General features: G+C 65.7%; 100 protein-coding genes (1 of these 100 cut by a window edge). 69 read left to right on the top strand and 31 right to left on the bottom strand.

Annotation, left to right across the window (positions count from 1 at the left end):
- Positions 1-213: 213 nt before the first annotated feature.
- From AC0MAZ_RS24590 to gap, 4 genes are all read right to left on the bottom strand, one after another.
- On the bottom strand, positions 214-2820 hold the full coding sequence (locus AC0MAZ_RS24590; protein ID WP_475859515.1) for a TonB-dependent receptor: 2607 nt from the start codon (positions 2818-2820) through the stop codon (positions 214-216).
- A 125-nt stretch (positions 2821-2945) separates the two neighbouring features.
- The gene (locus AC0MAZ_RS24585; protein WP_475859514.1) at positions 2946-3908 is read right to left on the bottom strand and encodes a FecR family protein; all 963 of its coding nucleotides are present in this window, start codon (positions 3906-3908) and stop codon (positions 2946-2948) included.
- 93 nt (positions 3909-4001) lie between these two features.
- Positions 4002-4514 carry an RNA polymerase sigma factor gene (locus AC0MAZ_RS24580; protein WP_254464732.1) on the bottom strand — a complete coding sequence of 171 codons (513 nt, stop codon included), beginning with the start codon at positions 4512-4514 and terminating at the stop codon, positions 4002-4004.
- Between the two features lie 241 nt (positions 4515-4755).
- The gene (gap, locus tag AC0MAZ_RS24575; protein WP_475859512.1) at positions 4756-5757 is read right to left on the bottom strand and encodes a type I glyceraldehyde-3-phosphate dehydrogenase; all 1002 of its coding nucleotides are present in this window, start codon (positions 5755-5757) and stop codon (positions 4756-4758) included.
- Between the two features lie 264 nt (positions 5758-6021).
- Between gap and edd the strand changes: the two genes are divergently transcribed.
- From edd to AC0MAZ_RS24520, 11 genes are all read left to right on the top strand, one after another.
- A complete protein-coding gene (edd, locus tag AC0MAZ_RS24570; protein WP_475859511.1) occupies positions 6022-7848 on the top strand; it encodes a phosphogluconate dehydratase in 1827 nt (608 codons plus the stop codon).
- A complete protein-coding gene (locus AC0MAZ_RS24565) occupies positions 7845-8801 on the top strand; it encodes a glucokinase (protein ID WP_234561707.1) in 957 nt (318 codons plus the stop codon). Before edd ends, AC0MAZ_RS24565 begins: the two co-directional genes overlap by 4 nt.
- A gap of 180 nt (positions 8802-8981) precedes the next feature.
- Positions 8982-9677 (top strand): response regulator, encoded by a 696-nt coding sequence (locus AC0MAZ_RS24560; RefSeq protein ID WP_475861495.1) that lies wholly within the window; start codon positions 8982-8984, stop codon positions 9675-9677.
- Complete coding sequence (locus AC0MAZ_RS24555; protein WP_232855961.1) at positions 9661-11115, top strand: ATP-binding protein; 1455 nt, start codon at positions 9661-9663, stop codon at positions 11113-11115. The genes AC0MAZ_RS24560 and AC0MAZ_RS24555 overlap by 17 nt, the downstream gene beginning before the upstream one ends.
- A 230-nt stretch (positions 11116-11345) precedes the next feature.
- A complete protein-coding gene (locus tag AC0MAZ_RS24550; protein ID WP_475859509.1) occupies positions 11346-12563 on the top strand; it encodes a D-mannose isomerase in 1218 nt (405 codons plus the stop codon).
- Positions 12564-12678: 115 nt separating this feature from the next.
- Positions 12679-13965, top strand: a complete 1287-nt coding sequence (locus AC0MAZ_RS24545) for an ABC transporter substrate-binding protein (RefSeq protein ID WP_475859507.1) — start codon at positions 12679-12681, stop codon at positions 13963-13965.
- A 144-nt stretch (positions 13966-14109) separates the two neighbouring features.
- Positions 14110-15018 carry a carbohydrate ABC transporter permease gene (locus AC0MAZ_RS24540; protein ID WP_050704143.1) on the top strand — a complete coding sequence of 303 codons (909 nt, stop codon included), beginning with the start codon at positions 14110-14112 and terminating at the stop codon, positions 15016-15018.
- A complete protein-coding gene (locus tag AC0MAZ_RS24535; protein ID WP_203650935.1) occupies positions 15011-15856 on the top strand; it encodes a carbohydrate ABC transporter permease in 846 nt (281 codons plus the stop codon). Before AC0MAZ_RS24540 ends, AC0MAZ_RS24535 begins: the two co-directional genes overlap by 8 nt.
- A gap of 3 nt (positions 15857-15859) precedes the next feature.
- Positions 15860-17008, top strand: a complete 1149-nt coding sequence (locus AC0MAZ_RS24530; RefSeq protein ID WP_232855958.1) for an ABC transporter ATP-binding protein — start codon at positions 15860-15862, stop codon at positions 17006-17008.
- Between the two features lie 184 nt (positions 17009-17192).
- Positions 17193-18536, top strand: coding sequence for a carbohydrate porin (locus AC0MAZ_RS24525; RefSeq protein WP_203650940.1), 1344 nt, complete (start codon positions 17193-17195; stop codon positions 18534-18536).
- Positions 18537-18654: 118 nt separating this feature from the next.
- Entirely contained in the window at positions 18655-19509 is an 855-nt protein-coding gene (locus AC0MAZ_RS24520) for a D-hexose-6-phosphate mutarotase (RefSeq protein WP_203650942.1), read from the top strand.
- On the opposite strand, the gene hexR is transcribed toward AC0MAZ_RS24520, so the two are convergent.
- Positions 19502-20365 carry a DNA-binding transcriptional regulator HexR gene (gene hexR / locus AC0MAZ_RS24515; RefSeq protein ID WP_172402443.1) on the bottom strand — a complete coding sequence of 288 codons (864 nt, stop codon included), beginning with the start codon at positions 20363-20365 and terminating at the stop codon, positions 19502-19504. The genes AC0MAZ_RS24520 and hexR overlap by 8 nt on opposite strands.
- Before the next feature lie 191 nt (positions 20366-20556).
- Between hexR and zwf the strand changes: the two genes are divergently transcribed.
- Genes zwf through AC0MAZ_RS24500 form a run of 3 tightly spaced genes read left to right on the top strand, consistent with a single transcriptional unit; the run spans position 20557 to position 23418 of the window.
- Positions 20557-22026: a glucose-6-phosphate dehydrogenase gene (gene zwf / locus AC0MAZ_RS24510; RefSeq protein WP_186734093.1), complete on the top strand. Its 1470-nt coding sequence runs from the start codon at positions 20557-20559 to the stop codon at positions 22024-22026.
- Positions 22013-22726 (top strand): 6-phosphogluconolactonase, encoded by a 714-nt coding sequence (gene pgl / locus AC0MAZ_RS24505; RefSeq protein WP_232855957.1) that lies wholly within the window; start codon positions 22013-22015, stop codon positions 22724-22726. The genes zwf and pgl overlap by 14 nt, the downstream gene beginning before the upstream one ends.
- Positions 22727-22743: 17 nt before the next feature.
- On the top strand, positions 22744-23418 hold the full coding sequence (locus tag AC0MAZ_RS24500; RefSeq protein ID WP_050704151.1) for a bifunctional 4-hydroxy-2-oxoglutarate aldolase/2-dehydro-3-deoxy-phosphogluconate aldolase: 675 nt from the start codon (positions 22744-22746) through the stop codon (positions 23416-23418).
- Between the two features lie 283 nt (positions 23419-23701).
- Here the strand turns inward: AC0MAZ_RS24500 and leuA are convergent, their stop codons facing one another.
- From leuA to AC0MAZ_RS24480, 4 genes are all read right to left on the bottom strand, one after another.
- Positions 23702-25375 (bottom strand): 2-isopropylmalate synthase, encoded by a 1674-nt coding sequence (leuA, locus tag AC0MAZ_RS24495; protein ID WP_186713889.1) that lies wholly within the window; start codon positions 25373-25375, stop codon positions 23702-23704.
- 419 nt (positions 25376-25794) lie between these two features.
- The gene (locus AC0MAZ_RS24490; RefSeq protein WP_232855956.1) at positions 25795-26622 is read right to left on the bottom strand and encodes a M23 family metallopeptidase; all 828 of its coding nucleotides are present in this window, start codon (positions 26620-26622) and stop codon (positions 25795-25797) included.
- 3 nt (positions 26623-26625) lie between these two features.
- Positions 26626-28005 carry an exodeoxyribonuclease VII large subunit gene (gene xseA / locus AC0MAZ_RS24485; protein WP_475859502.1) on the bottom strand — a complete coding sequence of 460 codons (1380 nt, stop codon included), beginning with the start codon at positions 28003-28005 and terminating at the stop codon, positions 26626-26628.
- 208 nt (positions 28006-28213) lie between these two features.
- Complete coding sequence (locus AC0MAZ_RS24480; protein WP_475859501.1) at positions 28214-29092, bottom strand: LysR family transcriptional regulator; 879 nt, start codon at positions 29090-29092, stop codon at positions 28214-28216.
- A gap of 97 nt (positions 29093-29189) precedes the next feature.
- On the opposite strand from AC0MAZ_RS24480, the gene AC0MAZ_RS24475 reads away from it, so the two are divergent.
- From AC0MAZ_RS24475 to tadA, 6 genes are all read left to right on the top strand, one after another.
- Positions 29190-29945 carry a sulfite exporter TauE/SafE family protein gene (locus AC0MAZ_RS24475; RefSeq protein WP_203650958.1) on the top strand — a complete coding sequence of 252 codons (756 nt, stop codon included), beginning with the start codon at positions 29190-29192 and terminating at the stop codon, positions 29943-29945.
- A 50-nt stretch (positions 29946-29995) separates the two neighbouring features.
- Positions 29996-30553, top strand: a complete 558-nt coding sequence (locus AC0MAZ_RS24470) for a sugar ABC transporter ATPase (protein WP_110738328.1) — start codon at positions 29996-29998, stop codon at positions 30551-30553.
- Between the two features lie 87 nt (positions 30554-30640).
- A complete protein-coding gene (gene guaB / locus AC0MAZ_RS24465) occupies positions 30641-32110 on the top strand; it encodes an IMP dehydrogenase (protein ID WP_050704157.1) in 1470 nt (489 codons plus the stop codon).
- Positions 32111-32185: 75 nt separating this feature from the next.
- Positions 32186-33763: a glutamine-hydrolyzing GMP synthase gene (gene guaA, locus AC0MAZ_RS24460; protein WP_050704158.1), complete on the top strand. Its 1578-nt coding sequence runs from the start codon at positions 32186-32188 to the stop codon at positions 33761-33763.
- Positions 33764-33941: 178 nt separating this feature from the next.
- Positions 33942-35324 (top strand): multicopper oxidase family protein, encoded by a 1383-nt coding sequence (locus AC0MAZ_RS24455; RefSeq protein ID WP_475859499.1) that lies wholly within the window; start codon positions 33942-33944, stop codon positions 35322-35324.
- Positions 35324-35803 (top strand): tRNA adenosine(34) deaminase TadA, encoded by a 480-nt coding sequence (gene tadA, locus AC0MAZ_RS24450; RefSeq protein WP_475859497.1) that lies wholly within the window; start codon positions 35324-35326, stop codon positions 35801-35803. The genes AC0MAZ_RS24455 and tadA overlap by 1 nt, the downstream gene beginning before the upstream one ends.
- 295 nt (positions 35804-36098) lie before the next feature.
- Here tadA and mltF read toward each other — a convergent pair whose 3' ends face one another.
- Positions 36099-37556, bottom strand: coding sequence for a membrane-bound lytic murein transglycosylase MltF (gene mltF, locus AC0MAZ_RS24445; RefSeq protein WP_475859496.1), 1458 nt, complete (start codon positions 37554-37556; stop codon positions 36099-36101).
- Positions 37557-37915: 359 nt separating this feature from the next.
- Between mltF and purL the strand changes: the two genes are divergently transcribed.
- Positions 37916-41815: a phosphoribosylformylglycinamidine synthase gene (gene purL, locus AC0MAZ_RS24440; protein WP_475859494.1), complete on the top strand. Its 3900-nt coding sequence runs from the start codon at positions 37916-37918 to the stop codon at positions 41813-41815.
- Positions 41816-41817: 2 nt separating this feature from the next.
- Entirely contained in the window at positions 41818-42129 is a 312-nt protein-coding gene (locus AC0MAZ_RS24435) for a YqfO family protein (protein ID WP_203650971.1), read from the top strand.
- A 120-nt stretch (positions 42130-42249) separates the two neighbouring features.
- On the opposite strand, the gene nagE is transcribed toward AC0MAZ_RS24435, so the two are convergent.
- From nagE to AC0MAZ_RS24410, 5 genes are read right to left on the bottom strand one after another with little or no spacing between them, the layout of a single operon-like run.
- Positions 42250-43908 (bottom strand): N-acetylglucosamine-specific PTS transporter subunit IIBC, encoded by a 1659-nt coding sequence (gene nagE, locus AC0MAZ_RS24430; protein ID WP_475859492.1) that lies wholly within the window; start codon positions 43906-43908, stop codon positions 42250-42252.
- A gap of 12 nt (positions 43909-43920) precedes the next feature.
- Positions 43921-46464 (bottom strand): phosphoenolpyruvate--protein phosphotransferase, encoded by a 2544-nt coding sequence (gene ptsP / locus AC0MAZ_RS24425; protein ID WP_475859491.1) that lies wholly within the window; start codon positions 46462-46464, stop codon positions 43921-43923.
- A gap of 18 nt (positions 46465-46482) precedes the next feature.
- The gene (locus AC0MAZ_RS24420; RefSeq protein ID WP_475859489.1) at positions 46483-47505 is read right to left on the bottom strand and encodes an SIS domain-containing protein; all 1023 of its coding nucleotides are present in this window, start codon (positions 47503-47505) and stop codon (positions 46483-46485) included.
- The gene (nagA, locus tag AC0MAZ_RS24415; protein ID WP_232855942.1) at positions 47502-48590 is read right to left on the bottom strand and encodes an N-acetylglucosamine-6-phosphate deacetylase; all 1089 of its coding nucleotides are present in this window, start codon (positions 48588-48590) and stop codon (positions 47502-47504) included. The genes AC0MAZ_RS24420 and nagA overlap by 4 nt, the downstream gene beginning before the upstream one ends.
- Before the next feature lie 11 nt (positions 48591-48601).
- A complete protein-coding gene (locus AC0MAZ_RS24410) occupies positions 48602-49333 on the bottom strand; it encodes a GntR family transcriptional regulator (RefSeq protein ID WP_234561685.1) in 732 nt (243 codons plus the stop codon).
- Between the two features lie 536 nt (positions 49334-49869).
- On the opposite strand from AC0MAZ_RS24410, the gene AC0MAZ_RS24405 reads away from it, so the two are divergent.
- Both AC0MAZ_RS24405 and AC0MAZ_RS24400 read left to right on the top strand, forming a co-directional pair.
- A complete protein-coding gene (locus AC0MAZ_RS24405) occupies positions 49870-50109 on the top strand; it encodes a hypothetical protein (RefSeq protein ID WP_203650978.1) in 240 nt (79 codons plus the stop codon).
- Positions 50106-50345 carry a DUF3077 domain-containing protein gene (locus tag AC0MAZ_RS24400; RefSeq protein WP_050704173.1) on the top strand — a complete coding sequence of 80 codons (240 nt, stop codon included), beginning with the start codon at positions 50106-50108 and terminating at the stop codon, positions 50343-50345. Before AC0MAZ_RS24405 ends, AC0MAZ_RS24400 begins: the two co-directional genes overlap by 4 nt.
- A 102-nt stretch (positions 50346-50447) precedes the next feature.
- On the opposite strand, the gene tatC is transcribed toward AC0MAZ_RS24400, so the two are convergent.
- The 3 genes from tatC to tatA are packed head-to-tail and all read right to left on the bottom strand — an operon-like array spanning position 50448 to position 51687.
- Positions 50448-51182 (bottom strand): twin-arginine translocase subunit TatC, encoded by a 735-nt coding sequence (tatC, locus tag AC0MAZ_RS24395; protein ID WP_232855939.1) that lies wholly within the window; start codon positions 51180-51182, stop codon positions 50448-50450.
- Positions 51182-51469 (bottom strand): Sec-independent protein translocase protein TatB, encoded by a 288-nt coding sequence (tatB, locus tag AC0MAZ_RS24390; RefSeq protein WP_232855938.1) that lies wholly within the window; start codon positions 51467-51469, stop codon positions 51182-51184. The genes tatC and tatB overlap by 1 nt, the downstream gene beginning before the upstream one ends.
- Positions 51469-51687, bottom strand: a complete 219-nt coding sequence (tatA, locus tag AC0MAZ_RS24385; protein ID WP_062574996.1) for a twin-arginine translocase TatA/TatE family subunit — start codon at positions 51685-51687, stop codon at positions 51469-51471. Before tatA ends, tatB begins: the two co-directional genes overlap by 1 nt.
- A 136-nt stretch (positions 51688-51823) precedes the next feature.
- Between tatA and gspK the strand changes: the two genes are divergently transcribed.
- The 3 genes from gspK to AC0MAZ_RS24370 all read left to right on the top strand — a co-directional run bounded on the left by gspK (position 51824) and on the right by AC0MAZ_RS24370 (position 54383).
- Positions 51824-52789 carry a type II secretion system minor pseudopilin GspK gene (gene gspK, locus AC0MAZ_RS24380; RefSeq protein WP_203650982.1) on the top strand — a complete coding sequence of 322 codons (966 nt, stop codon included), beginning with the start codon at positions 51824-51826 and terminating at the stop codon, positions 52787-52789.
- Between the two features lie 135 nt (positions 52790-52924).
- Positions 52925-54223, top strand: coding sequence for a hypothetical protein (locus AC0MAZ_RS24375; RefSeq protein WP_475859484.1), 1299 nt, complete (start codon positions 52925-52927; stop codon positions 54221-54223).
- Positions 54213-54383 (top strand): hypothetical protein, encoded by a 171-nt coding sequence (locus AC0MAZ_RS24370; protein ID WP_203650986.1) that lies wholly within the window; start codon positions 54213-54215, stop codon positions 54381-54383. The genes AC0MAZ_RS24375 and AC0MAZ_RS24370 overlap by 11 nt, the downstream gene beginning before the upstream one ends.
- Positions 54384-54458: 75 nt before the next feature.
- On the opposite strand, the gene AC0MAZ_RS24365 is transcribed toward AC0MAZ_RS24370, so the two are convergent.
- A complete protein-coding gene (locus AC0MAZ_RS24365; protein WP_475859482.1) occupies positions 54459-56504 on the bottom strand; it encodes a PhoX family protein in 2046 nt (681 codons plus the stop codon).
- Positions 56505-56723: 219 nt separating this feature from the next.
- Here AC0MAZ_RS24365 and AC0MAZ_RS24360 point away from each other — a divergent pair, with 219 nt between their 5' ends.
- The 12 genes from AC0MAZ_RS24360 to AC0MAZ_RS24305 are packed head-to-tail and all read left to right on the top strand — an operon-like array spanning position 56724 to position 67428.
- Complete coding sequence (locus AC0MAZ_RS24360) at positions 56724-58367, top strand: bifunctional UDP-sugar hydrolase/5'-nucleotidase (RefSeq protein ID WP_475859480.1); 1644 nt, start codon at positions 56724-56726, stop codon at positions 58365-58367.
- A complete protein-coding gene (locus AC0MAZ_RS24355) occupies positions 58364-58783 on the top strand; it encodes a pilus assembly protein PilZ (protein WP_203650992.1) in 420 nt (139 codons plus the stop codon). Before AC0MAZ_RS24360 ends, AC0MAZ_RS24355 begins: the two co-directional genes overlap by 4 nt.
- 3 nt (positions 58784-58786) lie before the next feature.
- Complete coding sequence (gene gspD / locus AC0MAZ_RS24350) at positions 58787-60739, top strand: type II secretion system secretin GspD (RefSeq protein WP_203650996.1); 1953 nt, start codon at positions 58787-58789, stop codon at positions 60737-60739.
- The gene (locus tag AC0MAZ_RS24345; protein WP_475861493.1) at positions 60739-62187 is read left to right on the top strand and encodes a GspE/PulE family protein; all 1449 of its coding nucleotides are present in this window, start codon (positions 60739-60741) and stop codon (positions 62185-62187) included. Before gspD ends, AC0MAZ_RS24345 begins: the two co-directional genes overlap by 1 nt.
- Before the next feature lie 2 nt (positions 62188-62189).
- Positions 62190-63386 (top strand): type II secretion system inner membrane protein GspF, encoded by a 1197-nt coding sequence (gene gspF / locus AC0MAZ_RS24340; RefSeq protein WP_475859477.1) that lies wholly within the window; start codon positions 62190-62192, stop codon positions 63384-63386.
- A 14-nt stretch (positions 63387-63400) separates the two neighbouring features.
- Complete coding sequence (gene gspG, locus AC0MAZ_RS24335; protein WP_028691608.1) at positions 63401-63835, top strand: type II secretion system major pseudopilin GspG; 435 nt, start codon at positions 63401-63403, stop codon at positions 63833-63835.
- Position 63836: 1 nt separating this feature from the next.
- Positions 63837-64379 (top strand): type II secretion system minor pseudopilin GspH, encoded by a 543-nt coding sequence (gspH, locus tag AC0MAZ_RS24330; protein ID WP_232855934.1) that lies wholly within the window; start codon positions 63837-63839, stop codon positions 64377-64379.
- Positions 64376-64744 (top strand): type II secretion system protein, encoded by a 369-nt coding sequence (locus AC0MAZ_RS24325; RefSeq protein ID WP_475859474.1) that lies wholly within the window; start codon positions 64376-64378, stop codon positions 64742-64744. The genes gspH and AC0MAZ_RS24325 overlap by 4 nt, the downstream gene beginning before the upstream one ends.
- Complete coding sequence (locus AC0MAZ_RS24320; RefSeq protein ID WP_475859472.1) at positions 64741-65331, top strand: prepilin-type N-terminal cleavage/methylation domain-containing protein; 591 nt, start codon at positions 64741-64743, stop codon at positions 65329-65331. The genes AC0MAZ_RS24325 and AC0MAZ_RS24320 overlap by 4 nt, the downstream gene beginning before the upstream one ends.
- A complete protein-coding gene (locus tag AC0MAZ_RS24315) occupies positions 65328-66389 on the top strand; it encodes a GspL/Epsl periplasmic domain-containing protein (protein ID WP_475859471.1) in 1062 nt (353 codons plus the stop codon). Before AC0MAZ_RS24320 ends, AC0MAZ_RS24315 begins: the two co-directional genes overlap by 4 nt.
- Positions 66386-66772 (top strand): type II secretion system protein GspM, encoded by a 387-nt coding sequence (gspM, locus tag AC0MAZ_RS24310; protein ID WP_232855931.1) that lies wholly within the window; start codon positions 66386-66388, stop codon positions 66770-66772. Before AC0MAZ_RS24315 ends, gspM begins: the two co-directional genes overlap by 4 nt.
- Positions 66769-67428 carry a hypothetical protein gene (locus AC0MAZ_RS24305; protein WP_475859469.1) on the top strand — a complete coding sequence of 220 codons (660 nt, stop codon included), beginning with the start codon at positions 66769-66771 and terminating at the stop codon, positions 67426-67428. The genes gspM and AC0MAZ_RS24305 overlap by 4 nt, the downstream gene beginning before the upstream one ends.
- A 1-nt stretch (position 67429) precedes the next feature.
- Here AC0MAZ_RS24305 and AC0MAZ_RS24300 read toward each other — a convergent pair whose 3' ends face one another.
- The 4 genes from AC0MAZ_RS24300 to AC0MAZ_RS24285 all read right to left on the bottom strand — a co-directional run bounded on the left by AC0MAZ_RS24300 (position 67430) and on the right by AC0MAZ_RS24285 (position 74787).
- Positions 67430-69118, bottom strand: coding sequence for a ShlB/FhaC/HecB family hemolysin secretion/activation protein (locus tag AC0MAZ_RS24300; protein WP_442800009.1), 1689 nt, complete (start codon positions 69116-69118; stop codon positions 67430-67432).
- Positions 69119-69364: 246 nt separating this feature from the next.
- Positions 69365-73414 carry a hemagglutinin repeat-containing protein gene (locus AC0MAZ_RS24295; protein ID WP_475859467.1) on the bottom strand — a complete coding sequence of 1350 codons (4050 nt, stop codon included), beginning with the start codon at positions 73412-73414 and terminating at the stop codon, positions 69365-69367.
- A gap of 234 nt (positions 73415-73648) precedes the next feature.
- Positions 73649-74212 carry a L,D-transpeptidase family protein gene (locus AC0MAZ_RS24290; RefSeq protein ID WP_186713920.1) on the bottom strand — a complete coding sequence of 188 codons (564 nt, stop codon included), beginning with the start codon at positions 74210-74212 and terminating at the stop codon, positions 73649-73651.
- Between the two features lie 20 nt (positions 74213-74232).
- A complete protein-coding gene (locus AC0MAZ_RS24285) occupies positions 74233-74787 on the bottom strand; it encodes an NUDIX hydrolase (protein ID WP_475859464.1) in 555 nt (184 codons plus the stop codon).
- 137 nt (positions 74788-74924) lie between these two features.
- On the opposite strand from AC0MAZ_RS24285, the gene AC0MAZ_RS24280 reads away from it, so the two are divergent.
- The 5 genes from AC0MAZ_RS24280 to purT all read left to right on the top strand — a co-directional run bounded on the left by AC0MAZ_RS24280 (position 74925) and on the right by purT (position 78189).
- Positions 74925-75524, top strand: a complete 600-nt coding sequence (locus AC0MAZ_RS24280; RefSeq protein ID WP_203651018.1) for a CoA pyrophosphatase — start codon at positions 74925-74927, stop codon at positions 75522-75524.
- Positions 75525-75566: 42 nt separating this feature from the next.
- Positions 75567-76091 (top strand): gamma carbonic anhydrase family protein, encoded by a 525-nt coding sequence (locus AC0MAZ_RS24275; protein ID WP_203651020.1) that lies wholly within the window; start codon positions 75567-75569, stop codon positions 76089-76091.
- Positions 76081-76278 carry a DUF1289 domain-containing protein gene (locus tag AC0MAZ_RS24270; RefSeq protein ID WP_110738362.1) on the top strand — a complete coding sequence of 66 codons (198 nt, stop codon included), beginning with the start codon at positions 76081-76083 and terminating at the stop codon, positions 76276-76278. Before AC0MAZ_RS24275 ends, AC0MAZ_RS24270 begins: the two co-directional genes overlap by 11 nt.
- 142 nt (positions 76279-76420) lie before the next feature.
- Positions 76421-76888 carry a VUT family protein gene (locus tag AC0MAZ_RS24265; RefSeq protein WP_050704194.1) on the top strand — a complete coding sequence of 156 codons (468 nt, stop codon included), beginning with the start codon at positions 76421-76423 and terminating at the stop codon, positions 76886-76888.
- 119 nt (positions 76889-77007) lie between these two features.
- Positions 77008-78189, top strand: coding sequence for a formate-dependent phosphoribosylglycinamide formyltransferase (gene purT, locus AC0MAZ_RS24260; protein WP_050704195.1), 1182 nt, complete (start codon positions 77008-77010; stop codon positions 78187-78189).
- Positions 78190-78267: 78 nt separating this feature from the next.
- Here the strand turns inward: purT and AC0MAZ_RS24255 are convergent, their stop codons facing one another.
- The 3 genes from AC0MAZ_RS24255 to AC0MAZ_RS24245 form a co-directional block, all read right to left on the bottom strand.
- On the bottom strand, positions 78268-79572 hold the full coding sequence (locus tag AC0MAZ_RS24255) for an MFS transporter (protein ID WP_062574980.1): 1305 nt from the start codon (positions 79570-79572) through the stop codon (positions 78268-78270).
- 242 nt (positions 79573-79814) lie between these two features.
- On the bottom strand, positions 79815-81002 hold the full coding sequence (locus AC0MAZ_RS24250; RefSeq protein WP_203651022.1) for a transporter associated domain-containing protein: 1188 nt from the start codon (positions 81000-81002) through the stop codon (positions 79815-79817).
- Positions 81003-81011: 9 nt separating this feature from the next.
- A complete protein-coding gene (locus AC0MAZ_RS24245; protein WP_050704198.1) occupies positions 81012-81821 on the bottom strand; it encodes a cytochrome C assembly family protein in 810 nt (269 codons plus the stop codon).
- A 341-nt stretch (positions 81822-82162) separates the two neighbouring features.
- Between AC0MAZ_RS24245 and ffh the strand changes: the two genes are divergently transcribed.
- The 6 genes from ffh (at position 82163) to AC0MAZ_RS24215 (ending at position 86315) form a co-directional block, all read left to right on the top strand.
- Complete coding sequence (ffh, locus tag AC0MAZ_RS24240) at positions 82163-83539, top strand: signal recognition particle protein (protein WP_050704199.1); 1377 nt, start codon at positions 82163-82165, stop codon at positions 83537-83539.
- Between the two features lie 232 nt (positions 83540-83771).
- Entirely contained in the window at positions 83772-84023 is a 252-nt protein-coding gene (gene rpsP / locus AC0MAZ_RS24235) for a 30S ribosomal protein S16 (RefSeq protein WP_011535318.1), read from the top strand.
- 5 nt (positions 84024-84028) lie between these two features.
- Positions 84029-84565 carry a ribosome maturation factor RimM gene (gene rimM / locus AC0MAZ_RS24230; protein ID WP_203651024.1) on the top strand — a complete coding sequence of 179 codons (537 nt, stop codon included), beginning with the start codon at positions 84029-84031 and terminating at the stop codon, positions 84563-84565.
- A gap of 3 nt (positions 84566-84568) precedes the next feature.
- Entirely contained in the window at positions 84569-85321 is a 753-nt protein-coding gene (gene trmD, locus AC0MAZ_RS24225) for a tRNA (guanosine(37)-N1)-methyltransferase TrmD (protein WP_028691588.1), read from the top strand.
- Positions 85322-85363: 42 nt separating this feature from the next.
- On the top strand, positions 85364-85714 hold the full coding sequence (gene rplS / locus AC0MAZ_RS24220) for a 50S ribosomal protein L19 (RefSeq protein WP_011535315.1): 351 nt from the start codon (positions 85364-85366) through the stop codon (positions 85712-85714).
- Between the two features lie 190 nt (positions 85715-85904).
- Positions 85905-86315 carry an acyl-CoA thioesterase gene (locus AC0MAZ_RS24215; protein ID WP_110738367.1) on the top strand — a complete coding sequence of 137 codons (411 nt, stop codon included), beginning with the start codon at positions 85905-85907 and terminating at the stop codon, positions 86313-86315.
- 105 nt (positions 86316-86420) lie between these two features.
- Here AC0MAZ_RS24215 and AC0MAZ_RS24210 read toward each other — a convergent pair whose 3' ends face one another.
- Positions 86421-88241, bottom strand: coding sequence for a cation:proton antiporter (locus AC0MAZ_RS24210; RefSeq protein ID WP_475859459.1), 1821 nt, complete (start codon positions 88239-88241; stop codon positions 86421-86423).
- 68 nt (positions 88242-88309) lie between these two features.
- Here AC0MAZ_RS24210 and xerD point away from each other — a divergent pair, with 68 nt between their 5' ends.
- The 6 genes from xerD (at position 88310) to AC0MAZ_RS24180 (ending at position 93891) form a co-directional block, all read left to right on the top strand.
- Positions 88310-89206 (top strand): site-specific tyrosine recombinase XerD, encoded by an 897-nt coding sequence (gene xerD, locus AC0MAZ_RS24205; protein WP_234562173.1) that lies wholly within the window; start codon positions 88310-88312, stop codon positions 89204-89206.
- Between the two features lie 154 nt (positions 89207-89360).
- Positions 89361-90110, top strand: a complete 750-nt coding sequence (locus AC0MAZ_RS24200; RefSeq protein WP_203651030.1) for a thioredoxin fold domain-containing protein — start codon at positions 89361-89363, stop codon at positions 90108-90110.
- Between the two features lie 82 nt (positions 90111-90192).
- Entirely contained in the window at positions 90193-91497 is a 1305-nt protein-coding gene (locus AC0MAZ_RS24195) for a homoserine dehydrogenase (RefSeq protein WP_023630110.1), read from the top strand.
- Between the two features lie 54 nt (positions 91498-91551).
- The gene (gene thrC / locus AC0MAZ_RS24190; RefSeq protein WP_475859457.1) at positions 91552-92961 is read left to right on the top strand and encodes a threonine synthase; all 1410 of its coding nucleotides are present in this window, start codon (positions 91552-91554) and stop codon (positions 92959-92961) included.
- A 155-nt stretch (positions 92962-93116) separates the two neighbouring features.
- Positions 93117-93482, top strand: coding sequence for a response regulator (locus tag AC0MAZ_RS24185; protein WP_050704208.1), 366 nt, complete (start codon positions 93117-93119; stop codon positions 93480-93482).
- A gap of 127 nt (positions 93483-93609) precedes the next feature.
- Positions 93610-93891, top strand: coding sequence for a DUF3509 domain-containing protein (locus AC0MAZ_RS24180; RefSeq protein WP_254465190.1), 282 nt, complete (start codon positions 93610-93612; stop codon positions 93889-93891).
- A 173-nt stretch (positions 93892-94064) separates the two neighbouring features.
- Here the strand turns inward: AC0MAZ_RS24180 and AC0MAZ_RS24175 are convergent, their stop codons facing one another.
- Together AC0MAZ_RS24175 and AC0MAZ_RS24170 are read right to left on the bottom strand one after the other, a co-directional pair.
- On the bottom strand, positions 94065-94943 hold the full coding sequence (locus AC0MAZ_RS24175; protein ID WP_475859455.1) for a TIGR02285 family protein: 879 nt from the start codon (positions 94941-94943) through the stop codon (positions 94065-94067).
- A 10-nt stretch (positions 94944-94953) separates the two neighbouring features.
- On the bottom strand, positions 94954-96153 hold the full coding sequence (locus AC0MAZ_RS24170; RefSeq protein WP_203651034.1) for a CaiB/BaiF CoA transferase family protein: 1200 nt from the start codon (positions 96151-96153) through the stop codon (positions 94954-94956).
- Positions 96154-96295: 142 nt separating this feature from the next.
- Between AC0MAZ_RS24170 and AC0MAZ_RS24165 the strand changes: the two genes are divergently transcribed.
- The 3 genes from AC0MAZ_RS24165 (at position 96296) to AC0MAZ_RS24155 (ending at position 100687) form a co-directional block, all read left to right on the top strand.
- Positions 96296-96838 (top strand): YaeQ family protein, encoded by a 543-nt coding sequence (locus AC0MAZ_RS24165; RefSeq protein ID WP_203651035.1) that lies wholly within the window; start codon positions 96296-96298, stop codon positions 96836-96838.
- A 30-nt stretch (positions 96839-96868) separates the two neighbouring features.
- A complete protein-coding gene (gene recJ / locus AC0MAZ_RS24160; protein ID WP_475859453.1) occupies positions 96869-98578 on the top strand; it encodes a single-stranded-DNA-specific exonuclease RecJ in 1710 nt (569 codons plus the stop codon).
- 1002 nt (positions 98579-99580) lie between these two features.
- Complete coding sequence (locus AC0MAZ_RS24155; RefSeq protein ID WP_475859452.1) at positions 99581-100687, top strand: NADH:flavin oxidoreductase/NADH oxidase; 1107 nt, start codon at positions 99581-99583, stop codon at positions 100685-100687.
- Position 100688: 1 nt separating this feature from the next.
- Here AC0MAZ_RS24155 and AC0MAZ_RS24150 read toward each other — a convergent pair whose 3' ends face one another.
- Together AC0MAZ_RS24150 and AC0MAZ_RS24145 are read right to left on the bottom strand one after the other, a co-directional pair.
- A complete protein-coding gene (locus tag AC0MAZ_RS24150; RefSeq protein WP_050704363.1) occupies positions 100689-101021 on the bottom strand; it encodes a type II toxin-antitoxin system HicB family antitoxin in 333 nt (110 codons plus the stop codon).
- Positions 101018-101272: a type II toxin-antitoxin system HicA family toxin gene (locus AC0MAZ_RS24145; protein ID WP_050704364.1), complete on the bottom strand. Its 255-nt coding sequence runs from the start codon at positions 101270-101272 to the stop codon at positions 101018-101020. The genes AC0MAZ_RS24150 and AC0MAZ_RS24145 overlap by 4 nt, the downstream gene beginning before the upstream one ends.
- Before the next feature lie 255 nt (positions 101273-101527).
- On the opposite strand from AC0MAZ_RS24145, the gene AC0MAZ_RS24140 reads away from it, so the two are divergent.
- The 10 genes from AC0MAZ_RS24140 to lysS form a co-directional block, all read left to right on the top strand.
- Positions 101528-102211, top strand: a complete 684-nt coding sequence (locus tag AC0MAZ_RS24140; protein WP_475859450.1) for a tellurite resistance TerB family protein — start codon at positions 101528-101530, stop codon at positions 102209-102211.
- Between the two features lie 128 nt (positions 102212-102339).
- Positions 102340-103962 (top strand): methyl-accepting chemotaxis protein, encoded by a 1623-nt coding sequence (locus AC0MAZ_RS24135; RefSeq protein ID WP_232857707.1) that lies wholly within the window; start codon positions 102340-102342, stop codon positions 103960-103962.
- Positions 103963-103967: 5 nt separating this feature from the next.
- The gene (locus AC0MAZ_RS24130; protein WP_475859447.1) at positions 103968-104489 is read left to right on the top strand and encodes a chemotaxis protein CheW; all 522 of its coding nucleotides are present in this window, start codon (positions 103968-103970) and stop codon (positions 104487-104489) included.
- Positions 104486-105739 (top strand): CheR family methyltransferase, encoded by a 1254-nt coding sequence (locus AC0MAZ_RS24125; protein ID WP_475859445.1) that lies wholly within the window; start codon positions 104486-104488, stop codon positions 105737-105739. The genes AC0MAZ_RS24130 and AC0MAZ_RS24125 overlap by 4 nt, the downstream gene beginning before the upstream one ends.
- Complete coding sequence (locus AC0MAZ_RS24120; protein WP_244670964.1) at positions 105736-106401, top strand: chemotaxis protein CheW; 666 nt, start codon at positions 105736-105738, stop codon at positions 106399-106401. The genes AC0MAZ_RS24125 and AC0MAZ_RS24120 overlap by 4 nt, the downstream gene beginning before the upstream one ends.
- On the top strand, positions 106398-108692 hold the full coding sequence (locus tag AC0MAZ_RS24115) for a response regulator (protein ID WP_475859443.1): 2295 nt from the start codon (positions 106398-106400) through the stop codon (positions 108690-108692). Before AC0MAZ_RS24120 ends, AC0MAZ_RS24115 begins: the two co-directional genes overlap by 4 nt.
- The gene (gene cheB / locus AC0MAZ_RS24110) at positions 108689-109702 is read left to right on the top strand and encodes a chemotaxis-specific protein-glutamate methyltransferase CheB (protein ID WP_475859441.1); all 1014 of its coding nucleotides are present in this window, start codon (positions 108689-108691) and stop codon (positions 109700-109702) included. Before AC0MAZ_RS24115 ends, cheB begins: the two co-directional genes overlap by 4 nt.
- Before the next feature lie 51 nt (positions 109703-109753).
- Entirely contained in the window at positions 109754-110758 is a 1005-nt protein-coding gene (locus AC0MAZ_RS24105) for a response regulator (protein WP_050704372.1), read from the top strand.
- 1086 nt (positions 110759-111844) lie between these two features.
- Positions 111845-112940 (top strand): peptide chain release factor 2 gene (gene prfB, locus AC0MAZ_RS24100; RefSeq protein WP_203651053.1). Its coding sequence is split into 2 segments (ribosomal slippage): positions 111845-111916 and positions 111918-112940, totalling 1095 coding nucleotides; the frame shifts between segments, so codons are not numbered across the junction.
- 95 nt (positions 112941-113035) lie between these two features.
- Positions 113036-113860 carry the 5' portion of a lysine--tRNA ligase gene (gene lysS, locus AC0MAZ_RS24095; RefSeq protein WP_232857712.1) on the top strand. The gene runs 678 nt beyond the window's last position, so only the first 825 of its 1503 coding nucleotides appear in the window; its start codon is at positions 113036-113038; its stop codon lies off the right edge, out of view.

Below are 113860 nucleotides of genomic sequence, written 5' to 3'. Positions count from 1 at the left end.
GGGGCATCCTTGGAAAATGGGGCTGTCTAGTGACAAGACGAAAAGGAAGACGCGGGACAGTAAAAAAACCTCACCTGCGAAGTGAAATCATTCGCAAAACGTGTTTGCTGCTATTCGCGGGTAAACCCGCTCCCACAGGTCTTGCGAGCGACGCGGAACCTGTGGGAGCGGGTTTACCCGCGAAGAAAACAGCGACGGTGTTGGGTCCAGGCCTCAGATATCCCACACCAGGTTGATGGCGAAGTTGCGCCCCGGCGCGGTCAGGCGGTCCAGGTTGGCCGGCTGGGTGACGGCAGCTTCGCCCACACCGTTCTGGTCACCGACCATGGCGTACTTGCGCACGTCATCCCACTGCCAGTATTTCTTGTCGGCCAGGTTGTACACGCCGCCGTTGACGGTCAGGTCGTCGGTGATCCGGTAGAAGCCGGTCAGGTCCAGCACGCCGTAGCCGGGCGTGCGGAAGTTCGAGCTGGAACCGTCGGGGGCGAAGAACTTGGTGTCGTCCACGCGGTTCTTGCGCTTGACCACGGTCCAGCTGAGCTGGGTGCCATAGTCGACCTGCTCGTAGCCCAGGCCGAACACGCCGGTCAGCGGGTTGACGCTGTTCAGCGGTTGGCCGGTGTCGTCGTTGCGCCCGTAGGCATAGGCGATGGAGCCGACGGTGTACAGGCCTTCAGGCGCGCCGAAGCGGTCCAGGTTGAGGCGGCCCTTGACTTCGGCGCCCTTGATGGTGGCGTGCTTGATGTTGTTGGCCTGGAAGGAGGTCCCCAGGTTGGTCGACTGCACGGCCTCTTCGTTGATGAAATCGCGGTACTTGTTGTAGAACACCGCGACATCGAAGTTGCCGGCGTCGAAGTTGCCGCGCAGGCCGGTTTCGTAGCTCTTGCTCTTCTCCGGCTCCAGCCCTGGGTTGGGCTCGACCACATAGCCGCCGGCGAGGTTTTCGAAGCGGCCCCAGATCGCCTTGGCGCTCGGTGTGCGGAAACCTTCGGCGTACTGCCCGTACCAGGTGTAGTTGTCGTTGAAGGCATAGGTCACGCCCAGCTTGGGCGATACGCGGTGCCATTTCTTGTCGTCGTCGTTCAGACGGCTTTGCCCGGTGGGGCTGGTGCTCTGCACGCCGCGCAGGTATTCGGCGGTCATCTTCGGATCGATGCGGGTGTAGTCGTAGCGAGCGCCCGGCAGGAAGGTCCAGTTGTTCCAGCGGATCTCGTCCTGGGCGAACAGGCTGTAGGTGTTGACGGTCGGATCCGGGAAGTCGCTGACCGGTGCCGGGGTGTCGGCCGGGCTGATCTGGCCGATGAATCGGCAGGCGCCGCCCACCACCAGGCAGGTGCCCTTGCCGGTGCGCAGGCCGGTGATCTTTTCGTGCTTGAGCGTGGTGCCGTAAGTGAGCAGGTGGTCGGTTTCACCGATGCGGAACGCCTTGTCCAGCTGGGCATCAAGCACCCATTGGCGGTCCTTGTAGGTGGTGTCGCGTTCGCGCAGCACCGTGCGGCTGAACGGGAAGTAGATTTCCGAGGTTGCCTGGTCGGTCTTGGCGATCTGGTAGTTCAGGCTCCACTTGACGTGGTCGGCGACCAGCGAATCCAGGCCGAATTCATGATTGATGCCGAAACGCTCGCGGGTGACGGTATCGTTGCCGGTGCGGCTGCGGTACATGCCCAGGGGCGAGCCGCCGTTGAACGGTCCGCCCACTGCGCTGAGGATGTTCTGGTCGCGATCATCCTTGTAGTGCTCGTAGGTCAGCCCGAACCGCGCGTCGTCGGCGTAGTTCCAGCCCAGCTTGGCCAGCACGTTGGTGGTGCGAACGTCTTCGGGGTTGGCTTTGGTCCGGTTGATGCCGGCACCGCCATGCCCGCCATAGGACTCGGTCTCGTGGCCATTGCGCTGGCTCAGGTGCAGCAGGCCGTCGAAGTCACCCTGGCGGCCCGCTACGGTGGCCGAGGTCAGCCAGCTTTCGTCGGCGGAGCTGTAGCCGGTCTTCAGGCGTGCGCCGACATCCTTGCCTGGCTTGATGATGTCTTCCGGGTCGAGGGTGTAGTAGCTCACCGCGCCGCCAATGGCGTTGCTGCCGTACAGCACGGAGGCCGGGCCGCGCAGGATCTCCACGCGCTTGACGATCTCGGGGTCGACATAGTTGCGCTGGGTCTGGGCGTAGGGGCCGTTGAAGAAGCTGTCGGGAATCGACACGCCGTCCACCTGGGTCAGCACCCGGTCGCCATCGATACCGCGGATGTTGTAGCCGTTCAGGCCGCTGCGCTGGCCGGTGCCGGACACCGATACACCGGGTTCGTAGCGCACCAGTTGCTTGATGTCGTTGACGTTCTGCCGGTCCAGTTGCTCACGGGTCTGCACGCTGACGGTGCTCGGTACCTGGCTGACATCCTGGGCGCTGCGGGTGGCGCTGACGGTCACCTGTTGCAGGGCGATGGTGTTGCCGGCGGACTGGCGCTCGAGCACCACGTTGCCGTTGCCGATCTTGCGGTAGCCCAGGCCGGTGCCGCGCAGCAGGCGCTGCAGCGCGGCCTCTGGTGCCAGCGAGCCCTGCACGCCCGGCGAGGCCACGCCCTCGGCCAGCTCGGCGCTGAAGCCGACCTGCCAGCCGGTCACCTTGCTGAACGCGTTGATGGCCTCGACCAGTGGCTGCTGGGTGATGGCGAAGCGGTAGTCGCCCATGCGCGGGCTGCTCGCCTGGGCCGGTTCCACGGCCAGTGCCGGCAGGCTGCAGGCGCCGCTGGCGAGCAGGGCCAGGGTCAACAGGGACAATTGCCCGCGACGGCGGGAAGAAGAGGACGGGCGGGTCTGACCTGTGGGCATCGAAAGCGCTCCCTGTCGCGCGTGAGTTATAAGCGGTGCTTGTTCTCGTTTTCGAACGAGAATCAATCGTATTGGCTATAACGAGACGGGCGAGACAGGGCGATCGCGTAAAAAAACTTACAGGGTCAGTTCAAAATGACTACGGCAGGGTATTCGTGCAGTTGCGCTGAGGTGATGTGGGCGAGGGCGCGCAACGTTTCCAGCGGCTGGTCAAGGCGGTAGTTGCCGGTGACCGCGACCTGCTCCAGGTGGGTGTTGCGGTTGATGATCCACCCCGGGTAGTAGCGGCGGACTTCCGCGAGCACCTGGCTCAGCGGGCAGTTCTCGAACACCAGGCGGCCTTCGATCCAGGCCAGGTCCTTGCTCATGTCGGGGCGCTGGCGCTGGCCGAAGCCCTTGGGACCGACGCTGATACTGTCGCCGGCGCTCAGGCGGATGCGTTGGTCGCTCGCGGCCTGCAGGTCGACATCGCCGCGCTGCACCCGCACCTGGGCCTCGCCATCGAGGTAACGCACGGCGAAGTCGGTGTCGCGCACGCTGGCGCGCAAGGGGCCGGCCTGGACCTCCAGGGGCGGCTGGCTGGTGTTGGACACCTGGAAGTACGCCTCGCCCTGCAGCAGGCGGGCGACTTTGCGGCCTTCGCGCTCGTCGCTGGCGAAGGCCGAATTGGTGTTGAGCAGCACCTTGGCACCCGGGTCCAACTCCAGGCGCTGTCGCTCGCCGACCACGGTCAGGTGGTCGGCCTGCAGGCGCACCGGCAGGTTGCCGAAGGTGAACAGCCCGACCAGCAGCACGGCTGCGGTGGCCAGCGGCTTCCAGTGGCTGCGCAGGCGCCCGGCGAGCGAGCGCTTGCGGCTGTGCTGCAGCTGGCCGGCGGCCTGGCGCAGCGAGGCGCCGTTCCACAGCGCTTCGGCCTCGACATAGGCCTCGGCGTTCTCCGGCTCGACCCCCAGCCAGTGCTCGAAGGCGCGGGTATCGTCTTCGCTGGCGCACTGCAGGCGGATCAACCAGTCCAGCGCCTCCTCGCGGGCACGGGCGCGGGCATCAGGCTCGGCGGGTGACGGGCGAGGTGTGGGGCGGTCGGTCACGGGGGATCCTTGCGAGGGGCTTTTTTTGCGCATGATCAGTGCAGACCCGGTCCATGGCAAGGGCTTTGCGCGGGTCAGCGGCGAGAGGTCGCATCACTGGTGACGATCGGCCACGCCCATGCAGATGGCCATGATCAGTTTCAGCTCCTTCTGCACCGTGCTGGCCGAGACTTTCAGCTGCTCGGCGATTTCCAGGTAGCTGGCGCCGTGCAGGCGGCTGAGGATGAAGATGCGCTGCTGGCGCTCGCTGAGCTGGCCGAGGCTGACGCTCAGGTGCTTGAGCAACTGTTCGGCGTGGGCGGCGTCCTCGCTGCTGGCCGAAGGGGCGGCGACATTGTGCAGGACCTGTTCGGGCACGTCGTCCACCAGCGTGCGCGCCTGCACCCGGCGTGCGCGCAGGTGGTCCAGGGCCAGGTTGCGGGCAGTCTGGAAAACGAAGGGCTCGAGGTGCTCGATCGGCCGCTCGCCCAGGGCGCGGGTGACCCGCAGGTAGGTTTCCTGCAGCAGGTCCTCGGCGGTGCTGGGGTTGCCCACCATGCGCTGCAAGGTGCGCAGCAGGGTGAGGCGCTGGTTGAGGAACACTGAGTTGAACCGGGACTGACTCACGGGGAAACCTGGTCGCTTTTCGGGTTAATGATAATGCTTATCATCCATGCTCGAGGTCAAGCGCGAAAATGTCACGAACAGGTAAATATTGCGGCTAGCGCGGCTCGTGTAGGAGCGGCCTTGTGCCGCGAAAGGGCCGCGAAGCGGCCCCAGGATTTCAGAGTCGATGCAACAAGAGCTGGGGCCGCTTTGCGGCCCTTTCGCGGCACAAGGCCGCTCCTACAGGAGATCGTGCAAAACTTCACCTGGCGTTGAACAACGCCAGGCAGTTGTCCAGCATGCGGTTGGAGAAGCCCCATTCGTTGTCGTACCAGGCCAGCACCTTGAGCATGCGCCCGTTGGCGCGGGTGTGGTTGGCGTCGAAGATCGACGACAGCGGGTTGTGGTTGAAGTCGCACGACACCAGCGGCAGGGCGTTGTAGCCCAGCACGCGCGAGTGGCGGCTGGCCTCGAGGAACAGCTGGTTGACTTCCTCGGCGCTGGCCTCGCGCTTGAGGTTGACCGTGAGGTCGACCAGCGACACGTTGATTACCGGTACCCGCACGGCCATGCCGGTGAGCTTGCCGGCCAGTTCCGGCAGCACCAGGCCCACGGCTTCGGCGGCGCCGGTCTTGCTCGGGATCATCGACTGGGTGGCCGAGCGGGCGCGGTACGGGTCACTGTGGTAGACGTCGGTGAGCACCTGGTCGTTGGTGTAGGCGTGGATGGTGGTCATCAGACCTTGCTCGATGCCGAACTCGCGGTGCAGCACCTGGGCGATCGGCGCCAGGCAGTTGGTGGTACACGAGGCGTTGGAGATGATCTGGTGCGAGGCGCGCAGCACGTCGTGGTTGACCCCGTATACCACAGTGGCGTCGGCGCCCTTGGCCGGCGCGCTGACGATCACCTTGCCGGCACCGGCCGTCAGGTGCGCGGCAGCCTTGGCGCGTTCGGTGAACAGCCCGGTGCATTCGAACACCACGTCGATGGCCAGGGTCTTCCAGGGCAGTTCGGCGGGATTGCGGATGGCGCTGACGGCGATGCGGTCGCCATTGACGGTGAGGCTTTCATGGTCGGCCTCGACAGTGGCGTCGAAGGTGCCGTGGACGCTGTCGTACTTGAGCAGATGGGCGTTCATCGCGCTGTCGCCCAGGTCGTTGATGGCGACGACCTGCAGGTCCTGGCGGTAGCCCTGCGTGTACAGTGCGCGCAGGACGTTGCGTCCGATGCGGCCGAATCCGTTGATGGCGATGCGTAGGGTCATGGCGTTACCTCTGGCAGTCGGGTGAAGCCTGTGGCACAAAGAGCAGCTTCACTGAAACGGTTTTGTTGTTGGAATTACAAGATTATTCACCGAGAGATAGAAAACAAGCCTTTTTGCTGGCAGTATTTTGTTTAAATATACAACGAGTGGTTGGCAGTGCCGTCGCAAACGGACCAGAAGCCTCTATCCAGAGCCTAGGTCGCAATCGTTTGGAGGGACAGTCCCTGGTAAAACCGCCCTTACCGTTAGCCTGGAGTCCAGTACATGCATCCGCGCATCCTTGAGGTCACCGAACGGCTGATCGCCCGCAGCCGCCGTACCCGTGAACGCTACCTTGAGCTGATCCGTGGGGCAGCCAGTGACGGACCCATGCGCGCCAGCCTGCAGTGCGCCAACTTCGCCCATGGCGTGGCCGGATGTGGCGGCGAGGACAAGCAGACCCTGCGCCTGATGAACGCCGCCAACGTGGCCATCGTCTCCGCCTACAACGACATGCTCTCGGCGCACCAGCCGTACCAGCACTTTCCCGAGCAGATCAAGCAGGCCCTGCGCGAAGTCGGCTCGGTCGGCCAGTTCGCCGGCGGCGTGCCGGCCATGTGCGATGGCGTCACCCAGGGCGAGCCGGGCATGGAGTTGGCCATCGCCAGCCGCGAAGTGATCGCCATGTCCACCGCCATCGCCCTGTCGCACAACATGTTCGACGCCGCCCTGATGCTGGGCATCTGCGACAAGATCGTTCCCGGCCTGATGATGGGCGCGTTGCGTTTCGGCCACCTGCCGACCGTCTTCGTGCCGGGCGGGCCGATGGTCTCGGGCATCTCCAACAAGGAGAAGGCCGATGTGCGCCAGCGCTACGCCGAGGGCAAGGCCACCCGCGAGCAACTGCTCGAATCGGAAATGAAGAGCTACCACGGCCCGGGCACCTGCACCTTCTACGGCACCGCCAACACCAACCAGCTGGTGATGGAGGTGATGGGCCTGCACCTGCCGGGCGCCTCGTTCGTCAATCCCTACACGCCGCTGCGCGACGCCCTCACCGCCGAGGCCGCGCGCCAGGTCACGCGGATGACCAAGGCCAGCGGCAACTTCATGCCGATTGGCGAGATCGTTGACGAGAAGGCGCTGGTCAACTCGATCGTCGCCCTGCACGCCACCGGCGGCTCGACCAACCACACCCTGCACATCCCGGCCATCGCCCAGGCCGCCGGCATCCAGCTGACCTGGCAGGACATGGCCGATCTGTCCGAGGTGGTGCCGACGCTGTCCCACGTCTATCCGAACGGCAAAGCCGACATCAACCACTTCCAGGCCTCCGGCGGCATGGCGTTCCTCATTCGCGAGCTGCTCGACGCCGGCCTGCTGCACGAGGACGTCAACACCGTGGCCGGGCATGGCCTGCGCCGCTACACCCAGGAGCCGTTCCTCGAGGATGGCCAACTGGTGTGGCGCGAGGGGCCGAAGGACAGCCTCGACGAAAGCATCCTGCGCCCGGTGGCGCGGCCGTTCTCCGCCGAGGGTGGCCTGCGGGTCATGGAGGGCAACCTGGGGCGCGGCGTGATGAAGGTCTCTGCGGTCGCGCCCGAGCATCGTGTGGTCGAGGCGCCCGCCCGGGTATTCCACGACCAGCAGGCGCTGGCCGATGCGTTCAAGGCCGGCGAACTGGAGCGCGACTTCGTCGCCGTGGTGCGCTTCCAGGGGCCGCGTTGCAACGGCATGCCCGAGTTGCACAAGCTGACACCCTTCCTCGGCGTGCTGCAGGACCGCGGCTTCAAGGTGGCGCTGGTCACCGACGGGCGCATGTCCGGGGCCTCGGGCAAGATCCCGGCGGCCATTCATGTGTGCCCGGAGGCTTTCGACGGCGGCCCGCTGGCGCGAGTGCGCGATGGTGATATCGTGCGCGTCGATGGTGCCGAAGGCACGCTGCAGATCATGGTCTCGGCCGAGGAACTGGCCAGCCGTGAGCTGCCCGAGCCGCCCACGGGCAACGACCTGGGCTGCGGGCGCGAGCTGTTCGGCTTCATGCGCGTGGCGTTCAGTTCCGCCGAACAGGGCGCGAGCGCCTTCACCTCGGCCCTGGAGAACCTCAAATGAAGGCCTTGCTGGTCGGCGACATCGGTGGCACCAACGCACGTTTTGCCTTGTGGCGCGACAACGAGCTGCAGGCGGTCCAGGTGCTGGCCACCGCCGACTACACCAGCCCCGAGCAGGCCATCGAGGCCTACCTCGCCGACCAGGGCATCGCCCGTGGCGGCCTGGCGGCGGTGTGCCTGGCGGTGGCCGGTCCCGTGGACGGCGACGAATTCCGCTTCACCAACAACCACTGGCGCCTGAGCCGCAGCGCGTTCTGCCAGACGCTGCAGGTCGAGCGCCTGTTGCTGATCAACGATTTTTCCGCCATGGCCCTGGGCATGACCCGGCTGCGCGACGGTGAGTTCCGCGAGGTCTGCGCAGGCCTCGCCGACCCGTCGCGTCCGGCGCTGGTGATCGGCCCCGGCACCGGCCTGGGCGTGGGCAGCCTGCTGCGCCTGGGCGAGCACTGGCTGGCGCTGCCGGGGGAGGGCGGGCATGTCGACCTGCCGGTGGGCAATGCCCGCGAGGCGGCGATCCATCAGGAGATTCACCGGCAGATCGGCCATGTCAGCGCCGAGACGGTGCTCAGCGGCGGTGGGCTGGTGCGCTTGTACCAGGCGATCTGCGCGCTCGATGGTGCCACGCCGACGCACAAGACCCCGGCGCAGATCACCGACGCGGCCCTGGCCGGCGAGCCCCGGGCGCTGGCGGTGATCGAGCAGTTCTGCCGCTTCCTCGGGCGGGTGGCGGGCAACAACGTGCTCACCCTGGGCGCACGGGGTGGGGTCTACATTGTCGGCGGGGTGATTCCGCGTTTCGCCGAGTTGTTCCTGGGCAGCGGATTCGCTGCGAGTTTCGCCGACAAGGGCTGTATGAGCGGCTACTTCGCCGGGGTGCCGGTCTGGTTGGTGACGGCGGAGTTTTCCGGGTTGCTGGGGGCCGGGGTGGCCTTGCAACAGGCGTTGGATCATTGATCGCTGGGGCCGCTTCGCGGCCCTTTCGCGGCGCAAGGCCGCTCCTACAGTTGATTGCGTAGCCTTTGTAGGAGCGGCCTTGCGCCGCGAAAGGGCTGCGAAGCAGCCCCACAGCAGACATCAAGATCTGCGTTTACAAGAGGACTGACCATTGTGACCACTGCCGGCAAATCGATCCTGATGGTCGACGACGACCAGGATATCCGCGAACTGTTGCAGACCTACCTGGCCCGTTGCGGCCTGCAGGTCCATGCCGAACCCGACGGCCAGGGCTTTCGCCGCGCCCTGGACGCCAACCCCTACGACCTGGTGATCCTCGACGTGATGCTGCCCGACGAGGACGGCTTCAGCCTGTGCCGTTGGGTCCGCCAGCACCCGCGCCAGGCGCAGGTGCCGATCATCATGCTGACCGCCAGTTCCGACGAGGCCGACCGGGTCATCGGCCTGGAGCTGGGCGCCGACGATTACCTCGGCAAACCCTTCAGTCCGCGTGAACTGCAGGCCCGCATCAAGGCCCTGTTGCGCCGCGCCGACTTCGGCCAGGTGGCGCCGGCCAGCGCGGTGCTGGCCTTCGACGACTGGCGCCTGGACACGGTCAGCCATCGGCTGTTCCACCGCGATGGCGAGGAGGTGATCCTCTCCGGCGCCGACTTCGCCCTGCTCAAGCTGTTCCTCGACCACCCGCAGCAGATCCTCGACCGCGATACCATCGGCAACGCCACCCGTGGTCGCGAGCCGATGCCGCTGGACCGTATCGTCGACATGGCGGTCAGCCGCCTGCGCCAGCGCCTGCGCGACACGGAAAAACCCCCTCGGCTGATCCGCACCGTGCGCGGCAGCGGCTACCTGCTGGCGGCCAATGTCTGCCCGGCCTAGCGAGCGCCGCTGGCGCCTGCTGCCGCGCTCGCTGCTGGGGCGCATGCTGCTGCTGACCTTGTTGGTGGTGTTGCTGGCCCAGGGGCTGTCGAGCCTGATCTGGGTGGCGCAACTGCGCGCCAGCCAGCTGCAGGGCCTGCGTGCCAGTGCCGGCAGCCTGGCCCATTCGATGAGTGCCAGCGTCAGCTACTTCCGTTCGCTGCCGGTGGCCTACCGGCCGATGGTCCTTGACCAGTTGCGTAGCATGGGCGGAACGCGCTTCTTCGTCTCGCTCAACGTCAAGCCGCTGGAGATGCCGGTGCTGCCGATCACCCCGCGCAAGCAGGCGGTAATCGACGTGTTCCAGCAGGTGTTGCACGAGCGCCTGGGCCAGCAGCTGGAGATCTCAGTCGAATTCGTCAGCCCCGATGACCTGCGGATCTTCAACAGCGGCCTGAAACTCGATGAGCTGCCCCGCTCCTGGGCGCACTACTCGTTGACCCTGGAGCCACTCAACCCACCGGTGTTGGTGACCCAGATCCGCCTGGGCGAGGGTGAGTGGCTGTATATCGCCTCGCTGCTGCCCGAGCCCTACACCAGCCTCGAGGCCGAGCGTCTGCCTCGCCAGCAGATCGGCTTTATCGCCATGACCACCGCCCTGCTGTTGCTGTTCATCGGCCTGTTGGTGCACTGGCAGAGCCGGCCGCTCAAGCGCCTGGCGCGGGCGGCGCGGGAAATGTCGCTGGGCGCCGACGTGGCCCCGGTGGCCGAGGGCGGCGGCAGTGAAGTGGTCGAGGTGGGGCGGGCGTTCAACAGCATGCGCGAGCGGATCAGCCGTTACCTCACCGAGCGCTCCCAGTTGTTCAGCGCCATTTCCCATGACCTGCGTACGCCGATCACGCGCCTGCGCCTGCGGGTCGAGCTGCTCGAGGACGAGAAGCTGCAAGCGAAGTTCAGCCGCGACCTCGACGAGCTGGAGCTGCTGGTCAAGGGCGCGCTGCAGTGCGTGAAGGACACCGACATTCACGAGAACATCGAGCCGATCGACCTCAACCAGGTGCTGGAGATGCTCGCCGAACCTTATATCGGCGACGGCCGCATCACCCTCGAAGGACAGGCGCTGGCGCCGTACCCTGGCAAGTCACTGGCCCTGCGCCGCTGCATCGGCAACCTGATCGACAATGCCATCAAGTACGGCGAGCGGGCGCACCTGCGGATCCTCGACAGTGCCGAGAGCTTCGTCCTGCAGGTGGACGACCAGGGCCCGGGGGTGCCGGAGCAGCGCCTGGAGCAGGTGTTCGAGCCGCACTTCCGCCTGGCCGGGCAGCAGCAGGGGTATGGGCTGGGGCTGGGAATCGCGCGCAACATCGCCCACAGCCATGGCGGCGAGGTGAGTCTGTTCAACCTGCGTGAGGGTGGGTTGCGGGTGACTTTGTACCTACCCCGTACAGCCGAATGACACGATCCCCTGTAGGAGCGGCCTTGTGCCGCGAAAGGGCCGCAAAGCGGCCCCAGGATCTCGGCGCAAATACTGAAATTGCTGGGGCTGCTTCGCAACCCTTTCGCGGCACAAGGCCGCTCCTACAGGGGACTGATGTCACTACATGGTGACAATTCGGCAGGCCTTCGTGACATGCCAGCCAGGACGGCTGACTAGAATCGGCTGACAACAACAAGGAGGGTGCACCCATGGCCAACCGCTGGATCGACTCCCCGACACACCATGCCTGGCTCGACGCCGAGGCCCTGCGCCTGCTCGCCTTCGCCAGGGCTTCGCGGCTGCCCCAGGGTTTCGGCAACCTCGACGACGAAGGCCGGCTGCCCCGTTGTGCCCTGGCCGAGACCATGAACACCGCGCGCATGACCCACAGCTTCGCCCTGGCGCATATCCAGGGCGTTCCGGGTTGCCGCGAGCTGGTCGAGCATGGCGTCGAGGCCCTGCTAGGCCCGCTGCGCGACCAGGAGCACGATGGCTGGTACGCCCAGCCCGAAGGCCACGGCGACACCGGCAAGGCCGCCTACCTGCATGCCTTCGTCGCCCTTGCCGCCAGTTCGGCGGTGGTGGCGGGTGTCACACCGGCCCAGGCACTGCTGGAGGCCGTGGTCCGGGTCATCGAGCAGCGCTTCTGGTGCGAGGAGGAGGGCGTCCTGCGCGAGTCGTTCTCCCGTGACTGGCAGCAGGCAGAAGCCTACCGTGGCGCCAACAGCAACATGCACGGCGTCGAGGCGTTTCTCGCCCTGGCCGACGTGACCGGCGACACGCTGTGGCTGCACCGCGCCCTGCGAATGGTCGAGCGCTTGATCCTTGGCCAGGTTGCCGCCGACGGTTTGCGGGTCACCGAGCATTTCGACGAGCACTGGCAGGCATTGCCCGACTACAACCGCGACAACCCCGCCGACGGCTTCCGCCCCTACGGCACCACGCCCGGTCATGCCTTCGAATGGGCACGCCTGATACTGCACCTGGAAGCGGCCCTGCAACGGGCGCAACTGCCCGCGCCGGAGTCCTTGCTGCCTGCCGCCAGGGGACTGTTCGACAGCGCCTGCAAGCATGCCTGGCAGGCCGATGGCGCACCGGGGCTGGTCTACACCCTGGACTGGCGCAACCGCCCGGTGGTGCGCGAGCGCCTGCACTGGGTGCATGCCGAGGCCAGCGCCGCCGCCGCGGCCCTGTTGCGGCGTACCGGCGAAGCGCAATACGAACACTGGTACCGCTGCTTCTGGGACTTCATCGCCAGCCACTTCATCGACCGCGGCCATGGCAGCTGGCACCACGAGCTGGACCCGGCGCTGCTGCCCAGTGCGCGCATCTGGGGCGGCAAGCCCGACCTCTACCACGCCTACCAGGCCCTGCTGCTGCCGCGCCTGCCGTTGGCGCCGAGCCTGGCCACGGCCCTGGCCATGTAACCAGATGATGACATTCGCGCATCCGTTCGTTACCTGAAGGCTGGCGCGGGCTCCTTACACTCCATGCCATGCAAGCGACAGTCTTGCCTCGCATAACAACAAGAAAGGTATTCCCATGCATTCGACGCTTCGTCTCGCCGCCGCGATCTCCTTCGCCTCCCTGTTCTCCCTCAGTGCCCAGGCCGCCGACTCCAAAGGCAGCGTGGAAGTCGTCCATTGGTGGACCTCCGGCGGCGAAAAGGCCGCGGTCGATGTGCTCAAGGCCCAGGTCGAGAAGGACGGTTTCATCTGGAAGGACGGCGCCGTGGCCGGCGGTGGTGGCGCCACCGCCATGACCGTGCTCAAGAGCCGCGCCGTGGCCGGTAACCCACCTGGAGTCGCGCAGATCAAAGGGCCGGATATCCAGGATTGGGCCGCCACCGGCCTGCTCGATCCCGATGTGCTCAAGGACGTGGCCAAGGAAGAGAAGTGGGACAGTCTGCTCGACAAGAAGGTCGCCGACACCGTGAAGTACGACGGCGACTACGTGGCCGTGCCGGTGAACATCCACCGCATCAACTGGTTGTGGATCAACCCGGAAGTGTTCAAGAAGGCCGGCATCGACAAGGCGCCGACCACCCTCGCGGAGTTCTACGCCGCCGGCGATAAGCTCAAGGCTGCCGGTTTCATCCCGCTGGCCCACGGTGGCCAGCCGTGGCAGGACAGCACCGTGTTCGAGAGCGTGGTGCTCTCGGTAATGGGCGTAGAAGGCTACAAGAAAGCGCTGGTCGAACTGGACGAAAAGGCCCTGACCGGCCCCGAGATGGTCAAGGCGCTCACCGAGCTGAAGAAAGTCGCCACCTACATGGACCCTGACGGCAAGGGCCAGGACTGGAACCTGGAGGCGGCCAAGGTCATCAACGGCAAGGCCGGCATGCAGATCATGGGCGACTGGGCCAAGAGCGAATGGACCCTGGCCAAGAAGACCGCCGGCAAGGACTACCAGTGCGTGGCCTTCCCCGGCACCGACCAGGCCTTCCTCTACAACATCGACTCGCTGGTGGTGTTCAAGCAGAAGGACAAGGGCACGGCGGCGGGCCAGCAGGACATCGCCCGCAAGGTGCTGGGCGAAGATTTCCAGAAGGTCTTCAGCATCAACAAGGGCTCGATCCCGGTGCGTAACGACATGCTCGCCGACATGGGCAAGCATGGCTTCGACAGCTGCGCCCAGACCGCGGCCAAGGACTTCCTGGCCGACGCCAAGTCCGGCGGCCTGCAACCGAGCATGGCGCACAACATGGCCACCACGCTGGCGGTGCAGGGGGCGTTCTTCGATGTGGTGACCAACTACATCAACGATCCGAAGGCCGATCCTGCGGATGCGGCGAAGAAGCTCTACTCGGCAGTCAAAGCCGCCCAATAGCCAACGCCGAGGCTGGCGAGATCCCTGTGGGAGCGGGTTTACCCGCGAACACCGGCATAGCCGGTGCCAGGCACCGCAGTGTCTGCTTCGCGGGTAAACCCGCTCCCACAGGTGATGTGCTGACCCTTTTCCAGGTGTGCAATCATGACCACAGCAACCGCCCGCCTGCGGGCCTCCCCCCTGGATGCGCTGCAGCGCTGGCTACCGAAGCTGGTGCTGGCGCCGAGCATGTTCATCGTCCTGGTGGGCTTCTATGGCTACATCCTGTGGACCTTCGTCCTCTCGTTCACCACCTCGACCTTCCTGCCCACCTATAAGTGGGCGGGCCTGGCGCAGTACGCCCGGCTGTTCGACAACGACCGCTGGTGGGTAGCGAGCAAGAACCTGCTGCTGTTCGGCGGCCTGTTCATCGGCATCACCCTGGCCATCGGCGTGTTCCTCGCCGTGTTGCTTGACCAGCGCATCCGCCGCGAAGGATTCATCCGCACCATTTATCTCTACCCCATGGCCCTGTCGATGATCGTTACCGGTACCGCCTGGAAGTGGCTGCTCAACCCTGGCATGGGCCTGGACAAGCTGCTGCGCGACTGGGGCTGGGAAGGCTTTCGCCTGGACTGGCTGATCGACCCCGACCGCGTGGTCTACTGCCTGGTGATCGCCGCCGTGTGGCAGGCCTCGGGCTTCATCATGGCGATGTTCCTCGCCGGCCTGCGCGGTGTCGACCAGTCGATCATCCGCGCCGCCCAGCTCGATGGCGCCAGCCTGCCGCGCATCTACTGGACCGTGGTGCTGCCCAGCCTGCGCCCGGTGTTCTTCAGCTCGCTGATGATCCTTTCGCACATTGCCATCAAGAGCTTCGACCTGGTGGCGGCGATGACCGCCGGCGGCCCTGGCTACTCCTCGGACCTGCCAGCCATGTTCATGTACTCGTTCACCTTCAGCCGCGGGCAGATGGGCATGGGCTCGGCCAGCGCGATCCTGATGCTCGGCGCCATCCTGGCGATCCTGGTGCCGTACCTGTATTCCGAATTGCGGGGCAAACGCCATGACTAGCCTGACCGACAAACCCGCACTGAACCTCAGCCGTATCGCCATTCATGCCGTGCTGCTGCTGGCCGTGCTGCTGTACCTGGTGCCGCTGGTGGTGATGCTGCTGACCAGCTTCAAGACCCCCGAGGACATCGGCAGCGGCAACCTGCTGAGCTGGCCGACCGAATTCACCGCCATCGGCTGGAGCAAGGCCTGGGCCACGGTCAGCGGCTACTTCGTCAACTCGATCCTGATCACCGTGCCGGCGGTGCTGATCTCCACCGCCATCGGCGCGCTCAACGGCTATGTGCTGTCGATGTGGCGCTTCCGTGGCTCGCAGCTGTTCTTCGGCCTGCTGCTGTTCGGCTGCTTCCTGCCGTTCCAGACCGTGCTGCTGCCGGCCTCGTTCACCCTCGGCAAGCTGGGCCTGGCCAGCACCACCAGCGGGCTGGTGCTGGTGCACGTGGTGTACGGCCTGGCCTTCACCACGCTGTTCTTCCGCAACTATTACGTGAGCATTCCCGAGGCGCTGGTCAAGGCGGCGCGCCTGGACGGCGCCGGGTTCTTCACCATCTTCGGGCGGATCATCCTGCCGATGTCGACGCCGATCATCATGGTCTGCCTGATCTGGCAGTTCACCCAGATCTGGAACGACTTCCTGTTCGGCGTGGTGTTCTCCAGCGGCGACTCGCAACCGATCACCGTGGCCCTCAACAACCTGGTCAACACCAGCACCGGGGCCAAGGAATACAACGTCGACATGGCCGCGGCGATGATCGCCGGGCTGCCGACGCTGCTGGTCTATGTGGTCGCGGGCAAGTATTTCGTGCGCGGGCTGACTGCCGGCGCGGTCAAGGGGTAAGTCATGGCAACACTCGAACTTCGCAATGTGCACAAGACCTACGGCGTGGGCCTGCCGGACACGCTCAAGGACATCCAGCTGGCGATCAAGGACGGCGAGTTCCTGATCCTGGTCGGCCCCTCGGGCTGCGGCAAGTCGACGCTGATGAACTGCATCGCCGGCCTGGAAAGCATCAGCGGCGGGGCGATCCTCATCGACGACGAGGACGTCAGCGGCATGAGCCCCAAGGACCGCGACATCGCCATGGTGTTCCAGTCCTACGCGCTGTACCCGACCATGAACGTGCGCGACAACATCGCCTTCGGCCTGAAGATCCGCAAGATGCCCCAGGCCGCCATCGACGAGGAGGTGGCGCGGGTCGCCAAGTTGCTGCAGATCGAGCACCTGCTCGAGCGCAAGCCCGGGCAGCTGTCCGGCGGCCAGCAACAGCGCGTGGCCATGGGCCGGGCGCTGGCGCGCCGGCCGAAGATCTACCTGTTCGACGAGCCGCTGTCGAACCTCGACGCCAAGCTGCGGGTGGAGATGCGCACCGAGATCAAGCTGATGCACCAGCGCCTGAAGACCACCACGGTGTACGTCACCCACGACCAGATCGAGGCGATGACGCTCGGTGACAAGGTGGCGGTGATGAAGGACGGCATCATCCAGCAGTTCGGCACGCCACAGCAGATCTACAACGACCCGGCCAACCTGTTCGTCGCCAGTTTCATCGGTTCGCCGCCGATGAACTTCATCCCGGTGCGCCTGACCCGGCAGGACGGCCGCGTGCTGGCCCTGCTTGACAGCGGCCAGGCGCGCTGCGAGCTGCCGCTGGGCGTGGCGGCGGACGAACTGGAAGGCCGCGAGATCATCCTCGGCGTGCGCCCGGAGCAGATCACCCTGGGGGCGGAGCAGGGCAATGGCCTGCCGGGCATCCGCGCCGAAGTGCAGGTCACCGAGCCCACCGGGCCGGACCTGCTGGTGTTCGTCACCCTCAACCAGACCAAGGTCTGCTGCCGCCTGGCGCCGGATGTGGCGTGCCGGGTCGGCGACAGCCTCAACCTGCAGTTCGACCCGGCGCGGGTGCTGCTGTTCGACGCCAGCAGCGGCGAACGCCTGGACCTATCTGCCACCGCAGTAAAGGACAACGTGACGCGTTTCAAAGGCCGTTAAGGACGGCGGTCATACCCTGTAGGAGCGGCCTTGCGCCGCGAAAGGGCTGCACAGCAGCCCCAGCAATGCTGAAGGATGCCAAGACCTGGGGCTGCTTCGCAGCCCTTTCGCGGCACAAGGCCGCTCCTACAGACGAACGCCGTTAAACCGTTCTGTTAATAACAAGAAAAGAGGACGCAAAGGGATGGAACATCGCAATCGCATCAGGACGCTGGGTTCACTGGCACTGCTGGCCGTGGTCGGCAGCAGCGGGGCCCAGGCCGCCGAGGCTTTCTCGTCGGAATCGAAATGGATGACCGGCGACTGGGGCGGCACCCGCACCGAGTTGCTGGAGAAGGGCTACGACTTCACCCTCGACTACGTCGGCGAGGTGGCCGGCAACCTTAACGGCGGTTACAACGACGACAAGACCGCGCGCTACAGCGACCAGTTCGCCCTCGGCGCGCACCTGGACCTGGAGAAGATCTTCGGCTGGAAGGACACCGAGTTCAAACTGGCGATCACCGAGCGTAGCGGCCGCAACCTGTCCAACGACCGCATCAGCGACCCGCGCGCCGGGCAGTTCAGCTCGGTGCAGGAAGTCTGGGGCCGGGGCCAGACCTGGCGCCTGACCCAGATGTGGATCAAGCAGAAGTACTTCGACGGCGCATTGGACGTGAAATTCGGCCGCTTCGGCGAGGGCGAGGACTTCAACAGCTTCCCTTGCGACTTCCAGAACCTGGCCTTCTGTGGCTCGCAGGTGGGCAACTGGGTCGGCGGCATCTGGTACAACTGGCCGGTCAGCCAGTGGGCGCTGCGGGTCAAGTACAACATCACCCCGGAATTCTTCGTCCAGGTCGGCGCCTACGAGCAGAACCCGTCGAACCTGGAGACCGGCAACGGCTTCAAGCTCAGCGGCAGCGGCACCAAGGGCGCGATCCTGCCGGTCGAGGCGGTGTGGTCGCCGAAGGTCAACGGCCTGCCGGGCGAGTACCGCCTGGGCTACTACTACAGCACCGCCAAGGCCGACGATGTGTATGACGACATCAACGGCAACCCGCAGGCGCTGACCGGCGCGGCGTTCAAGTCGCACTCCAGCAAGCACGGCTGGTGGGTGGTGGCGCAGCAGCAGGTCACCGCCCATGCCGGCGACGTCAATCGCGGCCTGAGCCTGTTCGCCAACTTCACCGTGCATGACAAGGCCACCAACGTTGTCGACAACTACCAGCAGGTCGGTCTGGTCTACAAGGGCGCCTTCGACGCTCGGCCCAAGGACGACATCGGCTTCGGCATCGCCCGCATCCACGTCAACGACGACGTGAAGAAGCGCGCCGAGCTGCTCAATGCCCAGAGCGGTATCAATGACTACGACAACCCGGGCTTCAAGCCGCTGCAGCGCACCGAGTACAACGCCGAGCTCTACTACGGCTTCCACGTCACCAACTGGCTGACCGTGCGCCCGAACCTGCAGTACATCAAGAGCCCGGGCGGTGTCGACCAGGTGGATAACGCGCTGGTCGCGGGGTTGAAGATTCAGTCGTCATTCTGAGAAAAATTGTTGTAAATTTACGCCATCCATCTCGACCTCCCGCTAACCACTGGCCAGCAGTGGTTAGCGGGCACGGGCCGAGACAGCGCTATCTCGAACAACAAAAGAGCTTGGAACCATGCCTGAACATCCGCTACATCGCTTCTTCACTTCGCAACGGCCCAGGCCAACCTTCGAGTGGGAGCGTTACCAGCAGCGCGATGTGCTGATCATCGACCACCCGTGCTGCCAGGCGGTGTTCAGCCGCCAGGGCGCGCAACTGCTGCATTTCCAGCCGGCCGGCGAGAAGCCCTGGCTGTGGTGCGCCGAGCAGTGGCCGCAGGTGGGCGCCATCCGCGGTGGCGTGCCGGTGTGTTGGCCGTGGTATGGCCGTCATCCCAGCGAGGACCTGTGGCCGGCCCACGGCTGGGCGCGCCTGCTTGACTGGAAGCTGGTGGACAGTCGTGAGGACGAGCAAGGCGTGACCCTGAAGTGGCGCCTTGACCTGTGCGACTGGCAGGTCGACCTGCACGCCCGGCTCGGCGCGAGCATGGAGCTGAGCCTGAGTACCGAGCACCAGGACAGCGAGCCCTGCCAGTTGAGCCATGCGCTGCTGGCCTACTGGCGAATCAGCGACGTGTCGAAGATAGCGCTGTCCGGACTCGAGGATATCCAAGGCTACGATCGCCTCAATCGCCAGGCCTGCCGCGAGGATGGCGCGCTGACCCTCAAGGGTGGCTGCCAGAAGGTCTACCCCGGTACACCCAAGGTGCAGTTGCAGGATCCGGCCTGGCAGCGCGAGCTGTGCATCGACACCGGCGACAGCGACGACACCGTGGTCTGGCACCCAGGCAATCGCCCGTTGATGGGCGTGACCGGGCGCGAATGCCAGGGCTTTGTCTGTGTCGAGGCGGCCAGCGGCAGTGGCGAGGGCTTGAGCCTGGCGCCGGGCGAGCGGGCGCACCTGCGGCTGCAGGCGCACCGGCTCAGTTGAGGTCGTCGTCCTCGATCGGGTAGCGACTGGCGTTGAGGCTTTCCTTGATCTTGCGCAGGTGCGGCTGGAAGTCCACGCCGCGGCGCAGGGTCATGCCGGTGGCGAGCACGTCGAGCACGGTGAGCTGGATGATCCGCGAGGTCATCGGCATGTAGATGTCGGTGTCTTCCGGCAGCGGAATGTGCAGGCTCAGGCTGCAAGCCTGGGCCAGGGGCGAGCCGGCGGCGGTCAGGCCGAGCACCGAGGCGCCGTTTTCCCGGGCCAGGCGCGCCACCTCGACCAGTTCGCGGGTACGCCCGGTGTAGGAAATGATCACGAACAGATCGCCGGTGTGGGCCACCGAGGCCAGCATGCGCTGCATCAGCACATCGGCGTGGGCCGACACGGCAAGGTTGAAGCGGAAGAACTTGTGCTGGGCGTCGAGGGCCACGGGGGCCGAGGCGCCAAGGCCGAAGAAGTGGATCTGCCGGGCCTGGATCATCATGTCCACGGCGCGGCTGACCTGCTGCGGGTCGAGCGCCTGGCAGGCGCTGTCCAGCGAGGCGATGGCGCTGCCGAAGATCTTCTGGGTGTAGGCGGCCGGATCATCGTCGGCCTCCACCGCGCGGCTGACATAGGCGGCGCCGCTGGCCAGGCTTTGCGCCAGCTGCAGCTTGAGCTCGGGGTAGCCGCTGACGCCGAACGAGCGGCAGAAGCGGTTGACCGTCGGTTCGCTGACCTTGGCCGCCTGGGCCAGGGCGGCGATGCTGAAGCGGGTGGCCTGTTGCGGGTTGAGCAGGATGACTTCGGCGACTTTGCGTTCGGCCTTGTTCAGCTCGTCGAGGCGGCCCTGGATCTGTTCCAGGAGGTTACGCACGCGGTCCATGGTGTGTCCTTGGGTCGGGAAGCAGGCTTTTTGCGCTGGCGTGTATCGTACTGTCGGTAAGATTGTCACACCACTTGTCTGTAATGGCTGTATTCGATGTTGTGGTTTTTACTACATTAACCCTTGAAAAGCAGGGTTGAAACCGGTATTCCTAGTCCAACATTTATAAAAGAACCAACATCATGGCTGCGATCAGTGTCGAACCCTGCACCTTCGCCCTCTTTGGCGCCCTCGGCGACCTGGCGTTGCGCAAGCTGTTTCCCGCGCTCTACCAGCTCGACCGCGCCGACCTCCTGCACCCGGACACCCGCCTGCTGGCCCTGGCCCGCGAGCCGGGCAGCGTGCAGGAACACCTGAACAACATCGAAGCCCATCTGCGTCGGCATGTGCCGGAGGCGGAGATCGATGCCGCTTCCCTGGGGCGCTTCCTCGGGCGCCTGAGCTACCTGCACCTGGACTTCGTCGAGCCCGAGGGCTACCAGGCCCTGGCCGAACAGGCGCCGAGCGGGCAGCCGCTGATCGCCTACTTCGCCACGGCGGCGGCAGTCTACGGCGCGATCTGCGAGAACCTCGACAAGGCCGGCCTGGCCTCGCGCACCCGGGTGGTGCTGGAAAAGCCCATCGGCCATGACCTGGAGTCGTCGCGTCGGGTCAACGACGCCGTGGCGCGGTTCTTCCCCGAGAGCCGGGTCTACCGCATCGACCACTACCTGGGCAAGGAAACGGTGCAGAACCTGATCGCCCTGCGCTTTGCCAACAGCCTGTTCGAAACCCAGTGGAACCAGAATTCCATCTCCCATGTGGAGATCACCGTGGCCGAGAAGGTCGGCATCGAGGGCCGCTGGGGCTACTTCGACAAGGCCGGCCAGCTGCGCGACATGATCCAGAACCACCTGTTGCAGCTGCTCTGCCTGATCGCCATGGACCCGCCCAGCGACCTGTCGGCCGACAGCATCCGCGACGAGAAGGTCAAGGTGCTCAAGGCACTGGCACCGATCACCGGCGAAGGCCTGAGCACCCATGTGGTGCGCGGCCAGTACATCGCTGGTTTCAGCGACGGCAAGCCGGTGCCGGGCTACCTGGAAGAGGACAACGCCAACGCCCAGAGCGACACCGAGACCTTCGTCGCCCTGCGCGCCGATATCCGCAACTGGCGCTGGTCGGGCGTGCCGTTCTACCTGCGCACCGGCAAGCGCATGCCGCAGAAGCTGTCGCAGATCGTCATCCACTTCAAGGAAACCCCGCACTACATCTTCGCCCCGGAACAGCGTTTGCAGATCGGCAACAAGCTGATCATCCGCCTGCAACCGGACGAAGGCATTTCGCTGCGGGTGATGACCAAGGAGCAGGGCCTGGACAAGGGCATGCAGCTGCGCAGCGGCCCGCTGCAGCTGAACTTCTCCGACACCTGGCGCAGCGCGCGGATTCCCGACGCCTACGAGCGTCTGCTGCTGGAAGTGATGCGCGGCAACCAGAACCTGTTCGTGCGCAAGGACGAGATCGAATACGCCTGGAAATGGTGCGATCAGCTGATCGCCGGCTGGAAGACCAGCGGCGACGCGCCCAAGCCCTATGCGGCCGGTTCCTGGGGGCCGATGAGCTCGATTGCATTGATCACTCGCGATGGGAGGGCCTGGTATGGCGATATCTGAACTGCAACTGCCGGCGACGGTGAGGGCGCATCAGCTGGCTGATGCGAAAACCCTGGCGGCGACCCTGGCCCATGATGTGGCCGAGCGCCTGCGCCAGGCCATCGCCAGCAAGGGCCAGGCCTGCGTGGTGCTGTCCGGCGGCCGCAGCCCGGTGCCGTTTCTCGAGAAACTGGCGGCAGAGGTGCTGGACTGGTCGAAAGTCACCGTGAGCCTGGCGGACGAGCGCTGGGTGCCGGTGGCGCACGACGACAGCAACGCCGGCCTGCTGGCTCGTCACCTGTTCAAGGGCCCGGCGGCCAAGGCGCGTTTCATCGGCCTGTACCAGAGTGCCGCGACCCTGGAAGCCGCCGCCGAGCAGGCCGACCAGGTGCTCGCCGACCTGCCGCCGATCGATGTGCTGGTGCTGGGCATGGGCGACGACGGCCACACGGCCTCGCTGTTCCCGGCCAGCCCCAACCTGCGCCAGGGCCTGGCCAAGGTCGGCGAGCGTCGCTGCCTGCCGATGCTGGCGCCGAGCGTGCCGCACCAACGCCTGAGCATGACCCGCGCGCTGCTGGCCAGCGCCGGCTTCATCGCCCTGTCCGTGCAAGGCGCGGGCAAGCTCGCCACCCTGTGTGCCGCCCTGGCGGCGGAAGACCCAACCGAAATGCCGATTCGCGCCTTTCTTCACGACCCCCTGGACATCTACTGGTGCCCATGAGCCAAGGACCCATTGTCATGACCACCCTCGAACGCCCACAGCCTTTGCTCTCGATGGCCGACAAAGCCGCGCGGATCGACGCGATCTGCGACAAGGCGCGCATCCTGCCGGTGATCACCATCGCCCGTGAGGAAGACATCCTGCCCCTGGCCGACGCCCTGGCCGCCGGCGGCATCCGCACCCTGGAAGTGACCCTGCGCTCGCAGCACGGCCTGAAGGCCATCCAGGTACTGCGCGAGCAGCGTCCGGAACTGTGCGTCGGCGCCGGTACCGTGCTCGACCGTGGCATGTTCGCCGCCGTCGAGGCCGCGGGCGCGCAGTTCGTCGTCACCCCGGGCATCACCCAGGACATTCTCGAGGCGGGCGTGGACAGCGACATTCCGCTGCTGCCGGGCATCAGCACGCCGTCGGAGATCATGATGGGCTATGCCCTCGGCTACCGTCGCTTCAAGCTGTTCCCGGCGGAGATCAGTGGTGGCGTGGCGGCGATCAAGGCCTTTGCCGGCCCGTTCGGCGACATTCGCTTCTGCCCGACCGGCGGGGTGAACCCGGCCAACGTGCGCAACTACATGGCCCTGCCCAATGTGATGTGCGTGGGCGGCACCTGGATGCTCGACAGCAGCTGGATCAAGAACGGCGACTGGGCGCGGATCGAGGCGTGCAGCGCCGAGGCGATGGCGCTGCTGGACTGACAGATTTCGTTGTGTGCTACACGGCTTGTGGGGCGCTTGGTCGGCGCCCCTTTTTTTCGCCTGCAGTTGCGCCTTGCAGGGTGGCCGATCGCCCTGTAGGAGCGGCCTTGTGCCGCGAAAGGGGCGCGCAGCGGCCCTGGTTTCAGTGTTCATGCAAAGATCGCTGGGGCCGCGTTGCGGCCCTTTCGCGGCACAAGGCCGCTCCTACATGGGCGGACGCAGGCCAAAGCAACAGGCATGAAAAAGCCCGCATCATGTGCGGGCTTCGTTCATCGGCGATGGCTTACGCCGCCTTCGCCTGCTGTTGGCTCAGCGACCGGTTCAGCGCGCTGAACAGTGCCTTGAAGCTGGCGGTGGTGATGTTCTCATCGATGCCCACGCCGTGCACCGGACGCCCGCCGGCCACGCGCAGTTCGATGTACGCCGCCGCCTTGGCGTTGGTGCCGGCACCAATGGCGTGTTCGTTGTAGTCCATGATCTCCACGCTGACCGGCAGGCCGGCGACCAGCGCTTCCAGGGCGCCGTTGCCCTTGCCGTGCCAGTGCAGGGTGGTCTCGCCTTCACCGGAGACTTCCACCTGCACGTGACTGCTGCCGTTCTCTTCCTGCAGGCGGTGGCTGACCAGTGCATACGGTGCGTTGGCCTGGAGGTATTCCTTCTGCAGCAGCTTGTAGATCTGCTCGGCGGTCATTTCCAGGCCGAGACGGTCGGTCTCGCCCTGTACCACCTGGCTGAACTCGATCTGCATGCGGCGCGGCAGGCTGATGCCGTACTCCTGCTCGAGCAGGTAGGTGATGCCGCCCTTGCCCGACTGGCTGTTGACGCGGATCACCGCCTCGTAGCTGCGGCCGATGTCGGCCGGGTCGATCGGCAGGTACGGCACTTCCCACAGTTCGCCGTCCTGCTGCTTGGCGAAGCCCTTGCGGATGGCGTCCTGGTGCGAGCCGGAGAACGCGGTGTGGACCAGGTCGCCGACGTACGGGTGGCGCGGGTGTACCGGCAGCTGGTTGCACTCTTCGACGACCTTGCGCACGCCGTCGATGTCGGAGAAGTCCAGTTGCGGGTCGATGCCCTGGGTGTAGAGGTTCAGCGCCAGGGTCACCAGGTCGACGTTGCCGGTGCGCTCGCCGTTGCCGAACAGGCAGCCTTCGGCGCGGTCTGCGCCGGCCATCAGGCCCAGCTCGGTGGCGGCGATGCCGGTGCCACGGTCATTGTGGGTGTGCAGGCTGATGATCACGCTGTCGCGACGGTTGATGTTGCGGCAGAACCATTCGATCTGGTCGGCGTAGACGTTCGGCGTGGCGACTTCGACGGTGGCCGGCAGGTTGAGGATGATCTTGTGCTCGGGGGTCGGGTTCCACACCTCGATCACCGCGTCGCACACTTCCTTGGCGAACTCCAGTTCGGTGGCGCTGAAGGTTTCCGGCGAGTACTGGAAGGTCCACTGGGTATTCGGCTGCTGCGCGGCGTACTTGACGAACAGCTTGGCGGCGTTGACCGCGATGTCCTTCACGCCCTGCTTGTCCTGGTTGAAGACGATGCGGCGGAACGACGGGCAGGTGGCGTTGTACAGGTGCACGATGGCCTTCTTGGCCCCGCGCAGGGATTCGAAGGTACGGGCGATCAGGTCTTCACGGGCCTGGGTCAGCACCTGGATGGTGGTGTCGTCCGGGATGTGGCCGTCTTCGATCAGGGTGCGCACGAAGTCGAAGTCGGTCTGCGAGGCCGACGGGAACGAGGCTTCGATTTCCTTCACGCCCACCTGCACCAGGGTCTTCCAGAACCGCAGCTTCTTCTCCGAGTCCATCGGCTCGATCAGCGACTGGTTGCCATCACGCAGGTCGGAGCTGCACCAGATCGGCGCCTGGGTGATGGTCTTCGACGGCCAGGTACGGTCGGGCAGGTCGATGGTCGGGAACGCGCGGTACTTCTTCGATGGGTCTTTGAGCATGGTCATGGAAGCAATCCTTTTTATGTGCGGCCGTGATCGGGCCTGCCAAACGAAAACGAGAGAAAAAGGCGAGGCGACGCGATTCACCCTGGTAGTCGGGCGCTGACCAGGCAGAGGCTGCGATGTTGTCGGAGCAGGGTGCTGAAGATGTTCATAGGCTCAACCCTAACCAGTGGGTTGGGGGATGGCAAGCACTGCGGGGAAATTGAGAGGAATGCTTAAAAAATGCGATTTCTCGAGATTTTATGGCTGATATTTTTGTTCGGTTTCTTTAATATTGCGCAGTATTTTTCGATGGCGCAACACAAAGTGATTGATGTTGGCCGTGCCGGCCCCTTCGCGGGTAAACCCGCTCCCACAGGAATGGCGCTGTACCTGTGGGAGCGGGTTTACCCGCGAAGGGGCCGGCCCAGATGGCACACGTCTCAGGGCTGGAACGCGCCGATGAAGATCGCAGGATCCACCCGCGCATCGTTGAGGCTGACGTTCCAGTGCATGTGCGGCCCGGTCGCCCGGCCGGTGGAGCCCACGCGGCCGACCACCTCGCCACGGCGCAGTACCTGCCCCGGCTTCACGTCGATCTTCGACATGTGGCAGAACATGCTGATGAAGCCCTGGCCATGGTCGACGAACACCGTGCGGCCATTGAAGAAGTAGTCGCCCACCAGGATCACCTTGCCATTGGCCGGGGTCTTGATCGGCGTGCCGGCGGGCACGGCGAAATCCAGGCCGGCATGGGGGTTGCGCTCCTCGCCGTTGAAGAAGCGGCGCACGCCGAACTTGCTCGACAGCGGGCCGTTGACCGGCTTGTCGAGGATCAGGTTGCTCGGCAGGGTCGGGCTGAAACTGCGGTAGGCCTTGATCTGCTCGGCCAGCTCGCGGTCGATGCGCTTGAGGTCCTCGGGCTCGGGGTTGACCTGGCGCTTGTTCTTCAGGGTGATGTGCTGTTCGGGGTATTTCTTGCTGCCCACGCTGAAGCGGATGTCGCGCCCACCCTGGCTGAGCACGGCGCTGCCGGGCTTCTGGGTGAGCGGGATGCCGACAATGGCCAGCCATTTGTCCTGCTCCTTCACCACCAACACCGGCTTGCCGTCGAAGCGGGCCGTGGGGGCGCTGGTGGAGGGGCCCAGGTCGATCACTGCCACGCCGCCGGGCACCGGCTTGTCGAGGGTGCGGGTGATGTAGCTGGCCTGGGCCGCGGTAAGTGGCAGCAGCAGGGCAAAAGCGAGCAGGGGCGCGAACAGGCGGGGCATGTGTCAGTCCAGTAGGGAGAGAGTGACCGGAGTCTGGTGGTTGTCCTCGACCCGCACCTTGAGCTCGCCTTCGTTTAGGCGGGCGGTCAGGCGCTGGCCGTTGTGGGTCTGCGCGGCGCTGCGGATGGCCTGGCCGCGCTCGTCGAGGAGGATGCTGTAACCGCGGGCGAGGGTGGCCAATGGGCTGACCACCTGCAGCGTCTGCAACTGCGCCTGGAAGCGCTGGCGACGGTCCTTGATCACCTCGCGCATGGCCCGTGGCAGGCGTTCGGCCAGGCTGTCCAGGCGTTGCTTGAGCAGTTTCAGGTTGCGTCCCGGGTGTTGCGCGGCCAGGCGCATGTCCAGGCGGCCGAGGCGTTCGTGGCGTTGGCTCATGGTCAGCGCGAAGGCGCGGCGCAGGCGCATGTCCAGATCGTCCAGGCGCTGGGCCTTCTGGCGCAGGCGTTCGCCCGGGTGGCGCAGGCGCCGGGCCAGGCCCTCCACGCGCAGGCGGTCATGGGCCAGGCGGCTCTGCATGCGCAGCAACAAGCGCCGCTGCAGGCTGTCCAGGCGTTGTTGCAGGCCGCTGCTGTCGGGGGCGAGCAGCTCGGCGGCGGCCGAAGGCGTGGGGGCGCGCACATCGGCGACGAAGTCGCTGATCGACACGTCGGTTTCATGGCCCACGGCGCTGACGATCGGCGTCACGCAGGCGGCCACGGCACGGGCCACGGCCTCTTCGTTGAAGCACCAGAGGTCTTCCAGCGAGCCGCCGCCACGGGCCAGGATCAGCGCGTCGAAGCCCTGCCGGTCGGCCATCTGCAGGGCACGGACGATCTGTGCGATGGCCTCGCGGCCTTGCACTGCGGTAGGGATCAGATTGAGTTCGACCTGCGGCGCGCGGCGGCGGAACACGCTGATGATGTCGCGGATCACCGCGCCGGTGGGCGAGGTGACGATGCCGATGCGCTGCGGGTGGGCCGGTAGCGGCTGCTTGCGTTCGGTGCTGAACAGCCCCTCGGCGCCGAGCTTTTCCTTCAGTGCCTCGAAGGCCAGGCGCAGGGCGCCGTCACCGGCCGGTTCGACGGTGTCGAGGATCAGCTGGTAGTCGCCGCGGCCCTCGAACAGCGAAACCTTGCCGCGCACCTTTACCGCCAGGCCGTCACGCAGGGCCTGGCGCACACGGGCGGCGTTCTGCCGGAACAGCGCGCAGCGGATCTGCGCGCCGCTGTCCTTGAGGGTGAAGTACATGTGGCCGGAGGCCGGGCGGGCGAGGTTGGAAATCTCGCCTTCCACCCAGACGCTGCGGAACACGTCCTCGAGCAGCACGCGGGCGCGGCCGTTGAGCTGGCTGACGGTGAGGACCTCGCGGTCCAGGCCGAGTCGTTCGAAAGGGTCTCTGATCATGCCGGGCATCATAAAGGACATCGGTCCCGGTTGTCTGTTCCTGGCCCGGTCGTCGCGGCATGGCGCGATCATTGTAGGAGCGGCCTTGTGCCGCGAAAGGGCTGCGACGCAGCCCCAGTTTTTCAGCGTTGCCGTAGAGATTGCCGGGGCTGCTTTGCAGCCCTTTCGCGGCACAAGGCCGCTCCTACAGGGTGTTTGCGCCGAGACCTCACTTTTTCATCGCCGCCACAAACTGCTGCACCAGCTCCCCGGCATCCCGCCGACAAGCCAGCGCCACGGTACTTTGGCAGGCCTCGGCCAGCGGCACGAAGGTGACCGAGGGCGGGGCGATCTCGCGCATGCTTGCCGGCAACAAAGCTACCCCGAACCCGGCCTGGATCAACTGCAGTTGCGTGGTCTTGCGCGACACCACCTGCGCCGCCTGGGGATAGAATCCCTCGTTCATGCACAGCGACGCCGACAGGTAGCTCAGCCCGCCGCGCTGACGATGGGGGATGGAGATGAAGCGTTCCTCGCGCAGTTGCCCCAACCGAACACTGGCCGCCGTGGCCAGTGGGTGGCTCGCCGCCACCGCCAGCAGCAGGGGCTCGTCGAACAGCGCATGCAGTTCCACGCCCTCGTGCTGGCGCAGTACTGGCAGGCGCAACAGGCCGATCTCCAGCCGTCCCTCGGCGATGTCCTCCAGCTGCGCTTCCGACGATTGCTGGGCGATTTCCAGGGATACGCCAGGGTTAGCCTCGAGGTAGGTGCCGAGGCGCTGCAGCAACTGCCCGGTCAGCGGCACGGTGCTGGAGTGGTTCAGACGCAAACTGCCGCGCAGGCCTTGGCCAACTTCGCGGGCCAGGCGTTCGGCCTTGTCCAGGTCGGCCAGCAGGCGCCGGGCGCGGTCGAGGAAGGCCAGCCCGGCGGCGGTCAGCCGTGGCTGGCGAGCGGTGCGCTCGAACAGTGCGGACCCCAGGTGCAGCTCCAGCTCCTTGATCTGTCGGCTGAGGGCCGACTGGGCGATGTACAGCCGCTCGGCGGCGGCACTGAAGCTGCCGGCCTCGGCAATTTCGACGAAATAGCGCAACTGACGGATCGAAGTCATGTCATGCCTTTTCCAGATGGCTCATGGCGTAAAGGCATATTAGTCGGCATGGCTTGTCGCTGGCTAACCTTCAGTGGTCTCCCGAGGAACTGTCGCGATGCTCGCTCAATTGTCGTTTTCCACGCTCGACTGGCTACCCATCCTGCTGGGTGTGGGGGTGGCCTATATCGTCTTCGGCATCGCCGGCTTCGGCACCGCGCTGGTCGCCGGCCCCGTGCTGATCCACTTCATGCCGTTGTCGCGGATCATTCCGTTGCTGGTGTTGCTGGACTTCGTCGCCGCTTTCGGCAACCTGCTGCCGTCGCGGCGTGACGTGGTGCGCGGCGAGTTACTGCGGCTGCTGCCGTTCATGGCCGTGGGCTGCACGCTGGGCGTGGTGTTCCTGCTGCGCCTGAAGTCGGATGTCCTGCTGTTGCTGATGGGGCTGTTCGTCACTGCCTACGCGGTCTATGGCCTGGCGGTGAAGGTGCGGCCGGCGAGCTTGTCGGCCGCCTGGGCGGTGCCCATGGGCACGGTGGGCGGGTTGTTCGGCGCCCTGTTCGGCAGTGGTGGCTTTTTATACGCGATCTACCTCAGCGCACGGCTGGAGGCCAAGGAGCAGGTGCGGGCGACCCAGGTCGCACTGATCAGTTGCAGCACAGTGGTGCGCCTGTCGCTGTTTCTGATCGCCGGGGTATATGCCGACGTCAGCCTGTTGCTGCTGGCCGCCTGCCTGTTGCCGGTGATGTTCGCCGGTACCTGGCTGGGACGGCGGCTGACCCTGAGGCTATCCCGCGAGGCCTTCGTGCGATTGATCACCTGGCTGGTGCTGGCCAGCGGCCTGGCGTTGATCGGTCGCTACCTGAGCGCCTGAGCAGACGGTAGAATTGAGTGATTACCGCAGTTCGCAGGCCCGCCTCAAGCATGAACACCCAAAGCATCATCGTCCCCAAGCTGTCCACCGTGCCGGTTCACGAAGCCCGTGCCCGCGCCATCCTGCGCTGGCTGGTGCGCGAGAAGATCGTCGAGGAGCAACTGAGCACCTGCGGTCGGACCGGCAATCGTATGGGCCATGCCCTGGCCGAAGGGGCGCGCAAGGTGGCCCTGCACCCCGAGAAGCTGCCGTTCGGCGCACAGGTCAATGGCCTTGAGGTGATGCTCAAGCGCTGCATCTATACCCCTACCGACGGATTTCTCGAGGAGGCCGGCTGCCCGGAATGCCGGCGGGAGGTGGGCGAGCCGCTGTTCGAGAGCCTGGAGGAATGGATGCCGGGGGTGAGCGACAACTTCACCTGCCCGCTGTGCGGATTCGAGGATGACATCAATGGATTTCTCTACCTGCAGCCGTGTGCCTTTTCCAACCTGGGGTTCATCTTCAACAACTGGGGCGAGGCCGGGTTCACCCAGGCCTTCCTCGACAGCTTCGCCGACTGGCTGGACCAGCCGGTGGCGGTGGTGCAGGTAAAACTGCCGCAAGGCTGACCGAAGGCCCTTATTTTGCATTGAGCGGCGCGCCATGGATGGGTATAATGGCGCGCTTCCATTTTTCCCCTTCCGGGAGCCCCCGCGATGCTGCGTATCAGCCAAGAAGCCCTGACCTTCGACGATATCCTCCTTGTACCTGGCTACTCCGAGGTACTGCCCAATGAAGTCAGTCTCAAGACCCGTTTGACTCGTGGCATCGAGCTGAACATTCCCCTGGTCTCCGCCGCCATGGATACCGTGACCGAAGCGCGCCTGGCCATCGCCATGGCCCAGGAAGGCGGCATCGGCATCATCCACAAGAACATGACCATCGAGCAGCAGGCCGGCGAAGTACGCAAGGTCAAGAAGTTCGAGGCCGGCGTGGTCAAGGACCCGATCACCATCGACGCCGACGCCACCGTGCGCGACCTGTTCGACCTGACCCGCCTGAACAACATCTCCGGCGTTCCGGTACTGGCGAACGGCGACCTGGTCGGCATCGTCACCTCCCGTGACGTGCGCTTCGAAACCCGCCTGGACGCCAAGGTCCGCGACGTGATGACCCCCAAAGAGCGTCTGGTCACCGTCCGCGAAGGTGCCGACAAGAACGAAGTCCGCGAGCTGCTGCACAAGCACCGCCTGGAAAAAGTCCTGATCGTCGACGACAAGTTCGCCCTCAAGGGCATGATGACCGTCAAGGACATCGAGAAGGCCAAGGCCTACCCGCTGGCCAGCAAGGACGACCAGGGTCGCCTGCGCGTCGGCGCCGCGGTCGGCACCGGCAAGGACACCGGCGAGCGCGTTGCCGCCCTGGTGGCCGCTGGCGTTGACGTGGTGGTGGTGGACACCGCCCACGGTCACTCCAAGGGCGTGATCGACCGCGTTCGCTGGGTCAAGGAAACCTACCCGCAAGTGCAGGTCATCGGTGGCAACATCGCCACCGGCGCCGCCGCCAAGGCCCTGGCTGAAGCCGGCGCCGACGCGGTCAAGGTCGGTATCGGCCCAGGCTCGATCTGCACCACCCGTATCGTCGCCGGTGTCGGCGTGCCGCAGATCAGCGCCATCGCCAACGTCGCCGCCGCACTGGAAGGCACTGGCGTGCCACTGATCGCCGACGGCGGCATCCGTTTCTCGGGTGACCTGTCCAAGGCCATCGTCGCTGGCGCCTCGTGCGTGATGATGGGCTCGATGTTCGCCGGTACCGAAGAAGCACCGGGTGAAGTCGAACTGTTCCAGGGCCGTTCCTACAAGGCCTACCGCGGCATGGGCTCGCTGGGTGCCATGGCACAGGCGCAAGGCTCCTCCGACCGTTACTTCCAGGACTCCTCGGCCGGTGCCGAGAAGCTGGTACCGGAAGGCATCGAAGGCCGTGTGCCATACAAAGGCGCCCTGGCCGCGATCATCCACCAGTTGATGGGCGGCCTGCGTTCGTCCATGGGCTACACCGGCAGCGCGACCATCGAAGAGATGCGCACCAAGCCGGAGTTCGTGCGCATCACCGGTGCCGGCATGGCCGAGTCCCATGTGCATGACGTGCAGATCACCAAAGAAGCCCCTAACTACCGCGTAGGCTGAGGCTTCCAGCAATAGCAAGCGGGGCTGTCATGACAGCCCCGTGTCGTTTCCGATTTCCACTGACGAGATTGAGTCATGGCCCTCGACATTCACGCTCACCGCATCCTGATCCTCGATTTCGGTTCCCAGTACACCCAGCTGATCGCCCGCCGCGTGCGCGAGATCGGCGTGTACTGCGAACTGCACCCGTTCGATATGGACGATGAAGCGATCCGCGAATTCAACCCGCGCGGCATCATCCTGGCCGGTGGCCCCGAGTCGGTCCACGAAGCCAACAGCCCGCGCGCCCCGCAGGCCGTGTTCGACCTGAAGGTCCCGGTGCTGGGCATCTGCTACGGCATGCAGACCATGGCCGAGCAGATGGGCGGCAAGGTCGAAGGTTCCGACCTGCGCGAGTTCGGCTACGCCCGTGTCGACGTGGTCGGCAAGAGCCGCCTGCTCGACGGCATCGAAGACCATGTCGATGACGACGGCGTGCTGGGCCTGGACGTGTGGATGAGCCACGGCGACAAGGTCACCCAGATGCCGGGCAACTTCAGCGTACTGGCCAGCACCCCGAGCTGCCCGATCGCCGGCATGTACGACGACGCCCTGGGCTACTACGGCGTGCAGTTCCACCCGGAAGTGACCCACACCAAGCAAGGCGGTCGCATCCTGTCGCGCTTCGTCCAGGACATCTGTGGCTGCGAAGCCCTGTGGACCGCCTCGAACATCGTCGAGGACGCCATCGCCCAGGTGCGCGCACAGGTCGGTTCGGCCAACGTCCTGCTGGGCCTGTCCGGCGGCGTCGACTCGTCCGTGGTTGCCGCGCTGCTGCACCGCGCCATCGGCGACCAGCTGACCTGCGTGTTCGTCGACAACGGCCTGCTGCGCCTGCACGAAGGCGACCAGGTGATGGCCATGTTCAAGGAGAACATGGGCGTCAAGGTGATCCGCGCCGATGCCGAGAAGCAGTTCCTCGACAACCTGGAAGGCGAAGCGGACCCGGAGAAAAAGCGCAAGATCATCGGTCGCACCTTCATCGACGTGTTCGATGCCGAGGCCAGCAAGCTGGACAACATCCAGTTCCTCGCCCAGGGCACCATCTACCCGGACGTGATCGAGTCGGCCGGCGCCAAGAGCGGCAAGGCCCACGTGATCAAGTCGCACCACAACGTCGGTGGCCTGCCGGAGGAGATGAACCTCAAGCTGGTCGAGCCGCTGCGCGAGCTGTTCAAGGACGAAGTGCGCAAGATCGGCCTGGAGCTGGGCCTGCCGTACGACATGGTCTACCGCCACCCGTTCCCGGGCCCGGGCCTGGGCGTGCGCATCCTCGGTGAAGTGAAGAAGGAATACGCCGACATCCTGCGTCGCGCCGACCACATCTTCATCGAAGAACTGCGCAAGGCCGACTGGTACCACAAGACCAGCCAGGCGTTCGTGGTGTTCCAGCCGGTCAAGTCGGTCGGTGTCGTCGGCGACGGCCGTCGCTACGCCTGGGTCGTGGCCCTGCGTGCCGTCGAGACCGTGGACTTCATGACCGCGCGCTGGGCGCACCTGCCGTACGAGCTGCTGGAAACCGTCAGCGGCCGTATCATCAACGAAATCGACGGTATCTCCCGCGTCACCTACGACGTGTCGAGCAAGCCGCCGGCCACTATCGAGTGGGAATGAGTTGAGCCACAAGGGCGCCGCAAGGCGCCCTTGTTGTTTCTGTTTCCTGTGCCGGCCTCTTCGCGCGGTGGTACAACACTTCACTTAATCTTTCTCACTTGCAGGTGTATCGTATTCGCCCTTCATCGCCGGCCATTGCTGGCAGACTGATTGCGCAAAACACGAGGTACCCGCACCGATGTCCTTTACCCGTCGACAAATGCTCAAGGGCCTGACCGGCCTCGTGGTGGTAGGCCTGGGCGCCGGAGGCGCGGCACGCTACTGGTTGGGCAAGGTCGAGGACGACAGCGCCGGGCACGACTACGAGCTGATTGCCGCGCCCCTGGACGTCGAGCTGGTGCCGGGCTTCAAGACCGAGGCCTGGGCCTTCGGCCCGTCGGCGCCGGGTACCGAGCTGCGGGTGCGCCAGGGCACCTGGCTGCGGGTGCGCTTCATCAACCATCTACCGGTCGAGACCACCATCCATTGGCACGGCATCCGCCTGCCGCTGGAGATGGACGGTGTGCCGTATGTCTCGCAGTTGCCGGTCAAGCCGGGCGAATACTTCGACTACAAGTTCAAGGTGCCGGACGCCGGCAGCTACTGGTATCACCCCCACGTCAGCAGCTCCGAGGAGCTGGGCCGCGGCCTGGTCGGGCCGCTGATCGTCGAGGAGCGCGAACCCACGGGCTTCCAGCATGAACGCACCCTGAGCCTGAAGAACTGGCACGTGGACGAGCAGGGCGCCTGGCTGCCGTTCAGCATCCCCCGCGAGGCGGCCCGCAATGGCACCGCCGGGCGCCTTATCACCATCAACGGCCAGGCCGAGTCGGTTACGGAGCTGCCGGCCGGGCAGGTGGTGCGGGTGCGCCTGCTGAACCTGGACAACACCTGGACCTACCGCTTGAACCTCAAGGGCAACTGCGAGGCGATGATCTACGCCCTCGATGGCAACCCGGTGACCCCGCGGCCACTGGACGATGAGTACTGGCTCGGGCCGGGCATGCGCATCTGCCTGGCGATCCGCATTCCCGAGGCGGGCGAGGAGGTTTCGCTGCGAGACGGCTTCGTGCGCCTGGGCACCCTGCGCTCGGTGGCCAGCAGCGAGGCGCCCGGCGACTGGCCCAAGGCCCTGCCGCCCAACCCGGTTGCCGAGCCGGACCTGGAGAACGCCGAGAAGCTCAACTTCAATTTCGAATGGGTCGGCAAGGTCTCGGTGAACACCGAGAACGGCAAGCCGCCGAGCCTGTGGCAGATCAACGGCCAGGCCTGGGACATCACCGACAAGACCTGCGCCGACCGGCCGATCGCCACACTGCAGAAAGGCAAGAGCTACATCCTCGAGCTGAAGAACATGACCCAGTACCAGCACCCGATCCACCTGCACGGCATGAGTTTCAAGGTGATCGCCTCCAATCGGCGCAAGATCGTCGAGCCGTGGTTCACCGACACCTACCTGCTGGGCAAGAACGAGCGGGCGCAGGTGGCGCTGGTGGCGGACAACCCGGGCACCTGGATGTTCCACTGCCACGTCATCGACCACATGGAAACCGGCCTGATGGCCGCGATCGCGGTGGTCTGATGCGACCGCAGATCATCGATCGCAGCCGCGATCAGGAATTCATGCGCCTGGCCCTCGATTTGGCGGCCCAGGGCGCGGCCCTGGGCGAGGTGCCGGTGGGGGCAGTGCTGGTGCAGCATGGCCAGGTGATCGGCCAGGGCTTCAACCGGCCGATCATCGACAGCGACCCCAGCGCCCACGCCGAAATGGTGGCGATTCGCGCCGCGGCCAAGTCGGCCAGCAACTACCGGCTGCCGGGCAGCACCCTGTACGTGACCCTGGAGCCATGCAGCATGTGCGCGGGGCTGATCGTCCATTCGCGGGTGGCGCGGGTGGTCTATGGGGCGCTGGAGCCCAAGGCGGGGATCGTGCAGAGCCAGGGGCAGTTCTTCAGCCAGGGGTTTCTCAACCATCGGGTGATGTTCGAGGGTGGGGTGCTGGCAGAGGAGTGCGGGGTGATCTTGAGTGAGTTCTTCAAGGCGCGGCGGGCCAAGGCGTAGTTCTGGCAATCTTGTATCGCCTGTACCGGCCCTTTCGCGGGTAAACCCGCTCCCACAGGCGTGGCGCGTGCCTTGAGGGCTGCACGGTCGCTGTGGGAGCGGCTTCAGCCGCGAACACCGGCGCAGCCGGTGCCAGGTACCGCGTCGCCTGCTTCGCGGGTAAACCCGCTCCCACAGGGATCGCGCCAGATTCTAAAAATTGAGCAAGACAGTTGCTCCCACAGGGGCTGTGCAGAACCTGTGGGAGCGGGTTTACCCGCGAAGAGGCCACGACAGGCGCCAGGGGAGCCCGGGATTACATCGGCGGCGATTGCTCCGCCGGCTTGTCCTTGTTCACCGCCGGCACATGCAGGTTGCCCTCGGCCACCTGGCCTTCGAGTTGCGGCTGCGTGACCCAGGTGAGAATGTCGTAGTAGCGGCGGATGTTGGCCACGAAGTGCACCGGCTCGCCGCCGCGGGCGTAGCCGTACTTGGTCTTGCTATACCACTGCTTCTGCGACAGGCGCGGCAGCATCTTCTTCACGTCCAGCCACTTGTTCGGGTTCAGGCCTTCGCGCCTGGCCAGGGTGCGGGCGTCTTCCAGGTGGCCGCTGCCGACGTTGTAGGCGGCCAGGGCGAACCAGGTGCGGTCCGGCTCCTTGATGCTGTCGTCGAGCTGGTCCTTGACCAGCATGAAGTACTTGGCGCCGCCCTGGATGCTTTGCCTGGGGTCCAGGCGGTTGGACACGCCCATGGCCTGGGCGGTGCGCTGGGTCAGCATCATCAGGCCGCGCACGCCGGTCTTGGAGGTGACCTCGGGCTGCCACATCGATTCCTGGTAGCCGATCGCGGCGAGCAGGCGCCAGTCGACCTGCTCGACCTTGGAGCTGGTCTTGAAGTGCTTCTCGTACTTGGGCAGGCGCTGCTGCAGGTGCTGGGCGAAGGTGTAGGCGCCGACGTAGCCGAGGACATCGACGTGGCCGTAGTAACGGTCCTTCAGGCGCTGCAGGGTGCCGTTCTTCTGCGACTTGTCGAGAAACTCGTTGATCTCGTTGAGCAGGCTGTTGTCTTCGCCGGCAGCCACCGCCCAGCGCTGGTCGCGGGTGTCGCCCAGGTCGAAGGCCACGCGCACATTGGGGAAGTACACCTGGTTCATGGCCAGCTCGTTGGAGTCGACCAGGGTCAGGTCGATCTGGCCCTCGTCGACCATGCGCAGCAGGTCGACCACCTCGACGGCGTCGGATTCCTCGTACTCCAGCCCCGGATTCTGCTTTTTCAGCTCGGCGAGCTGGTCGGCGTGGCTGCTGCCCTTGAGCACCATGATCTTCTTGCCCACCAGCCCTTTGGCGCTGGTCGGCCGTGAGCGGCCATTGCGATAGATGACCTGCGGGGTCACTTCCAGGTAGGGATGGGAGAACTTCGCCTGGGCGGCGCGGCGCTCGCTGCTGACCAGGCCGGCGGCGGCCAGTACCGGGCCGGACGGCTTGCCCAACTGGTCGAACAGCTCGTCGAGGTTGTCGGCGGTCTCGATCTCCAGCTTCACGCCCAGGTCGTCGGCGAAACGCTTGACCAGTTCGTATTCGAAACCGGTCTCGCCATTGCGGTCCTGGAAATAGGTGGCCGGGCTGTTGCGGGTAATCACGCGCAATACGCCATCCTCCTTGACGCGCTCGAGGGTGCTGGGTTTTTCAACGCAGGCACCGAGCATCAGGAAGAGTCCGGTTGCGAGGAGCCATTTGGCGCATCGCTGGCGCAAAGCAGTGTGGGCGAACATAGGGTGCAGTATACGCAAAGGACCGGCGGCGCCATATCTCGACAATGGTTGGCAGGTCTGCTAGCGGGTTTTGTGCAGAAGCGGCTCGATTCCTTTGTAGGAGCGGCCTTGTGCCGCGATGGGCTGCGTCAGCGGCCCCCAAGGGTTTTCCCAGCACAGCAGTGAATTTGGGGCTGCTGCGCAGCCCATCGCGGCACAAGGCCGCTCCTACAGGGATCGCGCGAAGCCGGTGGTTTTTTTGACCCCTGGGTCCGGTTCCACCGCCCGGCAGCATTGGCTTTGAGCGGGTGCCGAAAGCCTGCGAATTAGGCTAGAATGCACGGCCTCTAAGCACACCCCTTCCTGAGGCTGTCCCGACGATGTTGATCCTGCGCGGCGCTCCTGCCCTTTCTGCCTTTCGCCACGGTAAATTACTCGAGCAACTGAGCCAGAAAGTCCCCGCTGTTACTGGTTTGTATGCCGAATTCGCCCACTTCGCCGACGTCGACGGCGAGCTGACCGCCGACCAGCAGCAGGTGCTGGGCCGTCTGCTCAAGTACGGCCCGAGCGTGCCGGTGCAGGAGCCTGCGGGCCGCCTGTTCCTGGTCGTGCCGCGTCTGGGCACCATCTCGCCCTGGGCATCCAAGGCCAGCGACATCGCCCACAACTGCGGCCTGCAGTCGATCCAGCGCCTGGAGCGCGGTATCGCCTACTACGTCTCCGGTAACCTCAGCGACGCCGATGCTCAAACCATCGCCGCCGAACTGCATGACCGCATGACCCAGCGCGTGCTGGCCCAGCTGGAGCAGGCGTCCGACCTGTTCAGCCACGCCCAGCCCAAGCCGATGACCTCGGTGGACATCCTCGCCGGTGGCCGCGCCGCCCTGGCGCAGGCCAACATCGACCTGGGCCTGGCCCTGGCCGAAGACGAGATCGACTACCTGGTCAACGCCTTCCAGGGGCTCAAGCGCAACCCCAACGACATCGAACTGATGATGTTCGCCCAGGCCAACTCCGAGCACTGCCGCCACAAGATCTTCAACGCCAGCTGGGACATCGACGGCCAGGCGCAGGAAAAAAGCCTGTTCGGCATGATCAAGAACACCTACCAGATGCACAGCGAAGGCGTGCTGTCTGCGTACAAGGACAACGCCTCGGTGATCGTCGGCAGCGTCGCCGGCCGCTTTTTCCCGAACCCTGAGACCCGCCAGTACGGCGCGGTGCAGGAACCGGTGCATATCCTGATGAAGGTCGAGACGCACAACCACCCGACCGCCATCGCCCCGTTCTCCGGCGCCTCCACCGGCTCCGGCGGCGAAATCCGCGACGAAGGCGCCACCGGCCGTGGCGCCAAGCCCAAGGCTGGCCTGACTGGCTTCACCGTGTCCAACCTGCGTATCCCGGGCTTCGAGCAGCCATGGGAGAAGCCTTACGGCAAGCCTGAGCGTATCGTCGACGCCCTCGACATCATGATCGAAGGCCCACTGGGCGGCGCCGCGTTCAACAACGAATTCGGCCGCCCGGCGCTGACCGGCTACTTCCGCACCTTCGAGCAGGGCATCAACACCCCGCACGGTGAAGAAGTCCGTGGCTACCACAAGCCGATCATGCTCGCCGGCGGCATGGGCAACATCCGTGAAGACCACGTGCAGAAGGGCGAGATCACCGTCGGCGCCAAGCTGATCGTGCTCGGCGGCCCGGCCATGCTGATCGGCCTGGGTGGCGGCGCCGCTTCGTCGGTGGCCACCGGTGCCAGCTCCGCCGACCTGGACTTCGCTTCGGTGCAGCGCGAGAACCCGGAAATGGAGCGCCGTTGCCAGGAGGTCATTGACCGCTGCTGGCAGCTGGGCGACAAGAACCCGATTGCCTTCATCCACGACGTCGGCGCCGGTGGTATTTCCAACGCCTTCCCGGAACTGGTCAACGACGGTGGCCGTGGTGGCCGCTTCGAACTGCGCAACGTGCCCAACGACGAGCCGGGCATGGCCCCGCACGAGATCTGGTCCAACGAATCGCAGGAGCGCTACGTGCTGGCGGTCAGCGCCGAGGACTTCGAGCGCTTCCAGGCCATCTGCGAGCGCGAGCGCTGCCCGTTCGCGGTCGTGGGCGAGGCCACCGAAGAGAAGCACCTCACCGTCACCGACAGCCACTTCGACAACACCCCGGTGGACATGCCGCTGGACGTGCTGCTGGGCAAGCCGCCGCGCATGCACCGCTCGGTCACCCGCGAAGCGGAGCTGGGCGATGAGTTCGACCCGAGCACCCTGGAACTCAAGGATTCGGTCGAGCGCGTCCTGCGTCACCCGGCCGTGGCCAGCAAGAGCTTCCTGATCACCATCGGCGACCGCACCATCACCGGCCTCGTGGCCCGTGACCAGATGGTCGGCCCGTGGCAGGTACCGGTGGCCGACTGCGCTGTCACCGCCACCAGCTTCGACGTCTACACCGGTGAAGCCATGGCCATGGGCGAGCGCACGCCGCTGGCCCTGCTCGACGCCCCGGCGTCCGGGCGCATGGCGATCGGCGAGACCCTGACCAACCTGGCGGCCTCGCGCATCGAGAAGCTGTCCGACATCAAACTGTCGGCCAACTGGATGTCCGCCGCCGGTCACCCGGGCGAAGACGCCCGCCTGTACGACACCGTCAAGGCCGTCGGCATGGAGCTGTGCCCGGAGCTGGGCATCACCATCCCGGTCGGCAAAGACTCGATGTCGATGAAGACCCAGTGGAGCGAAGCGGGCGAGCAGAAGAGCGTCACCTCGCCAATGTCGCTGATCATCACCGGCTTCGCCCCGGTCACCGACATCCGCAAGACCCTGACCCCGCAGCTGCGCATGGACAAGGGCGAAACCGACCTGATCCTGATCGACCTGGGCCGTGGCAAGAACCGCATGGGCGCCTCGATCCTGGCGCAGACCCACGGCAAGCTGGCCGCCCAGGCGCCGGACGTCGATGACGCCGAAGACCTCAAGGCGTTCTTCGCCGTGATCCAGGGGCTGAACGAAGACGGCCACCTGCTGGCCTACCACGACCGTTCCGACGGTGGCCTGCTGACCACCGTGCTGGAAATGGCCTTCGCCGGCCACTGTGGCCTGGAGCTGGAACTGGGCAACCTGACTAGCAAGCGCGAGAAAGTCGCGGCCATCCTCTTCAATGAAGAGCTGGGCGCGGTGATCCAGGTCCGTCAGGACGCCACGCCGGATGTGCTGGCGCAGTTCAGCGCCGCTGGCCTGGGCGAGGATTGCGTCGCCGTGATCGGCCAGCCGATCAACAACGGTGAAGTCCTGATCAACTTCGAAGGCGAAGAACTGTTCAACGGCGACCGTCGCCTGCTGCAGCGCCAGTGGGCCGAGACCAGCTACCAGGTCCAGCGCCTGCGCGACAATGCCGATTGCGCCGACCAGGAATTCAACGCCCTGCTCGAAGAAGACAACCCGGGCCTGTCGGTCAAGCTGGGCTACGACGTCAACGACGACATCGCCGCGCCGTACATCAAGAAGGGCGTGCGCCCGCAAGTGGCGATCCTGCGTGAGCAGGGCGTCAATGGCCAGGTCGAGATGGCTGCGGCCTTCGACCGCGCAGGCTTTGCTGCCATCGACGTGCACATGAGCGACATCCTCGCCGGCCGTGTCGACTTTGAAGCGTTCAAGGGCCTGGTGGCCTGCGGCGGCTTCTCCTACGGCGACGTGCTGGGTGCCGGTGAAGGCTGGGCCAAGTCGGCGCTGTTCAACGCCCGTGCCCGCGATGCCTTCCAGGCCTTCTTCGAGCGTACCGACAGCTTCGCCCTGGGCGTGTGCAACGGTTGCCAGATGATGTCCAACCTGCACGAGCTGATCCCGGGCACCGAGTACTGGCCGCACTTCGTGCGCAACCGCTCGGAGCAGTTCGAAGCTCGCGTGGCCATGGTCGAGGTGCAGAAATCCAACTCGATCTTCCTCCAGGGCATGGCCGGTTCGCGCATGCCGATCGCCATCGCCCACGGCGAAGGCCATGCCGAGTTCGCCAGCGAGGAAGCACTGCTGGAAGCCGACCTGTCCGGTTGCGTGGCCCTGCGCTACGTCGACAACCACGGCAAGGTCACCGAAGCCTACCCGGCCAACCCGAACGGCTCGCCGCGTGGCATCACCGGCCTGACCAGCCGCGACGGCCGCGTGACCATCATGATGCCGCACCCGGAGCGTATGTTCCGCGCGGTGCAGAACTCCTGGCGCCCGGATGAGTGGCAGGAAGACGCGGCGCTGATGCGCATGTTCCGCAATGCGCGGGTGTGGGTGAACTGAGGGTGTACAAGCTCGCCTTCTTCGTCCCCGACAGCCATGTCGAGGTGGTCAAGGCCGCCGTGTTCGCCGCCGGTGGCGGACGCATCGGCGACTACGACCACTGCGCCTGGCAGACCCTCGGCCAGGGCCAGTTCCGCCCGTTGGACGGCAGCCAGCCGTACCTCGGGCAGACCGGCCAGGTCGAGGTGGTCGAGGAGTGGAAGGTGGAGCTGGTGGTGGCTGATGCGCTGATCGGCCAGGTAGTTGCTGCGCTCAAGCAAAGCCACCCGTATGAAACGCCGGCTTATGAGGTTTGGCCGCTGGCTGACTTTTAAGCTTTCGGTATAGGGGCTGCTGCGCAGCCCTTCGCGGGTAAACCCGCTCCCACAGGGTTCGCGCAATACCTGTGGGAGCGGGTTTACCCGCGAAGGGCCGCGTAGCGGCCCCTGTCATTTTCAGCCTTGCAACGCGCTCCCCAATCCTGGTGCTTTCTCACCCACCAACAGATGCCACACCCCACCCGCCTGCGGACTTACTCCCAGGCAACCTAGCGCGATCAAGCGTGCCTGCTCTACCTTGCCCTCATCCCGCACCCGCACCCGCACCCGGCTCGAGGCCACGCACTGCGCCTCCAGCACATTCTCGCGCCCGCCCAGGGCCTGCAGCCATTCATCCGCAACGACCGTCTCGGTGACCACGGCGGCCTTCTCGGCAACCGGTGCCGCCACCCGCGCATGGGGCAGTTCTGCGCGAATCTCGTCGGCCAGCGCATCGGCCATCGGCCCCACCACCACCTGCAGGCTGCCACCGGTACCGGGACGCACCACCGCGAGGGCGCCGAGGGCTTTCAGGTCCTGGTCACGGGCCAGGTTACGGTCGGCCAGTACCAGGCGCAGGCGCGTGGTGCAGGCATCGACGCCCTGCAGGTTGGCCGCGCCACCCAGGGCATCGATGTAGCGTCGGGCCCGTGGCGCATCGCTGCCCTCGGCCTGGCTGGCCGCCTGTTCTTCGCGGCCGGGTGTCTTCAGGTCGAAACGGCGGATGCAGTAGTCGAACACGAAGTAGTAGACCAACCCATAGAGCACGCCCACCGGGAACACCAGCCAGCCATTGCTCGAGCGTCCCCAGCCCAGGGCCATGTCGATGCCGCCGCCGGAGAAGGTGAAGCCCAGGCGGATCCCCAACAGGTCGCAGATGGCCATGGACAACCCGGTCAGCAGTGCATGGATCATGTACAGCAGCGGCGCCAGGAACATGAAGGCGAATTCGATCGGCTCGGTCACTCCGGTCAGCGCCGAGGTCAGTGCCATCGACAGCAGCACCCCGCCGATCAGCTTGCGCCGCTGTGGCAGGGCGTGGCGGTACATGGCCAGGCAGGCGGCGGGCAGGCCGAAGATCATCACCGGGAACATGCCGGTCATGAACTGCCCGGCGTCAGGGTCGCCGGCGAAGAAGCGCGCCAGATCGCCAGTGACCACCTGGCCGCTGGCCGCCTGGAAGCTGCCGAAGACGAACCACACCAGGTTGTTGAGGATATGGTGCAGGCCGGTGATGATCAGCAGCCGGTTGAGCACGCCGAAGAAAAACGCGCCGATGCTGCCGCTCTCCAGCATCAGCTGGCCGAGCTCGTTGATGCCGTGCTGGATCGGCGGCCAGATCAGGCCGAACAGCAGCCCGAGAAATACCGCCGATACCCCGGTGGCGATCGGCACGAAGCGCCGGCCGCCGAAGAACGCCAGGTAGTCGGGCAGCTGGATGTCCTTGAAGCGGTTGTACAAACCGCCGCCGAGCAGGCCGCAGATGATGCCGGCGAGCATGCCCATGTCGATCTTCGGATCGATCACTTTCAGCGTCGCCACCAGCACCAGGTAGCCGATGGCGCCGGCCAGGCCCGCGGTGCCGTTGTTGTCGCGGGCGAAGCCGACGGCGATGCCGATGGCAAAGATCAGCGCCAGGTTGGCGAAGATCGCTTGCCCGGCGTCATGCACCAGGGCGATGTCGAGCAGGTCAGTGTCGCCCAGGCGCAGCAACAGGCCGGCGATGGGCAGGATGGCGATGGGCAGCATCAAGGCGCGGCCGAGCCGCTGCAGGCCCTGGATGAAGTGCTGGTACATGGTGCGCTCCGATTATTGTTGTAGGGCCACGGGGGCCGCGGGTTGGGCGTGGGATTGCGCGGCGAAGTCGCGGCAGGCCTGGCGTACGGCGCCGGCGCTGGCCAGGCCCAGCAGGCCCTGGCTGAAACGGCGGCAGGTGCTGGCGTCGAGCTGGCGGACCAGGGCCTTGATCTCACCGATCTGCGGCGCGCTGACCGACAGCTCGGCCACGCCGAGGCCGACCAGCACCGGCGTGGCCAGCGGATCGGAGGCCAGCGCGCCGCACACGCCGACCCAGCGCCCGTGTTTCGCCGCGCCCTGGCAGGTCAGCTCGATCAGGCGCAGCAGTGCCGGGTGCAGGGCATCGACCCGCGCGGCCAGCCCGGCATGGTCACGGTCCATGGCCAGGGTGTACTGGGACAGGTCGTTGGTACCGATGGAAAAGAAGTCTGCGTGCTCGGCCAGACGCTCGGCGAGCAGCGCCGCGGCCGGCACCTCGATCATCACCCCCAGTTCGGCGCGCGCCGTCACGCCCAGCTCGGCGGCCAGCCGGTCGAGGCGCTGGCGGATGGCGATCAGCTCGTCGACCTCGGTGACCATCGGCAGCATGATCCGGCAGCGCCGCTGCGGGCTGACCTGGAGCAGGGCGCGCAGTTGCTGGTCGAGCAGCTCCGGGCGCACCTGGCCCAGGCGGATGCCGCGCAGGCCCAGTACCGGGTTGGCCTCGGCCGGCAAGGGCAGGTAGTCGAGCTGCTTGTCGCCGCCGACGTCGATGGTGCGGATGATCACCGGGCGCTCGGCCATGGCGTCGAGCACCGCCTGGTAGGCGTTGCGTTGTTCGGCCTCGTCCGGTGCGGTGGGGCGGTCGATGAACAGGAACTCGCTGCGCAGCAGGCCGATGCCGTCGGCGCCCTGGGCCAGGGCCTGGGCGGCCTCGTCGGCGCTGGCGACGTTGGCCGCGACCTCGATCAGCTGGCCATCGCGGGTACGGGCGCTCTGCTGTGCGGCGGCCTGCTGGCGCTGGCGGATTTCGCGGCGTTGCTGCAGGTGGCAATGGACCTCGGCCAGGCGTTGTGGGTCGGCCTGGGTTTCCAGTCGGCCCTGGTCGGCGTCCAGCACCAGCGGCGTGCCGGCGGGCAGGTCGAGCAGCGCTTCGCCCAGGGCTACCAGGCATGGCAGGCCGCGGGCACGGGCGAGGATGGCGACGTGCGAGGTGGCGCCACCGGCGGCCATGCACAGCCCGGCGACATCGTGGCGGGCGAGCAGCAGCAGGTCGGAGGGCGTCAGTTCGTGGGCGACCACGATGGCCGCCGGTGGCAGGCGCAGTTGCCGGGTTTCGCCGAGCAGGGCGCGCAATACCCGTTGCTGCAGGTCGTAGAGGTCGTTGGCGCGTTCGGCCAGCAACGGGTTGCCCAGGCTGCGCAGGACCAGGCACTGGGTCTCGATGGCGCGGCTCCAGGCATGGCTGGCGGCTACGCCGCCGGCGATATGCTGGCGGGCGTCGCCGAGCAGGGCCGGGTCGTCGAGCAGGGCCAGGTGGGCCTCGAGGATCGCAGCTGCGTCCTCCTGGCCGCGAGGCAGGTGGCGCCAGTCGTGGTCGATGGCATGGCGGACCTCGGCCAGGGCAGTGTTCAGTGCCTGGTGCTGTTCGGTGGGGTCGTTGTCGCCGCTGTCCGCCGGCAGGCTGATGCCGTCCAGGCGCGCCAATGGCCCGAGGGCGAGGCCGGGGGCGGCGCAGACGCCGTTGAGCACGCCGGGCTCGGCATTGGGTTTGGGCGTGGCGGTGCTGGTGGGCACGTGGGTGGCATGGCGCTCACCGACCGAGGCGGTCTGCACGGCGACGATCAACGCCTGCAGCGCGGCCTGGCTGTCCGGCCCAGTGCAGATAAGCTCGACCTCTGCGCCCTCGCCAACGCCCAGGCCCATGACTGCCACCAGGCTATTGAGGTCGGCCTCACGCTTGGCGAAACGCAGCACGGCATGGCTCTGGAAGCCCTGCGCGGTCTGGCGCAGCAGGGCGGCGGGGCGGGCGTGCAGGCCGCCGTGATGGGCGACCCGGGCATGACCGCGTGCGCACTCATGGCTGACCGGTCGTGCCTGCGCTTCGCTGCCCGTGGCCTCGACCTCCAGCAGCGCCGCGCCCAGGCGCGAAGCGCCTGTGTCCAGTCGCGTCAGGCCAAAGCCCGGGCCATTGCTGACCAGCATCACGGTGACCAGGCTGACGCAGTGCTGGGCCACCAGGTCCATGTCGAAGCGCACCAGCGGTTGTCCCAGGGTCACCTGGTCGCCCAGCGCCACCAGCGGCGAGAAGCCGCGCCCCTGCAACTGCACGGTGTCGACACCGATATGCAAAAGGACTTCCGCACCATTGGCCGCGCGCAGGGTCAGCGCATGGCCGGTGCGCGCCAGTTGCACCACTTCGCCCGCGCAGGGCGCGTGCAGCACGTCGTTCAACGGGTCGATGGCGACGCCGTCGCCCAAAGTGCCGCTGCTGAACACCGGATCCGGTACCTGGTCCAGCGGTACCTGCGGTCCGGCGAGCGGGGCATGGAGGATAATCTTGTTATTGTCGGGCATGCGCTGTTCCTCGCGGCTTCACTGCGTGCAGGTCACTTTGCTCAGGTGACGCGGTTGGTCGGGGTCGAGGCCGCGGGCCTCGGCCAGGGCCGCGGCCATGATGTAGAAGCTCTGGATCGCCAGCAGCGGGTCCAGGGCCGGGTGTTCGGCGCAGCTCAGGGTGAGGTCGCGCCCGGCGATATCGGCCGGCGCCGCCAGCAGCACGCGGGCGCCGCGCTGGCGCATGTCGGCGGCCAGTTGCAGCAGCCCGGCCTGCTCGACGCCACGGGGGGCGAACACCAGCAGCGGGTACTGGGCATCGATCAGGGCCATCGGGCCATGGCGCACTTCGGCGCTGCTGAAGGCCTCGGCCTGGATCACCGAGGTTTCCTTGAGTTTGAGCGCGGCTTCCTGGGCGATGGCAAAGCCCGCGCCACGGCCGATCACCATCAGGCGCTCGCTGTCACGCAGGGTGTCGATGACCGGGCTCCAGTCCTGCGCCGCGGCCTCGCGCAGCTGCGCGGGCAGGGCCAGGCCGGCTTCCAGCAGGGCGCGGTCCTGGCCCCAGTGGGCGACCAGGCGGGCGCCGGCAGCCAGGGTGGCGACGAAGCTCTTGGTCGCCGCCACCGACAGCTCAGGGCCTGCGCACAGCGGCAAGTGGTGCTGGCAGGCCTGCTCCAGGGGCGAGCCTTCGGCGTTGACCAGCGAGACCGTGGTCGCCCCGCACTGGCCCAGGCGCCGCAGGCTGTCGACCAGGTCCGGGCTCTGGCCCGACTGCGAGAAGCCCAGCGCCACCTGGCCACGCACCCGCAGCGGTGCCTGTTGCAGGGTCACCACCGACATCGGCAGCGAAGCCACCGGCAGACCCAGCTGCTGCATGGCGATGTAGGCGAAGTAGCTGGCGGCGTGGTCCGAGCTGCCCCGGGCCACGGTCAGCGCCACTTGCGGATCGAGCCGGCGCAGCTGTTCGGCCAGGGTTTGCAGGCGTGGGTCCAGCGTATGCGTCTGGCGTTCGACGACCTCGGCGCAGGCGCGGGCTTCTTCGAGCATCCTTGAACTCATGCGGTTTCTCCTTCGATCATCACGGCGGTCAGGTTCAGTTGGCGGTCCAGCAGCACCGCATCGGCCCAGGCGCCCGCTTGCAGGCGGCCACGGTCGGCGATGCCGAGATAATCGGCGGGATGGAGTGACAGGCGCTCGGACGCTTCGGCCAGCGGCAGGCCGATCTTCACCAGATTGCGTAGCGCTTGGTCCATGGTCAGGGTACTGCCGGCCAGGGTGCCGTCGGGCAGGCGCACGCCGCCCAGGCACTTGGTCACGGTGTGGCTGCCCAGGCGGTATTCGCCATCGGGCATGCCGGCGGCGGCGGTGGAGTCGGTCACGCAGTACAGGCAGGGGATCGAGCGCAGGGCCACGCGCATGGCGCCGGGGTGCACGTGCAGCAGGTCGGGAATCAGTTCGGCGTAGCGGGCGTGGGCGAGGGCCGCGCCGACGATGCCCGGCTCGCGGTGGTGCAGCGGGCTCATGGCGTTGTACAGGTGGGTGAAGCTGGTGGCGCCGGCCTCCAGGGCCGCCACGCCTTCTTCGTAGCTGCCCAGGGTGTGGCCGATCTGCAGGCGGATGCCGCGCTGGCTCAGGGCCTGGATCAGCGGCAGGTGGCCAGCGACTTCCGGGGCGATGGTGATGACCCTGATCGGCGCCAGGGCCAGGTATTGCTCGACCTCGTCGAGCAGCGCCTGGTGGGCGAAGTTCGGCTGCGCGCCGAGCTTGCCGGGGTTGATGTACGGGCCTTCCAGGTGCACGCCGAGGATGCGCGCGCCCTGGCGCGGTTGCCTGAGGTGTTCGCCCAGTTCGGCGAGCACGCGGGTCAGCTCCTCGCGGGGCGCGGTCATGGTGGTGGCCAGCAGCGAGGTGGTGCCGAAGCGCCGATGGGTGCGGGCGATGGTGGCGAAGGCGTCGCCGCCCTGCATGATGTCGCTGCCGCCACCGCCGTGCACGTGCAGGTCGATGAACCCGGGCAGCAGGTACGGCAGGTCGTTGGCCTGCGGGTCGCACGGCGTGCCGTCGATGGCCCGGATGCGGCCGTTTTCCAGGTGCAGTTGTCCGCGCACCCAGCCGTCGGGGGTGAGGATATTGGCGATGTCCATGGGGGCTCCGGTCAGCGTCGCAGTTCGGCGACGAAGTCGTAGTAGTCGTTGCGGCAGTAGGTGTCGGTCAGCTCGATGGCGGTGTTGTCGTCGAGGTAGCCGATGCGGGTCATCAGCAGCATGGCGGTGCCGGGGGCGATGCCCACCTGGGCGGCCAGCTCTTCGCCGGCGTTGATCGCGCGGATGTGTTGCAGGGCGCGGACCACCGGGCGGCCGAGCCGGTCGAGGTGCTGGTAGAGCGAATCGCCGATGGCCTGCGGGTCGCCAAGCAGGCGGGCGGGTAGGGTGCTGACCTCCACCGCCATGACGATGTCGTCGGCCTTGCGCAGGCGCTTGAGGTGGACCACCTGGTCGGTGGGCGACAGGCCGAGGCGGATCAGTTCGTCGTTGCTCGGGGTGCCGATGCTGCGCTCGAGCCACTGGGAGCTGGGTACGAAGCCTTTCATGCGCAGCATTTCGCTGAAGCTCGACAGGCGTGACAGGGGTTGTTCCAGGCGTGGCGTGATGAAGGTGCCGGAGCCCTGGATGCGATGGATCAGGCCTTGTTCGAGCAGGACCTCGAGGGCCTTGCGCGCGGTGACCCGGGAGATGTCCAGGGTTTCGCTGAGGGTGCGCTCCGAAGGCAGCGCCTGGTCGGCGGTCCATTGGCCGGCGTGGATGGCCTGCTCAAGGTTGCGCGCCAGCTGTAGGTAGAGCGGGGTGGCGCTGGTGTCGTCGGGGCGCAGGGCCGATAGAGGACGCATGGGCGGTGTCCGGTATTGTTGTTGGGTGGAAAATTAATACCACTTTAATACCAGGTCAATACCACTGGTCAGGTTATCTGTCGTAATCCCTGGGGGCGCCTTGCGCCCCTTTCGCGGCACAAGGCCGCTCCTACAGGGATGCGCGTACTCCTGTGTAGGAGCGGCCTTGTGCCGCGAAAGGGCTGTGAAACAGCCCCAGCGATCTCAAGAACTGTCAGATATTTCCGAATCTGAAACCAAATGCTTCAGCCAACAAAGCTTGGGAACTATCCTACGCGCTTGCCGGAAGCCGCCGCTTTGTCGGGGAAATACCCCAGGGATAACTTCATCGGGTCGCCAGATTTGGTGACCAGGGTGTGAGAATCCTGGAGTACAAGTTTTTCGGCAGTCCCTTCATGGCAGCCGTGCACGGGCAGACTTCGGTCTGACCGGGTTTCTTGTGCCCCGGATTCTCACCCCGTTCACGGCTGCCACCCTTTGTCTTGTGAGAATTGCCATGGGATGGCGCTTCCTTGGAACGCACAAGAGTTGGACCTATGAAAAAAATCGTCCCCGATCCACCCCGTCTCGCACCCTTCATCAGTATCCGTTCCACGCTCACCCGCGAGGAGGCGATGGCCGCTGCTGTCGAGGTAGCCACCGCCATCTCCGATGTGCTCGATATCTACTTCCAGACCGAACCCGGAGAAGCCCAGGACCGCCTGTTCACCGCCAGCGACTACCTAGGCCAACTGGCCTGCGCCCTGCTCGAACACAAGCCGCAGGTCCGACCATGACTCGCGGACACACCGCCGGTCGCACGGTCTGCCTGGACCTGTTCAAGGTCGAGCCGGGTGTTTCCTTCGAGGACGCCTTCAGCGAATTGTCGGTGCTGCTCGGCTGCATCCGCCACCTGACCTGCGAGGCGGAAATGGAGGGTGACCTGCTGGCCGGCAGCTCGGCGCGGATCCTCAGTGCCATGGCCAAGGCGTTGATCGATGACATGGAGGTGGGGTTGAACCGTTCCGGTTGAGCCGATGGCCCTATCGCGGGGCAAGCCCGCTCCCACGCAGAGTGTGCAAATGTGCGATTGGCGTGGGAGCGGGCTTGATCCCGCGATAGGGCCGGTACAGTGTTAGACCGCCCGGCGCACCAACCCACACGCCAGCAACCCCACCTCGAACAGCACCCACATCGGCACTGCCAGCATGGTCTGGGAAAACACATCCGGCGGCGTCAGGATCATCCCCACCACGAAACACCCGACGATCACATAGGGCCGGCTGCGCCGCAGCGTGGCCACGTCGGTCAACCCCGCCCAGACCACGATGAAAGTCGCCACCGGGATCTCGAAGGCCAGGCCGAACGCCAGGAACAGCGCCATGATGAAGTCCAGATACAAGCCGATGTCGGTCATCATCGCCACCCCGTCCGGGGTCACGCTGGCGAAGAAACCGAACATCATCGGGAACACCAGGAAGAACGCGAACGCCATGCCGCCATAGAACAGCACGATGCTCGACACCAGCAGCGGCAGGGCGATGCGTCGCTCGCGGCGGTACAGCCCCGGGGCGATGAAACCCCAGGCCTGATGCAGCAACAGCGGCATGGCGACGAACAGCGCGCACATCGCCGTCAGCTTGAACGGCGTGAGGAACGGCGAGGTGACGCTGGTGGCGATCATGCTGGCGCCTTCGGGCAGGTAGCGGCGCAGCGGTTCGGAGATCTGCGTGTACAGCGTCTGGGCGAAGGGGAACAAGCCGCAGAACACCAGCGCGACCACCAGCAGGCAACGCACCAGGCGCTTGCGCAGGTCGCGCAGGTGGTCGGTCAGCGGCATGCGCGCCGCCTGTTCGAGGGCGAGGGACATCAGGCGCTCTCCTTGGCGTGGGCGACCGGAGTCGCATCATTGGCCGGCGTCGCGTCGAGCTGGATACCCTGGCGGATCTCTTGTTCCAGGCGCTGCAACGGCACGGCATCCAGGGCGGGTATGTCGATCTCCCGCTCCACCTGCGCCTTCAGCGCATTCAACGCCCGCCGCGCCTGGCCCAGCCCACGGCCGAGGGTACGCGCCGCCACCGGCAGGCGCTCGGGGCCGAGCACCAGCAGGGCGACGATGCCGACCAGCAGCAGTTCGGTGAAGCCTATCTCGAACATCAGGCCTGGCGATCCGTCTGCGCCTGCTGTACCGGCTGATTGTTCAGCACCTGGGGTTGCTGCTCGACGCCATTGTCGGCAGTACCGCCCATGGACTTGCGAAAGCCCTGGATCGCTTCACCGACATCGCTGCCGAGCCCCTTGAGACGCTTGGTGCCGAACAGCAGGAAGACGATCAACAGCACGATCACCAATTGCCAGATTCCGATGCCACCCATGTAAGACCACTCCTGTCAGGTCAAAGAAAAAGGAAGGCCAATCCTGCCCTGCGCAGATGACGGGCACATGACTGCCATCTGACTGCAACAACGGGCGTGTTGACTGGCGCTTTTCAGCGGCCACGGGAAGACAGGGATGGGGCGCAGGCGACAACAGGGCGCGGCACTGCTGATGGTGTTGGTGGTACTGGCGATGCTCGCGGCGGGGCTGGCCTGGCTGGTGGAGGATGGCCGGCGCCAGGTGGATGAGGTGCGCCTGCTGCACCAGCGGGTGCAGGTACGGGCCATGGAGCAGGCTGGGCTGGCCTATGCCTCCCAGGCCCTGCGCGATCCGGCCTGGCGGGCCAGCCCGCTGTTCTGGCAGGCCCTGCGTGGGCAGCCGTTGGCCTATGACTTCGGCGCCGGCAAAGCACAACTGCGGGTGATCGACCAGCATGGTTGCTTCAACGTGAATGCGTTGTTGGGCGAGGATGGTCCGCGGGCCGAGCGCCAGCTGCGCCACCTGCTCGGCGACGACATGGCCGCCGAGCGGTTGGTCGATGCCCTGGCCGACTGGCTGGATGCCGACAGCGATGCCCGCTTGCAAGGGGCCGAGAGTGCCCAGTATCTGCGCCAGCAGCCACCCCGGCTGGCGGCCAACCAGCCGATGCTCGACACCAGTGAACTCAACCTGCTGCTGGAGCCCGACAGTGGCCGGCAAGGCCGCTACCGAATGCTCTGCGCACTGCCATCGACCGGCGGCTGGCGACTCAATGCCAACGCCCTGGGGCTGGAGCACCTGCCGTTGCTGGAGGCCTTGTACGAGGGGCAGTTTTCCCGTTCGATGCTCAGCCGCATCATCAGCGGCCGGCCGGCGGCGGGCTATGTGGATGCCGCGGCATTGCGCCAGGCGCTGGGCGCGGTGGATGACGAGACCTTCGCCCGACTCAGCGAAGGGTTGTTGCTCAACAGCGGCCATTTCGTGCTGCAGCTGTCGTTCGAGGAAGAGGGACGCACGCTGCGCAGCCAGTTCCAGATCGAGGCGCTGGGCGTGGTGCAGTGGCATGCGCGGGTGCCGGCGCAGCAGGTGCGGGTCAGGGGGCGGGAGCCCGTAGCCTGGTAAAGCTTTGTTACTGATGGTTGGAAATTCGCTATGTATCGTAGGAAATGTCGGATGAATTGATCCGTTCAGCATGGGCGGTGACGTGGGCGGCTAAGCTACCCGCCGACCACATGTTCTACTGGGTATTCACCTCTCATGCTGAACACCACCCGCCCCAACTGGGGCGAGAAAACCCTCCAGGCCCTGAGTGATGGCGTGGCCATTGACGGGCGTTTCCGGATAGGGCTCTCGAAGTGCTTTGCGTCTGCCGCCGGGTCGATCTTGCTGGCAGTGTTTTCTGTCGGCAGTGCGGGATTCGTATCGATCTGCAGCACTCCGATCCTCGAACAGTGCAAGTACCTGATCGATGACACATCGCTCCCTGTACCTGAAACCTACGCGCACTCCATTATCGCGCTCTGCCTGACCGTGGTTGCGCTTGTGCTGGTGTGGCTGCGCGAATTGGGTTTGACGGATATCGCACGTCGCAAGGAGGCCGACCTGGAACGTCAACGCCGCGAGATGGAAGGGCGTCTGACCAATCTGCCTCCTCGGCAGTTCATCAATGACTATGTGGATGCGCTGAGGACAATCGGCGAGTTGCGTCAGCTGACCAAGCACGAGGCTCGTACGCTCAGCCCGGAAACGATCGTACAGCGCATTCGAACCATCATGTCGATCATCCTGAGCCTCACCAGGCTGTGGGATGGCGTCTCGGCATCCAACCGTTTCGTCACTTACCATGCGAATATCATGCGGGTCCTGTACCGGGACGAAATTTCCCTGACACCGGTACGTGACCTGGCCTTGGGGGATGATGTGCAAGCCTTCGTCAACCAGGACTCATACGCATTGCAGGACTGGTTGCTGCAATACGAGTTCTTTCTGCACAACCAATCCTATGACGTGGTGATAGAGCGCTGCTCGGGCATCCTGTTCATCCAGGACACAGGGCTATCCGTCAACTCATCATGCCCCGGGCGTCCCGATGCGTCGGCCGAGCAGATCTGCCTGCCATTCACTCGAACGGCGTGCTATGACCCCTCGTTCCATCATCCAAATCTCCCGGGGCCGGCGCGAGCGGCGGCGACCGGTCAACCTGGCTATGTACCGAACATCAATGAAACCATGGCCCTGTGGTTCGCCAATCAGAAAATCATCAACAGCGAAATCAATCCCAGATACGAGCAACAGGTAAAGGATTACTACCGCAAGCTTGATCATGCGAAATCGCTGATCAGTCTGCCCCTCTATCATCAGGGGGCATTGATGGGCGTCTTGAACGTCAGCAAGAATGCCGAGAACATGCTGATGAATGCGGACCGTGCAGACCTGTTCGTGCAGTTGATGAACCCTGTCTGCTACCATTTGGGCAAGATGCTAGCCTCGCCTGAGGCAGGCCACGCTGGCGCGCAAGGCGTGCCCTGCGACAAGGAGCATGAATATGAGAATTGAGTTGCGTACACCACTGGTTCGCAAACCAACCCCCGCCAACACTGCGAAGAAGCGTGAGATGACGGGCGAGGAGTTGTGCAAGGCAATGGCCGAGCGGGCAGAGAAGATCCTCAAAGGGGAACCTGTCGAACCAGTGGGCTGGAACCTCGAGGTCTACTGAGCCTCAGTCGAATCGAAAGAAGCCGCCCATGGGCGGCTTTTTCGTTTGTCACTGTGGGAACACCGGTCGACTCGATCAGGCCGTACCGATCTCCCCGCCATCGTTACGCTGGATCACCACCGTCGAAGCCCGTGGCCGCACCGAGGTGCCGGTCGGCGTGACGTCGGAGGCCTTGTCGGTGGTCGGCCAGTTGTCCGGGTGCTGGATGTTGACGAACATCGTCTTGTTGTCCGGGGTGAAGGCGATGCCCGTCACCTCGCAACCGTTCGGCCCGACGAAGAAGCGGCGCAGGGCCGCCTGGTTGGTGGCGTTGACCGGGATCTGCTTGCCGTTGGCGTCCACCAGGTCGGTGGGGATCACCGCCAGCAGCTGGTCGTTGGTGTAGCTGGTCAGGGTAGCCTCGCCGTTGTCGGTCTCGAACCACAGCACGCCGCGGCTATCGAAGCTCATGCCGTCGGGGCTGGCGAACTGGTTCAGTTCGGTCAGGCCCGAGCGGTTGATGTCCGGGGCGCCGGCGGCGTTGGCGCCGAACACGAAGATGTCCCAGGTGAAGGTCTTGTGGTCGTCGCTGTCGTGCCAACGGATGATGTGGCCATGGCGGTTCGGGCCGCGCGGGTTGGCCGCGTCGACCTTGGCGGCGGTGCGCGCGCTGTTGTTGGTCAGGGTCAGGTAGACGTCGCCGTTGAGCGGGTTGACGGCGGTCCACTCCGGGCGGTCCATGGGCGTGGCGCCCACGGCGTCGGCGGCGCCACGGGTGTTGAGGATGATGCCTGGCAAATCGGTGAACAGCGCGCCGAGGGTGCTGCCGCCGGTGGTCGGGGTGGCGACGTCGAGCAGCAGCCAGGCGCCGGTGCCGTTGGCGTCGAAGCGGGCCACGTAGAGCTTGCCCTTGTCCAGGTACTTGGCACCGGTGGCCAGGCGGTCGGCCGGGTTGGCGTCGGCCGGGTCCCACAGCGCGTCGGAGACGAACTTGTACAGGTACTCGTTGTTGGAGTCGTCGCCGGTGTACCAGACCAGCGGCTTGCCGGCCACCGGCAGGCCCGGGCAGCAGCCTTCGTGGCGGAAGCGGCCCAGGGCGGTGCGCTTCACCGCCAGGGTGTTGCTGGTGTACGGGTCGATCTCGACGATGTAGCCGTAGGTGCTGGCTTCGTTGCGGAAGTCGTCGGTGGCGCTGGCGCCGGTGGGGGTGATGTCGAAGCGGGCGAATTCGCCGGCCACTTCGCTGGCGTCACCGGCTGCGGTTTCCCACTTGTACTGGCCGCTGCTGCTGGAGACACCGATGCGCACCTGGTTGGCCGGGCGGGTGCCCTTGTTGACGAAGATGCCGGGCCAGTTCTCCTCGCAGGTCAGGTAGGTGCCCCACGGCGTGTAGCCATTACCGCAGTTGTTGTTGGTGCCGCGGCACTGGGTGCCGGTGGGCGAGAACTTGGTCTTGACGTGGTCGGTGCCGCGCAGGGGGCCGGCAATGTCCATCAGCGAGACGGTGGTGAAGCGGCGGTTGAGCGGGTCGTTGTCGACCACCTGCCAGCGCCCGGCGACCTTGCTGATACGCACCACGCCCGCGCCATGGGCGTTGATCTCCTTGCGCACCTCCTCGACCGGGCGCTTGCCGGCGACGGTGGTGGGGCCGGCCGGGTGCAGGGCGGCGGTGTCGATGTACTCGAAGTTGATCGCCAGCAGGCCATCGCTGGAGCTGCCGTTGATGGGGAAGAAGTGCATGCCGTCATGGTGCATGCCCATGGCGTTGGCCTGGTCGGTGGAGGTGTTGCTGCCGTCGGCCTTCCATGGGTTGGCGGTGGCGTTCAGCGGCGTGCCCCAGGGCGCCAGCACATAGGCGCTGTAGCCGGCGGCGACCACGCAGGCATCGGTGCGCGAGCCTGGGATTGAATTGAAGCCCAGCTTGAGTTTCGGTTTCTCCGGCTGGGGCGCCGGATCGTCGTTGTCGGAACCGCCGCCGCCGTCGAAGCAACCGGTCAGGCCGGTGCCGGCGATCATGGCGATGGCGGCGCCGAGGCTGCCGCGCACCACGGCGCGACGGCTCAGGTAGGTGTCCATGACACTGGCCATCGGCAGGTTGCCGCTCAGGTTCCGGTCCAGGTTATCGCCGGTATCTCGACTCATCAGGGTGTCCTTTTATTAGCTGAGTTGAAGGAAACCGCGACTGTAGACGGCAAGTATGTCGATTGATTGGCAGAAATGTTAAAGGGCGTTTAAAACGCGCTGCTATTACTAAAGGCCTAATCAAGTCTGTTTTGGAATTAGCAGCGGATTTCTGCCATCAAACTGTCACGCCAACGCCGCAATATCCGGAGCCCAACGTGAACAGGGATGGCGGAGTCGATGGCAAGCAGTGTGGGCAGGCGCGAGGTGATCGGGTGGATGGGCGTCGGTGCGCTGGCGCCGTTGCTCGGCGCCTGTTCCGCGCTACCGGGGCCGCGTGGCGGCAGCGACCGGGCGCTGGACCTGCTGTATGTGGCCGACACCCTCGATGCCCGCCAGCCGGGCCAGGCCGTGGTGCCGGCCACCCGCCTGGGGCCGGTGAGCCACCTGGGCCGCGCGCCGTGGATGAGTGGGCCCAATGCCAGTGCCGGGCAGCCGGAACTGGCGCCGTTGCTCGACGCCGGCCTCAGCGGGCAAGCCCGTACCGGTGGTTACGCGGTACTCGCGGCGTTGCTCGAGCAATTGCGCGTCGAAGCCGGCAGCGAGCAGTGCCTGACCCTGGAGAACGGCCAGTGCTGGAACGGCAGCGGCCTGGCCTACCTCACCCAGGGCGAGAGCGGCGTGCAGGGCAGCCAGTTGCTCGGCAGCGAGGTGCGGGTCAGCAGCGACGAGCGGGTGCTGTGGCCGCAGCGCAGCGCCGGGCTCTATCGCCAGTCTTCCTCTATTACCCTCGGCGCCGGCCTTGCCGACACCCAGGCCAAGGCGCTGGGCATCGAAGGCGTCAAGGTGTTCCAGCGCGGCGGCGTGCGCATTGCGGTGGTGGGTGTCACCGACCCTTACGCCCAGGACCAGAAAGCCTCGCTGAAACAGTGGTACCAGTCGCTGCAACCGAGCTTCCAGCAGGCCCGGCGCGAGGCCGACCTGGTGGTGGCGCTGGCGGATGTCGGTACCGGCCCCGGACTGTGGCTGGCCGAGCGGGTGCCGGAAGTGGATGTGCTGCTGTGCGCCCGCGGCCAGGACCTGTGGCCCGCGCCGGTACTGGCGAGCCAGGCCAGTGGCCGGCGGGTGCCGGTGCTGTTCGCCGGCTGCCGGGCCAGCGGCGCGTTTCGCCTGCGGTGCCGCCAGGCCGGTGGCCAGTGGCAGTTCGAGGCGCGGTTCTTCCCGGCCTTCGAGCACAGCCTCGGGCCGCAAGCCCAGGCCCGCGCCAGCCAGCTGCGCGGCGAGCTGCAACGCCAGCGCAGCGGCCATGCCGCCTGGCTCGACCAGCCCCTGGCCCGTGCCCCCGAGGCGCTGTGGCGCCGCGATACCCGTGGCGGCAGCTGGGACCGCTTGCTGCACCAGGCCCTGGCCGACGATTCGAGCATGCCGGTGCTGCTGCCCGGCCTGCGTTACGACTACCCGCTGCAAGCGGGCGAGCCGATTACCCGCGAACACCTGATCAGCCTCACCGGCGGCTACCCCGCGCCGGTGGTCGAAGCCCCGGCGCGTCAGGTCGAACAGGTGCTGGAGAACGCCGCCGAGCAACTGTTCGGCGACCCGCTGCTGCTGGACAACAGCCAGGACCTGCCGCGTTGGCAAAGCCAGAACTGGCAGGTGAGCTACAGCCCTAACGGCAAGCGCATCATCGGCCTGCAACCGGTCGAAGGCCTGTGCCGCACCTTCGGCCTGCACTTCGACGCCCAGGCCGGTGTACCGCTGTGGCAGACCCTGGAAGCCTGGCTGACCCGGCAGACGCCGGGCTGGGCGCTGGCAACACTGCAATTGCCGGCGGTGCGCTACGTCCAGGGCCATCCGGGCTGGCACCCGCACCAGGTGGCGGCGTGACTTCGCGCCTGGCCACCTTCGCCTTGCTGAGCCTGGCCGGCTGGCTGGCGGCGCAATGCGTGCTGCTGCTCAGCCGCCAGCCGCTGCCGGCCAGCGCACCGGTTCAGGCGGATGTCGCGCTGCCGGGCCTGCTGGTGGAGCACTGGCAAGCCCCCGTCGATGACGGAAGTATTCCCATCACCCGCCTGCCCCTGGCCTACCTGGGCGGGCTCAAGGCCCAGCCGCTGTCGGCCAGCGTGGTGGTGCTGCGCCACGGCCAGCAGGTGCGCACCCTCGGCCGTGGCCAGCGCCTGGCGCCGGGCATCGTGCTGCAGGACATCGACGTCGATGGCCTGATCTTCGACAACAACGGCCGGCGCGAGCGCCTGCCCTGGCCGCCACGCCCCGCCGTGACCGGCTTCAAGCGCCAAGGATGAATGATGATCGCAAGGTACTGTCTGGCCGGGCTGCTGATGCTCGGCATGTCCCTGGCCCGGGCCGAAGAGCCGGAAGTGTTCGCCGACGACGGCACGCCGCTGTACGAGGTCAATTTCGTCGACACCGAGCTCGGTGAGTTCATCAACAGTGTGTCACGCATCACCGGCACCACCTTCATCGTCGACCCGCGGGTGCAGGGCAAGGTCACCGTGCGCACGGTCGATCGGCATGACGCCGACGCCATCTACGATATCTTCCTGGCCCAGCTGCGGGCCCAGGGCTTCGCCGCCGTGGACCTGCCCAATGGCAGCGTGAAAATCGTCCCCGACCAGGCCGCGCGCCTGGAGCCGGTGCCGGTGGAGAGCGCCGGCAAGAAGTCCGAGGGCAGCGATGGCGTGGCCACCCGCGTGTTCAACGTACGCAACGCCGCCAGTGAGCAGATGCTCGGCATCCTCAAGCCGCTGATCGACCCACGGGTCGGCGTGATCACGCCGTACCCGGCCGCCAACCTGCTGGTGGTCACCGACTGGCGCAGCAACCTGGAGCGCATCGACAGCCTGCTGCGCCAGCTCGACCAGGTCAGCGACGAGCCGTTGCAGGTCATCCCGCTCAAGCACGCCAGCGCCGCCGACACCGCGGGCCTGGTGACCCGCCTGCTGGCCCGCGAGCAGGGCGGCGATGCCGCCCAGGTGGTCGCCGATCCGCGCAGCAACGCCTTGCTGGTACGCGGCAGCGCCGACAGCCGCGAGCGGGTGCGGGCCTTGCTGGCCCAGCTCGACCGGCCCGGCGACAACCTGCGCAGCAGCAATACCCAGGTCATGTACCTGCGCCACGCCAATGCCGCCGAGGTGGTCAAGGTGTTGCGCGGCCTGAGCCAGGCCGGCGCGGTACCGGCCGCCGAAGGCGAGGGCAAGGACGCGGCGCCGGTGCCGGCGGCCAGCGATTCGGGGATCCGCCTGGAATACGAGGAGGGCACCAACGCCGTGGTCATGGTCGGCCCGGACAGCGAGCTGGCCGCCTTCCGCAGCATCGTCGAGCAGCTGGACATCCGCCGGGCGCAGGTGGTGGTCGAGGCAATCATCGCCGAGGTGTCCGACAGCAGCGCCCAGGAGTTGGGCGTGCAGTGGCTGTTCGCCGACGAGAAGTTCGGCGCCGGCATCGTCAACTTCGGCGGCAACGGGGTGAACATCGCCAGCATCGCCGGGGCCGCCAGCAGCGGCGACAACGAAAAACTCGGCAAGCTGCTGTCGGCCACCACCGGCGCCACCGCCGGCATCGGCCATATCGGCGGCGGTTTCAACTTCGCCATGCTGGTCAACGCGCTCAAGGGCAAGAGCGGCTTCAACCTGCTGTCCACGCCGACCCTGCTGACCCTGGACAACGCCGAGGCGTCGATCCTGGTCGGCCAGGAGGTGCCGTTCGTCACCGGCTCCGTCACCCAGAACAACGCCAACCCCTACCAGACCATCGAGCGCAAGGAGGTGGGGGTGAAGCTGCGCATCAAGCCGCAGGTCAATGTCGACAACAGCGTGCGCCTGGACATCGTCCAGGAGGTGTCGTCGATCGCCGACTCCAGCGCCGCCAGCGACGTGATCACCAACAAGCGCGAGATCAAGACCAAGGTGATGGTCGAGGACAACGGCCTGGTGATCCTCGGGGGGTTGATCAGCGACGAGCTCTCCACCAGCAACCAGCGCGTGCCGCTGCTCGGCGACATTCCCTACCTGGGCCGGCTGTTCCGCTCCGACGCCAGCAAGAACACCAAGCAGAACCTGATGGTGTTCATCCGCCCGCGCATCCTGCGCGACGGCGAGAGCCTGGCCGGGCTGAGCCAGCAGAAGTACCAGAGCCTGCAACAGAACACCCCGCTCAAGCTGCCGGCTCTGGCCGAAGGCCTGCCGCTGCTGCAGGTGTTTCCCTCCAGCCGGGCACGCCTCGAAGGCGGTGACTGGTGATGCTGCCCTATCGCCTGGCGCGCCAGAGCGGCGTGGCCATGGCGCCGACCGAAGGCGGCTGGCAGCTGTGGCTGCGCAGTGACGCCGACAGCGACCAGTTGCAGGAGCTGCTGCGCGTGCATGGCCAGCCGGTGGGCGTCGAGCACCTCGACAGCGCGAACTTCGACGAGCGGCTCGGCCAGCTCTACCAGGCCGGCGAGGCGGCGAACGAGGCCTTGATCGAAGGCATCGGCGAGCAGGTCGACCTGGACAGCCTGATGAGCGAGATGCCGCGCATCGAGGACCTGCTGGAAAGCGATGACGAAGCCCCGGTGATCCGCCTGATCAACGGCCTGTTCGGCCAGGCCCTGCGCCTGCGCGCCTCGGACATCCATATCGAGACCTTCGAGCAGAGCCTGGTGGTGCGCCTGCGCGTCGACGGCCACCTGCGCGAAGTGCTGCGCCCGCCCCGGGCGCTGTCGGCGATGCTGGTGTCGCGGATCAAGGTCATGGCCCGGCTGGACATCGCCGAGAAGCGCCAGCCCCAGGACGGCCGCATCACCCTGCGCGCGGCCGGGCGCGAGGTGGATGTGCGGGTCTCGACCCTGCCCGGGATCCATGGCGAGCGGGTGGTGATGCGCGTGCTCGACAAGCAGGCCAGCCTGCTGGCGCTGGACAACCTGGGCATGCCCGCCGCCGTGCTGCGCGGCTTGCGCTCATGCCTGGCGCGGCCCAACGGCATCGTGCTGTCTACCGGCCCGACCGGCTCGGGCAAGACCACCACGCTATACGCCAGCCTCAACAGTCTCAACGACGGCAGCCGCAACATCCTCACCGTCGAGGATCCGGTCGAGTACGCCATCGCCGGCATCGGCCAGACCGCCATCAACCCCCGCGCCGGCCTGACCTTCGCCAGCGGCCTGCGCGCAATCCTGCGCCAGGACCCGGACGTGATCATGCTCGGCGAGATCCGCGACCAGGAAACCGCGCAGATCGCCGTGCAGGCCAGCCTCACCGGTCACCTGGTGCTGTCCACCCTGCACACCAACAGCGCCGTGGGCGCGGTGACCCGCCTGCGCGACATGGGCATCGAACCCTTCCTGATCGCCTCGTGCCTGCGCGGCGTGCTGGCCCAGCGCCTGGTGCGGCGGCTGTGTGCCTGCGCGGTGGCTCATCCACTGCAAACTGCCGAGCGCGAGCTGTGGCCGGAACTGGGCAGCCTGCGCGAGAGCTATCACCCGGTTGGCTGCGAGCATTGCCAGGGCAGTGGCTATGTCGGTCGGCTGGGGCTGTACGAGTTCATCGAACTGGATGCCGGGCTGGTCGCCTTGCTCTACGACGGCGAGAGTGAACTGGTCATGCAGGCCTACCTGGATGGCCGCCGGCAGAGCTTGGTGGCTGAGGCCCGCGACTGCCTGGCCCGTGGCGAGACCAGTTTGGCCGAAGTGCTGCGCGTGGTGCAGGGCTGAGCATGCCGACCTATCGCTACCAGGCCGTGGATCTTGCCGGCAAGGCGCACAAGGCCAACGTGCAGGCCGACAGCGAGCGGCATGCGCGCCAGTTGCTGCGTGAGCAGGGCCTGTTCGCCCGGCAGTTGCAGCGCCACGACAGCGCACAGCCCCGCCGCCAGCGCCTGACCCGCGCCCAGCTGTGCGAGCTGACCCGGCAACTGGCGACCCTGGTCGGTGCCGGCATTCCACTGGTCGATGCCCTCGCGACGCTGGAGCGGCAACTGCGCCAGCCGGCCCTGCATGCGGTGCTGGTGACCCTGCGTGGTTCCCTCGCCGAAGGCCTGGGACTGGCCCGCAGTCTGGCTCGCCAGGGCGCGCCGTTCACCGGGCTGTACTGCGCGTTGGTCGAGGCCGGCGAGCGCTCCGGGCGCCTGGGCCAGGTGCTGGCGCGCCTGGCCGATCACCTGGAGCAGGTACAGCGCCAGCGCCACAAGGCCCGTACCGCGCTGATCTACCCGGCGGTGCTGATGGGCGTGTCGCTGGCGGTGGTGGTCGGCCTGATGACCTTCGTGGTGCCCAAGCTCACCGAGCAGTTCGCCCATTCCGGGCAGAGCCTGCCGTTGATTACCTCGCTGCTGATCGGCATCAGCCAGGGGCTGGTCCATGCCGGGCCGTACCTGCTGGCGCTGGCGATCGGCCTGACCGTGGCTGGCGGCTGGCTGCTGCGCAAGCCGCATTGGCGCCTGCGTCGCGACGACCTGCTGCTGCGCCTGCCGCGTGTCGGCGCGCTGCTGCAGGTGCTGGAAAGCGCGCGCCTGGCGCGCAGCCTGGCGATTCTCTCCGGCAGTGGCGTGGCCCTGCTCGAAGCCCTGCAGGTGGCCACCGAGACGGTCGGCAACCTGCGTATTCGTGCCGCCATGGAGCAGGTCCGCCAGCAGGTGCAGGGTGGTACCAGCCTGCACCGCGCGCTGGACGGCGCCGGCCAGTTTCCGCCGCTGCTGGTGAACATGGTTGGCAGCGGCGAGGCCAGCGGCACCCTGGCCGACATGCTCGAGCGGGTGGCCGATGACCAGGAACGTGGCTTCGCCCGCCAGGTGGACACCGCCATGGCGCTGTTCGAACCGCTGATGATCCTGGTGATGGGCGCGGTGGTGCTGTTCATCGTGCTGGCGGTGCTGCTGCCGATCATGCAGCTCAACCAGGGATTGCAACTGTGACAAGGAGACCTTTCATGCAACAACGACGCAACCGCCAAGGTGGCTTCACGCTGATGGAAATCATGGTGGTGATCTTCATCATCGGCCTGCTGATCGCCGTGGTCGCGCCCAGCGTGCTGGGCAACCAGGACAAGGCTATGAAGCAGAAGGTCATGGCCGACCTTGCGACCCTGGAGCAGGCGCTGGACATGTACCGCCTGGACAACCTGCGTTTCCCCAGCAACGAGCAGGGCCTGGCGGCGCTGGCGAAGAAACCGACCCAGGAACCGCTGCCACGCAGCTGGCGCAGCGATGGTTACATCCGCCGTCTGCCGGAAGATCCGTGGGGCACGCCATACCAGTACCGCATGCCCGGTGAGCATGGCCGGGTCGATGTCTATTCGCTGGGCGCCGACGGTGTGCCGGGTGGTGAAGGGCTCGATGCCGACCTGGGCAATTGGGCGCTCTGAAATGCCTGCCCGAAATGAGCGCAACTGCGTGGGAGCGGGCTTGCCCCGCGATGGCAATGTTGGCCATGCCACCGCCATCGCGGGGCAAGCCCGCTCCCACGCTGTCGCGATCCAACAGCGCGGCTTCAGCCTGCTCGAACTGCTGGTGGTGCTGGCCATCGCCGCGCTGATGACCAGCCTTGCGGTGGCCTGGCTCGACAGCGGAAGGAGCAGCGTCGACCAGACCCTCGACCGCCTGGCCGCCGCCACCGTGGCCCAGGCCGACCTGGCACGTCATGCCGGGCAACTGCGGGGGATCCGCTGGAACGGCCAGCGACCTGAGTTCGTGCGCCGCCAAGGTGATCAATGGCAGGTGGAAACCGTGGCCTTGGGCGATTGGCCCAAGGGCCTGCGCCCGGACTGGCCGGCCAGCCAGACGCCCGCGCTGCTGTTCACCCCTGATGGCTGGGCCCGCCCGGGCACCGTGCGCTGGCGCTGGGCCGAGGGCGGCCGGCGCTGGGACTGGGACCGCAGTGGCCAGTTGCGCGTGAGCGTGATGCCATGAAACGCGGGCAACGGGGGTTCACCTTGCTCGAAGTGAGCGTGGCCCTGGGCATCGCCGCGGTCCTGGCGGTGATCACCAGCCAGGTCCTGCGCCAGCGCCTGGCTGTGCAGGACACCGTGCAGCAGCATCGCCTGGGCCTGCTGTGCGCCCGCGAGCTGCAGGCACGTTTCGCGGTCGAGCAGTACTGGCCGGTGGCCAACCAGGACAGCGGCGTGCTGGTCGAGGGCGGGCAGGCCTGCCATTGGCAGCTGCAGCTGCGCCGTACCGGCGTGCGCGACCTGCGCCGTGGTGAGTTGCTGCTGCATGCCGACCGCGGCCAGCGCCTGCCGCTTGGGCAGTACACCGTGTTCCTGGAGCGGCCATGAAGCGGCGCCAGGCGGGCATGACCCTGATCGAGCTGCTGGTGGCCCTGGCCCTCACCGCCTTGCTCGGGGTGTTGTTGTCGGCGCTGGTCAACGGTTGGCTGAAGGTGCGCGAGCGGCTCGACGAACAGGTGCGCGAAACCGGCGTGCTGGATTTCTGCCTGGCCCTGGAGCGGCGCTTCGACAGCCCGGTGTTGCGCCGTGTGTATGAACAGCGCCTGCCGCTGGCGCTGCGCTGGCTCGACTGGCAACCCGACCGCCGTCAACTGCTGTGGGTGGCCGCCGCGGCTTGGCCCCAGGCCGAGGGCGGCTCGCGTCTGCAACGCCAGCGCCTGCGTTTCGAGCTCCGCGAACAACGCCTGCTGCTGGAAACCTCGGCCGACCTCTACGCCGCCGCAGCCCCGCAATGGGTGATGCGCGAGCGGCTGGAGCGGGTCAGCGCGATGAACATCCTCTACCACCAGTCCGGCCGCTGGCTGGCCTGGCCTTCCGAACAACCGACGCACCCCGGGCGGGGTGTGCGCGTGGAGCTAGTGCGTGATGGAGCACCGTTTACCTGCACCTTCGTTCTGCCCTGGGGGCGCTCATGAAGCGTGAATGGCGCCGCCGGGCGCCGGCACAACCCTGGCTGCTGCTGCGCCCAGGCGAGGTCTGGGAGTGGCTGCTGGTAATCCAGGGACGCCCCGTGCGCGAGGGACTGGGGGAACCACCGCCAGGGCTCGAGGCGCGCGTCGCCCTGATCGTCCCCGGCGAGCATTGCAGCCACTTCCAGCTGGCCGCGCCACCCGGGCTCAAGCGCGAGGAGTGGCCGTTGCTGGTCGAGGACCGCTTGCTGCAAGGCGTCGATGACGTGCTCTGTGCCCGTATCGGGCACCACTCGGGGCAGGTGCGCTTGCTGGTGGTGGCGCGGGCGAGGCTGGACGAATGGCGTGCGCAGTGCGCCGCCTGGGCGCTGCCGCTGGAGCGTTGCTGGGCTGAGTTCCAGCTGCTGCCCGACAGCGTGGGCGCGGCGGGTTGGCATTGGCGGCGAGGGACGATGAGCCTGTACAAAAGCCAGGCACATTGGTTGGCCTGGCCGCAGGTGCTCGGCCTGCCGCCGGCGTTGGACGGGCTGGCCGATGACGCCGAATGCATCGAGGGCCCATGGCCAGAGGTGCTGGCGCCGCTCGATGGCCTGCCGGGGGTGTTCGAGGCGCGACGTGCCCGCTCACGCCCGCGTTTGCAGGGCGGGCAATCGCGCCTGGCCGTCGCCTGCCTGGCGCTTGCCTTGGCATGGGGCGGGCTGTGGTGCGCGCAACAGTGGCGACAGGCCCAGGTCTATCGCGCCCAGGTGCTGGCGGTGACCGGTCCCCAGGCGACACCACGCCAGGCGGCGCTGGCGCTCAAGCGCCTGTGGGACCACGCCGGTGAAAGCCAGGTGCGCCTGCGTCTGCTCGACGCGGTGCAGGCGCAGGTCCATGCCTGGTTGAGCGATCACCCTGGCTGGCAGGTGCGGGCGGTGCGGTACGACGGCCAGCGCTGGCACCTGGAGCTGGAAGGCGAGGGCGACGTCGCGCCCTGGCACGACATGGCCACGGCGATCGGCGTGCAGGTCCAGGTGGAAGACGAGGCGCGTCGCGTGGTGTTCGACCTGGGGAGCGCAGCATGAACCGCGAATGGTTGCAGCAGCATCGGTTATCGCTGGCCTGGGGCGCCGTCGCGCTGTTGGTTGTGCTGCTGGCGCTGCGCGAGGGTAACGCCTACTGGCGCGAACAGGCGCAGTGGCGGGCGCTGGCCGAATCGCTGACGGCGCCAGCACAGCAACCCGCATTGACCCTGGAAGAGTTGCACCAGTCGGCCCAGGCGCGACGCATCGAGCTGGCCGAGGTGCAGCCCGAGGACGAAGGTTGGCTGGCGCGTGGCAAGGTGGCCGATGCCCAGGTGCTGCAAGGCTGGTTGCAGGCCCTGCGCGATGATGGCGCGCAGCCTTTGCAGTGGGGGCTGGAGCGAGACACCGAGGGGCTGCGCTTTACCGTGCGGCTGCGGCCATGAACCGGCGGGCTGGGCTGTGGGTGGCCTTGGTGTTCTGCCTGACACTGTTGACCGAGCTGCCGGCACGCTGGCTGGTCGCGGGGGTTGGGCTACCGGCCGAGGGCGTGAGCGGCAGCCTGTGGCAAGGGCAGGCCGTTCGGCTGGGTGCGGCAGGCCCGGTGCAATGGACGTGGCGACCGTGGCAGCGCGACCTGCAGGTGCGGTTGGTTTTTCAAGGCCAGGGTTGGCAAGGGCGCCTGAGCGGCTGGCCGTGGCGTTGGCAGGCCGGGCTGCAGGCAGTGGGCTCGCAGCCCAGCGCTGCCCTGGGATACCGCCTGACTGGGCAGTGGCAAGGGGGCATCAGCCTGCAAGGCTCGGGGCAGCGTTGCCTGGCCGCTGAAGGGCGGATCACGGTGGCCGATCTGGCCTTGAGCGCCCCGTGGTCCCTGGGATTGGGGCAGGGGACGCTGGAAATGGACTGCCGCCAGGGCTGGCGGCTGGCTGCGGGGCTGGTTCGCCAAGGTCAGCACCAGCTTGGCCTGGAGGCCGACCTGGTGGCACGGCGGGCGCAGCTCGACTTCGCAATATCGGCTGACGCCGGCCTGACACCGGTGCTGCGCGGCCTGCAATGGTTGGGGCCGCAAGACCGCGTCGGGCAGCGCCGGCTGAGCTGGTAGCTCAGAGGTTCAGGGACCACTGCGCGACCCAGAAGCCTTGCTCCAGCGCCTTGCGTGGTCGATCGCTGGCATACAGCCCGCGCTGGTAGTCCAGGCGCAGCTGGCTGTGCGGCAGGCTCAGTTCGACGCCTGCCGAGGCACCGACCAGGCGCTGCGACGGGCTGGTGCGTGCGTAGCGGGCCCAGCCCAGGTCCAGGCCTGCGGTGGGGCGCACCTGTACCGGCAGCGGCAGTGGCTGGCTGAAGGTATTGCGCCAGGCGCCGGCACTGGCGCCGGAGACGTTGTGCTGGCGGAAACCACGCACGGCCGAATGGTCGCTGAGTGACATCTGTTCGACGGCAGGCAGCACATGGGTGCTGTATTGCAGCGCCAGTTCGCTCTGCCAGCGCCACGGCCATTGGGCGGGGCCCTGGCGCAGGTGCAGCAGGTTGGCGCGGTACTTGGTGAAATCTGGTCGTGGCGCCTGCTTGTGGGCGAATGGGCGGTCGGCGCCGAGCCAGTGCATGCCCTGGCTCAGCCCCAGGTAGGCGTTCCACAGCCCGCCTTCGAGCCACAGCAGGTTGAGCCCGGCCTCGACGGTGGCCAGGGTCGGGCTCTGCAGGGCCAGCACGGCGGGGCCGAAACGGTTGACCAGTTGCTTGCGGTCGAGCCGGGCGCTGGCGCTGAGCATGCCCTGGTGATTGCGCCACAGCACGCGTTCGGCGCCGAGGCCGAAGAACTCGCTGCGGCCGTTGCTGGCATAACGAGTGTTCGGGATCGGCGCGCGGTAGCGCATGCGGCTGACGTTGAGGGTGAAGGTCCAGCGGCCATGGGGCAGGCTGTAGTACAGGCTGGTCCCTTTGCTTTGCCCGGGCGCGCCGAACACCACCGAGCTAAGCGACAGGCGCAGGTCGTCGTTCAGCCCCAGCGGGCTGTCCAGGCCAAGGCCCAGGTTGAGGCGGTGGCGGCCGGTGAGCTCACCGCCGCGGTTGTCGAGGAGGGCATCCAGATGCACGGGCGAGGCGGCCCGTCGTGGTTCGATCATGACACGGGTGCCACCGCGCAACTCACCTGGCAGCAGGGCCATCTCCAGGTCATAGGCGCGCAGCCGGTTGAGCTGGTCCAGACCCTGTTCGAGGTCCGGCAGATACAGCGGCTGGCCAAGCTGGCCGGGGAACGCGCCGTGCAGCGAGAGTGGCAGGTCGGCGCCAGCGAGCTCGATCGACTCGATGAAGCCTTCGACAATGACGATGTCCAGTGGCGCGCCGTGCTCGGGCGGGCTGGCCACATAGGGGCGGCTGGTGGGGTAGCCGGCCTCGACGTAGTGCTGGGTCAGGTGCTTGAGCAATCGGTCGATATCGGCGACGCCCATGCATGAGGAAGACACTGCGCGCACGCTCGATTCCAGCTGCCGCGTATCGAGTGTGCGGTTGCCAGCCAGGCGCACGCCGCTGATTGCCCAGCAGTGCTGATCGGGCGCAGTTAAGGTTGAGTCGGTGGCCTCCAGGGCGGTGGAGGGCTGGGGACGTTGCCAGCGATCGAGGCGCTGTTGCTGTTCCAACTGCCGCAGCTTCTGCTGCTCGTTGCGCAGTTGCTGACTGGCCGGATCGGCCTGGGCCAGGGGCATTGCCAGTGCGAGGCAGGCGAGCAGCAGGTGAATGATGTGTCGTGTTTCGACGGTTGAGTGGAGTCTTTGTCTGGTCATTGGCATCTGGTCTGGTCACGGAGCCGTTGTGCAGGAATCGGAGTTCGCAGGTAGTCCGCGTGCCCTGTGGGAGATCGCCCAGCCCTTGGGATACGCTGTCGCGCAAGGAACTGTTATCTCTGTGGGAGCGGGTTTACCCGCGAACACCGGCGGAGCCGGTGCCAGGCACCGCGTTGGATTCTTCGCGGGTAAACCCGCTCCCACAGGATCAAGCTAAATCAATGGGTTATGCGTTTTTCCATAGGGGCTGGCTCAGTACCTGCGACCCTCCTCGATCTTCGAGACGTACTCGACGCTGCGGTCGTGCCCGCTGGTGCGGACCAGGCCGAGATCGAGTGGCTTGTCACCGTTGTCGGCACCGTCATTGCCCGTGACCTTGTCCTTGATGAACGAGAACAGGGTGCCTGCCAGGTCGACCGGCGAGAACGAGGCATCGACCTTCACCTTTCGCTCATGGTCACGACCGTTCAAGGTCTTGCGCGAAACGCTACTTTCGCCAAGCTCGACCTGGCCTTCGCTGGCGCGCAGCGTGGCGCCGACCAGGCGGGTTTCGCCGCCGACTTCCAGGTCGATGCCGTGCGTTGCGGACAGCGTGGTCTGCTGGTTGACGGTGTCGTTCTTGCGCTGGGCGTACTCGGCCTTGAGGGACGGTGTGAACTTCGCGGTGATCTTGCTCCAGAGCGCACCAGCAATTTCCCCGAGGTTGCCGCTTGCGAGCGTCTCCAATGGGCTGCTCGACTCGTCAGTGCCTTGCGTGGATGCCTTCTGGGTCAGGCTGGCGTCGATGTCGAGGACCAGGCTGTCGACCTGATCCTGGCGGCTGGCGACCAGCAGGTCACCGCCGACCTTGCCTTCGATCCGCTTGGCCTGCACCTGGGCACCTTCGACGCGGGTATCGCCCTGGCTGCGCAGGTCTACCAGGTCGGCGCGCAGGTTGCTGTCGTGCCAGGTGGTGTTGTTGCGCTTGTCCAGCTTCAGGTCGACCTGGCCGTTGATGCCGCCCAGATCCAGGGCCGCCAATTTGAGGCCGCCGCCGACTGTGACGGCGAGATTGTCGTGATGCTCGGTGTTCCTGGCCGCCTCGATCAGCAGGCCACCATTCTGGGCATCCAGGCCAATCCGCTCGGCACTGGCCTGCAGCCCTTGCACCTGCAAGGCGACATCTTCGCGGGCAAGGCTGGTGAGCTGCACCGCGCCCTTGCCGGTGAACTGCGCGCCAACAGCCATGCTGGCCTGTTCGTTGACCCAGCCAAAGGTGCCGTGGCCACCCAGGGCACCACCGGTGGCGCTACCTGTGACATCCAGGCCGCCACCCCAGGTCTTGCCCTCGCTTTTGCGGGTGTCGTGGGCAGCGGTCACTTTCAGCACGCCGTCGCTGTGCAAGCGGATATCGCCTTCACGGCTGTCGATACGGGTGCCTTGCAGGTGCATGTCGCCTGTGCTGGACAGCTCGATCGTGCCCTTGCCGTCGATCTGCGCCACCCTTGCCTTTTCGGTGTGTTGCGTGAGTGTGCTGTGCTTGAGGTTGCCGTCCAGCCCGCCGTTGGGGCCGAGCAGACCGGTACCACCTTTGGCTGCCAGACCGGCCTCGAATTTGGTGCTGCTGCTGGAGGTGTGATCCTGGGCTGCGGCAAGGGTCAGGTCGCCGCTGCTTTCCAGGCTGACCGCACCCTCTTCACTGGCGATGTAGGTGCCTTGGTAGTGGCCTGCGCGTTCAAGCTGCACCTCGATGCCGCTCTTGCCACGCAGGCTGCCGACACGGGCGAGCGATGCTTCCTCTTTTTGTGTCAGGTTGGAGCCTTTGCCTTCGAGCCTGGCGTTGATGTCCGTGGCCAGGGTGGTGTCCACCCGCAGGCTGCCGCCCCCGGTGATGTACTTGACCTCACGGGTCTTGCGGTCGTTGGCGGCCAGTGCCTGGTGCTCTCCGGCCTCGATTCGCAGGCTGCCGGTCCTGGCGTTGTAGTCGGTGCCCTCGTCCTTGATGTGGTCGGCCTTGACCCGGACATCGGCGCCGTTGAAGGTGCTGACCTGCGCGGTACTGTCGATGTCTTTCTGCAGGCGGGTCTGGTGCCCGATGGCCAGTTCGGCGCCGGTCTTGGGCAGGGCCAGTTTGTCGATCACCGTAGAGGGACGTGCACTTTCGGCTTGCTTGCCGGTGAACAGCCGTTCGATAGGGCGGGTGATGCGCTGGTAGTCGGTGCTGATGCCGAGGCTACCGTCCCATTGGTTCAGGCTGGTTTCGGTTTCCCGGATATTGGCGACCGCGCGGTTGTCGATACGCTCGGCGTTTACGTGCAACGTACGGCTCGCTTGCACATTCGCCGCCTCGGTGGTCAGTTGCCGGGCATCAAGTCGCAAGTCGCCGCTGGCCTGCAGGGTGCTGCGGCGCACGTTGCTTTCGCGTTCGATCAGGCCGGCTGGGCCACGGTAGGCATCGATACCCAGGCCCAGGCGGTCCATGCCGCCGGTGACGGCCAGCGCGGCGCCGGTACGGGTGTCGATGGTTTGTCGGGCCACGCTGTCGTGGGCGGCGGCGAGTTCGATTTCGCTGGCCGAAACCTCAAGGCTCCCGGCGTTCGCCTTTATCTCGGAGCCACTCACCGTCAGTTTCTGCCCTGTGCGCACGGTTACGCCGGCGCCACTGATGCTGCTGGCAACCTGGTGCGTCTCCGAGGTCTGCTCGTCGCTGTGCAGGGCTTCGTAGCCCACGCTCGCCGTGTACTGGCCCGAGCTTGGCTGGCCATCCTGCCCGGGCTGGGTCCGCCCGGCGCTGGCGGTGAAATGGCGCTTGCCAGTGGACCGCTCGGTACGGGCGTTTTCCTCGGCGCTTTCGATGGTCAAGTCACCGTTGGCGTCGAGCGCGATTGTCTTCTCGGCCTCGAGCCTGGCTGCGCGCAGTTGCAGGTCGCCGCCGGCACTGGCAACCAGGGTGTCGGCCTTGAGCGTGCTGGATTTTACTTTCTCGGAGTAGGACTTGCTGTCGATGCCCGTATTGTTCAGGTAGACGCGATGGTTGAGCCGCTCATCGACCTGCTCGCTGTCCACGCCGGCATCAATGGTCATCGTGCCGCCACTGCGCAGCTTTAGCCCGTTATCTGCATTCAACTGCACGGCGGTCAGGTGCAGGTCGCTGCCAGCTTGCAGGTTGATGCTGTCTTCGGCGCGCAGCCGACTGCCCAGTTGCTCGCGGCGGGTCGTTTTGGTATTGCCGTCGAACGCTTCGGTAGTGATGAACGCCCACTCTTTCTTCCAGCTGGTAGGATCGTCCAGCACCTTCTCCCGGGTGACGGTGTCCAGGGTCAGTTTCTTGCCGGCATTGACCTCGATCTGCCTGGCCTTGCCCTGGGTGGCGGTGAGCCGCAGGTCGCCGGCGGCGTTCAGGTCGAGCTTGCCGGTATTGCTGGTGAGGCTGGCCTGGCGCCTGTCGCTGCCCTGCACATGCAGGTCTCCGGCGGAGTGGATGATCAGGTCACGGTCCGCCAGCAGGCTGGCGTCACCGACCTGCACACCGGCGCCTTCGGCAGTGCTGACGATACGGATGCGACCGCCTTGCATGGCGCCGAGTAGCTTGGCATCGATGGAGGCACTGGCGGCGGGCAGGTGCTCGAGCACTTCGCGGTTGCCGGCATCGATCCGGTTACGACCAACGGTCAGGTTCAACTGGCCCTGGGCCAGGAGTGGCCCCTTGCTGTCAATGCGTGGGGCGATCAGGTCGAGGGCGCCCCTGGCGTTGCTCTGGCCGCCTCCCAGTACCTGCAGGGTGGCGCTGGCTTCGCGGCTGTCGAGGTGCTTGAGCTGGCCGTCCTGGATGTCGACATTGCCGACCAGGAAGCCGGCGCGGGTGGTGTTGATGAAGCTGCCACCGTTAAGCGTGATGCCATTGGGGTTGGCGAGCAGGTAGTCGGCCTTCTGGCCGAAGATTTCCTGCGCGCCTTCGATCCGCGAGGCGTTCTGGCTGACCACCTCGTTGAGGATGGTCGAGGCGGCCTGGCCCTGGAACTGCGGGTTGGCGCCCAATTGACCGGCCAGTTGCGATTGCCCGGCCTGCAGGGCGTTGTTCAGTACCAGCCCTTGCTTGCCATCGTTGTAGTCGAGGAACTGGTTGTGCGACAGGCCGCCGGCATTGGGCGCGACGATGTCGATCACCGGCACGCCGTGGCCATTGTCGATGATCGGCGTGCCACCCGGGCCGGGCGTCGGCGTCAGGGCGCCCTGCGCCTCGACCTGGGTGCTGCCCAGCAGGGCGAGAAAGACGGCCCAGCGTAGGGTGTCAGGCCTGGTCTTGGGTGTAGGGATTTGCATGGGAACCTCGCAAGTGATGTATGAAACAGAGAAATCATTTGCGGGAATTTTAAGAATGCCGGTGATGGCATTTGTATGGCTCAAAGCCATCGCCTTGTGGGAAGGAAGGCTATTGTGTGCGTAGGAAAAGTGAGCGGTTATGCGTCGAAAGGGAATATCGGCGGTGAAAGACAAAGGCCTGCCCCGCGAGAGCGGGGCAGGCCTTTGTTGTAATCGAAAGCTGTCGAGGGTGGTTCAGGGCCGGATTTCAATCAGCGTGCCGTCCTTGACCATGCTCCATACCTCACGCATGTCGTCGTTGCGCATGGCGATGCAGCCCTCGGTCCAGTCGAGGGTGTGGAAGTACCACTCTGGGTACTCCTCGTTGATCGGCGTGCCGTGGATCATGATCATGCTGCCGGCGGCCACGCCTTCGTTGCGGGCCTTGGCGGCATCGGTGATGTTCGGGTAGGAGATGTGCATGGCCAGGTTGTAGCGGTCGCTGACCTTGCGCCAGTCCAGCCAGTACAGGCCTTCGGGAGTCTTCTTGTCGCCCTCGCGCTCTTTGGCACCCTTGGGCTGCTTGCCCAGGGAGATGCGGTAGGTCTTGAGCGGCTCGCCACGGCTGATCAATTGCAGGCGGCGTTCGGACTTGATCACCAGCACCTTGTCGATCAGTCGCTCCTGCTGGGCGCTGCCAGCAGCGGGCTGGACCGGCGACGGCACGGCCGACGGCGTCTTGCGGATGATGGTCTCGGTGAAGGCGGCTTGCGACACCGAGGCGACACTGAGGCAGAAGAGGGCAAGCAGCCAGCGCATGAAACCGTATCCCTGAAGACTTAAGTGGTGGACGACGAAACGTTCATCGGCGGCAGGTATTCATGGCCTATCGGGTAGTGCTGCCTGATGCGGTCGCGATAATAGCATTCTAGTGTGCGTGTGACGGTGCGGAAAGCCAGCTCGCCCCAGGGGATCTCGTGCTCCTCGAACAGGCGCACCTCCAGGCTCTCGACCCCCACGGCAAAGTCCAGGTCGGCCAGTTCGGCGCGGAAGAACACGTGCACCTGATTGATGTGCGGCAGGTCGAACAGCTGGTACAGGCTCATCTCGGCGACCCGGGCGCAGGCTTCCTCGATGGTTTCGCGACGGGCGGCGGCATCCAGGGTCTCGCCGTTCTCCATGAACCCGGCGGGCAGGGTCCAGAAGCCCCGGCGCGGCTCGATGGCGCGGCGGCACAGCAGCACCTGGGAGCCCCAGGTGGGCAACACCCCGGCGACGATGTTGGGGTTCTGGTAGTGGATGGTCTGGCAATGGTCGCAGACATACCGCAGGCGGCTGTCGCCTTCGGGGATCCGCTGGGTGACCGTTTGGCCGCACGCGCTGCAGAATTTCATGCTTACATTCATTCCTATGGGGTCGGACTATCTTGGCGCGCCCGGCCCGCCCACCGCAAGCGGCCTGCGGGCGGGGCTTGGGTGCCTCGCGGCTTTGGTGCATCATGCACGGCAGGCCTTGGACACGAGAGTGCGTAATGCTGGACGAGCTTCTTCGCCGAATGAGCAACCATACCCCCGCGTCACTGGAGACGGATCGTCGTTTCCCCGAAGCGGCGGTGCTGCTGCCCATTACCCGCAGCGAAGAGCCGGAGCTGGTACTGACCCTGCGCGCCAAGGGCCTGTCGACCCACGGCGGCGAAGTTGCCTTCCCTGGCGGGCGGCGCGATCCGGAAGACCCCGACCTGGTGTTCACCGCCCTGCGCGAGGCCGAGGAAGAAATCGGCCTGCCGCCGGGGCTGGTCGAGGTGATCGGGCCGCTCAGCCCGGTAATTTCGCTGCACGGCCTGAAGGTGACACCGTTCGTCGGTTTGATCCCCGACTATGTCGAGTACCGCGCCAACGACGCCGAAATTGCCGCGGTGTTCACCGTGCCGCTGGCGTTCTTCCGCCAGGATCCTCGCGAGCACACCCACCGCATCGATTACCAGGGGCGCAGCTGGTACGTGCCCAGCTACCGTTACGGCGACTACAAGATCTGGGGGCTGTCGGCGATCATGATCGTCGAGCTGGTCAACCTGCTGTTCGATGCCGGCATCAGCCTGCACCACCCACCCGAGCGTTTCATCAAGAACTGAGTGGGGCACACCCCGCCGGCTTCAAACCGTGAGGAGCGATACATGAAATTCCGCCTGGGCGACCTGCGGGTCGATACCCATCCTGAGAGCTGGACCGCGCCCAACGCCACGCTGATCGGCAAGGTGCGCCTGCAGGCCCGCGCCAGCGTGTGGTTCGGCGCGGTGCTGCGCGGCGACAACGAGCTGATCGACATCGGCGAGGACAGCAATGTCCAGGACGGCACGGTGATGCATACCGACATGGGTTCGCCGCTGAACATCGGCAAGGGCGTGACCATCGGCCATAACGCCATGCTGCATGGCTGCAACGTGGGCGACTACAGCCTGATCGGCATCAACGCGGTGATCCTCAACGGGGCGCGTATCGGCAGGCACTGCATCATCGGCGCCAACGCGCTGATCCCGGAAGGCAAGGAAATTCCCGACGGTTCGCTGGTGATGGGCTCGCCGGGCAAGGTGGTGCGTGAACTCACCGAGCAGCAGAAGCGCATGCTCGAGGCCAGCGCCGCGCACTACGTGCACAATGCCCAGCGCTATGCGCGCGAGCTGGTGATCGATGAAGACTGACGAACGGCCCGTGGCCTCGCCCTGCGTCAGCATCTGCGCGCTGGACGAGCAGGACATCTGCACTGGGTGCCAGCGCACGGTGGACGAGATCACCCGCTGGGGGCGGATGGACAACGAGCAGCGCCGGGAGGTGCTGAAGAAGTGCCACGAGCGGGCGCTGGCGGCCGGGCTGATCATCGGATCGTAGAATCTGCGCGGGCATCTTCGCGGGTAAACCCGCTCCCACAGGGATCGCACCCCTCCTGTGGGAGCGGGTTTACCCGCGAAGAGTCTGGCGTTGACTTTAAATTCAAGTACTCTGTGCGGCTGGCCCACCGAACACACAGACCATGTTCTATCTCATCGCCTACATCAGCAGCGTGGTGCTGATCAACTACGCCTTTTCCAGCGCGCCGCACCTGGACGTGATCTGGTCCGCCTGGGGCGGGCTGGTGTTCATCCTGCGCGACATGGTGCAGACCCGCTACGGCCACGGCGCGCTGCTGGCCATGCTGGTGGCGCTGGTGCTGTCCTACGCGACGTCGGAGCCGGCCATCGCCCTGGCCAGCGCCACCGCGTTCTTCGTCTCCGAACTGATCGACTGGCTGGTGTTCAGCGTCACCCGCCGGCCCTTGCGCGACCGCCTGTGGTTGAGTTCGGCGCTGAGCATCCCGGTGGACACCTTCATCTTCTTCGGCATGATCGGCGCGTTGACCCCCGCAGTGATCGGCACAGCGCTGGCCTCGAAATTTGCCGGGGTGACGGCGGTGTGGTTGATCATGGCCTGGCGGGCACGGCGCGCGGCGCTGGCCGGCTGATCATCGTCGCGGCTATCGCGGGGCAAGCCCGCTCCCACGGAATCTTGTAGAATAGCGGTCCATTTTTCAGCGGGCGGCAGCCAGCGTGGCGCGGCCCCGGACGCCTTCGAGGACCTGAAATGACCCGTATCGGAACCCCATTGTCGCCCACCGCGACCCGTGTACTGCTGTGCGGCTGCGGCGAGCTGGGCAAGGAAGTGGTGATCGAGCTGCAGCGCCTGGGTGTCGAGGTGATTGCCGTGGACCGTTACGCCAATGCGCCGGCCATGCAGGTCGCGCACCGCAGCCACGTGATCAACATGCTCGACGGCGTCGCCCTGCGTGCGGTGATCGAGGCCGAGAAGCCGCACTACATCGTGCCCGAGATCGAGGCCATCGCCACCGCCACGCTGGTCGAGCTGGAAAACGAAGGCTTCAACGTGGTGCCCACCGCTCGTGCCACCCAGCTGACCATGAACCGCGAAGGCATCCGCCGCCTGGCGGCCGAAGAGCTCGACCTGCCGACTTCGCCGTACCACTTCGCCGACACCTACGAGGACTACGCCAAGGCCGTGGCCGACCTGGGCTACCCGTGCGTGGTCAAGCCGGTGATGAGTTCCTCGGGCAAGGGCCAGAGCCTGCTGCGCGGCGACGATGACCTGCGCAAGGCCTGGGACTATGCCCAGGAAGGCGGGCGCGCCGGCAAGGGCCGGGTGATCATCGAGGGCTTCATCGACTTCGAGTACGAGATCACCCTGCTGACTGTGCGCCATGTGGGCGGCACCACCTTCCTCGCGCCGGTCGGCCACCGTCAGGAGAAGGGCGACTACCAGGAGTCCTGGCAGCCCCAGGCCATGAGCCCCAAGGCGCTGGCCGAGTCGCAGCGCGTGGCCCAGGCAGTCACCGATGCGCTGGGCGGGCGTGGCCTGTTCGGCGTGGAGCTGTTCGTCAAGGGCGACCAGGTGTGGTTCAGCGAGGTCTCGCCGCGTCCGCACGACACCGGCCTTGTGACCCTGATTTCCCAGGACCTGTCGCAGTTCGCCTTGCATGCCCGGGCCATTCTCGGCCTGCCGATCCCGGTGGTGCGCCAGTTCGGCCCGTCGGCTTCGGCGGTGATCCTGCCGGAAGGCCAGTCGCAGCAGACCAGCTTTGCCAACCTCGGCGCCGCCCTGAGCGAGCCGGATACCGCTATTCGCTTGTTCGGCAAGCCGGAGATCAACGGCACCCGGCGCATGGGCGTGTGCCTGGCGCGCGACGAGTCGGTCGAGGCGGCCCGGGCCAAGGCGACCCGTGCTTCGCAGGCGGTCAAGGTCGAGTTCTGATCTGAAACGATCGCGGGGCAAGCCCGCTCCCACGCCAGTATCAGTCTGGCGTGGGAGCGGGCTTGCCCCGCGATTGATTCAAAGTTCGGTATTACGCGTCTCTTTCAGGCACAACACGGCAATCAGACTGATCACCGCCGCCACCGACACATACCCCCCCACCCAGCTCAATCCCCCCATGCTCACCAGCTTCTGGGCAAAGAACGGTGCCGCCGAGGCGCCGACGATGCCGCCCAGGTTGTAGGCCGCCGAGGCGCCGGTGTAGCGCACATGGGTCGGGAACAGCTCGGGCAGCAGCGCGCCCATCGGCGCGAAGGTCACCCCCATCAGGAACAGCTCGATGGCCAGGAACAGCGCCACGCCGGTGGTCGAACCCGAGGTCAGCAGCGGTTCCATGGTGAAGCCCGAGGCGATCGCCAGCAGGCCGCCGACCACCAGCACCGGCTTGCGCCCGTAACGGTCGCTGAGCCAGGCCGACAGGGGCGTGGCCAGGGCCATGAACACCACCGCGAAGCACAGCAGGCCGAGGAAGGTCTCGCGGCTGTAGCCCAGGGTGGTCACGCCATAGCTGAGCGAGAACACCGTGGAGATGTAGAACAGCGCGTAGCACACCACCATGGCCGCGGCGCCCAGCAGGGTCGGCAGCCAGTAGCGGGCGAACAGGTCGACCACCGGCATCTTCACCCGCTCATGACGGGCCACCGCCTTGGCGAACACCGGGCTTTCCTCCAGCTTCAGGCGCACGTACAGGCCGACCAGCACCAGCGCCGCGCTGAGCAGGAACGGAATGCGCCAGCCCCATTCGCGGAACTGCTCGTCGCTGAGCACCAGGGCCAGGGTGAGGAACAAGCCGTTGGCGGCGAGAAAGCCGATCGACGGGCCCAGCTGCGGAAACATGCCGAACCAGGCACGCTTGCCCTGCGGGGCGTTCTCGGTGGCCAGCAGCGCCGCGCCGCCCCATTCGCCGCCCAGCCCCAGGCCCTGGCCGAAGCGCAGCAGGCAGAGAATGATCGGCGCCCAGACGCCGATGCTGTCATAGCCGGGCAGCACGCCGATCAGCGTGGTGGACACGCCCATCAGCAGCAGCGAGGCGACCAGCGTCGACTTGCGCCCGATACGGTCGCCGAAGTGGCCGAACAGCGCCGAGCCCAAGGGGCGGGCAAGGAAGGCGATGCCGAAGGTGAGGAAGGCCGCGAGCATCTGCGCGGTGCCGGAGCCGGACGGGAAGAACACCGGCCCGATCACCAGCGCGGCGGCGGTGGCGTAGACATAGAAATCGTAGAACTCGATGGCGGTGCCGATGAAGCTGGCAGTGGCCACCCGGGCCGGTGAATTGACCGGTGTTGCCGAGGCAGGTTCGGCGTAGGTGCTGCTGGTAGTCATGCGAAGGTCCCTGACAGTCATGCTCCATGGGGCACGGCCCATGTGACGGGCACACGGGAGCCGGAGCGTATTGTTGTTGGTCGCGCGACTGACGATAGCCCAGGGGATAGGCAGTGAGCGGTTGCTGTTCGGGGTGCTGAAGCAGGACCGCGGGGCGTGTCAGTGGTGCGGACTGGCCGTCGGACGCCGGGTGCGGGTAGCGGGCGAGACGGCAGGGCTGGGTAAGCGTGACCCGAGTATAGCTAGCGAGTCAGTGTCCAGACCAGTACCTTGCTTGCGCAATTATCCTCGGTTTCGAGGATTTCCAGCCGATATCTGCCAATTTTAAGGCATACAGCGCTTGCCGGGATGCTTTCCAAGGCCTCGGTGACCAGGCCGTTGAGGGTTTTCGGCCCGCCGTCGCAGGGCAGGTGCCAGCCCAGGGTGCGGTTGATCTCGCGCAGCGAGGCCGTGCCTTCGATGACGAAGCGGCCATCGGGCTGGGGATGGACATGAGGGTTGTCCAGGCTCTGCTCGTCCTCGAACTCGCCGACGATCTCCTCGAGGATGTCCTCCAGGGTGACGATGCCGAGCACCTCGCCGTATTCGTCCACCACCACGCCCATGCGCCGCTGCTGCTTGTGGAAGTTCAGCAGCTGCATCTGCAGCGGTGTGCTTTCGGGGACGAAGTAGGGTTCGTAGCAGGCTGCCTGAAGCTTCTCCGGGGTAAGTTCGGCCCGTGGCAGCAGGTGGCTGATCAGCTTGGTGTTGAGTACCGCTTCGACCTGGTTGATGTCGTTGTGATAGACCGGCAGGCGGGTGTGACGGCTGACGATCAGTTGCTCGATGATGCGCTCGATGGGGTCGTCGAGGTTGATGCCGTCGACTTCGTTGCGTGGTACCAGGATGTCGTTGACGGTGATCTTGTCCAGTGCCTGCAGGCCTTCCAGCAGGCCGTGGCGGGCGCTGTCGACCGGGCCGTCTTCGTCGAAGTCGTCGTCTGCCTGCGGGTGCAGGGCCACTGCAGTGGGCTGCACGCGGAACGGGCGCAGGATCAGCCTGGCGCAGCCATCGAGCAGGCAGCCCAGCGGCTGCAGCAGCGCCAGCGGCCATTTCAGCAGGTTGCCGCCCAGGCTCAGGAAGGCGTGCGGGTCGCGGCGGGCCAGGCGGCGCGGCAGGTAGTCGGCGAGCACCAGCAGGGTGAAGGTGGCACCAAGGCCGGCCAGCCAGAAACCGTGTTCACCGTCGTAGCGCTGGCCGATCAGGCAGGCCAGGCCCAGTACCAGCAGCTTGCCGAGGCTGGCGCCAAGCACCAGGCCCTGGGCGGGGAGGGGGGAATCGCCCTGGCCGTTGGCTTGCTGGCGGGCGCTGTCGACCGCGGTGAACAGCGCCGACCACAGCAGCGCCAGTGCGATGATGCCGAGCAGCGGGGCGTACGGCAGGGTGTCCATGGGCGGCCGTCAGATATGCAGGATGAATTCGCGGACCAGCTTGCTGCCGAAATAGGCCAGCATCAGCAGGCAGAAGCCGGCCAGGGTCCAGCGGATCGCCTTGTGACCGCGCCAGCCGAGGCGTGTGCGGCCCCACAGCAGCACGCTGAACACGACCCAGGCCACGCAGGCCAGCAGGGTCTTGTGCACCAGGTGCTGGGCGAACAGGTTGTCGAGGAACAGCCAGCCGGAGATCAGCGACAGCGACAGCAGCACCCAGCCGGCCCAGAGGAAGCCGAACAGCAGGCTTTCCATGGTCTGCAGCGGCGGGAAGTTGCGGATCAGCCCGGACGGGTGCTTGTGCTTGAGCTGGTGGTCCTGCAGCAACAGCAGCAGGGCCTGGAACACGGCGATGGTGAACAGGCCGTAGGCCAGGATCGACAGCAGGATATGCGCGAGGATGCCGGGCTCTTCGTTGATCAGCGGTACCGTGCCAGGTGGGGCGAACTGGGCCAGCAGCGCGGTCACCGCGCCGAGCGGGAACAGCAGCACCAGCAGGTTCTCCACCGGGATGCTCAGGCAGGCGAGCAGGGTCAGGCCGATCACCGCCACGGCGATCAGGCTGGCGGCACTGAAGAAGTCCAGGCTCAGGCCCAGGGGCGTGATCAGCTGGAAGAACAGGGCGCCGCCCTGGGCGACCACCGCCAGCGTGCCGAGCAGGCCCAGCAGCCGTTTGTCGGCACGGGCGCCTCGGGCCAGTCCGGTGGCCTGGTAGACGGTCGCGGCCAGATAAAGGAAGGCGGCGAGCAGATTGGGGATGAGGCTGGGTGAAGAGAACATAAGTCCTGGCAGGCAAGCCCTAAAGGGACGGAGTTTGGCATAGATCGCGGTGGGCAAGGAAGACCAGCAAGCCTTGCTCCGGTGCCTGGCGAGCGACTTGTACCCCATATGCCGGCCTCTTCGCGGGTAAACCCGCTCCCACAGGGGCGTGCGCGATCTCTGTGGGAGCGGGTTTACCTGCGAAGAGGCCGGCATGGTCACCGAATATCCAGAGGGGCTGCTCCAAGGTGTGCGTCGCCGCCGCTCTCCGCTATAATCGCCGCCTTGCTCTGCCCGGCGCGTGTACATGTTCACCTGGGCATCTGAAAAACCTCGGCTCCACTGGGCCTGAAAGGATCACCATGTTCGAAAACCTGACCGACCGCCTGTCACAGACGCTGCGCCATGTCACCGGCAAGGCCAAGCTGACCGAAGACAACATCAAGGACACGCTGCGCGAAGTGCGCATGGCCCTGCTCGAGGCCGACGTTGCCCTGCCGGTGGTCAAGGATTTCGTCAACAGCATCAAGGAACGCGCGGTCGGCACCGAAGTGTCGCGCAGCCTGACGCCAGGCCAGGCCTTCGTGAAGATCGTCCAGGCCGAGCTGGAAAGCCTGATGGGCGCGGCCAACGAAGAGCTGACCCTCAACGCCGCACCACCCGCCGTGGTGCTGATGGCCGGCCTGCAGGGCGCCGGTAAGACCACCACCGCCGGCAAGCTGGCGCGCCACCTGAAAGAGCGCAAGAAAAAGAGCGTGATGGTGGTGTCGGCCGACGTCTACCGTCCGGCGGCGATCAAGCAGCTCGAAACCCTGGCCAATGACATCGGCGTGACCTTCTTCCCGTCCGATATCAGCCAGAAGCCGGTGGCCATCGCCGAGGCGGCGATCCGCGAGGCCAAGCTCAAGTTCATCGACGTGGTGATCGTCGACACCGCCGGCCGCCTGCATGTCGACGCTGACATGATGGACGAGATCAAGGCGCTGCATGCTGCGGTCAAGCCGATCGAAACCCTGTTCGTGGTCGACGCCATGACCGGCCAGGACGCGGCCAACACTGCCAAGGCCTTTGGCGACGCCCTGCCGCTGACCGGCGTGGTGCTGACCAAGGTCGACGGCGACGCCCGTGGCGGTGCCGCGCTGTCGGTACGCGCCATCACCGGCAAGCCGATCAAGTTCATCGGCATGGGCGAGAAGACCGAGGCCCTGGAGCCGTTCCACCCGGATCGTATCGCCTCGCGCATCCTCGGCATGGGCGACGTGCTCAGCCTGATCGAGCAGGCCGAGCAGAACATCGACAAGGCCAAGGCCGACAAGCTGGCCAAGAAGCTGAAGAAGGGCAAGGGCTTCGACCTCGAGGACTTCCGCGACCAGCTGCAGCAGATGAAGAACATGGGCGGCCTGGGTGGCCTGATGGACAAGCTGCCGAGCATCGGTGGTGTGAACCTGTCGCAGATGGGCAATGCCCAAGGCGCGGCCGAGAAGCAGTTCAAGCAGATGGAGGCGATCATCAACTCCATGACCCCGGCCGAACGTCGCGACCCTGACCTGATCAGCGGTTCGCGCAAGCGCCGCATCGCCCTTGGTTCCGGCACCCAGGTGCAGGACATCGGCCGCTTGATCAAGCAGCACAAGCAGATGCAGAAGATGATGAAGAAATTCTCCGCCAAGGGCGGCATGGCCAAGATGATGCGCGGCCTTGGCGGGATGCTGCCGGGTGGCGGCATGCCAAAACTGTAAAAGAATCCGGTGGGCCTCTTTATATGAGGAAGCCCGCCAGACCCCCGCTCCGGCGGGATCATGGCCGCCGCGAGGTGGCCCAAACCGGCAGGACTGAGCGGCAGGCCCCGGCATTGCCGAAAAAGGCATTTGCAAATGTCCGTGTATTCCCCGAGAATATGCGGCCTTTTGGGCACCCGTGTGCCCATTGGGCATTCAGTTTTGCAGCACCGACTATAGGAACGATGTTCACATGGTAACCATCCGTCTGGCCCGTGGCGGCTCGAAAAAGCGCCCATTCTACCACCTGACCGTGACCAACTCGCGTAACGCCCGTGACGGCCGTTTCGTTGAGCGCGTTGGCTTCTTCAACCCGATCGCATCGGGCGCCGAAGTCAAGCTGTCGGTCAACCAAGAGCGCGTCACCTACTGGCTGAGCCAGGGCGCACAGCCGTCTGAGCGCGTTGCTCAGCTGCTGAAGGAAGCTGCCAAGGCTGCAGCCTGAGCAGTATGAACGCGACGCCAGAAAAGGCTGACGACCTCATCGTCGTTGGCAAGATTTTTTCGGTTCACGGCGTTCGCGGCGAGGTGAAGGTGTATTCCTTTACCGATCCGATTGAAAACCTGTTGGATTATCCGCGCTGGATGCTTCGGCACGAAGGCAAGGTAAAGCAGGTCGAGCTGGTCAGCGGTCGTGGCTCCCAGAAGGGCCTGGTCGTGAAACTCAAAGGCCTCGATGATCGTGATGAAGCCCGTCTTCTGAGCGGTTACGAAATCTGCATTGCGCGGAGCCTTTTGCCCAACCTGGCAGCCGACGAGTACTACTGGTACCAGTTGGTGGGCCTGAAGGTCATCAATCAGGACGAACAGCTGTTCGGCAAGATCGATCACCTGTTGGAGACCGGCGCGAACGATGTAATGGTGGTCAAGCCCTGCGCAGGCAGCCTGGATGATCGCGAGCGTCTGTTGCCCTATACCGGGCAGTGCGTGCTGGCAATCGACCTGGAAGCAGGCGTGATGCGGGTTGAGTGGGACGCGGACTTCTAGACGATGGGTAACCTTCGCGTAGACGTCATCACGTTGTTCCCCGAGATGTTCTCGGCCATCACGGAGTACGGCATTACCAGCCGCGCGGTGAAACAGGGGTTGCTGCAAGTGACCTGCTGGAACCCGCGGGACTACACCACAGATCGCCACCACACCGTGGATGATCGGCCGTTTGGCGGTGGTCCGGGCATGGTGATGAAGATCAAGCCTCTGGAAGACGCCCTGGTTAGCGCCAGGCAGGCGACCGGAGCATCGGCAAAGGTGATCTACCTTTCGCCACAAGGCCGCAAGCTGACACAGCAGGCGGTCAAAGGCCTGGCCGAACAGGAATCGTTGATCCTGATCGCCGGTCGTTATGAAGGCATCGACGAGCGCTTTATCGAGGCTCATGTCGATGAGGAGTGGTCGATTGGCGACTATGTGCTTTCCGGTGGCGAGCTGCCGGCCATGGTACTGATCGATGCGGTTACACGGCTGCTGCCCGGAGCTTTAGGGCATGTGGACTCGGCGGAGGAAGACTCTTTCACCGACGGTCTGCTGGATTGCCCGCACTACACCCGACCTGAGGTGTATGCGGATCAGCGTGTTCCCGACGTGTTGCTAAGTGGCAACCATGCACATATCCGGCGTTGGCGGATGAAGCAGTCCCTTGGTAGGACCTTCGAACGACGCGCCGATCTTCTGGAAAGTCGCTCGCTTTCTGGAGAAGAGAAGAAGCTGCTCGAGGAATACATCCGCGAGCGGGACGATAGTTAAACGTATCGATGGTGGATCAAGTATCCATCTTAGGAGCACAGCATGACCAACAAGATCATCCAGCAGCTCGAAGCCGAGCAGATGAGCAAAGAGATCCCGACCTTCGCACCAGGCGACACCGTTGTCGTCCAGGTTAAAGTGAAGGAAGGCGACCGCTCGCGTCTGCAGGCGTTCGAAGGCGTCGTTATCGCCAAGCGTAACCGCGGTCTGAACAGCGCCTTCACCGTGCGCAAGATCTCCAGCGGCGTTGGCGTAGAGCGTACCTTCCAGACCTACAGCCCGCAGATCGACAGCCTGGCCGTGAAACGTCGTGGTGACGTGCGTAAAGCCAAGCTGTACTACCTGCGCGACCTGTCCGGCAAAGCCGCTCGCATCAAGGAAAAACTGTCCTGAGTACAGTTTGCCTGGCGGCCTAGGTCGCCTTGCGAGAAAAAAGCAGCCTTCGGGCTGCTTTTTTGCATTTTGCGATTTGTGTTGGCTGCTTCGCGGGTAAACCCGCTCCCACAGGTTTATCGCCCTCTGTGGGAGCGGGTTTACCCGCGAAGCAGGCGACCTTGCTTTCAGACTTTGCGAGGTGAATCCCATGACGACGCCCCGAGACCAGGAAATCCAGCGCCGCACCGAACTGTCGGTGACCCGCGTGACCAAGGCGGTGTTCCCCAACACCACCAACCACCACAACACACTATTCGGCGGCACCGCCCTGGCATGGATGGACGAAGTGTCGTTCATCGCCGCCACCCGATTCTGTCGATTGCCCCTGGTGACCGTGTCCACCGATCGTATCGATTTCAAGCACCCGATCCCGGCCGGTTCGATCGTCGAGCTGGTGGGCACGGTGATCAAGGTCGGCAACACCAGCCTGCAGGTGCAGGTGGATGTGTTCGTCGAGAACATGTACCTCGACGGCCGCGAGCGGGCGATTCATGGCGTGTTCAGCTTCGTCGCCATCGACGAGGACAAGCGCCCGGTACCGGTGCTGCCGCTGGCTTGATTGCCCTCACGTGGACCCTGTAGGAGCGGCTTCAGCCGCGATCACCCGCAAGGCGGGTGCCAGGCTCCGCGACGCCTGCATCGCGGCCAAAGCCGCTCCTACAGGTTAATGCGCCACAGGCTGCTCGGTCAGCTCCGGCTCCACCAGCGCCACCAGTGTCCACCCAGGCTGCGGCTTGAGTGGATTGTCCGGACTGGCCACATGCACCCAGCCTTGGCCGTCCCGGGCGAACAGCAGCGTGGCCCGCGGGCCATGCAGTTGCTGGTAGTCGCTCCAGCCGAAAGCCTCGGTCAGCGTGGTGCTGTACAGCTCGGCACCCTGGTGCAGCAGCTTGGCCAGCTGCCCATAGGTCATGGGGCTCGACCCAAGCAATTGCCCGCGATGCTCCTCGCTGGCCCGGTGCTTGTCGCTGCGCTGTTTTTCCAGGCCGCTGGCCAGCACGAACAGCCGGGCCTGGCCGAAGTCATGACGAAAACGCGCGCAGGCCAGGGCATTGAGCTCGCCTGCCGGTGACAGCCCCAGCAGGTGGCCCAGGCCGACCAGGTCGAGGTGGGCGTCGGCGTGCTGCGAGGCGGGGTTGCCGAAGTAGGTCGGCAGGTTGTCCATGCGCGCGGCGCGGATGTTCTCCCAGCTCGAGTCGGTCAGCAGCACCCGGCAGCCCAGTTGCTGCAGGGCCTTGGCGATGACCCGCGCAGGCGGGTTGGCGCCGACCACGAGAAACCCGCTCGGCGCCGGTTCCGCCACCTTCAGCAGGCGCGCCAGGGGCCTGGCGGTGGCACTTTGCAGCACCACGGTGCCGATGATCACGGCGAAGGTCAGCGGCACCAGCAGCAGCGCGCCGTCGTGCCCGGCCTGGTCCAGGCGAATGGCGAAGATCGCCGAGACGGCCGCGGCCACGATGCCCCGTGGCGCGATCCAGGCCAGCAACGCCCGTTCCCGCCAGCTCAACGGCGAACCCAGGGTCGACAGCAGGACGTTCAGCGGCCGTGCCAGCAACTGGATCACCAGCAGCAGCGCCAGCACCGCCGGCCCCAGGGCCAGCAGCGCCTGCAGGTCGAGCCGCGCGGCCAGGAGGATGAACAGGCCGGAGATCAGCAGCACGCTGAGGTTCTCCTTGAAATGCAGGATCTGCCGCACATCCACGCCGGGCATGTTGGCCAGCCACATGCCCATGAGCGTGACCGCCAGCAGGCCCGATTCATGGACGATCTGGTTGGCGGCGATGAAGATGCCCAGCACCGCCGCCAGCGAGGCCAGGTTGTGCAGGTATTCCGGCAGCCACTGCTCGCGCATGACCTGACCGAGCAGCCAGCCACCGGCAACACCCAGCGCGCTGCCGCAGAAGATCACCCCGGCAAAGGTCGCCAGGCTGTGGCTCAGGCCCTCGCCGGCGGCGCTGGCGATGATGAAGCTGTACACCACCACCGCCAGCAGCGCGCCGATCGGGTCGATGACGATGCCTTCCCAGCGCAGGATGTTGGCGATCGCCGCCTTTGGCCGCACCACCCGCAGCATGGGCACGATCACCGTGGGGCCGGTGACCAGGGTCAGGGTGCCGAACAGGATCGCCAGCGGCCAGTCGAAGCCCAGCAGCCAGTGGGTGGCCAGGGCGATCACCAGCCAGGTGCTCAGCGCACCGACGGTGACCAGGCGATGCACCACGCTGCCGATCTCGCGCCATTGCGACAGGTGCAGGGTCAGGCTGCCCTCGAACAGGATCAGCGCCACCGCCAGCGACACCAGCGGCATCAGCAGCGGGCCGAACAGCGCCTGGGGCTGCAGCCAGCCCAGCACGGGCCCTGCGAGGATGCCGCACAGCAGCAGGAACAGGATCGCCGGCAGCTTCAGGCGCCAGGCCAGCCATTGGCAGAGCAGGGCGGCAGCGCCGATGCCGCCGACACTCAAAAGAATCTGCTGTTCGTTCACGCGGGCTCCCTCTGCATGCCGTGTTATGAAAGACTAAGCGTCATTTCGTCGTTTGCCACCGAGTCTTCATGCCTGCACTGGACCACCCCCTGATCGACCAGTTCCTCGATGCCCTCTGGCTGGAGAAGGGGCTGTCCGACAACACCCGCTCGTCGTACCGCAGCGACCTGGCGCTGTTCAATGGCTGGCTGCAGGAACATGGCGTGGCACTGCCCGATGCCGGGCGTGAGCTGATCCTCGACCACCTGGCCTGGCGTTTCGACCAGGGCTACAAGCCGCGCTCGACCGCGCGTTTTCTTTCCGGGGTGCGCGGGTTCTTCCGCTACCTGCTGCGCGAGCGGCTGGTCACAGTCGACCCGACGCTGCAGGTGGACATGCCGCAACTGGGCCGGCCGCTGCCCAAGTCGCTGTCGGAGGCCGATGTCGAGGCCCTGCTGCAGGCACCGGACCTCGGCGAGGCCATCGGCCAGCGCGACCGTGCCATGCTCGAGGTGCTCTATGCCTGCGGCCTGCGCGTGACCGAGCTGGTCAGCCTGACCCTGGACCAGGTCAACCTGCGCCAGGGCGTGCTGCGGGTGATGGGCAAGGGCAGCAAGGAGCGCCTGGTGCCGATGGGCGAGGAGGCGGTGGTGTGGATCGAGCGCTACCTGCGCGATGGTCGCGCCGAGCTGCTGGGCGGGCGCCCTAGCGACGTGCTGTTCCCCAGCCAGCGCGGTGAGCAGATGACGCGGCAGACCTTCTGGCACCGCATCAAGCACCAGGCGCGGGTGGCCGGCATCGACAAGCCGCTGTCGCCGCACACGCTGCGCCACGCCTTTGCCACGCACCTGCTCAACCATGGCGCCGACCTGCGCGTGGTGCAGATGCTGCTGGGCCACAGCGACCTGTCCACTACGCAGATCTATACCCATGTGGCCAAGGCGCGGCTGCAACAGCTGCACGCCGAACACCACCCACGTGGATGAATGCTTTTCATGTTCCGCCGACCGGTGCCTGAGTACCCCTACTGCGCCAGTTTGTTGTGGTAGGCTTGGACGGTTTGTTGCAAGGGCCGAATGTTCGCTACCCGCCAGGGTCAAGCAACGCCCCCACGGCCCCGTCCGCCTTCAGGAGTACCCCATGCGCGTGACCCAGATTTTCGCCGCCGCCGCCCTGGCGTTGGCCAGTACCTTTGCCGTCGCCGCGGCCACCGATGCCAATGCCGGTGCCGAGCAGGCGATCCGCAAGTCCTTGCAGAACCTCGCGCTGGAAGTGCCGGTCGAGAGCGTCAGCAGCAGCCCGCTCAATGGCCTGTACGAAGTCAAGCTGCAGGGCGGGCGCGTGCTGTACGCCAGCGCCGACGGTCAGTTCGTCATGCAGGGCTACCTGTTCCAGATCCAGGACGGCAAGCCGGTCAACCTCACCGAGAAGACCGAGCGCCAGGGCATTGCCAAGCTGATCAACGGCATTCCGGTCGGCGAGATGGTGGTCTACCCGGCCAAGGGTGAAACCAAGTCGCACATCACCGTGTTCACCGACACCACCTGCCCGTACTGCCACAAACTGCACGCCGAAGTGCCGGAACTCAACCGCCGTGGCATCGAAGTGCGCTACGTCGCCTTCCCGCGCCAGGGCCTGGGTTCGCCGGGTGACGAGCAGCTGCAGGCGGTCTGGTGCTCCAGCGATCGCCGCGCGGCGCTGGACAAGATGGTCGACGGCAAGGAGATCAAGGCCGCCAAGTGCGCCAACCCGGTCAGCAAGCAGTTCCAGCTGGGCCAATCGATTGGTGTAAATGGCACGCCGGCGATCGTTCTACAGAATGGCCAGGTGATTCCGGGTTACCAGCCGGCGCCGCAAGTGGCCAAGCTGGCCCTGGCCGAGAGCAAGTAATCAATTCAGTACGCCGTCGTCATGGGGTGACGGCATGTTTCACGGTCGGCGCAGGTGCCGGCCGTTCTATGGGGAGTTCACAGTGAAACCGGTCAAAGTAGGCATCTGTGGGTTGGGGACCGTCGGTGGCGGAACCTTCAATGTACTTCAGCGCAACGCCGAGGAGATCGCCCGCCGTGCCGGGCGCGGTATTGAAGTGGCACAGATTGCCATGCGCTCGCAGAACCCGAACTGCCAGATTACCGGTACCCCCATTACCGCTGATGTGTTCGAAGTCGCGAGCAACCCCGAGATCGATATTGTCATCGAGCTGATCGGCGGCTACACCATCGCCCGCGACCTGGTGCTCAAGGCCATCGAAAACGGCAAGCACGTGGTCACCGCCAACAAGGCGCTGATCGCCGTGCACGGCAACGAGATCTTCGCCAAGGCCCGCGAGAAGGGCGTCATCGTCGCCTTCGAAGCCGCCGTGGCCGGTGGCATCCCGGTGATCAAGGCGATCCGCGAGGGCCTGTCGGCCAACCGCATCAACTGGCTGGCCGGGATCATCAACGGCACCGGCAACTTCATCCTCACCGAGATGCGCGACAAGGGCCGCGCCTTCCCCGACGTGCTGGCCGAAGCCCAGGCGCTGGGTTATGCCGAGGCCGACCCGACCTTCGACGTCGAAGGCATCGACGCCGCGCACAAGCTGACCATCCTGGCGTCCATCGCCTTTGGTATCCCACTGCAGTTCGACAAGGCCTACACCGAGGGCATCACCCAGCTGACCACCGCCGACGTGAACTACGCCGAGGCCCTGGGCTACCGTATCAAGCACCTGGGCGTGGCCCGTCGCACCGCCGACGGCATCGAGCTGCGCGTGCACCCGACGCTGATCCCCAATGATCGCCTGATCGCCAACGTCAACGGCGTGATGAACGCGGTGATGGTCAACGGCGACGCCGCCGGTTCCACCCTGTACTACGGCGCTGGTGCCGGCATGGAGCCGACCGCGTCGTCGGTGGTCGCCGACCTGGTCGACGTGGTCCGCGCCATGACTTCCGACCCGGAGAACCGCGTGCCGCACCTGGCGTTCCAGCCGGACGCGCTGTCGGCCCACCCGATCCTGCCGATCGAAGCCTGCGAAAGTGCCTACTACCTGCGCATCCAGGCCAAGGACCACCCGGGCGTGCTGGCCCAGGTCGCCAGCATTCTTTCGGAGCGCGGCATCAACATCGAGTCGATCATGCAGAAGGAAGCCGAGGAGCAGGACGGCCTGGTACCGATGATCCTGCTGACCCACCGTGTGGTCGAGCAACGCATCGACGACGCCATCGTCGCCCTGGAAGCGCTTCAGGACGTGGTCGGCAAGGTCGTGCGCATCCGCGTCGAACAGCTCAATTAATTTCGGCGGCGGGCCGCGACGGCGGCCCGCGCCCAGCATCGAAGGTTTGCACCCATGCGCTATATCAGTACCCGCGGCCAGGCTCCGGCCCTGAACTTCGAAGACGTCCTGCTGGCTGGCCTGGCCAGCGACGGCGGCCTGTACGTGCCCGAGAACCTGCCGCGCTTCACCCTGGAAGAAATCGCCTCCTGGGCGGGCCTGCCGTACCACGAACTGGCTTTCCGGGTGATGCGCCCGTTCGTCGAAGGCAGCATTGCCGACGCCGACTTCAAGAAGATTCTCGAAGAGACCTACGGCAACTTCGCCCACGCCGCCGTCGCGCCGCTGCGCCAGCTCAACGGCAACGAGTGGGTGATGGAGCTGTTCCACGGCCCGACCCTGGCCTTCAAGGACTTCGCCCTGCAACTGCTCGGCCGTCTGCTCGACCACGTGCTGGTCAAGCGCGGCGAGCGCGTGGTGATCGTCGGTGCCACCAGCGGTGACACAGGTTCCGCCGCCATCGAAGGCTGCCGCCGTTGCGACAACGTCGACATCTTCATCCTGCACCCGCACCAGCGTGTGTCGGAAGTGCAGCGCCGGCAGATGACCACCATCCTCGGCGACAACATCCACAACATCGCCATCGAAGGCAACTTCGACGACTGCCAGGAGATGGTCAAGGCCAGCTTCGCCGACCAGTCGTTCCTCAAGGGCACCCGCCTGGTGGCGGTGAACTCGATCAACTGGGCGCGGATCATGGCCCAGATCGTCTACTACTTCCACGCCGCCCTGCAGCTCGGCGGCCCGGCCCGTTCGGTGGCGTTCTCGGTGCCGACCGGCAACTTCGGCGACATCTTCGCCGGTTACCTGGCGCGCAACATGGGCCTGCCGATCAGCCAGCTGGTGGTGGCGACCAACCGCAACGACATCCTGCACCGCTTCATGAGCGGCAACCAGTACGTCAAGGATGCCCTGCATCCGACCCTGTCGCCGTCGATGGACATCATGGTCTCGTCCAACTTCGAGCGCCTGCTGTTCGACCTGCACGGTCGTAATGGCGCCGCGGTCGCCCAGCTGATGGACACCTTCAAGCAAGGCGGTGGCTTCAGCGTCGAGCAGGATCGCTGGACCGAGGCGCGCAAGCTGTTCGATTCGCTGGCCGTCACCGACGAGCAGACCTGCGAGACCATCGCCGAGGTGTTCAAGGCCACCGGTGAAGTCCTCGATCCGCACACCGCGATCGGCGTCAAGGCCGCCCGCGAGTGCCGTCGCAGCCTGGATACGCCGATGGTGGTGCTGGGCACCGCGCATCCGGTCAAGTTCCCCGAGGCGGTGGAGAAGGCCGGTGTCGACAAGGCCCTGGAACTGCCGGCGCACCTGAGCGACCTGTTCAGCCGCGAAGAGCGCTGCACGGTGCTGGCCAACGACCTGAAGACGGTGCAGGCCTTCGTCAGCCAGCATGGCAACCGCGGCAAGCCGCTGTAAGCCGAGCACTACGCGAAAAAGCCCGTCCTAGACGGGCTTTTTCATGTCCACGACACAGGGTTTGGATCTTTCAGACTTTTCCCATGTAGTTCGATACATACCCCTACTAAAGTGGTCGCTCCAACCTACACGCCACACTGTTCCGGGGGAAGCTCATGCGTCAGCTCAATGTTCTTATCCACCAGGCTCGGCCCTACCACCAGATGCTGCTGCATCAGGCCTTCAATGCCCAGGGCGTCTACAGCGTCCGGGTCACCGATGACGTGCCGACCGCGACGGCGCGGCAGCGCCCGGTGGATGTACTGGTGCTCGACCAGCGCATGCCCAGGGGCTATGCCCGGCGCCTGTTCAAGTACCTGGTGCAGGCTTCCTGCGCGGGGGGATTGCTGTTCGTCGGGTGTGCTGGCGCGGGGGAAATGGATCTGGCGCTCGAGGCCCGCCAGTACGGTTTGAATGTGCTGGCAGAGTTGCCATGGCCGATGTCGATGGTAGGCCTGGAACAGGTGTTGGAGCGCCTCTGATCGGACGCTGGGTGGGCGCATCGAAACTGTCATGTTGTCCGCGCATGCTCGCGGTAACGGGCCACGGCGAACTTTCCGTCGGGCCCGATGGTCAGTTTCCTCGAACCTTAGCCAGCGAGTGATCCGGATGGAAAGAATCTGCAGACTGCTCAACGACGCTCTTTCCCCATACCAGGCCGAGCTTGGTACGCCCGACAGCCTTGGCAGTCGCCAGTTGACACTCTATGACGAGCACGGGGTGCGGATCCTGCAGCGCGGGGTCTGCACTCGTCAATTGGCGGAGCAGCAGTTGCTGGTTGATCTGGTCGATGGCCTGCACCGTGACTTGCAGATCGCCGAAGGCCGCCTGCAGCCCTGTGTGATCGCCGACCTGCAACATCAGCGGCAGATACAAGGAACCTTTGCCTGACAGACCCATCAGATTCAGCAAGGGCCGTCTGATGGTGCTTTGCTCCGGTACCGTGCAGATTGTCACTGGAAGTCCCAAGGGCTTTCGCTTGACCCCGGTCGTCCTCCCCAGCGGCCGGGGTTTCTTTTTGCCCCGACTTCAAAACGCCCCTGTGCCATCGACTTCAGGGCGCTTCAGCGCGGCGACGGTTCACCCTGCTCGAAGAAGTGCCTGGCCTGCTCCAGGTAATCCTCCTGCAGCCCAGGGTCCAGCCAGTGGGCGTAGAGCTCGGGCAAGGTATCGCGACGCAATGCCGGCAGCAGTTGGTCGATATGGGCGATCGCCTCGCGCCCCAGCGGAGTATCCGAACAGCCTACATGCAGGAACTGGTAACGGTTCACGCCAAGGATGGGGTGGAAACTGTAGTCGTCCATCGAGCCATTTTGCTGCTGGATCAGGTAACGCATCTCGGGCCAATAGCCGAGCACCAGTTGCAGGCGCCCCAATTGCTGCATCTGCAGCAAGCTGGCCGTGGCATCGTTGCCATAGTGTCGGCTGAACGCGGTATCAGGCAGTTGCCTGAGGACCTCATCGACCTGCACGCTGTAGCTGCGCTCGGCGACGATGCCCAGCTTCAGGCGGGTCTCGGCCAGCAAGCGCTGCAGGTCGACCTGCTGGCCCTCCAGGTAGGGCGCCAGCAGCGCCTGGTCTTGCTTGCGTACGATCAGGCCACTGCTCAGTACGCCCAGCGATGGTTGGGAGAAATGCACGTATCTGGCGCGGTCAGGGGTCCACAACAGGGTCGGGTCGCAGGTGAAACTGGGCTCCTGGAGCATCTGGATACCCCGGGCCCGGTTGACCCGGACGATGCTGTGGTCGTACTCGGGCATCCGGGCGATCAGCATCGGCAACAGCTGGTCGATCACCCCCTGGCCCTTGGCCGGCCCTTCGAAGATGGTGAACGGCGGCAGGTCGCGCACCAGCCATAGCAGGCGCTCCCTGGCCTCGACCGCCTGCCCCGCGAGTGCGGTCAGCAACAGGCAGAGCACGATGGGCAGATGGCGGATACGCATGGGGCCTGGGTCAGACCGTACCGGCCGCGCGCAGGCGGGCTATGGTGGTTGCGTCGTAGCCCAGGCTGGCCAGCACCGTGGCCGTGTGTTCGCCCAGGGCGGGGCCGACCCACTCGGCGGAGCCCGGCGTGTCGGACAGCTTGGGCACGATGCCCGGCATCTTGAATGGCTTGCCGTCCGGCAGTCGGGCCTGGAGGAACATCTCGCGGGCGAGGAACTGCGGATCGCCCAGCATGTCCTCGGCGGAGTAGATCCGGCTGGCTGGCACCTCGGCATCGTTCAGCGCCTGCATCACCTCGGCCAGTGGCAGGCTGTTGGCCCAGCGGTCGATGACCCCGTACAGCTCGTCGCGGCGCGCATCGCGACCGTCGTTGGTGGCCAGTGCGGCATCGTTGGCCAGGTCGTCACGGCCGATGGCCTGCATGAAACGCTTGAAGATCGCATCGCCATTGGCGCCGATCTGCACGTGACGGCCATCGGCGGTGGTGTGGATGCAGGAGGGGGTGATGCCCGGCATGATGTTGCCGGTGCGTTCGCGGATGAAGCCGAACACGTCGAACTCCGGGACCATGCTCTCCATCATGGCGAAGATCGCTTCGTACAGCGCCACGTCCACCACCTGGCCTGCGCCACCGTTGACCTCGCGATGACGCAGGGCCATCAGCGCACCGATTACACCCCACAGGGCGGCGATGGAATCGCCGATGGAGATCCCGGTACGAACCGGCGGGCGGTCCTCGAAACCGGTGATGTAGCGCAGCCCGCCCATGGACTCGCCGACCGCGCCGAAGCCCGGTTGGTCTTTCATCGGCCCGGTCTGGCCGAAGCCCGACAGGCGCACCATGACCAGACGCGGGTTGAGGGCGTGGAGCACGTCCCAACCCAGCCCCAGTTTCTCCAGCACGCCAGGGCGGAAGTTCTCGATCAGTATGTCGGCGTCGGCCAGCAGGCGCTTGAGCACGTCGAGGCCTTCCGGGTGCTTGAGATTGAGGGTCAGCGACTGCTTGTTGCGGGCCTGGACGAACCACCACAGCGAGGTGCCCTCGTAGAGCTTGCGCCATTTGCGCAGCGGATCGCCGCCATCGGGGGATTCGACCTTGATCACCTCGGCGCCGAACTCGGCGCAGATCCGTGAGGCGAACGGGCCGGCGATCAGGGTGCCGAGCTCGATGACTTTCAGGCCGGCGAGGGGTTTGCTGGGCGTAGGCATGGGGCATCCGTGGCGGCTGGGCGTGAGCGCAGGTTGTATCACAGCTCGGCGGTGGCAGGTATATCGGCGTTGTCTGATCCGGCGCAGATGGCCTGGATCGGTTAGACTGTGCGACTTTTCCCCCGCAAGAAGCCCAGCGCCCATGGCCCAGCCGTCCACCACCTACAAGTTCGAACTGAATCTGACCGACCTCGACCGCGGCGTGTACGAGAGCGTCAAGCAGACGATCGCCCGCCACCCTTCGGAAACCGAAGAGCGGATGGCCGTGCGCCTGTTGGCCTATGCCCTCTGGTACAACGAAAACCTGTCCTTCGGCCGGGGCCTGTCGGATGTCGATGAAGCGGCGGTGTGGGAAAAGAGCCTGGATGACCGCATCCTGCATTGGATCGAGGTTGGCCAGCCTGATGCCGATCGCTTGACCTGGTGCTCGCGTCGTACCGAGCGCACCAGCCTGCTGGCCTATGGCAGCCTGCGGGTCTGGACGACCAAGGTGCTGGGCGCGGTGAAGGGGCTGAAGAACCTGAACGTCGCCGCCGTGCCGCAAGAAGTGCTGGAAACCCTGGCCACCGATATGCCCCGTGCCATCAAGTGGGACGTGATGATCAGCGAAGGTACCGTATTCGTCACCGACGACCGTGGCCAGCACGAAGTGCAACTGGAGTGGCTGCTCGGCGAGCGCGGCTGACCCGATTCACACTGGATTATCGAAGACCCCATGCGTATCGAACCTCGTCCCCTGCCGTCGCCCCTGCCATTGCTGGGCAACCTGCCACCCCTGTTGACCCGCCTGTACGCCGCCCGTGGCGTGCAGTCCGAGGCTGAACTGGACAAGAGCCTGGCGCGCCTGCTGCCGTTCCAGCAGCTCAAGGGCATCGAAGTGGCGGTGGACCTGCTGGTCGAGGCGCTCGACCAGCGCCAGCGCATTCTCATCGTCGGCGACTTCGACGCCGACGGCGCCACCGCCAGTACTGTCGGTGTGCTTGGTCTGCGCCTGCTGGGCGCGGCGCATGTCGACTACCTTGTGCCCAATCGCTTCGAGTATGGCTATGGCCTGACCCCGGAGATTGTCGAGGTCGCCCTGCAGCGCCAGCCGCAGTTGCTGATCACCGTGGACAACGGTATCTCCAGCGTCGACGGCGTCGCAGCGGCCAAGGCTGCCGGACTCAAGGTGCTGGTCACCGACCACCACTTGCCTGGCGAACAGTTGCCCGCCGCCGATGCCATCGTCAACCCGAACCAGCCGGGCTGCGGGTTCCCGAGCAAGTCCCTGGCCGGCGTGGGGGTGATCTTCTACGTGCTGATGGCCCTGCGCGCGCGCCTGCGCAGCCTGGGGCGCTACGAGGCGCAGCCGCAGCCGAACATCGGCGAGCTGCTCGACCTGGTGGCGCTGGGCAGCGTCGCCGACGTGGTGCCGCTGGATGCCAACAACCGCATCCTGGTGCACCAGGGGCTGGAGCGCATCCGCGCCGGCCGCGCTCGCCCCGGGCTCAAGGCCATCCTCGAGGTGGCGCGGCGCGATCATCGACGCATCACCTCCACCGACCTGGGCTTCATCCTCGGCCCTCGACTCAATGCCGCCGGGCGTCTGGACGACATGAGCCTGGGCATCGAGTGCCTGTTGTGCGATGACGCGGCGCTGGCGCTGGACATGGCCCAGCAGCTCGATGGCCTGAACCAGGATCGCAAGTCCATCGAGCAGGGCATGCAGCGTGAGGCGCTGGCCCAGCTCAAGGACCTGTCGGTCGAGTCCATGCCCTATGGCCTGTGCCTGTTCGACGCCGACTGGCACCAGGGGGTGATCGGTATCCTCGCCTCGCGGTTGAAGGAGCGTTACCACCGTCCGACCATTGCTTTCGCCGATGCGGGGGAGGGGATGCTCAAGGGGTCGGCGCGTTCGGTAGCGGGGTTTCATATCCGCGATGCGCTGGATGCCGTGGCGGCGCGGCATCCGGCTTTGATCAGCAAGTTTGGCGGGCACGCGATGGCGGCGGGGTTGTCGCTGCCGGCCGAGCACTTCCCGGCGTTTGCCGAGGCGTTCGATGAAGAGGTGCGGCGGCAACTGCGTGAGGATGACCTGACCGGTCGGCTGTTGTCCGATGGCACCCTGGCGGTCGAGGAGTTTCACCTGGACCTGGCGCGGGCATTACGCAATGCCGGGCCGTGGGGGCAGCATTTTCCCGAGCCGTTGTTCCATGGGGTATTTCAGCTGGTCGAACAGCGGGTGGTCGGGGAGCGGCATCTGAAAGTGGTGCTCAAGAGCGAGTGTGGGGCGGTGAGGTTGGATGGGATTGCCTTTGGGGTTGATCGGGAGGTTTGGCCGAATCCTACTGTGCGGTGGGTGGAGTTGGCTTACAAGCTGGATGTGAATGAGTTTCGGGGGAATGAGAGTGTGCAGTTGATGATTGCTCACATGGAAGCTCGGTGATTTTTTTTGATTGGCTTATTGGCTTATTGGCTTATTGGCTTATTGGCTTATTGGTTGTCTTGAAAGTTGTATGCACATTCATTTTTGATGTCGACGCTTATTCACCTTTCCGCCCTTACGGCGGGTTACTTTGGTCTTAACTCGCCGTCCGCGGCCAAAGTAACCAAAGCCGCTGCGCTCCATTCATCCGGCCCTGCGCTTCGCTCCGGGTTCCCTCACTCCGGCCTTGCTCCCGGGAGGACCGCGCTGCAGGGCCCATCCTGGGCCCCAGCGCTTGACGGGCATCCATGCCCGTCACCTCCCTCCGCAAGACCTCCGTTCGGCCTCCTGAAGTCGCGAAGTTACGGGCGGAGCCTGGACTGGCGCAGCTGTCGCTAGTTGAAACTTAATTAATCTCTCGACTGTATCGCGGGGCAAGCCCGCTCCCACGCAATAGTCGCCGTTATATATAACCCTGTAGGAGCGGGCTTGCCCCGCGAAAGGGCCGGAACAGCCAATTCATAAATAGCTGTCAAACAACTAAATTCGAATTTCTTGCTCTTGCTCTTGCTCTTGCTCTTGCTCTTGCTTCTAAGCGCGCAATAGTCCAGGCGCCACCAATTGCGACTTCAGGAGGCCGAGCGGAGTTCTTGCGTAGGGAGGTGACGGGCATGGATGCCCGTCAAGCGCTGCGCCCCAGGATGGGGCGTTCAGCGCGGTCCTCCCGGGAGCAAGAACGGAGCGAGGGAACCCCGAAGCGAAGCGTAGGGGCCGGATGATGGAGCGAGGATTTTTTGGTTCCTTTTTGATCCTTCAAAAAGGGACCCGCCGTAAGGGCGGAAAGGTGACTATGCGTCACCATCGCCAATGAATGCGCATAAAAAAATCAAAACAATCATCCCCGAACCCAAGACCCCAGAACACCCCCCACCCCATGGTCTAGTCTGAAACCTACCGGTACCGGCCCACCCCCAAACCACAAAAGCCGGCCCGGAAACCATTGGAGTCCCTGGGAGGTGCCCCATGAGCCTGCTGCTCGAGCCATACACCCTGCGTCAGCTGACCCTGCCCAACCGCATCGCCGTATCCCCCATGTGCCAGTACTCCGCCGTAGACGGCCTGGCCAACGACTGGCACCTGGTCCACCTCGGCAGCCGCGCGGTCGGTGGCGCGGGTCTGGTGATCAGCGAGGCGGTCGCGGTCACCGCCGACGGACGCATCACCGCCGAGGACCTCGGCTTATGGACCGACGACCAGATCAAACCCCTGCAACGCATCACCCGTTTCATCACCGCCCAGGGTGCCGTCCCCGGTATCCAGCTGGCCCATGCCGGGCGCAAGGCCAGCACCCACAGGCCATGGCTCGGCAAGCAGGGCAGCGTCAAGATCGAGGACGGCGGCTGGCAACCGGTCGGGCCATCGAAGATCGCCTTCGACCCGCAGCACACCGCGCCACGTGAATTGACCAAGGACGAGATCCAGGACGTGGTCGCCGCGTTCGTCGCCGCGACCGAGCGGGCATTGCAGGCCGGCTTCAAGGTGGTCGAGATCCACGCCGCCCACGGCTACCTGCTGCACCAGTTCCTCTCGCCCCTGAGCAACCAGCGCCGCGATGAGTACGGCAGCTGTTTCGAGAACCGCATCCGCCTGACCCTGCAGGTTGCCGAGGCGGTACGCAAGGTCTGGCCGCAGGAGCTGCCGCTGTTCGTACGGGTTTCGGCCACCGATTGGGTCGAGGACGGCTGGAACCCGGACGAGACCGTCGAGCTGGCCCGTCGCCTGCGCGCCCTGGGCGTCGACCTGATCGACGTGTCGTCAGGGGGCACCTCGGTCAATGCCGAGATCCCCACCGGCCCCGGCTACCAGACCCGCTTCGCCGAACGGGTACGCAAGGAGTCGGAAATCGCCACCGGCACCGTCGGCATGATCACCGAACCGGCCCAGGCCGAGCATATCCTGCGCACCGGCCAGGCCGATGTGATCTTCCTTGCCCGCGAGCTGCTGCGCGACCCGTACTGGCCATTGCATGCCGACGACGACCTGGGCGGCAACAAGGCGACCTGGCCGGCGCAGTATCAGCGGGCTACCAGCCGGGCCAACCCCATCCACGAGTCGGACCTGCGCGACTGACTCAGCGACAGGCCGCCTGGCTGAGAATGTCGCTGACCCACTGGTTGATGCTCTTCTGCGCCAGCTCGGCCTTGGCCGCCACGCTGGCGTGGAGGGTGGGCTCCAGGCGCAGGCTGAGTTTTCCGGAGTAGGTCTTCTGCGGTTCGCGCCCCAGGCGCTGGCAGGTTTCGAGGTAGTCATCGACGGCTTCCTCGAATGCCTGGCGCAGTTCGCTGATCGATTCGCCATGGAAGCCGATCACATCGCGGATGCCGGCGACATGGCCAACCAGCAGCTGGTCTTCGTCGCTGTATTCGATGCGGGCCGAGTAGCCGCGGTAGTTCATCACATTCATGGGGTAACTCCTGCCTGCTCCAGGAACTGGCGGGCATCGCGCACCTGGTAGGGCTTGGCGTGCCGGTCGGGGTGAGGGCGATGGAAGGTCGCGACCTCGCCATTGAGCTCGAACCGCACGCGTGAACCCCTGCCTTCGATCACCCGAGCACCGAGCGAAACCAGCAGGGACTCCAGGCGCGACCAGTCCAGCGTTCGTGGAACGGGCTTCTTGAAGACGAGTTCGAGTAACGCACGTTGATGATTATTCATGGTATCAGTCTGTGATACCAGTACCGCAAAGCTCAATAGATCAACGGTAGGGCGCCGCAGGGGCAATTCGTGGGAAATGTCGCGCGGTTGTGCGGAAAAACCGCTGCGCCATGGTAACGCTCCCTCCTGGAAGCAACTGGAACAGCCAACAAACCAAGCTGGGCAACATCCGGATGCAAATGCGTTAAGCGTGGCTTCAGCTTGCCGGCCTACTCTGGAGCCCTACCTACTTTGGATGCTTGCGAGGTCTGCCAGATGAACACCCGTGGTCTGCTCGATCAGCTATTGAAAACCGGTCAATCCATGCTGCAGAACCAACAGGGCAAGGGCACCAGTCACAAGGGCTCCGGTAGCCTCGGCAGCCTGCTGTCCGGTGCCGGTGGTGGCGCATTGGCGGCGGGAGCCATGGGCCTGCTGCTGGGGAACAAGAAGGCGCGCAAGTACGGCGGCAAGGCGCTCACTTACGGCGGATTGGCCGCGCTTGGCGTGCTGGCCTACAAGGCCTATGGCAACTGGCAGGCGCGCCAGGGCGCGGGCACTCACGAGCCGCAGACCCTCGACCGCCTGCCGCCGGCCCAGGCCGAGCAGCATAGCCAGGCCGTGCTTCGGGCGTTGGTGGCAGCGGCCAAGTCCGATGGCCATATCGACGAACGCGAGCGGGCGTTGATCGAGGGCGAGTTCACCCGCCTGGACAGCGACCGCGAGTTGCAGCACTGGCTGCATGCCGAGCTGAACAAGCCGCTGGACCCGGCCGAGGTTGCCCGCGCCGCGCAGACCCCGGAAATGGCCGCCGAGATGTACCTGGCCAGTGTGATGATGGTCGATCAGGAGAACTTCATGGAGCGCGCTTATCTCGATGAGCTGGCCCGCCAGCTGCGCCTCGACCCGAACCTGCGCCAGGAGCTGGAGAACCAGGTCAGGCTTGCCGAGGGTCAATGAACCGGCATTTGGCCACCTGAACGGGCACGGACGCCTGAATACCGCCACATTCAGCCGCAATTGAACGGGAAGCCTGGGCTATACTTCGGCGATTTTTCCCGCTCGTATCGAATTCCTGAGGGCTGAATGTGAAGAACTGGACCTTGCGCCAACGGATCCTGGCAAGTTTCGCCGTGATCATCGCCATCATGCTGCTGATGATCGTGGCCGCCTACTCGCGGCTGGTGGCGATCGAGTCCAGCGAGGAAGCCGTGGGGTCCGACAGCATCCCCGGCGTCTACTACAGCTCGATGATCCGCAGTGCCTGGGTCGACAGCTACGTCACCAGCCAGCAACTGGTGGGGTTGTCCAACCACCGCGAGATCACCACGGCCGATCTTGAGTTGTTCAAGGGCTTTGATGATCGCCTCAAGAAACATATGGCCAGCTACCAGGCGACTATCCGCGACGCGGCCGACCAGGCGGCTTTCGATGACTTCACCCGTCTGGAGGAGGAGTACGTCAAGCTCGTCGATCAGGTCCTGGAGACCTACCGCCAGAAGAACTACCCCGAAGCCCAGCGCTTGATCATGGATGTGCTCACGCCAGCCTGGAAGGAAGGGCGCCAGCATTTGAACGAAGTGATCGAGCGTAACCGCGAGTCCGCCGACAAGGCCACCAACGACATCGTCAGCGCGGTCAACACCGCCAAGGGCAGCATGATCGTCTCGTTGCTGCTGGCCATCATCGCCGCCGTTGTCTGCGGCCTGCTGCTCATGCGCGCGATCACCGCACCCATGCTGCGAATCGTCCATGGGTTGGACGGCCTGCGCTCCGGCGATCTGAGCATGCGCCTGAACCTGGACCGCAAGGATGAGTTCGGCGCGATCGAGGGGGGCTTCAACGAGATGGCCGAGTCGCTGGCCAACCTGGTGGCCCAGGCCCAGCGTTCGTCGGTGCAGGTGACCACCTCGGTCACCGAGATCGCCGCCACCTCCAAGCAGCAACAGGCCACCGCCACCGAAACCGCCGCCACCACCACCGAGATCGGCGCCACGTCGCGGGAAATCGCCGCCACCTCGCGGGACCTGGTGCGCACCATGACCGAGGTCACCAGCGCCGCCGACCAGGCTTCGAGCCTCGCTGGCTCCGGCCAGCAGGGCCTGGCACGCATGGAAGAAACCATGCACCAGGTGATGGGCGCCGCCGACCTGGTCAATGCCAAGCTGGCGATCCTCAATGAGAAGGCCAGCAACATCACGCAAATGGTGGTGACCATCGTCAAGGTCGCCGACCAGACCAACCTGCTGTCGCTCAACGCCGCCATCGAGGCGGAGAAGGCCGGTGAATACGGTCGCGGTTTCGCCGTGGTCGCCACCGAGGTGCGGCGTCTGGCCGACCAGACCGCCGTGGCCACCTACGACATCGAGCAGATGGTGCGCGAGATCCAGTCGGCGGTGTCGGCCGGGGTGATGGGCATGGACAAGTTCTCCGAGGAAGTGCGCCGCGGCATGTTCGAGGTTCAGCAGGTCGGTGAGCAACTGAGCCAGATCATCCACCAGGTGCAGGCGCTGGCGCCGCGGGTGCTGATGGTCAACGAGGGCATGCAGGCCCAGGCCACTGGCGCCGAGCAGATCAACCAGGCGCTGGCCCAGCTCAGTGATGCCAGCACCCAGACCGTCGAGTCGCTGCGCCAGGCCAGCTTTGCCATAGACGAACTGAGCCAGGTGGCTGCCGGGCTGCGGGGCGGTGTGTCGCGGTTCAAAGTCTGACGACGATGAACGACATGTCCCCCCGCGAGGAGCACGCCACCACCGACAAGGGTGTGCTGTACCTGCAGTTTCGCATCGCCGACCAGCGTTTCGCCCTGGATGTGCGCGAGGTGATCGAGGTCTTGCCGCACCGTGCGCTCAAACCCATTGCCCAGGCCCCGGCCTGGGTGGCCGGCGTGCTCGCCCATCGCGGTGCGCTGGTGCCGGTGATCGACCTGTCGGCGCTCAGTTTCGGCTCGCCGGCGCAATCGCGTAGCAGCACGCGCCTGGTGCTGGTGCATTACCGCGTCGATCCACAGCGCCCGCAGTTGCAGTTGGGGCTGATCCTGGAGCAGGCCACCGACACCCTGCGCTGCGCGCCCGACGACTTCCAGCCCTACGGCCTGGACAATGCCGAGGCACGTTACCTCGGGCCGGTGCGCCAGGATGCACGGGGCTTGCTGCAACGCATCGAGGTGGACGACCTGCTGTCGGACGCGGTGCGCGAGTTGCTGTATCCGCTGGAGCCAGGGCAGGTGCAGGCATGAGTGAGCAGCGTTTTTTCCGTTTTCTGCAGGAGCGCATCGGCCTGGATGTCGAGTCGGTCGGCGCGGCGATGGTCGAGCGTGCCTTGCGCCAGCGTTGCACACTCGTGCAGGCCGAGAACCTGGATGACTACTGGATACGGTTGCAGCAGTCGACCGATGAGCAGCAGGCCCTGATCGAGGCGGTCATCGTTCCGGAAACCTGGTTCTTCCGCTACCCCGAATCCTTCACTGCGTTGGCGGGCCTGGCCCACAAACGCGTGGCTGAACTGGCCGGTGCCCGGCCTCTGCGTATCCTCAGCCTGCCTTGCTCCACCGGCGAGGAACCGTATTCGATCGCCATGGCGTTGCTCGACGGCGGGCTGAACCCCGGGGCATTCCGTATCGACGGCATCGACATCAGCCCCAGTTCGGTGGCCAAGGGCGAGCAAGGTGTTTATGGCCGCAACTCGTTCCGCGGCAGTGAGCTGGCCTTCCGCGAGCGGCATTTCACCGCCGTCGACGAGGCCCATCGCCTGGATGCGCGGGTGCGCCAGCAGGTCAGCCTGCAGGTGGGTAACGTGCTCGATCCGGCGCTGCGGGCGCGTGAAGGTCTCTACGATTTCGTATTCTGTCGCAATCTGCTGATCTATTTCGACGTGCCGACCCAGCAGCGGGTGTTCGAAGTGCTCAAGCACCTGACCCATGCCCAGGGCGTCCTGTTCATCGGCCCGGCCGAGGGTAGCCTGCTGGCGCGCCTGGGTATGCGACCGCTGGGGATCGCCCAGTCATTTGCCTACGTGCGTCAGGATGAAGCGCCGCCGGTCGTCATCGCCAAGCCGGCGCCGGTGGCCCGCCCAGCAGTCGCGCCACTCGTGCCACCGCGGGTCGTTGCGTTGCCGTCACGGATCGGCAGGACGAGCGCCGCGCCAGTCGCCAAGGCGATGCCTGCCGAGGATGAGGCGCAACTGCTGGCCCGCATCGCCCAGCATGCCAATGCCGGCGACAGCGCCCAGGCCAGGGAAGGCTGCGAACGCTATCTGCGCAAGTTCGCGCCCAAGGCACAGGTCTATTACTGGCTGGGGTTGCTCAGCGACACCGAGGGCGATGCCGCGCAGGCCATCACCCATTACCGCAAGGCCCTCTATCTCGAACCACAGCATCCAGAGGCGCTCATGCACCTGGCCATGCTGCTGGCCGCGCAGGGCGACGAGGCGGGCGCGCGGCGCCTGCAGGAGCGTGCTGCTCGGGCTGGCCGGGAGTCTGAACGATGAGCGGCGGATACCATATGCAACTGATCGCCCACGATGACGAGCAGATCGATGACTGCTGGAACCGTATCGGGGTGCATGGCGACAAGCAGTGCCCCTTGCTGCCACGGCATGTGCACTGCCGCAACTGCGAGGTCTATGCCGAGGCGGCCACGCGCCTGCTCGACCGTTATGCGCTGATCCAGGATGAACAGCTCGAGGCGCCAGTCGTGCAGGAAGAGGCGATCGGCCGCTCGATGCTGCTGTTCCGCCTGGGCGAGGAATGGTTGGCCCTGGCCACCGCCTGCCTGGCCGAGATCGCCCCGTTGCAGCCGGTGCACTCGTTGCCTCACCAGCGTTCGCGGGTGCTGCAGGGGGTCGCCAATGTGCGCGGTGCACTGGTGCCTTGCTTGTCGCTGGCCGACCTGCTGGGCGTGCTGATCGAGGCGGGCAGTGAGCGCGGCGGGCGGAGCATGCCGCGCATGCTGATCCTGGCGGCCGAAGGCGGGCCGGTGGTGGTGCCGGTGGACGAGATCGACGGTATCCATCGCCTCGACCCGGCGAGCCTGGACAATGGCCGCGATGCGGCGCATTTCACTGCGGCGGTGCTGCAGTGGCGCGGGCGCAGCGTGCGTGTGCTGGATGAACAACACCTGATGTCAGCCGTGAAGCGGAGCCTCTCATGACCCCGGAGCAAATGCGCGATGCGTCGCTGCTCGAGCTGTTCAGCCTGGAGGCCGAGGCCCAGACCCAGGTGCTCAGCGCGGGCCTGATGGCGCTGGAGCGCAACCCCGCGCAACCCGATCAGCTCGAGGCCTGCATGCGTGCGGCGCACTCGCTCAAGGGGGCGGCGCGGATCGTTGGCATCGACGCCGGGGTCAGTGTCGCCCACGTCATGGAAGACTGCCTGGTAGCAGCCCAGGAGGGCCGCCTGCTGCTGCGCCCCGAGCATATCGACGCGCTGCTACAGGGCAGCGACCTGCTGATGCGTATCGCCACGCCGGGCGATCAGGACAGCGAAGCCGCCGTGGCGGTGTTCCTGGCGCAGATGGCGGCTTTGCTCGACCCCTCGGCGCCAATGCTGGCCAACGCGCAGCCGAGTGCACCGAGCCTGCCGCCTGTCGTCCAGCCCGCACTGCCGGAGCCCGAGCCCCTGCCGCCACCGGAGCCCGACGTCGAAGCGGAACCGATGCCTGCCCGCAAGGCCGGAAAACGCGGTGGCGAGGGCGGCGAGCGGGTGTTGCGGGTCACCGCCGACCGACTGAACAGCCTGCTGGACCTGTCGAGCAAGTCGCTGGTCGAGACCCAGCGTCTGAAGCCTTACCTGGCCACTCTGCAGCGCCTGAAGCGCATGCATGGCCAGGGCATGCGGGGGCTCGACGGGCTGAAGGCCCAGCTGGAGGAGAGCGGCCAGGGGCCGGAGGTGCTCGAAGCCCTGGCCCAGACCCAGCAATTGCTGGCCGAGACTCAGCAGATCCTGTTGCAACAGGCCGCTGACCTGGACGAGTTCGGCTGGCAGGCCAGCCAGCGTGCGCAGTTTCTGTACGACACGGCACTGGCCTGTCGCATGCGTCCGTTCGCCGATGTGCTGACCGGGCAGAGCCGGATGGTCCGCGACCTTGGCCGCTCGCTGGACAAGCCCGTACGCCTGCTGATTGAAGGCGAGAAGACTCAGGTCGACCGCGATGTGCTGGAAAAGCTCGAGGCGCCGTTGACCCACCTGCTGCGCAATGCTGTCGATCACGGCATCGAGCTGCCCGAGCAGCGCCTGCTGGCCGGCAAGCCAAGCGAGGGCACGGTACGCCTGCGTGCTTCGCACCAGGCCGGATTGCTGATCCTCGAATTGTCCGATGACGGTGCCGGTATTGATCTGCAGCGTCTGCGCCGCAGTATCGTCGAGCGTGCCCTGTCGCCGGCCGAGACCGTGGCGCAGATGAGCGAGGCCGAGCTGCTGACGTTCCTGTTCCTGCCGGGCTTCAGCCTGCGCGACACGGTCACCGAGGTGTCCGGTCGCGGTGTCGGGCTGGACGCGGTGCAGCACATGGTCCGCGACCTGCGCGGGTCCATCGAGTTGACCCAGGTGGCGGGGCAGGGCTGCTGCTTCCACCTGGAAGTGCCGTTGACCCTGTCGGTGGTGCGCAGCCTGGTGGTCGAGGTGGGCGGCGAGGCTTATGCCTTCCCCCTGGCGCATATCGAGCGCACCGTCGAAGTGCCGGCCGAGGCCATCGTGCAGATCGAAGGCCGTCAGCACTTCTGGCACGAAGGGCGGCATATCGGCCTGGTGGCCGCCAGCCAGTTGCTCAACCGACCGGCGGCCCAGGGCGATGAACAGAGCCTTCGGGTAGTGGTGATCCGCGAGCGCGATCAGCTCTATGGAGTGGCGGTCGAGCGGCTGATCGGCGAACGGGTGCTGGTGGTGATGCCGCTGGATGCGCGCCTGGGCAAGGTCCAGGACATTTCCGCCGGCGCCCTGCTCGATGATGGCTCGGTAGTGCTGATTGTCGATGTCGAGGACCTGCTGCGCTCGGTGGACAAACTGCTCAGCACCGGCCGTCTGGAGCGTATCGAACGGGGCGGACGGGGCGGCAAGGGCGTGGCACGCAAGCGCATCCTGGTGGTCGACGACTCGCTCACGGTACGCGAGCTGCAGCGCAAGCTGCTGGGCAACCGCGGCTATGACGTGGCGGTGGCTGTCGATGGCATGGACGGCTGGAACGCCCTGCGCAGCGATGATTTCGACCTGCTGATCACCGACATCGACATGCCGCGCATGGACGGTATCGAGTTGGTCACCTTGGTAAGGCGCGACAATCGCCTGCAATCGCTGCCGGTGATGGTGGTGTCCTACAAGGATCGTGAAGAAGACCGGCGTCGTGGACTGGATGCCGGCGCCGACTATTATTTGGCCAAGGCCAGCTTCCATGACGATGCGTTGCTGGAGGCGGTCGTGGAGCTGATCGGAGGTGCCCAGGGATGAGAATCGCCATCGTCAACGACATGCCCATGGCCGTGGAGGCCCTGCGCCGTGCGTTGGCCTTCGAGCCCGCGCATCAGGTGATCTGGGTGGCGGGCAATGGCGCCGAGGCGGTGCACCTGTGCGCCGAGCAGACCCCGGACCTGATCCTCATGGACCTGATCATGCCGGTGATGGACGGTGTCGAGGCCACCCGGCGGATCATGGCCGAGACTCCCTGCGCCATCGTCATCGTCACGGTGGACCGCAAGCAGAATGTGCACCGGGTATTCGAGGCCATGGGCCATGGCGCCCTGGATGTGGTCGACACACCGGCGCTGGGCGCGGGCGACGCCCGGGAGGCGGCCGCGCCGCTGTTGCGCAAGATCCTCAACATCGGCTGGCTGATCGGGCAGCAGCGTCCCAGCGCTGCCCGGGCGGTGGCCGCGCCGCTGCGCGAGGCGTCGCAGCGGCGAGCACTGGTGGCCATCGGTTCTTCGGCGGGAGGGCCGGCGGCGTTGGAAGTGCTGCTCAAGGGCCTGCCGCGCACTTTCCCGGCGGCCATCGTGCTGGTCCAGCATGTCGACCAGGTGTTCGCCGCTGGCATGGCCGAATGGCTCAGCACCGCGTCCGGCCTGCCGGTGCGCCTGGCCCGCGAGGGTGAGCCACCGCAGCCGGGGCAGGTGCTGCTGGCCGGCACCAATCACCATATCCGCCTGCTGAGGAATGGCGAGCTGGCCTACACTGCCGAGCCCGTCAACGAAATCTACCGGCCCTCGATTGACGTGTTCTTCGAGAGCGTGGCGCGCTACTGGTCTGGCGATGCGGTGGGCGTGCTGCTTACCGGGATGGGACGCGATGGCGCCCAGGGCCTGAAACTGATGCGCCAGCAGGGCTTCCTGACCATCGCCCAGGACCAGCAGAGCAGCGCGGTATACGGCATGCCCAAGGCTGCCGCGGCGATCGACGCGGCGGTGGAAATCCGTCCGCTGGAGCGAATTGCCGGGCGACTGATGGAAATCTTTTCGAAATGACGATATGTATTGAGGCGCGCCGCGTGGCCGGCGGTCAACGGGTGACTACGGATGAATGATCTACCGATCGAAGGTTTCACGACCATCAACGAAAGCGCGGCGATGGTCCTGCTGGTCGACGATCAGGCGATGATCGGCGAAGCCGTGCGCCGTGGTCTGGCCCACGAAGAGAACATCGACTTCCACTTCTGCGCCGACCCGCACCAGGCGGTGGCCCAGGCCATGCGCATCAAGCCCACGGTGATCCTTCAGGACCTGATCATGCCGGGTCTCGACGGCCTGACCCTGGTGCGCGAGTACCGCAACAACCCGGCCACCCAGGACATCCCGATCATCGTCCTGTCGACCAAGGAGGACCCGCTGGTCAAGAGCGCGGCCTTCGCCGCCGGGGCCAACGACTACCTGGTGAAGCTGCCGGACACCATCGAGCTGGTGGCGCGTATCCGCTATCACTCGCGCTCGTACCTGACGCTGTTGCAGCGCGACGAGGCCTATCGGGCCCTGCGGGTGAGCCAGCAGCAGTTGCTCGACACCAATCTGATGCTGCAGCGGTTGATGAACTCGGACGGTCTCACCGGGCTGTCCAACCGCCGTCACTTCGACGAGTACCTGGAGCTTGAGTGGCGCCGGGCTATTCGTGAGCAGCAGCAGTTGTCGTTGCTGATGGTCGATGTCGATTACTTCAAGGCGTTCAACGACAGTTTTGGCCACCTGGCTGGTGACGAGGCCCTGCGGCAGGTGGCCGAGGCCATACGTGGCTGCTGTTCGCGGCCGACCGACCTGCCGGCGCGATACGGCGGCGAGGAGTTCGCCCTGGTGCTGCCCAACACTTCGCCTGGTGGTGCGCGGCTGGTGGCGGAAAAGCTGCGCCAGACCATCATGGGCCTGAAGATCGCCCACACCGTGCCTGAGGCGGCCTCGCACCTGACTGTAAGTATCGGTCTGGCGACCTTGACGCCGAGTGTCGGCAGTCATTGCCGGCAACTGATTTCGGCGGCGGACAAGGGGTTGTATCTGGCCAAGAACAGCGGGCGTAATCAAGTCGGGATTGCCTAAGTGAGTTCCCGCGGGGTGTTAGTGTTTTCAGAACTTCACTAACCCTGCGGGACCGGCTTGTCGGCAGAGGCCATAAATAACAATTACTTACTGGCTAAAACCTAAACTCCAATCTCTTTGCTCTTTGCTCTTTGCTCTTTGCTCTTTGCTCTTTGCTCTTTGCTCTTTGCTCTTTGCTCTTTGCTCTTTGCTCTTTGCTCTTGCTTCTAAGTGCGCGGTAGATCAGGCAACACCAATTGCGACTTCAGGAGGCCGAGCGGAGTTCTTGCGAAGGGAGGTGACGGGCATGGATGCCCGTCAAGCGCTGCGCCCCAGGATGGGGCGTTCAGCGCGGTCCTCCCGGGAGCAAGAACGGAGCGAGGGGACCCCGGAGCGAAGCGTAGGGGCCGGATGAATGGAGCGAGGATTTTTTGGTTCCTTTTTGATCCTTCAAAAAGGGACCCGCCGTAAGGGCGGAAAGGTGACTTTGCGTCACCATCGCAAATGAATGCGCCTATAACTTTCAAAGCTCATGCTTTAAAAGTCAAAGTCAAAGTCAAAGTCAAAGTCAAAGTCAAAGTCAAAGTCGGTCGGTGCTGGTTTTAATAGTTGTAAGTGCATTCATTTTCGATGTCGACGCATAGTCACCTTTTCGCCCTTACGGCGAGTTCCTTTTTGAAGGATCAAAAAGGAACCAAAAAATCCTCGCTCCATTCATCCGGCCCTCCGCTTCGCTACGGGTTCCCTCACTCCGGCCTTGCTCCCGGGAGGACCGCGCTGCAGGGCCCATCCTGGGCCCCAGCGCTTGACGGGCATCCATGCCCGTCACCTCCCTCCGCAAGGCCTGCGTTCGGCCTCCTGAAGTCGCGAAGGTACGGGCGGCGCCTGGGATGACGCAGCTGTCGCTAGCGGGTTATGGGGCTAGACTCCTGATCGGCAACGGCAACGGCAACGGCAACGGCAACGGCAACGGCAACGGCAACGGCAACGCCGGAAATAGGGCGTAATGGGGATTGCGCCCAGACCGCCCGGCGGGTCTGCCGCCAGCCCCCAGACTCGGTTATACTCGCGGGCTTTTCACCGAATTCGCACGAGAGCTGCCCGCCCATGGAAATCCAACCGATCCTGAACACCATCAAGGACCTCACCGAGCGTTCCCAGTCTATTCGGGGGTATCTTTGACTACGATCACAAACATGATCGTCTGGTCGAAGTAAACCGCGAGCTGGAAGACGCCGCCGTCTGGAACAAGCCCGAATACGCCCAGGCCCTGGGCCGCGAGCGCGCCATGCTGGCGCAGGTGGTCGAAACCCTCGACAAACTGTCCAATGGCCTTGGCGACTGCAAGGACCTGCTCGACATGGCCGTCGAAGAAGGTGACGAAGGCGCCGTCAGCGATGTCGTGACCGAGCTGCAAGGGCTGGAGGAATCCCTCGCCCTGCTCGAGTTCCGTCGCATGTTCAGCGGCGAGATGGACCCGAACAACGCCTACCTGGACATCCAGGCCGGCTCCGGCGGCACCGAGGCCCAGGACTGGGCCAACATCCTGCTGCGCATGTACCTGCGTTGGGCCGACAAGCGTGGTTTCGACGCCACCATCATCGAACTGTCCGAGGGCGAAGTCGCCGGCATCAAGGGCGCCACCGTGCACATCAAGGGCGAGTACGCCTTCGGCTGGCTGCGCACCGAGATCGGCGTGCACCGCCTGGTGCGCAAGAGCCCGTTCGACTCCGGGGCCCGTCGCCACACCTCGTTCTCGGCGGTGTTCGTCTCGCCCGAGATCGACGACAAAGTCGAGATCGAGATCAACCCGTCCGACCTGCGCATCGACACCTACCGCTCCTCGGGCGCCGGTGGTCAGCACGTCAACACCACCGACTCGGCCGTACGTATCACCCACGTACCGACCAACACCGTGGTGGCCTGCCAGAACGAACGTTCGCAGCACGCCAACAAGGATACCGCCATGAAAATGCTGCGGGCCAAGTTGTACGAGCTGGAAATGCAAAAGCGCAACGCCGCCTCGCAAGCCCTGGAAGACAGCAAGTCGGACATCGGCTGGGGCCACCAGATCCGCTCCTACGTACTGGATGACTCGCGCATCAAGGACCTGCGTACCGGCGTCGAGCGCAGCGACTGCAACAAGGTGCTCGACGGTGATATCGACGAATACCTGGAAGCGAGCCTCAAGCAGGGCCTGTAACCCGTACACCACCGCCGCGATACCAGGCCCGACGGGCCGGTATCGCCTGCCCTGCCCGACAGGGGCAACGAACACCTGATGGAAAGAATGACGACATGAGCGACCTCAAGACCGAAGCGCAAGACCTGCAACAGGAAGAAAACGCCCTGATCGCCCTGCGCAAGGAAAAACTTGCCGCCGAGCGCGCCAAGGGCAATGCCTTCCCCAACGACTTCCGCCGCGACAGCTACTGCAACGATCTGCAGAAGCAGTACGCGGACAAGACCAAGGAAGAGCTGGAAGCAGCCGGCATTCCGGTCAAGGTCGCCGGTCGCATCATGCTCAACCGTGGCTCGTTCATGGTCATCCAGGACATGACCGGTCGCATCCAGGTCTACGTCAACCGCAAGACCCTGCCAGAAGAAACCCTGGCTGCGGTCAAGACCTGGGACCTGGGCGACATCATCAGCGCCGAAGGCACCCTGGCCCGTTCCGGCAAGGGCGACCTGTACGTCGAGATGACCAACGTGCGCCTGCTGACCAAGTCGCTGCGCCCGCTGCCGGACAAGCACCACGGCCTGACCGACACCGAGCAGCGCTACCGCCAGCGCTACGTCGACCTGATGGTCAACGAGGAAACCCGCCACACCTTCCGTGTGCGTTCGCAGGTGATCTCGCACATCCGCAAGTTCCTCATCGAGCGCGACTTCCTCGAAGTCGAAACCCCGATGCTGCAGACCATCCCAGGCGGCGCCGCGGCCAAGCCGTTCGAAACCCACCACAACGCCCTGGACATGGCCATGTTCCTGCGCATTGCGCCGGAGCTGTACCTCAAGCGCCTGGTGGTCGGTGGCTTCGAGAAGGTGTTCGAGATCAACCGCAACTTCCGTAACGAAGGCGTTTCGACTCGTCATAACCCCGAGTTCACCATGCTCGAGTTC

The organism is Pseudomonas sp. A, from assembly GCF_056270345.1.
The sequence above is the reverse complement of the archived record's forward strand: the minus strand, read 5'-3'. Positions and strand labels throughout refer to the sequence as shown.

Coding starts and splice junctions, on each gene's coding strand:
- AC0MAZ_RS24590 (WP_475859515.1), bottom strand. CDS start 2,820: ATGCCCACAGGTCAGACCCGCCCGTCCTCTTCTTCCCGCCGTCGCGGG.
- gap (WP_475859512.1), bottom strand. CDS start 5,757: ATGACCCTACGCATCGCCATCAACGGATTCGGCCGCATCGGACGCAAC.
- edd (WP_475859511.1), top strand. CDS start 6,022: ATGCATCCGCGCATCCTTGAGGTCACCGAACGGCTGATCGCCCGCAGC.
- AC0MAZ_RS24565 (WP_234561707.1), top strand. CDS start 7,845: ATGAAGGCCTTGCTGGTCGGCGACATCGGTGGCACCAACGCACGTTTT.
- AC0MAZ_RS24560 (WP_475861495.1), top strand. CDS start 8,982: ATGGTCGACGACGACCAGGATATCCGCGAACTGTTGCAGACCTACCTG.
- AC0MAZ_RS24555 (WP_232855961.1), top strand. CDS start 9,661: ATGTCTGCCCGGCCTAGCGAGCGCCGCTGGCGCCTGCTGCCGCGCTCG.
- AC0MAZ_RS24550 (WP_475859509.1), top strand. CDS start 11,346: ATGGCCAACCGCTGGATCGACTCCCCGACACACCATGCCTGGCTCGAC.
- AC0MAZ_RS24545 (WP_475859507.1), top strand. CDS start 12,679: ATGCATTCGACGCTTCGTCTCGCCGCCGCGATCTCCTTCGCCTCCCTG.
- AC0MAZ_RS24540 (WP_050704143.1), top strand. CDS start 14,110: ATGACCACAGCAACCGCCCGCCTGCGGGCCTCCCCCCTGGATGCGCTG.
- AC0MAZ_RS24535 (WP_203650935.1), top strand. CDS start 15,011: ATGACTAGCCTGACCGACAAACCCGCACTGAACCTCAGCCGTATCGCC.
- AC0MAZ_RS24530 (WP_232855958.1), top strand. CDS start 15,860: ATGGCAACACTCGAACTTCGCAATGTGCACAAGACCTACGGCGTGGGC.
- AC0MAZ_RS24525 (WP_203650940.1), top strand. CDS start 17,193: ATGGAACATCGCAATCGCATCAGGACGCTGGGTTCACTGGCACTGCTG.
- AC0MAZ_RS24520 (WP_203650942.1), top strand. CDS start 18,655: ATGCCTGAACATCCGCTACATCGCTTCTTCACTTCGCAACGGCCCAGG.
- zwf (WP_186734093.1), top strand. CDS start 20,557: ATGGCTGCGATCAGTGTCGAACCCTGCACCTTCGCCCTCTTTGGCGCC.
- pgl (WP_232855957.1), top strand. CDS start 22,013: ATGGCGATATCTGAACTGCAACTGCCGGCGACGGTGAGGGCGCATCAG.
- AC0MAZ_RS24500 (WP_050704151.1), top strand. CDS start 22,744: ATGACCACCCTCGAACGCCCACAGCCTTTGCTCTCGATGGCCGACAAA.
- leuA (WP_186713889.1), bottom strand. CDS start 25,375: ATGACCATGCTCAAAGACCCATCGAAGAAGTACCGCGCGTTCCCGACC.
- AC0MAZ_RS24490 (WP_232855956.1), bottom strand. CDS start 26,622: ATGCCCCGCCTGTTCGCGCCCCTGCTCGCTTTTGCCCTGCTGCTGCCA.
- xseA (WP_475859502.1), bottom strand. CDS start 28,005: ATGATCAGAGACCCTTTCGAACGACTCGGCCTGGACCGCGAGGTCCTC.
- AC0MAZ_RS24480 (WP_475859501.1), bottom strand. CDS start 29,092: ATGACTTCGATCCGTCAGTTGCGCTATTTCGTCGAAATTGCCGAGGCC.
- AC0MAZ_RS24475 (WP_203650958.1), top strand. CDS start 29,190: ATGCTCGCTCAATTGTCGTTTTCCACGCTCGACTGGCTACCCATCCTG.
- AC0MAZ_RS24470 (WP_110738328.1), top strand. CDS start 29,996: ATGAACACCCAAAGCATCATCGTCCCCAAGCTGTCCACCGTGCCGGTT.
- guaB (WP_050704157.1), top strand. CDS start 30,641: ATGCTGCGTATCAGCCAAGAAGCCCTGACCTTCGACGATATCCTCCTT.
- guaA (WP_050704158.1), top strand. CDS start 32,186: ATGGCCCTCGACATTCACGCTCACCGCATCCTGATCCTCGATTTCGGT.
- AC0MAZ_RS24455 (WP_475859499.1), top strand. CDS start 33,942: ATGTCCTTTACCCGTCGACAAATGCTCAAGGGCCTGACCGGCCTCGTG.
- tadA (WP_475859497.1), top strand. CDS start 35,324: ATGCGACCGCAGATCATCGATCGCAGCCGCGATCAGGAATTCATGCGC.
- mltF (WP_475859496.1), bottom strand. CDS start 37,556: ATGTTCGCCCACACTGCTTTGCGCCAGCGATGCGCCAAATGGCTCCTC.
- purL (WP_475859494.1), top strand. CDS start 37,916: ATGTTGATCCTGCGCGGCGCTCCTGCCCTTTCTGCCTTTCGCCACGGT.
- nagE (WP_475859492.1), bottom strand. CDS start 43,908: ATGTACCAGCACTTCATCCAGGGCCTGCAGCGGCTCGGCCGCGCCTTG.
- ptsP (WP_475859491.1), bottom strand. CDS start 46,464: ATGCCCGACAATAACAAGATTATCCTCCATGCCCCGCTCGCCGGACCG.
- AC0MAZ_RS24420 (WP_475859489.1), bottom strand. CDS start 47,505: ATGAGTTCAAGGATGCTCGAAGAAGCCCGCGCCTGCGCCGAGGTCGTC.
- nagA (WP_232855942.1), bottom strand. CDS start 48,590: ATGGACATCGCCAATATCCTCACCCCCGACGGCTGGGTGCGCGGACAA.
- AC0MAZ_RS24410 (WP_234561685.1), bottom strand. CDS start 49,333: ATGCGTCCTCTATCGGCCCTGCGCCCCGACGACACCAGCGCCACCCCG.
- AC0MAZ_RS24405 (WP_203650978.1), top strand. CDS start 49,870: ATGAAAAAAATCGTCCCCGATCCACCCCGTCTCGCACCCTTCATCAGT.
- AC0MAZ_RS24400 (WP_050704173.1), top strand. CDS start 50,106: ATGACTCGCGGACACACCGCCGGTCGCACGGTCTGCCTGGACCTGTTC.
- tatC (WP_232855939.1), bottom strand. CDS start 51,182: ATGTCCCTCGCCCTCGAACAGGCGGCGCGCATGCCGCTGACCGACCAC.
- tatB (WP_232855938.1), bottom strand. CDS start 51,469: ATGTTCGAGATAGGCTTCACCGAACTGCTGCTGGTCGGCATCGTCGCC.
- tatA (WP_062574996.1), bottom strand. CDS start 51,687: ATGGGTGGCATCGGAATCTGGCAATTGGTGATCGTGCTGTTGATCGTC.
- gspK (WP_203650982.1), top strand. CDS start 51,824: ATGGGGCGCAGGCGACAACAGGGCGCGGCACTGCTGATGGTGTTGGTG.
- AC0MAZ_RS24375 (WP_475859484.1), top strand. CDS start 52,925: ATGCTGAACACCACCCGCCCCAACTGGGGCGAGAAAACCCTCCAGGCC.
- AC0MAZ_RS24370 (WP_203650986.1), top strand. CDS start 54,213: ATGAGAATTGAGTTGCGTACACCACTGGTTCGCAAACCAACCCCCGCC.
- AC0MAZ_RS24365 (WP_475859482.1), bottom strand. CDS start 56,504: ATGAGTCGAGATACCGGCGATAACCTGGACCGGAACCTGAGCGGCAAC.
- AC0MAZ_RS24360 (WP_475859480.1), top strand. CDS start 56,724: ATGGCAAGCAGTGTGGGCAGGCGCGAGGTGATCGGGTGGATGGGCGTC.
- gspD (WP_203650996.1), top strand. CDS start 58,787: ATGATCGCAAGGTACTGTCTGGCCGGGCTGCTGATGCTCGGCATGTCC.
- AC0MAZ_RS24345 (WP_475861493.1), top strand. CDS start 60,739: ATGCTGCCCTATCGCCTGGCGCGCCAGAGCGGCGTGGCCATGGCGCCG.
- gspF (WP_475859477.1), top strand. CDS start 62,190: ATGCCGACCTATCGCTACCAGGCCGTGGATCTTGCCGGCAAGGCGCAC.
- gspG (WP_028691608.1), top strand. CDS start 63,401: ATGCAACAACGACGCAACCGCCAAGGTGGCTTCACGCTGATGGAAATC.
- gspH (WP_232855934.1), top strand. CDS start 63,837: ATGCCTGCCCGAAATGAGCGCAACTGCGTGGGAGCGGGCTTGCCCCGC.
- AC0MAZ_RS24325 (WP_475859474.1), top strand. CDS start 64,376: ATGAAACGCGGGCAACGGGGGTTCACCTTGCTCGAAGTGAGCGTGGCC.
- AC0MAZ_RS24320 (WP_475859472.1), top strand. CDS start 64,741: ATGAAGCGGCGCCAGGCGGGCATGACCCTGATCGAGCTGCTGGTGGCC.
- AC0MAZ_RS24315 (WP_475859471.1), top strand. CDS start 65,328: ATGAAGCGTGAATGGCGCCGCCGGGCGCCGGCACAACCCTGGCTGCTG.
- gspM (WP_232855931.1), top strand. CDS start 66,386: ATGAACCGCGAATGGTTGCAGCAGCATCGGTTATCGCTGGCCTGGGGC.
- AC0MAZ_RS24305 (WP_475859469.1), top strand. CDS start 66,769: ATGAACCGGCGGGCTGGGCTGTGGGTGGCCTTGGTGTTCTGCCTGACA.
- AC0MAZ_RS24300 (WP_442800009.1), bottom strand. CDS start 69,118: ATGCCAATGACCAGACAAAGACTCCACTCAACCGTCGAAACACGACAC.
- AC0MAZ_RS24295 (WP_475859467.1), bottom strand. CDS start 73,414: ATGCAAATCCCTACACCCAAGACCAGGCCTGACACCCTACGCTGGGCC.
- AC0MAZ_RS24290 (WP_186713920.1), bottom strand. CDS start 74,212: ATGCGCTGGCTGCTTGCCCTCTTCTGCCTCAGTGTCGCCTCGGTGTCG.
- AC0MAZ_RS24285 (WP_475859464.1), bottom strand. CDS start 74,787: ATGAAATTCTGCAGCGCGTGCGGCCAAACGGTCACCCAGCGGATCCCC.
- AC0MAZ_RS24280 (WP_203651018.1), top strand. CDS start 74,925: ATGCTGGACGAGCTTCTTCGCCGAATGAGCAACCATACCCCCGCGTCA.
- AC0MAZ_RS24275 (WP_203651020.1), top strand. CDS start 75,567: ATGAAATTCCGCCTGGGCGACCTGCGGGTCGATACCCATCCTGAGAGC.
- AC0MAZ_RS24270 (WP_110738362.1), top strand. CDS start 76,081: ATGAAGACTGACGAACGGCCCGTGGCCTCGCCCTGCGTCAGCATCTGC.
- AC0MAZ_RS24265 (WP_050704194.1), top strand. CDS start 76,421: ATGTTCTATCTCATCGCCTACATCAGCAGCGTGGTGCTGATCAACTAC.
- purT (WP_050704195.1), top strand. CDS start 77,008: ATGACCCGTATCGGAACCCCATTGTCGCCCACCGCGACCCGTGTACTG.
- AC0MAZ_RS24255 (WP_062574980.1), bottom strand. CDS start 79,572: ATGACTACCAGCAGCACCTACGCCGAACCTGCCTCGGCAACACCGGTC.
- AC0MAZ_RS24250 (WP_203651022.1), bottom strand. CDS start 81,002: ATGGACACCCTGCCGTACGCCCCGCTGCTCGGCATCATCGCACTGGCG.
- AC0MAZ_RS24245 (WP_050704198.1), bottom strand. CDS start 81,821: ATGTTCTCTTCACCCAGCCTCATCCCCAATCTGCTCGCCGCCTTCCTT.
- ffh (WP_050704199.1), top strand. CDS start 82,163: ATGTTCGAAAACCTGACCGACCGCCTGTCACAGACGCTGCGCCATGTC.
- rpsP (WP_011535318.1), top strand. CDS start 83,772: ATGGTAACCATCCGTCTGGCCCGTGGCGGCTCGAAAAAGCGCCCATTC.
- rimM (WP_203651024.1), top strand. CDS start 84,029: ATGAACGCGACGCCAGAAAAGGCTGACGACCTCATCGTCGTTGGCAAG.
- trmD (WP_028691588.1), top strand. CDS start 84,569: ATGGGTAACCTTCGCGTAGACGTCATCACGTTGTTCCCCGAGATGTTC.
- rplS (WP_011535315.1), top strand. CDS start 85,364: ATGACCAACAAGATCATCCAGCAGCTCGAAGCCGAGCAGATGAGCAAA.
- AC0MAZ_RS24215 (WP_110738367.1), top strand. CDS start 85,905: ATGACGACGCCCCGAGACCAGGAAATCCAGCGCCGCACCGAACTGTCG.
- xerD (WP_234562173.1), top strand. CDS start 88,310: ATGCCTGCACTGGACCACCCCCTGATCGACCAGTTCCTCGATGCCCTC.
- AC0MAZ_RS24200 (WP_203651030.1), top strand. CDS start 89,361: ATGCGCGTGACCCAGATTTTCGCCGCCGCCGCCCTGGCGTTGGCCAGT.
- thrC (WP_475859457.1), top strand. CDS start 91,552: ATGCGCTATATCAGTACCCGCGGCCAGGCTCCGGCCCTGAACTTCGAA.
- AC0MAZ_RS24185 (WP_050704208.1), top strand. CDS start 93,117: ATGCGTCAGCTCAATGTTCTTATCCACCAGGCTCGGCCCTACCACCAG.
- AC0MAZ_RS24180 (WP_254465190.1), top strand. CDS start 93,610: ATGGAAAGAATCTGCAGACTGCTCAACGACGCTCTTTCCCCATACCAG.
- AC0MAZ_RS24175 (WP_475859455.1), bottom strand. CDS start 94,943: ATGCGTATCCGCCATCTGCCCATCGTGCTCTGCCTGTTGCTGACCGCA.
- AC0MAZ_RS24170 (WP_203651034.1), bottom strand. CDS start 96,153: ATGCCTACGCCCAGCAAACCCCTCGCCGGCCTGAAAGTCATCGAGCTC.
- AC0MAZ_RS24165 (WP_203651035.1), top strand. CDS start 96,296: ATGGCCCAGCCGTCCACCACCTACAAGTTCGAACTGAATCTGACCGAC.
- recJ (WP_475859453.1), top strand. CDS start 96,869: ATGCGTATCGAACCTCGTCCCCTGCCGTCGCCCCTGCCATTGCTGGGC.
- AC0MAZ_RS24155 (WP_475859452.1), top strand. CDS start 99,581: ATGAGCCTGCTGCTCGAGCCATACACCCTGCGTCAGCTGACCCTGCCC.
- AC0MAZ_RS24150 (WP_050704363.1), bottom strand. CDS start 101,021: ATGAATGTGATGAACTACCGCGGCTACTCGGCCCGCATCGAATACAGC.
- AC0MAZ_RS24145 (WP_050704364.1), bottom strand. CDS start 101,272: ATGAATAATCATCAACGTGCGTTACTCGAACTCGTCTTCAAGAAGCCC.
- AC0MAZ_RS24140 (WP_475859450.1), top strand. CDS start 101,528: ATGAACACCCGTGGTCTGCTCGATCAGCTATTGAAAACCGGTCAATCC.
- AC0MAZ_RS24130 (WP_475859447.1), top strand. CDS start 103,968: ATGAACGACATGTCCCCCCGCGAGGAGCACGCCACCACCGACAAGGGT.
- AC0MAZ_RS24125 (WP_475859445.1), top strand. CDS start 104,486: ATGAGTGAGCAGCGTTTTTTCCGTTTTCTGCAGGAGCGCATCGGCCTG.
- AC0MAZ_RS24120 (WP_244670964.1), top strand. CDS start 105,736: ATGAGCGGCGGATACCATATGCAACTGATCGCCCACGATGACGAGCAG.
- AC0MAZ_RS24115 (WP_475859443.1), top strand. CDS start 106,398: ATGACCCCGGAGCAAATGCGCGATGCGTCGCTGCTCGAGCTGTTCAGC.
- cheB (WP_475859441.1), top strand. CDS start 108,689: ATGAGAATCGCCATCGTCAACGACATGCCCATGGCCGTGGAGGCCCTG.
- AC0MAZ_RS24105 (WP_050704372.1), top strand. CDS start 109,754: ATGAATGATCTACCGATCGAAGGTTTCACGACCATCAACGAAAGCGCG.